The 111145-nt window shown below is 61.5% G+C and carries 104 protein-coding genes and 1 riboswitch; of the genes, 50 read left to right on the top strand and 54 right to left on the bottom strand.

The features are described 5' to 3' along the window. From J1G35_RS16730 to madM, 11 genes are all read left to right on the top strand, one after another. Positions 1 to 180: hypothetical protein (locus J1G35_RS16730; RefSeq protein ID WP_223015485.1), on the top strand; the 180-nt coding region annotated here is incomplete at its 5' end. A 283-nt stretch (positions 181 to 463) separates the two neighbouring features. Then, positions 464 to 709, top strand: coding sequence for a DUF6124 family protein (locus J1G35_RS16725; RefSeq protein WP_223015484.1), 246 nt, complete (start codon positions 464 to 466; stop codon positions 707 to 709). A gap of 444 nt (positions 710 to 1153) precedes the next feature. Further along, positions 1154 to 2824: a malonate decarboxylase subunit alpha gene (gene mdcA, locus J1G35_RS16720; protein ID WP_053128025.1), complete on the top strand. Its 1671-nt coding sequence runs from the start codon at positions 1154 to 1156 to the stop codon at positions 2822 to 2824. Next, positions 2825 to 3658: a triphosphoribosyl-dephospho-CoA synthase gene (locus tag J1G35_RS16715; protein WP_223015483.1), complete on the top strand. Its 834-nt coding sequence runs from the start codon at positions 2825 to 2827 to the stop codon at positions 3656 to 3658. Then, the gene (locus J1G35_RS16710; RefSeq protein WP_032884109.1) at positions 3658 to 3957 is read left to right on the top strand and encodes a malonate decarboxylase subunit delta; all 300 of its coding nucleotides are present in this window, start codon (positions 3658 to 3660) and stop codon (positions 3955 to 3957) included. Before J1G35_RS16715 ends, J1G35_RS16710 begins: the two co-directional genes overlap by 1 nt. Then, positions 3950 to 4792, top strand: coding sequence for a biotin-independent malonate decarboxylase subunit beta (locus tag J1G35_RS16705; protein ID WP_223015482.1), 843 nt, complete (start codon positions 3950 to 3952; stop codon positions 4790 to 4792). The genes J1G35_RS16710 and J1G35_RS16705 overlap by 8 nt, the downstream gene beginning before the upstream one ends. After that, a complete protein-coding gene (gene mdcE / locus J1G35_RS16700; protein WP_223015481.1) occupies positions 4789 to 5559 on the top strand; it encodes a biotin-independent malonate decarboxylase subunit gamma in 771 nt (256 codons plus the stop codon). The genes J1G35_RS16705 and mdcE overlap by 4 nt, the downstream gene beginning before the upstream one ends. After that, positions 5553 to 6149, top strand: coding sequence for a malonate decarboxylase holo-ACP synthase (locus J1G35_RS16695; RefSeq protein WP_223015480.1), 597 nt, complete (start codon positions 5553 to 5555; stop codon positions 6147 to 6149). The genes mdcE and J1G35_RS16695 overlap by 7 nt, the downstream gene beginning before the upstream one ends. Continuing rightward, positions 6146 to 7045: a malonate decarboxylase subunit epsilon gene (gene mdcH / locus J1G35_RS16690; protein ID WP_223015479.1), complete on the top strand. Its 900-nt coding sequence runs from the start codon at positions 6146 to 6148 to the stop codon at positions 7043 to 7045. The genes J1G35_RS16695 and mdcH overlap by 4 nt, the downstream gene beginning before the upstream one ends. Positions 7046 to 7112: 67 nt before the next feature. Beyond that, the gene (gene madL / locus J1G35_RS16685) at positions 7113 to 7517 is read left to right on the top strand and encodes a malonate transporter subunit MadL (protein ID WP_027606068.1); all 405 of its coding nucleotides are present in this window, start codon (positions 7113 to 7115) and stop codon (positions 7515 to 7517) included. Position 7518: 1 nt separating this feature from the next. After that, positions 7519 to 8283: a malonate transporter subunit MadM gene (gene madM / locus J1G35_RS16680; RefSeq protein ID WP_058426582.1), complete on the top strand. Its 765-nt coding sequence runs from the start codon at positions 7519 to 7521 to the stop codon at positions 8281 to 8283. 136 nt (positions 8284 to 8419) lie between these two features. Here the strand turns inward: madM and J1G35_RS16675 are convergent, their stop codons facing one another. Continuing rightward, complete coding sequence (locus J1G35_RS16675; RefSeq protein ID WP_053128036.1) at positions 8420 to 9334, bottom strand: LysR substrate-binding domain-containing protein; 915 nt, start codon at positions 9332 to 9334, stop codon at positions 8420 to 8422. Between the two features lie 144 nt (positions 9335 to 9478). On the opposite strand from J1G35_RS16675, the gene J1G35_RS16670 reads away from it, so the two are divergent. After that, a complete protein-coding gene (locus tag J1G35_RS16670) occupies positions 9479 to 10096 on the top strand; it encodes a hemolysin III family protein (RefSeq protein WP_032884097.1) in 618 nt (205 codons plus the stop codon). 20 nt (positions 10097 to 10116) lie between these two features. Here J1G35_RS16670 and J1G35_RS16665 read toward each other — a convergent pair whose 3' ends face one another. Then, complete coding sequence (locus tag J1G35_RS16665) at positions 10117 to 11019, bottom strand: LysR substrate-binding domain-containing protein (protein ID WP_223015478.1); 903 nt, start codon at positions 11017 to 11019, stop codon at positions 10117 to 10119. Between the two features lie 107 nt (positions 11020 to 11126). On the opposite strand from J1G35_RS16665, the gene J1G35_RS16660 reads away from it, so the two are divergent. From J1G35_RS16660 to J1G35_RS16650, 3 genes are read left to right on the top strand one after another with little or no spacing between them, the layout of a single operon-like run. After that, on the top strand, positions 11127 to 12374 hold the full coding sequence (locus J1G35_RS16660) for a D-amino acid dehydrogenase (protein WP_053128040.1): 1248 nt from the start codon (positions 11127 to 11129) through the stop codon (positions 12372 to 12374). Between the two features lie 10 nt (positions 12375 to 12384). Beyond that, positions 12385 to 12735, top strand: coding sequence for a RidA family protein (locus J1G35_RS16655; protein ID WP_223015477.1), 351 nt, complete (start codon positions 12385 to 12387; stop codon positions 12733 to 12735). Positions 12736 to 12760: 25 nt separating this feature from the next. Continuing rightward, entirely contained in the window at positions 12761 to 13663 is a 903-nt protein-coding gene (locus J1G35_RS16650) for a transporter substrate-binding domain-containing protein (RefSeq protein ID WP_223015476.1), read from the top strand. Positions 13664 to 13678: 15 nt separating this feature from the next. Here J1G35_RS16650 and J1G35_RS16645 read toward each other — a convergent pair whose 3' ends face one another. Further along, a complete protein-coding gene (locus J1G35_RS16645; protein ID WP_223015475.1) occupies positions 13679 to 14398 on the bottom strand; it encodes a 16S rRNA (uracil(1498)-N(3))-methyltransferase in 720 nt (239 codons plus the stop codon). Positions 14399 to 14435: 37 nt separating this feature from the next. Further along, positions 14436 to 15842, bottom strand: a complete 1407-nt coding sequence (locus J1G35_RS16640; protein WP_223015474.1) for an adenosylmethionine--8-amino-7-oxononanoate transaminase — start codon at positions 15840 to 15842, stop codon at positions 14436 to 14438. A gap of 272 nt (positions 15843 to 16114) precedes the next feature. Between J1G35_RS16640 and J1G35_RS16635 the strand changes: the two genes are divergently transcribed. Then, on the top strand, positions 16115 to 16666 hold the full coding sequence (locus J1G35_RS16635; RefSeq protein WP_053128048.1) for a cytochrome b: 552 nt from the start codon (positions 16115 to 16117) through the stop codon (positions 16664 to 16666). A 32-nt stretch (positions 16667 to 16698) separates the two neighbouring features. Continuing rightward, positions 16699 to 17277 carry a YceI family protein gene (locus tag J1G35_RS16630; protein WP_053128049.1) on the top strand — a complete coding sequence of 193 codons (579 nt, stop codon included), beginning with the start codon at positions 16699 to 16701 and terminating at the stop codon, positions 17275 to 17277. A 160-nt stretch (positions 17278 to 17437) separates the two neighbouring features. On the opposite strand, the gene J1G35_RS16625 is transcribed toward J1G35_RS16630, so the two are convergent. The 5 genes from J1G35_RS16625 to ahcY all read right to left on the bottom strand — a co-directional run bounded on the left by J1G35_RS16625 (position 17438) and on the right by ahcY (position 24003). Continuing rightward, positions 17438 to 19333: a DEAD/DEAH box helicase gene (locus J1G35_RS16625; RefSeq protein WP_053128050.1), complete on the bottom strand. Its 1896-nt coding sequence runs from the start codon at positions 19331 to 19333 to the stop codon at positions 17438 to 17440. A gap of 221 nt (positions 19334 to 19554) precedes the next feature. Beyond that, positions 19555 to 20346, bottom strand: coding sequence for a transporter substrate-binding domain-containing protein (locus tag J1G35_RS16620; RefSeq protein WP_223015473.1), 792 nt, complete (start codon positions 20344 to 20346; stop codon positions 19555 to 19557). A 63-nt stretch (positions 20347 to 20409) separates the two neighbouring features. Further along, complete coding sequence (locus J1G35_RS16615; protein WP_053128053.1) at positions 20410 to 21492, bottom strand: hypothetical protein; 1083 nt, start codon at positions 21490 to 21492, stop codon at positions 20410 to 20412. Positions 21493 to 21575: 83 nt separating this feature from the next. Next, positions 21576 to 22421 carry a methylenetetrahydrofolate reductase [NAD(P)H] gene (gene metF / locus J1G35_RS16610; protein ID WP_223015472.1) on the bottom strand — a complete coding sequence of 282 codons (846 nt, stop codon included), beginning with the start codon at positions 22419 to 22421 and terminating at the stop codon, positions 21576 to 21578. Positions 22422 to 22593: 172 nt separating this feature from the next. Next, positions 22594 to 24003: an adenosylhomocysteinase gene (gene ahcY / locus J1G35_RS16605; RefSeq protein ID WP_053128057.1), complete on the bottom strand. Its 1410-nt coding sequence runs from the start codon at positions 24001 to 24003 to the stop codon at positions 22594 to 22596. A 21-nt stretch (positions 24004 to 24024) separates the two neighbouring features. Beyond that, a riboswitch (S-adenosyl-L-homocysteine riboswitch) is annotated at positions 24025 to 24131 on the bottom strand. 199 nt (positions 24132 to 24330) lie between these two features. Between ahcY and J1G35_RS16600 the strand changes: the two genes are divergently transcribed. Further along, positions 24331 to 24735 carry a hotdog domain-containing protein gene (locus tag J1G35_RS16600; protein WP_027606051.1) on the top strand — a complete coding sequence of 135 codons (405 nt, stop codon included), beginning with the start codon at positions 24331 to 24333 and terminating at the stop codon, positions 24733 to 24735. Positions 24736 to 24811: 76 nt separating this feature from the next. Further along, complete coding sequence (locus J1G35_RS16595; RefSeq protein WP_053128059.1) at positions 24812 to 25699, top strand: formate/nitrite transporter family protein; 888 nt, start codon at positions 24812 to 24814, stop codon at positions 25697 to 25699. Here J1G35_RS16595 and J1G35_RS16590 read toward each other — a convergent pair. Continuing rightward, positions 25693 to 26952: a sodium:proton antiporter gene (locus J1G35_RS16590; protein ID WP_223015471.1), complete on the bottom strand. Its 1260-nt coding sequence runs from the start codon at positions 26950 to 26952 to the stop codon at positions 25693 to 25695. The genes J1G35_RS16595 and J1G35_RS16590 overlap by 7 nt on opposite strands. A 194-nt stretch (positions 26953 to 27146) precedes the next feature. Here J1G35_RS16590 and J1G35_RS16585 point away from each other — a divergent pair, with 194 nt between their 5' ends. Continuing rightward, positions 27147 to 27533: an MAPEG family protein gene (locus J1G35_RS16585; RefSeq protein ID WP_053128063.1), complete on the top strand. Its 387-nt coding sequence runs from the start codon at positions 27147 to 27149 to the stop codon at positions 27531 to 27533. Positions 27534 to 27660: 127 nt separating this feature from the next. On the opposite strand, the gene J1G35_RS16580 is transcribed toward J1G35_RS16585, so the two are convergent. Then, positions 27661 to 28845: a murein transglycosylase A gene (locus J1G35_RS16580; RefSeq protein ID WP_223015470.1), complete on the bottom strand. Its 1185-nt coding sequence runs from the start codon at positions 28843 to 28845 to the stop codon at positions 27661 to 27663. Between the two features lie 128 nt (positions 28846 to 28973). Here J1G35_RS16580 and J1G35_RS16575 point away from each other — a divergent pair, with 128 nt between their 5' ends. Continuing rightward, positions 28974 to 29423, top strand: coding sequence for a cytochrome c (locus J1G35_RS16575; RefSeq protein ID WP_053128067.1), 450 nt, complete (start codon positions 28974 to 28976; stop codon positions 29421 to 29423). A 6-nt stretch (positions 29424 to 29429) separates the two neighbouring features. Here the strand turns inward: J1G35_RS16575 and J1G35_RS16570 are convergent, their stop codons facing one another. The 5 genes from J1G35_RS16570 to J1G35_RS16550 all read right to left on the bottom strand — a co-directional run bounded on the left by J1G35_RS16570 (position 29430) and on the right by J1G35_RS16550 (position 34420). Continuing rightward, positions 29430 to 29825 (bottom strand): DUF1090 domain-containing protein, encoded by a 396-nt coding sequence (locus J1G35_RS16570; protein ID WP_053128069.1) that lies wholly within the window; start codon positions 29823 to 29825, stop codon positions 29430 to 29432. Between the two features lie 66 nt (positions 29826 to 29891). After that, positions 29892 to 31556, bottom strand: a complete 1665-nt coding sequence (ligB, locus tag J1G35_RS16565) for an NAD-dependent DNA ligase LigB (RefSeq protein ID WP_223015469.1) — start codon at positions 31554 to 31556, stop codon at positions 29892 to 29894. Between the two features lie 95 nt (positions 31557 to 31651). Then, positions 31652 to 32002, bottom strand: a complete 351-nt coding sequence (locus J1G35_RS16560) for a hypothetical protein (protein WP_053128073.1) — start codon at positions 32000 to 32002, stop codon at positions 31652 to 31654. 212 nt (positions 32003 to 32214) lie between these two features. Further along, positions 32215 to 33405, bottom strand: a complete 1191-nt coding sequence (metK, locus tag J1G35_RS16555; RefSeq protein WP_053128075.1) for a methionine adenosyltransferase — start codon at positions 33403 to 33405, stop codon at positions 32215 to 32217. A 19-nt stretch (positions 33406 to 33424) separates the two neighbouring features. Beyond that, entirely contained in the window at positions 33425 to 34420 is a 996-nt protein-coding gene (locus tag J1G35_RS16550) for a metalloregulator ArsR/SmtB family transcription factor (protein ID WP_053128077.1), read from the bottom strand. A gap of 259 nt (positions 34421 to 34679) precedes the next feature. On the opposite strand from J1G35_RS16550, the gene tkt reads away from it, so the two are divergent. The 6 genes from tkt to fba all read left to right on the top strand — a co-directional run bounded on the left by tkt (position 34680) and on the right by fba (position 41041). Then, positions 34680 to 36677 carry a transketolase gene (gene tkt / locus J1G35_RS16545; protein WP_223015468.1) on the top strand — a complete coding sequence of 666 codons (1998 nt, stop codon included), beginning with the start codon at positions 34680 to 34682 and terminating at the stop codon, positions 36675 to 36677. Between the two features lie 138 nt (positions 36678 to 36815). After that, positions 36816 to 37871 carry an erythrose-4-phosphate dehydrogenase gene (gene epd / locus J1G35_RS16540; protein ID WP_053128081.1) on the top strand — a complete coding sequence of 352 codons (1056 nt, stop codon included), beginning with the start codon at positions 36816 to 36818 and terminating at the stop codon, positions 37869 to 37871. Between the two features lie 17 nt (positions 37872 to 37888). Next, positions 37889 to 39052, top strand: a complete 1164-nt coding sequence (locus J1G35_RS16535) for a phosphoglycerate kinase (protein ID WP_223015467.1) — start codon at positions 37889 to 37891, stop codon at positions 39050 to 39052. A 29-nt stretch (positions 39053 to 39081) separates the two neighbouring features. Next, the gene (locus J1G35_RS16530) at positions 39082 to 39309 is read left to right on the top strand and encodes a hypothetical protein (protein WP_053128084.1); all 228 of its coding nucleotides are present in this window, start codon (positions 39082 to 39084) and stop codon (positions 39307 to 39309) included. Between the two features lie 60 nt (positions 39310 to 39369). Then, the gene (locus J1G35_RS16525; RefSeq protein WP_027606036.1) at positions 39370 to 39702 is read left to right on the top strand and encodes an MliC family protein; all 333 of its coding nucleotides are present in this window, start codon (positions 39370 to 39372) and stop codon (positions 39700 to 39702) included. Positions 39703 to 39976: 274 nt separating this feature from the next. Beyond that, the gene (fba, locus tag J1G35_RS16520; protein ID WP_003177554.1) at positions 39977 to 41041 is read left to right on the top strand and encodes a class II fructose-bisphosphate aldolase; all 1065 of its coding nucleotides are present in this window, start codon (positions 39977 to 39979) and stop codon (positions 41039 to 41041) included. A gap of 60 nt (positions 41042 to 41101) precedes the next feature. Here fba and J1G35_RS16515 read toward each other — a convergent pair whose 3' ends face one another. Continuing rightward, on the bottom strand, positions 41102 to 41395 hold the full coding sequence (locus J1G35_RS16515; RefSeq protein WP_223015466.1) for a fructose-bisphosphate aldolase: 294 nt from the start codon (positions 41393 to 41395) through the stop codon (positions 41102 to 41104). Positions 41396 to 42162: 767 nt separating this feature from the next. Here J1G35_RS16515 and J1G35_RS16510 point away from each other — a divergent pair. Beyond that, positions 42163 to 42726, top strand: coding sequence for a hypothetical protein (locus J1G35_RS16510; RefSeq protein ID WP_223015465.1), 564 nt, complete (start codon positions 42163 to 42165; stop codon positions 42724 to 42726). A gap of 330 nt (positions 42727 to 43056) precedes the next feature. Here the strand turns inward: J1G35_RS16510 and J1G35_RS16505 are convergent, their stop codons facing one another. After that, positions 43057 to 43722 (bottom strand): polysaccharide lyase family 7 protein, encoded by a 666-nt coding sequence (locus J1G35_RS16505; protein WP_053128091.1) that lies wholly within the window; start codon positions 43720 to 43722, stop codon positions 43057 to 43059. A 309-nt stretch (positions 43723 to 44031) separates the two neighbouring features. On the opposite strand from J1G35_RS16505, the gene J1G35_RS16500 reads away from it, so the two are divergent. From J1G35_RS16500 to J1G35_RS16490, 3 genes are read left to right on the top strand one after another with little or no spacing between them, the layout of a single operon-like run. Then, on the top strand, positions 44032 to 46137 hold the full coding sequence (locus tag J1G35_RS16500; protein ID WP_053128092.1) for an EAL domain-containing protein: 2106 nt from the start codon (positions 44032 to 44034) through the stop codon (positions 46135 to 46137). Between the two features lie 43 nt (positions 46138 to 46180). Continuing rightward, the gene (locus J1G35_RS16495; protein ID WP_027606033.1) at positions 46181 to 46681 is read left to right on the top strand and encodes a M48 family metallopeptidase; all 501 of its coding nucleotides are present in this window, start codon (positions 46181 to 46183) and stop codon (positions 46679 to 46681) included. 19 nt (positions 46682 to 46700) lie between these two features. Continuing rightward, on the top strand, positions 46701 to 46997 hold the full coding sequence (locus tag J1G35_RS16490) for a winged helix-turn-helix domain-containing protein (protein ID WP_053128093.1): 297 nt from the start codon (positions 46701 to 46703) through the stop codon (positions 46995 to 46997). 106 nt (positions 46998 to 47103) lie between these two features. Here the strand turns inward: J1G35_RS16490 and J1G35_RS16485 are convergent, their stop codons facing one another. Continuing rightward, positions 47104 to 47556, bottom strand: a complete 453-nt coding sequence (locus tag J1G35_RS16485) for a GNAT family N-acetyltransferase (RefSeq protein ID WP_053128094.1) — start codon at positions 47554 to 47556, stop codon at positions 47104 to 47106. Between the two features lie 201 nt (positions 47557 to 47757). On the opposite strand from J1G35_RS16485, the gene J1G35_RS16480 reads away from it, so the two are divergent. Next, positions 47758 to 48495 (top strand): transporter substrate-binding domain-containing protein, encoded by a 738-nt coding sequence (locus J1G35_RS16480; protein ID WP_223015464.1) that lies wholly within the window; start codon positions 47758 to 47760, stop codon positions 48493 to 48495. A gap of 29 nt (positions 48496 to 48524) precedes the next feature. Here J1G35_RS16480 and yccS read toward each other — a convergent pair whose 3' ends face one another. The 10 genes from yccS to betI all read right to left on the bottom strand — a co-directional run bounded on the left by yccS (position 48525) and on the right by betI (position 63239). Further along, positions 48525 to 50708: a YccS family putative transporter gene (gene yccS / locus J1G35_RS16475; RefSeq protein WP_053128096.1), complete on the bottom strand. Its 2184-nt coding sequence runs from the start codon at positions 50706 to 50708 to the stop codon at positions 48525 to 48527. 219 nt (positions 50709 to 50927) lie between these two features. Continuing rightward, the gene (locus tag J1G35_RS16470) at positions 50928 to 52112 is read right to left on the bottom strand and encodes an NAD(P)/FAD-dependent oxidoreductase (protein WP_223015487.1); all 1185 of its coding nucleotides are present in this window, start codon (positions 52110 to 52112) and stop codon (positions 50928 to 50930) included. A gap of 92 nt (positions 52113 to 52204) precedes the next feature. Further along, the gene (gene dbpA, locus J1G35_RS16465) at positions 52205 to 53542 is read right to left on the bottom strand and encodes an ATP-dependent RNA helicase DbpA (protein WP_235865629.1); all 1338 of its coding nucleotides are present in this window, start codon (positions 53540 to 53542) and stop codon (positions 52205 to 52207) included. 130 nt (positions 53543 to 53672) lie between these two features. Then, the gene (gene mdtD, locus J1G35_RS16460) at positions 53673 to 55100 is read right to left on the bottom strand and encodes a multidrug transporter subunit MdtD (protein ID WP_053128100.1); all 1428 of its coding nucleotides are present in this window, start codon (positions 55098 to 55100) and stop codon (positions 53673 to 53675) included. A 36-nt stretch (positions 55101 to 55136) separates the two neighbouring features. After that, positions 55137 to 56027, bottom strand: coding sequence for an alpha/beta hydrolase (locus J1G35_RS16455; RefSeq protein WP_223015463.1), 891 nt, complete (start codon positions 56025 to 56027; stop codon positions 55137 to 55139). A gap of 225 nt (positions 56028 to 56252) precedes the next feature. Continuing rightward, complete coding sequence (locus J1G35_RS16450; RefSeq protein WP_223015462.1) at positions 56253 to 57569, bottom strand: TldD/PmbA family protein; 1317 nt, start codon at positions 57567 to 57569, stop codon at positions 56253 to 56255. Beyond that, on the bottom strand, positions 57569 to 59011 hold the full coding sequence (locus J1G35_RS16445) for a TldD/PmbA family protein (protein WP_223015461.1): 1443 nt from the start codon (positions 59009 to 59011) through the stop codon (positions 57569 to 57571). Before J1G35_RS16445 ends, J1G35_RS16450 begins: the two co-directional genes overlap by 1 nt. A 205-nt stretch (positions 59012 to 59216) precedes the next feature. Then, entirely contained in the window at positions 59217 to 60920 is a 1704-nt protein-coding gene (gene betA / locus J1G35_RS16440; RefSeq protein ID WP_223015460.1) for a choline dehydrogenase, read from the bottom strand. A gap of 142 nt (positions 60921 to 61062) precedes the next feature. Continuing rightward, entirely contained in the window at positions 61063 to 62535 is a 1473-nt protein-coding gene (gene betB, locus J1G35_RS16435; protein ID WP_223015459.1) for a betaine-aldehyde dehydrogenase, read from the bottom strand. A 110-nt stretch (positions 62536 to 62645) separates the two neighbouring features. Then, complete coding sequence (gene betI / locus J1G35_RS16430) at positions 62646 to 63239, bottom strand: transcriptional regulator BetI (protein WP_223015458.1); 594 nt, start codon at positions 63237 to 63239, stop codon at positions 62646 to 62648. A gap of 390 nt (positions 63240 to 63629) precedes the next feature. On the opposite strand from betI, the gene J1G35_RS16425 reads away from it, so the two are divergent. Next, on the top strand, positions 63630 to 65564 hold the full coding sequence (locus J1G35_RS16425) for a BCCT family transporter (RefSeq protein ID WP_347709459.1): 1935 nt from the start codon (positions 63630 to 63632) through the stop codon (positions 65562 to 65564). 152 nt (positions 65565 to 65716) lie between these two features. On the opposite strand, the gene choV is transcribed toward J1G35_RS16425, so the two are convergent. The 3 genes from choV to J1G35_RS16410 all read right to left on the bottom strand — a co-directional run bounded on the left by choV (position 65717) and on the right by J1G35_RS16410 (position 68751). Continuing rightward, positions 65717 to 66895, bottom strand: a complete 1179-nt coding sequence (gene choV / locus J1G35_RS16420; protein WP_053128117.1) for a choline ABC transporter ATP-binding protein — start codon at positions 66893 to 66895, stop codon at positions 65717 to 65719. Beyond that, positions 66892 to 67737 (bottom strand): choline ABC transporter permease subunit, encoded by an 846-nt coding sequence (choW, locus tag J1G35_RS16415; RefSeq protein WP_015886271.1) that lies wholly within the window; start codon positions 67735 to 67737, stop codon positions 66892 to 66894. The genes choV and choW overlap by 4 nt, the downstream gene beginning before the upstream one ends. A 66-nt stretch (positions 67738 to 67803) precedes the next feature. Next, entirely contained in the window at positions 67804 to 68751 is a 948-nt protein-coding gene (locus J1G35_RS16410; RefSeq protein WP_053128119.1) for a choline ABC transporter substrate-binding protein, read from the bottom strand. Between the two features lie 415 nt (positions 68752 to 69166). On the opposite strand from J1G35_RS16410, the gene J1G35_RS16405 reads away from it, so the two are divergent. Continuing rightward, complete coding sequence (locus tag J1G35_RS16405; RefSeq protein ID WP_223015456.1) at positions 69167 to 70543, top strand: L-serine ammonia-lyase; 1377 nt, start codon at positions 69167 to 69169, stop codon at positions 70541 to 70543. A gap of 456 nt (positions 70544 to 70999) precedes the next feature. Then, a complete protein-coding gene (locus J1G35_RS16400) occupies positions 71000 to 72103 on the top strand; it encodes a GlxA family transcriptional regulator (protein WP_053128123.1) in 1104 nt (367 codons plus the stop codon). Between the two features lie 161 nt (positions 72104 to 72264). On the opposite strand, the gene J1G35_RS16395 is transcribed toward J1G35_RS16400, so the two are convergent. The 5 genes from J1G35_RS16395 to J1G35_RS16375 all read right to left on the bottom strand — a co-directional run bounded on the left by J1G35_RS16395 (position 72265) and on the right by J1G35_RS16375 (position 76212). Next, positions 72265 to 72528, bottom strand: a complete 264-nt coding sequence (locus J1G35_RS16395; RefSeq protein ID WP_053128125.1) for a hypothetical protein — start codon at positions 72526 to 72528, stop codon at positions 72265 to 72267. 250 nt (positions 72529 to 72778) lie between these two features. Continuing rightward, positions 72779 to 73255, bottom strand: a complete 477-nt coding sequence (locus J1G35_RS16390; RefSeq protein WP_223015455.1) for a thioesterase family protein — start codon at positions 73253 to 73255, stop codon at positions 72779 to 72781. 13 nt (positions 73256 to 73268) lie between these two features. Beyond that, positions 73269 to 74234: an L-carnitine dehydrogenase gene (locus J1G35_RS16385; protein ID WP_053128129.1), complete on the bottom strand. Its 966-nt coding sequence runs from the start codon at positions 74232 to 74234 to the stop codon at positions 73269 to 73271. A gap of 71 nt (positions 74235 to 74305) precedes the next feature. Then, complete coding sequence (locus tag J1G35_RS16380) at positions 74306 to 75193, bottom strand: 3-keto-5-aminohexanoate cleavage protein (RefSeq protein ID WP_131699063.1); 888 nt, start codon at positions 75191 to 75193, stop codon at positions 74306 to 74308. A gap of 74 nt (positions 75194 to 75267) precedes the next feature. Beyond that, positions 75268 to 76212: a choline ABC transporter substrate-binding protein gene (locus J1G35_RS16375; RefSeq protein WP_053128132.1), complete on the bottom strand. Its 945-nt coding sequence runs from the start codon at positions 76210 to 76212 to the stop codon at positions 75268 to 75270. Between the two features lie 194 nt (positions 76213 to 76406). Here J1G35_RS16375 and J1G35_RS16370 point away from each other — a divergent pair, with 194 nt between their 5' ends. Further along, positions 76407 to 77351 (top strand): GlxA family transcriptional regulator, encoded by a 945-nt coding sequence (locus tag J1G35_RS16370; protein WP_223015454.1) that lies wholly within the window; start codon positions 76407 to 76409, stop codon positions 77349 to 77351. Positions 77352 to 77419: 68 nt separating this feature from the next. After that, positions 77420 to 78598, top strand: coding sequence for an AAA family ATPase (locus J1G35_RS16365; RefSeq protein ID WP_223015453.1), 1179 nt, complete (start codon positions 77420 to 77422; stop codon positions 78596 to 78598). A gap of 124 nt (positions 78599 to 78722) precedes the next feature. Here J1G35_RS16365 and J1G35_RS16360 read toward each other — a convergent pair whose 3' ends face one another. Together J1G35_RS16360 and J1G35_RS16355 are read right to left on the bottom strand one after the other, a co-directional pair. Continuing rightward, positions 78723 to 79139 carry a DUF3010 family protein gene (locus J1G35_RS16360; RefSeq protein ID WP_223015452.1) on the bottom strand — a complete coding sequence of 139 codons (417 nt, stop codon included), beginning with the start codon at positions 79137 to 79139 and terminating at the stop codon, positions 78723 to 78725. Between the two features lie 41 nt (positions 79140 to 79180). After that, the gene (locus tag J1G35_RS16355; protein ID WP_053130933.1) at positions 79181 to 79582 is read right to left on the bottom strand and encodes a lysozyme inhibitor LprI family protein; all 402 of its coding nucleotides are present in this window, start codon (positions 79580 to 79582) and stop codon (positions 79181 to 79183) included. Between the two features lie 219 nt (positions 79583 to 79801). On the opposite strand from J1G35_RS16355, the gene J1G35_RS16350 reads away from it, so the two are divergent. The 6 genes from J1G35_RS16350 to J1G35_RS16325 all read left to right on the top strand — a co-directional run bounded on the left by J1G35_RS16350 (position 79802) and on the right by J1G35_RS16325 (position 87474). Continuing rightward, entirely contained in the window at positions 79802 to 80779 is a 978-nt protein-coding gene (locus tag J1G35_RS16350; protein ID WP_010207105.1) for a dipeptidase, read from the top strand. Between the two features lie 52 nt (positions 80780 to 80831). After that, positions 80832 to 81362 (top strand): DUF5943 domain-containing protein, encoded by a 531-nt coding sequence (locus J1G35_RS16345; protein WP_010565965.1) that lies wholly within the window; start codon positions 80832 to 80834, stop codon positions 81360 to 81362. Between the two features lie 15 nt (positions 81363 to 81377). Continuing rightward, complete coding sequence (gene dgcA, locus J1G35_RS16340) at positions 81378 to 83438, top strand: dimethylglycine demethylation protein DgcA (RefSeq protein WP_053130936.1); 2061 nt, start codon at positions 81378 to 81380, stop codon at positions 83436 to 83438. Positions 83439 to 83529: 91 nt separating this feature from the next. Next, complete coding sequence (dgcB, locus tag J1G35_RS16335; protein ID WP_053130941.1) at positions 83530 to 85473, top strand: dimethylglycine demethylation protein DgcB; 1944 nt, start codon at positions 83530 to 83532, stop codon at positions 85471 to 85473. Then, entirely contained in the window at positions 85473 to 86693 is a 1221-nt protein-coding gene (locus J1G35_RS16330; protein ID WP_053130944.1) for an electron transfer flavoprotein subunit alpha/FixB family protein, read from the top strand. Before dgcB ends, J1G35_RS16330 begins: the two co-directional genes overlap by 1 nt. 10 nt (positions 86694 to 86703) lie before the next feature. Next, positions 86704 to 87474 (top strand): electron transfer flavoprotein subunit beta, encoded by a 771-nt coding sequence (locus tag J1G35_RS16325; protein ID WP_053130946.1) that lies wholly within the window; start codon positions 86704 to 86706, stop codon positions 87472 to 87474. Positions 87475 to 87511: 37 nt separating this feature from the next. Here J1G35_RS16325 and J1G35_RS16320 read toward each other — a convergent pair whose 3' ends face one another. The 14 genes from J1G35_RS16320 to gbcA all read right to left on the bottom strand — a co-directional run bounded on the left by J1G35_RS16320 (position 87512) and on the right by gbcA (position 100806). After that, a complete protein-coding gene (locus tag J1G35_RS16320; RefSeq protein WP_223015451.1) occupies positions 87512 to 89425 on the bottom strand; it encodes a secretin N-terminal domain-containing protein in 1914 nt (637 codons plus the stop codon). Between the two features lie 18 nt (positions 89426 to 89443). Next, on the bottom strand, positions 89444 to 89935 hold the full coding sequence (locus tag J1G35_RS16315; protein WP_223015450.1) for a hypothetical protein: 492 nt from the start codon (positions 89933 to 89935) through the stop codon (positions 89444 to 89446). Further along, positions 89932 to 90468: a hypothetical protein gene (locus J1G35_RS16310; protein WP_223015449.1), complete on the bottom strand. Its 537-nt coding sequence runs from the start codon at positions 90466 to 90468 to the stop codon at positions 89932 to 89934. The genes J1G35_RS16315 and J1G35_RS16310 overlap by 4 nt, the downstream gene beginning before the upstream one ends. 6 nt (positions 90469 to 90474) lie before the next feature. Further along, complete coding sequence (locus J1G35_RS16305) at positions 90475 to 91029, bottom strand: hypothetical protein (protein WP_223015448.1); 555 nt, start codon at positions 91027 to 91029, stop codon at positions 90475 to 90477. After that, positions 91026 to 91751, bottom strand: a complete 726-nt coding sequence (locus J1G35_RS16300; RefSeq protein WP_347709458.1) for a hypothetical protein — start codon at positions 91749 to 91751, stop codon at positions 91026 to 91028. The genes J1G35_RS16305 and J1G35_RS16300 overlap by 4 nt, the downstream gene beginning before the upstream one ends. After that, positions 91732 to 93369, bottom strand: coding sequence for a GspE/PulE family protein (locus tag J1G35_RS16295; protein WP_053130955.1), 1638 nt, complete (start codon positions 93367 to 93369; stop codon positions 91732 to 91734). The genes J1G35_RS16300 and J1G35_RS16295 overlap by 20 nt, the downstream gene beginning before the upstream one ends. Before the next feature lie 4 nt (positions 93370 to 93373). Beyond that, the gene (locus J1G35_RS16290) at positions 93374 to 94558 is read right to left on the bottom strand and encodes a type II secretion system F family protein (protein ID WP_223015447.1); all 1185 of its coding nucleotides are present in this window, start codon (positions 94556 to 94558) and stop codon (positions 93374 to 93376) included. Next, entirely contained in the window at positions 94555 to 95019 is a 465-nt protein-coding gene (locus J1G35_RS16285) for a transglycosylase SLT domain-containing protein (protein ID WP_223015446.1), read from the bottom strand. The genes J1G35_RS16290 and J1G35_RS16285 overlap by 4 nt, the downstream gene beginning before the upstream one ends. 1 nt (position 95020) lies before the next feature. Next, positions 95021 to 95452 (bottom strand): type II secretion system major pseudopilin GspG, encoded by a 432-nt coding sequence (gene gspG, locus J1G35_RS16280; protein WP_053130961.1) that lies wholly within the window; start codon positions 95450 to 95452, stop codon positions 95021 to 95023. Between the two features lie 212 nt (positions 95453 to 95664). Next, positions 95665 to 97167 carry a lytic polysaccharide monooxygenase gene (locus J1G35_RS16275; protein WP_223015445.1) on the bottom strand — a complete coding sequence of 501 codons (1503 nt, stop codon included), beginning with the start codon at positions 97165 to 97167 and terminating at the stop codon, positions 95665 to 95667. A 62-nt stretch (positions 97168 to 97229) separates the two neighbouring features. Continuing rightward, positions 97230 to 97745: a type II secretion system protein gene (locus tag J1G35_RS16270; RefSeq protein WP_223015444.1), complete on the bottom strand. Its 516-nt coding sequence runs from the start codon at positions 97743 to 97745 to the stop codon at positions 97230 to 97232. Continuing rightward, the gene (locus tag J1G35_RS16265; RefSeq protein WP_053130968.1) at positions 97732 to 98112 is read right to left on the bottom strand and encodes a prepilin-type N-terminal cleavage/methylation domain-containing protein; all 381 of its coding nucleotides are present in this window, start codon (positions 98110 to 98112) and stop codon (positions 97732 to 97734) included. The genes J1G35_RS16270 and J1G35_RS16265 overlap by 14 nt, the downstream gene beginning before the upstream one ends. After that, the gene (locus J1G35_RS16260) at positions 98087 to 98581 is read right to left on the bottom strand and encodes a type II secretion system protein (RefSeq protein WP_027605985.1); all 495 of its coding nucleotides are present in this window, start codon (positions 98579 to 98581) and stop codon (positions 98087 to 98089) included. The genes J1G35_RS16265 and J1G35_RS16260 overlap by 26 nt, the downstream gene beginning before the upstream one ends. A gap of 929 nt (positions 98582 to 99510) precedes the next feature. Continuing rightward, the gene (gene gbcA, locus J1G35_RS16255; RefSeq protein WP_053130970.1) at positions 99511 to 100806 is read right to left on the bottom strand and encodes a glycine-betaine demethylase subunit GbcA; all 1296 of its coding nucleotides are present in this window, start codon (positions 100804 to 100806) and stop codon (positions 99511 to 99513) included. A gap of 283 nt (positions 100807 to 101089) precedes the next feature. On the opposite strand from gbcA, the gene gbcB reads away from it, so the two are divergent. Further along, the gene (gene gbcB, locus J1G35_RS16250; protein ID WP_053130972.1) at positions 101090 to 102190 is read left to right on the top strand and encodes a glycine-betaine demethylase subunit GbcB; all 1101 of its coding nucleotides are present in this window, start codon (positions 101090 to 101092) and stop codon (positions 102188 to 102190) included. 86 nt (positions 102191 to 102276) lie between these two features. Here the strand turns inward: gbcB and J1G35_RS16245 are convergent, their stop codons facing one another. Further along, positions 102277 to 103317 (bottom strand): low specificity L-threonine aldolase, encoded by a 1041-nt coding sequence (locus tag J1G35_RS16245; protein WP_053130974.1) that lies wholly within the window; start codon positions 103315 to 103317, stop codon positions 102277 to 102279. Positions 103318 to 103407: 90 nt separating this feature from the next. On the opposite strand from J1G35_RS16245, the gene J1G35_RS16240 reads away from it, so the two are divergent. From J1G35_RS16240 to soxG, 6 genes are all read left to right on the top strand, one after another. Next, entirely contained in the window at positions 103408 to 104136 is a 729-nt protein-coding gene (locus J1G35_RS16240; protein ID WP_223015443.1) for a TraX family protein, read from the top strand. 175 nt (positions 104137 to 104311) lie between these two features. Next, the gene (gene glyA / locus J1G35_RS16235; protein WP_223015442.1) at positions 104312 to 105565 is read left to right on the top strand and encodes a serine hydroxymethyltransferase; all 1254 of its coding nucleotides are present in this window, start codon (positions 104312 to 104314) and stop codon (positions 105563 to 105565) included. Between the two features lie 22 nt (positions 105566 to 105587). Beyond that, positions 105588 to 106838 carry a sarcosine oxidase subunit beta gene (locus J1G35_RS16230; protein ID WP_010207084.1) on the top strand — a complete coding sequence of 417 codons (1251 nt, stop codon included), beginning with the start codon at positions 105588 to 105590 and terminating at the stop codon, positions 106836 to 106838. A 15-nt stretch (positions 106839 to 106853) separates the two neighbouring features. Continuing rightward, complete coding sequence (locus J1G35_RS16225; RefSeq protein ID WP_003194855.1) at positions 106854 to 107156, top strand: sarcosine oxidase subunit delta; 303 nt, start codon at positions 106854 to 106856, stop codon at positions 107154 to 107156. After that, entirely contained in the window at positions 107153 to 110170 is a 3018-nt protein-coding gene (locus J1G35_RS16220) for a sarcosine oxidase subunit alpha (RefSeq protein WP_053130979.1), read from the top strand. The genes J1G35_RS16225 and J1G35_RS16220 overlap by 4 nt, the downstream gene beginning before the upstream one ends. Before the next feature lie 129 nt (positions 110171 to 110299). Further along, the gene (gene soxG, locus J1G35_RS16215; RefSeq protein WP_223015441.1) at positions 110300 to 110932 is read left to right on the top strand and encodes a sarcosine oxidase subunit gamma family protein; all 633 of its coding nucleotides are present in this window, start codon (positions 110300 to 110302) and stop codon (positions 110930 to 110932) included. Positions 110933 to 111145 lie beyond the last annotated feature (213 nt).

Below are 111145 nucleotides of genomic sequence, written 5' to 3'. Positions count from 1 at the left end.
TGGGCTGCGCAGCAGCCCCAGCAAGATAAATGCGTTGCTTCAGGTAAACCGAGTTGGCAGTTTTTGGGGCTGCTGCGCCCCCCAACGCGGGGCAAGCCCGCTCGCCACAGGAAGCGCTTTTCGCTTGAGAGGTGTGACAAGCCTTCGGATTTTTCCTGCAAGATTTTGGGCCGTGCATGAACTTGTCGCATGCAGCCCGCGCGCCTAGTCTTCGTCCCGTCATCGCAAAAAACGGTGACACGGACGTGCAAGTCCGGTTACATGTCGGCGCACCAACGCCCATAGCCATTCAACGGGCGTTTTTTATGCCTGCTGTATTTGTTATGGCGGCTGTGCGTGGGAGATCCTTCGGGGTCTGCCGGGGTCCGATATGCCCGGTCTTGCACACCTGCGCACAGCTGCCACCTTAATTCGCGTGCAAGCGGAAGAGGGCAGTCTCCATCACATATCGGAGTTGTAAATCATGGTCAAACCTACCCCCAATCCGCCCGCAAGCCTCTTCACCGTAAACCCCCACCAAAACACCGAAACCCTGCTGGTCAACGCCAGCGAAACCCTGTCCTCCCTCAACGCACTCACCTGCAACCTGGCCTTCGACCTGGACACTTCCCAGCGCGCCATCATGCTCGGGATCCAGCAAATGGCCGAGTTGGGGCAGTTGTTGGTGGATCAGGCACTGGAACAGATTTCCCCCTCCCCAGCGGCTTAAAACTTGATCAGTCCCTTTTTGGGACCGAAATCTCACAGATACCGCAGAGCAAAATGTGGGAGGGGGCTTGCTCCCGATGGCTGAGTGTCAGTTGATACATCACTTAGCTGACCCACCGCCATCGGGGCAAACCCTAATGCCAGTCAGTTAAGCGTAATCGCCTCCTGTAGGAGCGAGCTCGCGAAAAACGTCAACGATAACGCGTGCTTCCTGAATGAACGCGGCGCCTGTGAGTTTTTCGCGAGCAAGCTCGCTCCTACAAAAAGCCTTAACTGACTGGCATTGGGGCTTGCCCCCTCCCACACTTAGATCATCTTTTGGCTCGGGTCAGTGTTTGCTGATGATCCATTACTCCAGCCGTAACGATCCGCCGCTAAGCTTGATTGATGGCCCCCCGAATCACTCCTAAGGTACAGCCCACGACAGCAAACCCGTGGAGCGACCATGACAACAATAACTACCCCCGACTCGCGCTGGACGCGGCGGCGCGACGAGAAGCAGCGGCGGCTGGGGCTGGTCAAAAAATACGCAGACGGGGCCGTGTTGCCCAGCGACAGGATCGTCGAGGCGCTTGAGGCCCTGATCCTCCCCGGCGACCGCGTCGTACTGGAAGGCAACAACCAGAAGCAGGCCGATTTCCTCTCGCGCTCCCTGGCCAAGGCCGACCCGGCCAAGCTTCACGATTTGCACATGATCATGCCCAGCGTCGGGCGGTCCGAGCACCTGGACCTGTTTGAAAAAGGCATCGCGCGCAAACTCGACTTTTCCTTCGCCGGCACCCAATCCCTGCGCATCAGCCAACTGCTCGAAGACGGCCTGCTGGAAATCGGTGCGATCCACACCTACATCGAACTCTATGCACGGCTGGTGGTGGACCTGATCCCCAACGTCGTACTGTCCGCCGGTTTCATGGCCGACCGTGCCGGCAATATCTACACCGGCGCCAGCACCGAAGACACCCCGGCACTGATCGAGCCCGCCGCGTTCAGCGATGGCATCGTGATCGTGCAGGTCAACCAGTTGGTGGATGACGTCACCGACTTGCCCCGCGTTGACATTCCCGCCAGTTGGGTGGATTTCGTGGTGGTGGCCGACAAGCCGTTCTACATCGAGCCGCTGTTCACCCGTGACCCGCGCCATATCAAGCCGGTGCATGTGTTGATGGCGATGATGGCGATCCGTGGCATCTACGAAAAACACAATGTGCAGTCGCTCAACCACGGCATCGGTTTCAACACCGCCGCCATCGAGTTGATCTTGCCCACCTACGGTGAATCCCTGGGCCTGAAGGGCAAGATCTGCCGCAACTGGACCCTCAACCCGCACCCCACGCTGATCCCCGCCATCGAAAGCGGTTGGGTGGAAAGCGTGCATTGCTTCGGCACCGAACTGGGCATGGAGAACTACATCGCCGCGCGCCCGGATGTGTTCTTCACCGGCCGCGACGGTTCGATGCGCTCCAACCGGATGTTCTGCCAGCTGGCCGGCCAATACGCGGTGGACCTGTTTATCGGCGCCACCCTGCAAGTCGACGGCGACGGCCATTCCAGCACCGTGACCCGTGGTCGCCTTGCCGGCTTTGGCGGGGCGCCGAACATGGGCCACGACCCGCGCGGTCGCCGCCATGGCACGCCGGCTTGGTTGGATATGCGTCACGACGATGCGCCGGTCGCGCTGCTGGAACGCGGCAAAAAGCTCGTGGTGCAGATGGTCGAGACCTTCCAGGAAGGCGGCAAGCCCACCTTCGTCGACACCCTCGACGCCGTGGAAGTGGCGCGCAAAAGCGGCATGCCCCTGGCGCCGATCATGATCTACGGCGACGACGTCACCCACCTGCTCACCGAAGAAGGCATCGCCTACCTGTACAAGGCGCGGTCCCTGGAAGAGCGCCAGGCGATGATCGCCGCTGTCGCCGGGGTGACCGCCATCGGCATGCGCCATAACCCCAAGGACACCGCGCGCATGCGCCGCGAAGGCCTGATCGCCTTGCCCGAAGACTTGGGCATCCGTCGCACCGACGCCACCCGCGAGTTGTTGGCCGCCAAGAGCGTGGCCGACCTGGTGGAGTGGTCCGGTGGCCTGTACAACCCGCCCGCCAAATTCAGGAGCTGGTAAATGCGCGCCCTTAAACTGCACGAACTCAGCCTCGCGGATCGCCTGGCGGATATGGCCGTCGATGCGCTGATCGATGAAGCCGACCTGTCGCCCAAGCCTGCCCTGGTGGACCGTCGCGGCAACGGCGCTCACAGTGATTTGCACCTGGGGCTGATGCACGCGTCGGCGCTGTCGCTGTGGCCGATGTTCAAGGAAATGGCGGAGGCCGCGCTTGAATTCGGTGAAGTCGGCTTGCCCCTGCGCGAAGCCCTCGGCCGTATCGGGCGCGAAGGTGAACAAGCGATGCTCGCCACCACCCACGGCGTCAACACTCATCGCGGTGCGATCTGGGCCCTCGGCCTGCTGACCGCAGCGGCCGCGCTGGAACCCCGCGCCATAGCGCTGAATGCCGCCAGACTCGCCCTGCTCAACGACCGCTACGCGCCGCAAACCCAGAGCCACGGTGCCCAGGTCGCCCAGCGCTATGGCGCGCGCGGTGCCCGTGAAGAAGCGCAACTGGGCTTCCCGTCGGTGCTGCAACGCGGCCTGCCGCAACTGCACAAAAGCCGCCAGCAAAACGTCGGTGAACAGAACGCACGCCTGGACGCCTTGCTCGCGATCATGACCGACCTGGCCGACACCTGCGTGCTCTATCGCGCCGGCCTGGAAGGCCTGCATGCCATGCAGCGCGGTGCCCAGGCCGTGCTCGACGCCGGCGGCAGCGCAAGCCTCGCCGGGCGCCGCCAACTGCATGAGCTGGACCACCAACTGCTGGCCCTGAATGCCTCCCCAGGTGGCGCCGCCGACCTGTTGGCCGCCTGCCTGTTTATCGACCGCCTCGACGGAGCGTTGTGATGGAAACCTTATCCTTTGAATTCCCCGCCGGGCAGCCGCCAAAAGGTCGTGCGCTGGTGGGTTGCGTCGGTTCGGGCGACCTGGAAGTGCTGCTGGAGCCGGGCACGGCCGGCACGTTGACCATCCAGGTACAAACCTCGGTGAATGGCGCCGAACAACGCTGGCAGCACCTGTTCGAACGCATCTTCCAAGAGCAGACGCCACCGGCCCTGAACATTGATATTCACGATTTCGGCGCCACCCCCGGCGTGGTGCGCCTGCGCCTGGAGCAGGGTTTCGAGGAGATCGGCCATGACTGACTTGCTCGCTAAACACAGCTTCGTGGAACTGGGTGCGCGGCAGCGGGCCAAGGCCTTGTTGGATGCGGGCACCTTTCGCGAACTGATCGACCCGTTCCAGCGGGTGATGTCGCCCTGGCTCAGCCGCCAAGGTGTGGTGCCCCAGGCCGATGACGGCGTGGTGATCGCCAAGGGCAGCATCGGCGACTTGCCTGTGGTGATTGCAGCGATTGAAGGCAACTTCCAGGGCGGCAGCCTCGGTGAAGTGGGCGGCGCGAAAATCGCCGGCGCCCTGGAACTGGCCGCCGAAGACAACCGCAAGGGCATCCCGACCCGCGCCGTGCTGCTGCTGGAAACCGGCGGCGTGCGCTTGCAGGAAGCCAACCTCGGCCTGGCCGCGATTGCCGACATACACGCGGCGATTGTCGACCTGCGCCAGTACCAGCCGGTGATCGGCGTGGTGGCGGGCAGCGTTGGCTGTTTCGGCGGCATGTCCATCGCCGCCGGGCTGTGCAGCTACCTCGTCGTCACCCGCGAAGCGCGCCTGGGCCTGAATGGTCCGCAGGTGATCGAACAGGAAGCCGGGTTGGAAGAGTACGACTCCCGCGACCGTCCTTTTATCTGGAGCCTCACGGGCGGCGAACAGCGTTTCAACAGCGGCCTGGCCGACCGTTACGTGGCCGACGATGTGGCGCAGATCCAGCAGACTGTCAGCGCGTTGTTGCAGCAAGGCGTGCCCGCACGACAACGCAGTCGCCAGGCTGATTATTACCTCACACGCTTGGCCGAGTTGGACGCCGTACCGCAAATCGACCCGGCGACGGTGCGCGAGCTGTATCAAGGAGAACGCTCATGAGAGGCTTGCAGTGGTTCAACGCATTGAGCGCCGGCGCTCCACCCGTAGAAGGTTTGCCCGCGTCGCTGAGGGTTGCCGACGGTGTATTGGGTGAGCAACAGGTGCGCTTTGTCGCCGTGGTCACCGACGCGCAAAACCGCTTCCCTCGGGCGCGCAATGGCGAAGTCGGCCTGCTCGAAGGCTGGGGCCTGGCCAAGGCCGTCGATGAGGCCATCGCCCGCGGCGACAAGCGCCCCATCATCGCCATCGTCGATGTGCCCAGCCAAGCCTACGGCCGCCGCGAAGAAGCCCTCGGCATTCACCAGGCCCTGGCCGCTGCCGCCGACAGCTATGCCCGCGCGCGCCTCGCCGGCCACCCAGTGATTGCGCTGCTGGTGGGCAAGGCCATGTCCGGTGCGTTCCTGGCCCACGGTTACCAGGCCAACCGCCTGATCGCCCTGTGCGATCCCGGTGTGATGGTGCACGCCATGGGCAAGGCGTCGGCCGCGCGGGTGACCCTGCGCAGCGTCGAAGAGCTGGAAGCCCTGGCCGCCAGCGTGCCGCCCATGGCCTATGACATCGACAGTTATGCCAGCCTCGGTCTGCTCTGGGAGACCTTGTCGGTCAGCCAGATTGAACAGCCCACGGCGGACGATGTGGCGCGGGTCAGCGATTGTCTGGTGCATGCGCTCAAGGATATCGGCAGCACCGACTTGAGCGGGCGCCTCGGCGCGACTAATCGCGCAGCCTCAAGCCACGTTCGCCAACTGCTGCGAGAACAATGGTGAACGCCCACGACTTGCTCTGGGGCATGACCCCGGCGCATGTGCCCGCCGATGCCCCGGCCTGGGTGCTGGAGGCGCTCGGCGCCGGCCACCCGGTGGTGGTGCGCCGCGCCATTGCCGAACCGGGTTATGTGGCGGTCGGCGTACGCGGGCGTATGCGTGAGCAGCGGTTTGCCGCGCAGATGCCGCTGGCGGCAGTGCAGCGGCGCGTTGCACCGGAAGCCCTGTGCGACGTGGTTTCGTCACGGGATTTACCCGCGCTGCACGCGCTTGCTCAATTGCGTTCGGTGCTGGTGCACGAGACATGGGGCGTCAGCGGTAGCGCAGGCTTTGAATTGGCCACCGGCATCGAAGCACTGCATGCCCAGAGTGATCTGGATTTGATCCTGCGTACGCCCAAGCGCCTTGAACGCGCCGATGCCGAGGACCTGCTGGCGAGCCTGGACACGACGGTGTGCCCTGTGGACCTGCAACTGCAAACCCCGTTTGGCGCCGTCGCCTTGCGCGAATGGGCCAGCGGCTCACGCCGTGTGCTGCTGAAAACCACCAGCGGCGCGCATCTTGTGCTCGACCCTTGGCAGGCCGTGGCATGAGCAGCCTGCTGGTGTTTCCAGGGCAGGGCGCCCAGCGACCAGGCATGCTGAAGTCGTTGCCCGAACCTGTGCTGGCAGAAGCCAGCGATGCCCTGGGCGAAGACGTGCGCCTGCTCGATTCCGCGCAAGCCCTGGCCAGTACCCGTGCCGTGCAGCTGTGCCTGTTGATCGCCGGCGTGGCCCACGCCCGTCTGTTGGATCGCACCCCGGATTACGTCGCGGGCCTGTCCATCGGCGCCTACCCGGCTGCGGTCATCGCCGGTGCCCTGGCGTTTGCCGAGGCGGTAAAACTGGTGAGCCTGCGCGGCCAACTGATGCAAAACGCTTATCCCCACGGCTACGGCATGACCGCGATCATCGGCGTGGAGTTATCCACCGTCGAAACACTCCTCGCCGACATCCACAGCCCCGAAACCCCGGTGTACCTGGCCAATATCAACGCCGACAACCAAAGCGTGATCGCCGGCAGCGACGAGGCCATGAAGCGTGTTGCCACGCGCATCAAGGGCAACGGCATCGCCAAACGCCTGGCCGTCAGTGTGCCGTCCCATTGCGCGCTGCTGGCGCAACCGGCCGAGGCCCTGGCCCAGGCATTTGTCCCGCTCAAGGCGCCACGCATCACCTACCTGAGCAGCACCCGCGCGCGGCCGATCCACAACCCTGAACACCTTCGCGACGACCTGGCCTTCAACATGTGCCGCGTCGTTGACTGGCGCGGCACCGTACAAAGCGCCTACGAGCGCGGTGTGCGCCTGCAAATCGAACTGCCCCCGGGCGCCGTGCTCACCGGCCTGTCACGCCGCGTGTTCGAACAAGGCACGGTGATCGCCTGCGAAGGTGCACGCCTGGATACCTTGCAGGCCCTGCTGGAAGAGGAGGAGCGCCGCCACCGATAAAGCACCACCCAAGGCTGTCGAAGCACAAAAACAACAATTTCGATCGAGCACTTCGAGGACAACAACAATGATTATTTACGGTGTGGCATTGCTGGCGATCTGCACGCTTGCAGGCGTGATCATGGGCGACATGCTCGGCGTGTTGCTTGGCGTCAAATCCAACGTGGGCGGGGTGGGCATCGCCATGATCCTGCTGATCTGCGCCCGCCTGTGGATGCAAAAACGCGGCGGCATGACCAAGGAATGCGAGATGGGCGTGGGCTTTTGGGGCGCGATGTATATCCCCGTGGTGGTGGCGATGGCCGCGCAACAAAACGTCGTGACCGCCTTGCACGGCGGCCCGGTCGCGGTGCTGGCGGCGATTGGTTCGGTAGTGGTCTGCGGTTGCACCATTGCGTTGATCAGCCGTACCCACAAGGGCGAGCCTCTGCCCGCCGAAGAGCCGTTGATCGTGCCTGCGGGAGGTCGCTGATATGTGGGATCTCATCGAAAAAGGTTTGGAACATAACGGCCTGATCACTGCGTTTGCGTTTGTTGGCGTGGTGATGTGGATTTCCGTGGTGCTGTCCAAGCGCCTGACGTTCGGGCGCATCCACGGCTCGGCGATTGCCATCGTCATCGGCCTGGTCCTGGCCTGGGTCGGCGGCACCATTACCGGCGGGCAAAAAGGCCTGGCCGACCTGGCACTGTTCTCTGGTATTGGCCTGATGGGCGGTGCGATGCTGCGCGACTTCGCCATCGTTGCCACGGCGTTTGAGGTGCAGGCCACCGAAGCGCGCAAGGCCGGGATGATCGGTGTGATTGCGCTGCTGCTGGGCACGATCCTGCCGTTTATCGTCGGCGCCAGCATGGCCTGGGTGTTTGGCTATCGCGACGCGATCAGCATGACCACCATCGGCGCGGGTGCCGTGACCTACATCGTCGGCCCGGTGACCGGTGCGGCGATTGGCGCGACCTCGGATGTGATGGCGCTGTCCATCGCGACCGGGTTGATCAAGGCGATCCTGGTGATGGTCGGCACACCGGTGGCGGCGCGTTGGATGGGCTTGGATAACCCGCGTTCAGCGATGGTGTTCGGTGGCTTGGCCGGCACCGTGAGCGGCGTGACGGCAGGGCTGGCGGCGACGGATCGGCGCTTGGTGCCGTATGGCGCGTTGACGGCGACGTTCCATACCGGGCTTGGGTGTTTGCTGGGGCCTTCGCTGCTGTACTTTATTGTGCGTGGGTTGGTGGGCTGACCTTGGCGGTTGCGGTGACTGGTCTGGCGCTATCGGGAGCAAGCCCCCTCCCACATTTTGACCGCATTCTCATGTTGGAACTCGGTCAAGTGTGGGAGGGGCGGTGCGACGATTCGACTTGCCTCCGATAGCGGTCTCAGGCCTGCCGATTGGCGTACATCCGACACTCCGCCAGCAACGCCAGTAAATTCGGATCACGCTCCTTGGCCTTCAGAAACACCACCCCGATATGCTGCTGCAACCGATACCTGGGTTGCAGCGGTATCAGCTTCACGCGGTTCTCGTACACCGCCGCAATCCGCCCCGGCAGCAACGCATAACCCACCCCCGAACTGACCATGCTCAGCAGTGTGAAGATGTCATTCACCTGCATTGCCACCTTGGGTTCGAACCCCGCCTGCTTGAACACACGGTTGCCATCCTGATGGGTGGCGAAGCCTTGGGTGAGGGTGATGAAGGTGGCATCGCGCACGTCGGCCAGGTCGATTTGCTGGTCGCGGTCGAAGGGGGAGTCGGCCGGGGTGGCGAGGAAGATGTCGTCGGAGAACAGCGCAATCTGTTCGCAGTCGGGGTCGTTGGCGTGTTCGTCGAGGGAGATCAGGATGGCGTCGACTTCCATGTTCTTGAGCTTGTACAGCAGGTCGAAATTGGAGCCGAGGATCAGGTCGATATTGAGTTCACTGCGCCTGATTTTCAGGCCCATGATCAGTTGCGGCACGGTCTTGACCGTCAGCGAATACAACGAGCCGAGCTTGAAGCGTTCGGCGGAGAACCCGGCGGCTTCGCGGGTCAGGCGTACGCTGTCGACCACATCGGCGATCAGTTTCTGCGCGCGTTCTTCGAGGACATAGGCGCTTTCCAGCGGGGTGAGGTTGCGGCCCTCGTGTTTGAACAGCGGGCAGCGCAGGGCATTTTCCAGCGAGTGGATGGCGCGGTGCACGCTGACATTGCTGGTTTGCAGTTCGGCGGCGGCACGGGCCAGGTTGCCGGTACGCATGAATGCCAGGAAGATTTCCAGCTTTTTGAGGGTGAATTCTTCGTCGATCAGCATGGCCGTGGGCTCTTGTTCGAATGCGTCCGATTGTGCCCGCAAAACCGTGCGGCGTCCTCGGAACGTCACAAGACACTTGCACTCTTATGCGCAAGGCTGGACGCTTGCCAGCCAGTTCCAGCGGCTACAGGAGGTCAGTGACAGATGTATCACGGGGAACGATTCAACGCCTGGAGCCATTTGCTCGGTGCAGTCGCGGCGTGTATTGGCGCCGTGTGGATGTTGGTGGTGGCGAGCCTGGATGGCAGCCCCTGGAAGATCGTCAGCGTGGCGATTTATGGCTTTACGCTGATGGTGCTGTACAGCGCGTCGACCGTGTACCACAGCGTCCAAGGACGGCGAAAAGAGATCATGCAGAAGGTCGATCACTTTTCGATCTACCTGTTGATCGCCGGCAGCTACACGCCGTTTTGCCTGGTGACGCTGAGAGGCCCGTGGGGGTGGACGTTGTTCGGCATCGTGTGGGGGCTGGCGGTGATCGGCATCCTGCAAGAGATCAAGCCGCGCTCCGAGGCGCGCATCCTGTCCATCGTGATCTACGCGGTGATGGGCTGGATCGTGCTGGTGGCGGTCAAGCCGCTGATTGCCGCGCTGGGGACGGCTGGATTTACCTGGCTGGCGGCGGGCGGGGTGCTGTACACCGTCGGCATCATCTTCTTTGCCCTGGAGGATCGCCTGCGGCATTCCCATGGGATCTGGCATTTATTTGTGATCGGCGGGAGCCTGCTGCACTTTGTGGCGATCATGCATTACGTGCTTTGAATGTGGGAGGGACGTTGTCCTTAGAGGCGCGCCAATAACTCGCCTGCGCGCTTGCCCAGGATCTCCAGCAGATTGGCCAGCATATGCGGCGGCGGTTCATCGGCGCGGGTCAGGGCGTACAGTGTGATCGGCAGCGGCGGTGTGAGGGTACGGATGCAGGTGGTGGCCGTTGAGGCGCCCAACGCCGTGAACGGATCGATCACCGTCAGGCCGGCGCCGGATTCCACCATGGCTCGCGCCAGGGAATAGGTCTGGACCGAGATCGTCACGCGGGGCGGTGGGTCGACATGTTCCAGGTAGCTGTCGAGTTTCGCCGCCAGCGGGTCGGCGCTGGACAGGCCAATCAACGGCGCACCCGCCAGGTCTGCCAGTGGCAGGGCCTGATGCAGTTCCGCGTCTGGCCAGTAGTTTTTCGACGCCAATGCGACCAGCACACCGTTGGCCAGCACCTGTGTGGTCAACCCTGGATGGCCGGAGAAGTTGAGGGTCAGTGCCAGGTCGATCTCGCGCATCAACAGCTTGTGCACCAGCTCGCGGCTATGGTCGCTGGACAGCTCGCAGGCGATGTCCGGGTAGTCGCGCGTCCATTCCAGAATCGCCGGTGGCAGCAGCGACAGCGCCAATGCCGGGATCGCACCAATCCGCACGCTTTGCCCTGGGGCGCGGCGCAAGCTCTTGGCCAGGCGCCGCACGCCTTGCAGGCTCTCGGTGACTTTCTCGACCTCGCTTTCCAGCGCCAGGGCTTCCGGGGTGGGCTGCAATTTGCCGCGCACCCGCAGGAACAGCGGAAAGCCCAGTTGCAGTTCGGCATGCTGCAACACCTTGGTCACCGCCGGTTGCGACACATGCAGCAACTGCGCAGCGGCGCTGACGGAGCCGGTCTGGCGAATGGCCTGGAAGATTTCGATATGACGCAAGCGCATGGCAAGTCCATAACCTTTGTTTATAGGTGGCCCATCTTTATTCATTGTCGGTGGCCTGTCACCTGCGCCTACGCTTGAGCCTACTTATTCAAGGGCTGGAGGTTGGAATGGCCGGGCAGGTTTGCATCATTGGCGGTGGGGTTATCGGCCTGGCGAGCGCGTATGCGCTGGTGCGTGCCGGCCATGAAGTGACGGTGATCGATGCGCGCGACACCCTGGGCAGCGAAACCAGTTTCGCCAATGGCGGGCAGTTGTCTTACCGCTACGTCGCTCCGCTGGCTGATGCGGGCGTGCCGCTGCAGGCGATTGGCTGGTTGCTGCGCGGTGATTCGCCACTGAAGCTGCGCCCGCGTTTGGATCCCCAGCAATGGCGCTGGATGGCTGCCTTTATCAGCGCCTGCCGAGGCTCGGTGAACACGCGCAACGCCGCTCACTTGCTGCGCCTGGCAAGCCTGAGCCAAACCACCTTGCAGCAATGGCGGGTCTACGATTGCCTGGACGCGTTCAACTGGCGGCGTAATGGCAAGCTGGTGACCTTTCGCACTGCCGACACCTTTGAGCGTGCGCGCAGTAAGGTCACCGACATCCTGCAACAACAGGTGCTGTCGGCGCTGGATTGTGCGCGCCTGGAGCCGGCGTTGGCAGAGGCGGCGGAAGGGTTTGTCGGGGGTATCTACACGCCGAATGAGGAAGTGGCGGACTGTCATGCCTTTTGCCAACGGCTGGCCGCGCGGCTCAGGGCGTCGGGGCGCTGCAGCTTTTTGCTGGGGCGCAAGGTCAGCGGTATCCGTCACGCCGACGGTGCCGTGCAGGCCATCGAGCTGGGTGACGAGGTGATGCCGGTGGAGCAGTTGGTACTCGCGGCCGGCCATCGCAGCGCCGAGTTGGCATTGCCCGGTGTGTCACTGCCACTGTATCCACTCAAGGGTTATAGCCTCAGCGTGCCGATTGGCGCGCAACACCAGGCGCCGAATGTGAGCATCACCGACTACGACCGCAAGATTGTCTACGCGCGTATTGGCGAACAACTGCGGGTGGCGGCGATGGTGGATATCGTCGGCTTTGACGCCAGTCTTGAGCCCAAGCGCCTGGCGCTGATGAAACGTCAGGCAGTCGAGACATTTCCTATGGCCGGTGACTATGCCCATGCCGTGGAGTGGGCGGGTATGCGTCCCGCCACCCCGACTGGGGTGCCGCTGATTGGTGCCAGCGTCTATCGCAACCTGTGGTTGAACCTGGGCCATGGCGCCCTCGGTTTTACCCTCGCGTGTGGCAGCGGCCAATTGCTGGCCGAACTGATCGGCCACCAGACCCCTTCCATTGATATGCAGGGCCTCGCGCCCCGCGCCGCATAAGGATGCCTCCATGACCCTCAATCGAATCAGCAGCAACGACCGACTGTCCGGCGCCGTGACCTTCAAGGATCTGGTATTTCTCTCCGGCCAGGTACCCGGCGACGGCCAGGATGTGGCGACGCAAACCCGCGAAGTGCTGGCCAAGATCGATGCGCTGCTGGCCCAGGCCGGCAGTGACAAGGATCATCTGCTGAATGCGACCATTTACTTGAAAGACATCGGCAGCGGTTTCGCACCGATGAATGAAGTGTGGGCCGCCTGGCTATCGCCCGGTATGGCGCCGACACGCACCACCCTGCAGGCGGAACTGGCGCGGCCGAGTGTGCTGGTGGAAATCAGCGTGATTGCGGCACGTAAATAACGTTAAAGACCAACGGAGAATAACAATGAAAACAGTCCTGTTGACCGGCTGCACCCTGGGCCTTTTGCTGGGGGCACACGCCCATGCCAATCAGGCACCGCTGGAGGGTACGCTGGGCAAGATCGCCAACGCCAAGTCCATCACCCTGGGCTACCGTGATGCGTCGGTGCCGTTTTCCTACGTGGGGGATCACAGCGGCAAGCCGATGGGCTATTCGGTGGACCTGTCCGGCAAGATCGTCGAGCGTATCCAGCAGAAGATCGGCGTGGCCAACCTGAATGTGAAGTACAACCTGGTGACCTCTCAAACCCGTATCCCGCTGGTGCAGAACGGCACCGTCGACCTGGAATGTGGTTCCACCGGGGTGACCGCCGAGCGGCAGAAGCAGGTGGCATTTTCCTACGGGTTTATTTACGTGAAAGGCCAGTTGCTGACCGCTAAAGACAGTGGCATCAAGGGTTTCGCCGACCTGTCGGGCAAGAACGTGGTGACCACCGCCGGCACCACCAACGAGCGTTTTCTCAAGCGTTACAACGCTGAGCACAAAAGCAATATGTTCGTGATCAGCGCCAAGGATCACGGCGAGGCGTTCAAGATGCTGGAGACGGGGCGCGCGGCGGCGTTCTACATGGACGATGCGCTGCTCTACGGCGAACGCGCCAAGGCCAAGGACCCACACCATTGGGTAGTGGTCGGCGAGGAACAGTCGCGGGAGATCTACAGCTGCATGGTGCGCAAGGATGATCCGCAGTTTCTTGCGGTGGTCAACGAGACCCTGGGCGACCTGTACCGCTCGGGGGAGATCAACGGGATTTACCAGCGCTGGTTTGAACAGCCGATCCCGCCCAAGGGCTTGAACCTGGAATTCCCGATGACCAGTGAGTTGAAGGCGATCATTGCCAAGCCGGTGAGCGATCCGGTGGATTGATCACCCCTCCCACATTTAGAAGTCGCCCCAGAGTTGTTGGGCAACCGCCAACGCGACGACCGGTGCAGTTTCGGTGCGCAACACGCGCGGGCCGAGGCGGGCGGCGTGGAAGCCAGCGCCTTGGGCGGTGTCGACTTCGTTGTCGGTCAGCCCGCCCTCCGGGCCGATCAGAAACGCCAGGCTCGCAGGCTTGGCATGGCTGACCATCGGCTCGGCCACCGGGTGCAGCACCAGCTTCAGGTCGGCCTCGACCTGCTTCAACCAGTCCGCCAGCAGCAGCGGCGGGTGAATCACCGGCACCGTCGAACGCCCGCACTGCTCGCAGGCGCTGATCGCCACCTGGCGCCAGTGCAGCAGGCGTTTGTCGGCGCGTTCGTCTTTGAGGCGCACTTCGCAGCGGTCGCTGAAGATCGGCGTGATGGCGTTGACGCCCAGTTCGGTGGCTTTCTGAATCGCCCAATCCATGCGCTCGCCCCGGGACAGGCCCTGGCCGAGGTGGATGTGCAGCGGCGATTCGGTCTGGCCGGCGAAGCTTTCCGTCAGTTGCACGGTGACGCGTTTTTTACCGACTTCCAGCAGGCTGCCCAGGAACTCCTGGCCGGAACCATCGAACAATTGCACGGCATCGCCTTCGCCCATGCGCAGTACGCGGCTGATGTAGTGCGCCTGGGCTTCGGGCAATTCGTGGTCGCCGAGGCTCAGCGGGGTGTCGGTGAAAAAGCGGGACAGTCTCATTTCTGCTCTCTGGAAAAAGGTGTAGGTGTGCCGGCAATCAACCCGGATCGCGGAAGCCGGGGTGGAAGTCCTTCGGCACCGCCACGCTGACTTTGCTGTTGGTGGCGATGTCGATGCCTTCGCTGGCCACTTCGGCGAGGAAATCGATCTGCTCCGGCGTGATCACATACGGCGGCAGGAAATACACCACGCTGCCCAACGGCCGCAACAGCGCGCCGCGTTCCAGGGCGTGTTCGAACACCTTCAGGCCACGGCGTTCCTGCCACGGGTAAGCGGTCTTGGTGGCCTTGTCCTGGACCATCTCGATGGCCAGCACCATGCCGGTCTGGCGTACTTCCGAGACATGCGGATGGTCGACCAGATGCGCGGTTGCCGTGGCCATGCGCTGGGCCAGGGCCTTGTTGTTTTCGATGACGTTGTCTTCTTCGAAAATATCCAGGGTCGCCAGGGCCGCCGCGCACGCCAGCGGGTTGCCGGTGTAGCTGTGGGAGTGCAGGAAGGCGCGCAGGGTCGGGTAGTCGTCGTAGAACGCGTCGTAGACGTCATCGGTGGTGACCACCGCTGCCAACGGCAGGTAGCCGCCAGTCAGGGCCTTGGACAAACACAGGAAGTCCGGGCGGATGCCTGCCTGTTCACAGGCAAACATGGTCCCGGTGCGTCCGAAGCCCACGGCGATTTCATCGTGGATCAGGTGCACGCCATAGCGGTCGCAGGCTTCGCGCAGCAGCTTGAGGTACACCGGGTGGTACATGCGCATGCCGCCGGCGCCCTGGATCAGCGGCTCGACGATCACGGCGGCGACGCTGTCGTGGTGCTCGGCCAGGGTCTGTTCCATGGCCATGAACAGGTTGCGCGAGTGGTCTTCCCAGCTCATGCCCTCGGGCCGCAGGTAGCAATCCGGGCTCGGCACCTTGATGGTGTCCAGCAGCAGCGCCTTGTAGGTCTCGGTAAACAGCGGCACGTCGCCCACCGACATCGCGGCGATGGTTTCGCCGTGGTAGCTGTTGGTCAGGGTCACGAAGCGCTTTTTATTCGGCAGGCCACGGTTGAGCCAATAGTGAAAGCTCATCTTCAGCGCGACTTCGATGCACGACGAACCGTTATCGGCATAGAAGCAGCGGGTCAGGCCTTCGGGGGTCATCTTTACCAGGCGCTCGGACAGCTCGATCACCGGCTGGTGGCTGAAACCGGCGAGGATCACGTGTTCCAACTGGTCGACCTGGTCCTTGATGCGCTGGTTGATACGCGGGTTGGCGTGACCGAATACGTTAACCCACCAGGAACTAACGGCGTCGAGGTAGCGCTTGCCTTCGAAGTCTTCCAACCAAACGCCTTCACCGCGCTTGATCGGGATCAGCGGCAGTTGCTGGTGGTCTTTCATCTGGGTGCAGGGATGCCACAGCACCGCGAGGTCGCGTTGCATCCACTGGTTGTTCAAGCCCATCGGTGATCTCCTCGAAGCGGTCCTGCGGCTGCCGCAGGCGAAACAATCGCGCAAGCCTATGCAATGGCGGCCCGTGTCACAACCCATTGTGGGTAATTGGCAGTAAACGCAGGACGGACTGTCACGTTTCTTAGGAATAGTCCTTAATCCGTCGTTAACTTACTGTGCATAGGCTCCAGATCGTATTTCTCGATATTTCAAAGCAAAATTTTCCGCTTTAATTCGATAGGTAAATCGCTAGTCTTGGGCGCAGCTCTTACGGGATTAAGTACATGCAGCTACGTAACTCTCCAGCCCGGTATGGCTGGGTCAGTATGATTTTGCACTGGGGCGTGGCCCTGGTGGTATTCGGCCTGTTTGCCCTGGGCTTGTGGATGGTGGGTCTGGACTACTACAGCGCCTGGCGCAAAGAAGCACCGGACCTGCACAAGAGCATTGGCATCACGCTGTTCGCCATCATGCTGGTACGTATTGTCTGGCGCTTGATCAGCCCGCCGCCTCCGCCGCTGGCCAGTTACAGCCGCTTGACTCGCATCGGTGCCGCGTTCGGCCACGCGTTCCTTTATCTCGGGCTGTTTGCCGTGATGATCGCCGGTTACCTGATTTCCACCGCAGACGGTGTCGGTATCCCGGTGTTTGGCCTGTTTGAAATTCCTGCCGTGGTTTCCGGTCTACCGGACCAGGCAGACACCGCTGGCGTGGTGCATCTGTACCTCGCCTGGGTGTTGGTGGTCTTCGCCGGCTTGCACGGCGTGGCTGCGTTGAAACACCACTTTATCGATCGTGATGCGACCCTCACGCGAATGCTGGGGCGCAAAGCCTGATGTTCAACCTCGACTCACAAGGAATAGAAAGCATGTTGAAAAAGACCCTCGCCGCTCTGGCAATCGGTACAGCGCTGCTGTCTGCAGGTCAGGTGATGGCTGCTGACTACAAGATTGACAAGGAAGGCCAGCACGCCTTCATCGACTGGAAAATCAGCCACCTGGGCTACAGCTACATCCACGGTACCTTCAAGGACTGGGATGGTACGTTCAGCTGGGATGCCGCCAAGCCTGAGGCCAGCAAAATCGCAGTCGACGTGAAAACCGCCAGCCTGTGGTCCAACCACGCTGAACGTGACAAGCACATCGCCAGCAAGGATTTCCTGGACGTTGCCAAGTTCGCGGACGCCAAGTTCGTGTCCACCGCGGTTAAATCCACCGGCGAAAAAACTGCTGACGTGACCGGCGACCTGACCTTCCACGGCGTGACCAAGCCTGTGACCTTCAAGGCCACGTTCAACGGTGAAGGCAAAGACCCATGGGGTGGCGAACGTGCTGGCTTCAACGCCAAGACCACGCTGGACCTGAACGACTTCGGCATCAAAGGCCCAGGCCCGAGTTCCCAGACTGTCGACCTGGACATCTCGCTGGAAGGCGTGAAAGCGAAGTAACGCTTCGCAGGTAGGAGCGAGCTTGCTCGCGAAAAACGTAGAGACACCGCGTTTATTCAGGCTGCCAGCGTTATCGTTGACGACCTTCGCGAGCAAGAACTAGGCGTCCCCCTCGCTCCTACAGGCAAAAAAAACCCGTATCTCGCGATACGGGTTTTTTTTATGCTTCGCGGTTGCGGGTCAGCAGCGCTGGTTTTTCACCACGAGGACGGCCTGGCAGTTGATCCAACTGCTCCGGTGTCGGGAAGCGATCAGCCTTCGACTCCTTGTGGATGATCTTTGGCGCCGGGCCACCGCGCGGGTTCTGCACGGCAGGCTCTGACAAACGCGGCTGGTCGTCACGGGCCGGGCGGCGGTTGTTGCTGCGCGAGTCTTCGCGACGCGCCTGGCCGTCACGCGGTGCGCCGTTACGCGGGCCGCTGCGCTTGGCCGGCGGGGTGCCGGTAGTGCCGCCGCTGCTGTTGCGCGGGCCGTTCTGACGACCGCCCTGAGGCTGGCCGCCACGTGGAGCACCAGTGCCGGCAGCTGCGCCCGGCGCCGGAGCACCTGGACGACGGCCACGGCCTTGGGCCGGTTTGGCCTGGGGCACGTAGTCAACGCGGTTACCGAAGTTATCCACGTCGTCGTCGAGGAACTCGTCCGGGGCACGGTCAGCAGCGCGGGGCGGCTGGCTCGGCTGGCGCTGTTCGCGGGCCGGGGTGCCTTCGCGGGGCTTCTGCTCGCGGGCCGGGCGTTCGCCACGGCCGTTGGTTGGCGCTTTTTCCTTGCCGCCTTTGTCTTTGCCTTTGTCGCGACGACCACCGCCGCCACCGCCGCCGTTCGGGCCATCGCCCTTCGGACCGCGTGGGTTGCGCGGGTTGCGCACGTCCGGACGCTCGCGCACTTCAGGCTTCTCGGCCTCGACGGCGCTGGCATCGAAGCCCATCAGGTCGCCATCGGCGATTTTCTGCTTGGTCATGCGTTCGATGCTTTTCAGCAGTTTTTCTTCGTCCGGTGCAACCAGGGAAATGGCTTCACCCGAGCGACCGGCACGGCCAGTACGGCCGATACGGTGCACATAGTCTTCGTCGACGTTTGGCAGCTCGAAGTTGACCACGTGTGGCAACTGGTCGATGTCCAGGCCGCGTGCGGCGATATCGGTGGCAACCAGGATGCGCACTTCACCGGCCTTGAAGTCGGCCAGGGCTTTGGTGCGGGCGTTCTGGCTCTTGTTGCCGTGGATGGCGACGGCGGTGAGGCCGTGCTTGTCCAGGTACTCGGCCAGGCGGTTGGCGCCGTGCTTGGTGCGGGTGAACACCAGCACCTGTTCCCAGGCACCGGCGGTGATCAGGTGCGCCAGCAATGAACGCTTGTGGCTGGCGGCCAGGCGGAATACGCGTTGCTCGATACGCTCGACCGTGGTGTTCGGCGGCGTGACTTCGATGCGCTCCGGGTTATGCAGCAGCTTGCCGGCCAGGGCAGTGATGTCCTGGGAGAACGTTGCCGAGAACAGCAGGTTCTGACGTTTGGCCGGCAGGCGGGCGAGGACCTTTTTCACGTCATGGACAAAGCCCATGTCGAGCATGCGGTCGGCTTCGTCCAGCACGAGGATTTCCACGTGGGACAAATCGACGCTGCCTTGGCCGCACAGGTCGAGCAATCGACCAGGGCAGGCGACCAGCACGTCAACACCACGGGACATGGCCTGAACCTGTGGGTTCATGCCGACGCCGCCGAAGATGCAGGCGCTGACGAACTTCAGGTCGCGGGCGTACAGCTTGAAGCTGTCATGCACCTGGGCGGCGAGTTCGCGGGTAGGGGTCAGGACCAGTACGCGCGGTTGGCGCGGGCCGTGACGCTGGGATTTGTCCGGGTGACCGTTGGGGAACAACCGCTCCAGAATCGGGAGGGCGAAGCCGCCGGTTTTACCAGTACCTGTCTGAGCCGCGACCATCAGGTCGCGACCTTGCAACACGGCGGGGATAGCCCGCTGTTGCACCGGAGTAGGCTCGGTATAGCCCGCTGCCTCGATGGCGCGGACTAAAGCCTCGGAGAGACCGAGGGAAGCAAAGGACATGAGTAATCCTGTTTTAGTTAGGGCTTGGCCCAAAGGGATAATCTTGCCGGGCGTGAATGGCGCTTAGGGGAGCGCAATCCCGTCCGGTCCTGCTGCGTCTGGCGGGCACTCCACCGGCTCGCGCGGGCTGAAAGCTGCGCAGTAGCGGGGTTGGGTGCCTTTTTCAGGACCTCAGCGGCCGGGCGTAAGCCTGGCGGAAAGGCCGGAGTATAACAGAGCAATCACGGCGCGCCGCTTTCCTGCTGCTCAACGGTGTGTCCGGATGCTGTTTTGGCTTGGATTCCACCATATTTGGCGCTTAGAGCGGCGTAGGCCGGTTCCTGTTTGAAGCGCTTGAGTTCGGCGGCAAAGCGTTGCACCAGCAGGTCCATCCCCGCGCCACGGCGTACGGCGAGGTACTGCTGTTGACGGCTGACCACTACGGGGGCCTGGCTGACCTTGCCCTCCAGGCCCAGCGCCTTGATCACATGCAGGCCGACCCGGCGGTCGGTGATCACCAGGTCGATGCGCCCCAGCAGCAATTTGCCGAAGTTAGCCTCATGGCTGGGAGCCGGTTCGCGGTTAAACGCATCGGAGTCACTGAAGGGCGCGCCGTACAGGTAGCCTGGTGACGTGCCGACAGTCAGGCCACCAAGGCCGTCAAGGCTTTGGACCGGGTGAGGGCGCTCGTTGGCGTAGAACATCACGAACTCCACTTCCGACAACGGTTCGCTGGGGTAGAGCAGCAGGGCGTCGCGGTCGTGACTGTGGAAAATATCCAGTGCGCCATCGGCATTGCCCTGGTCAAGCATGGCCAGGCAGCGCTTCCAGGGCAGGAACTGCCACTGCACATCGACCCCCAGGCGCTGGAACACGATCACCGTGGTTTCGTAATCCAGCCCTTGCATGGCGCCGTGTTCCTCATACACATACGGCGCCCAGGGCTCGGTGACAATGCGCAATTTCTCGCCATAAGCGGCCAGGCTCAAGCAAGTGAAAAGCGCAGCGGTCAACAGCTTCAGAATGACGGGCATACCCTGAGGTTACGATGCCCGTGCGCTAAAGAGAAGCTCTGGCACGCGCGCCTTAGGGCGGCGCTACTTTGTCGGAGAGGTCATCAGGTGTTCATAGATGGCGGCACGACGCTCGCCAAGAATCAGGCGTACCACGGGGTTTGCAAACCAATGTTCGAGCTGGTGCGCGTCGACTGGGCTGTTTTGTCGCTCTTGCTGGTTTTGCAGGGCTTTGTCCCACCAAACCGGGCCACAGGCCTGGTCGAATTCATTTTCGTGCTCGTAGCAGCCGTAGAGGATTTCACGGATGAACTGCTGCTTGCGTTTGGGCAAGGCCAGGGTGATCAGCTTGTACATCAAGCGCTGCAGGCGCGGCGGGCGCGGTAGGTGGGCCGAGACCTTGCGGGTGTCGGCCAAGGCCAGGGCGCAGATGGGGTCTGTGGCGTGCTTGTTGATCCATGCCTTGACCTTGGCGCGGAACAACTGTTTACGGCTCCAGTAGTGGTGGATCAGGTCCGGGCACTGGCGCACGTTGAGCGTGCGGTACGCGGCCACCGACAGGCAGAACTCTTCCAGGGTATAGGCGCCTTGGGCCATCGGGAACAGCTCGTCCATCAACTCGATCGAGCGATCAAGGATGTGCGCGTCCTGACGGGTCAGGCCCATGACGCCCGAGTTGAGCAGCCACATGTCGTCGTCCGCGATGCCTTTGTCGGCAAGGTGCTTGGCCAGGGCTTCATACAACACGCTTTCGCGGTTATCGCCGTACTTGGCGTGGAACGCATTGCACAGCACTGTGCCGGGCGCGACGCGTTCGAACAGCGCCATGGGTGAGTCGTGGAAAAAGGTGTCGGTGTCGATCAGCAGCGCTCGCTCTGCCGTTTCCAGGACCTGGCGTAACAGCACATGTTTGGTGCGGAAATGGTAGCCGTGGGGCTCGCTCCAGCGTTGGCGCGTGGCGTTGTCCAGTGTATGGACCTGCACCGGCAAGTCACGGTAGGGGGCCGGGTTGTCGCTGAACACCTGGATATCCAACGGCATGTTCTGAGGGCCACCGAGGTGGGCCAGGGCGCTGGCGATGCTGAATACGGCTTCCTGATGGTAGGTCTCGGCGCCGAAGACCAGGTAAACCAGCTGCGGGCGGGGAGTCGGGGACGCTGTATTCATTTACTGCAGGCTTCCTTTCCGGGGATATGTAGACGAAAAAAGCCCCCGTGATAACGAGGGCTGGGTACAGCGATTAAACCGACCTAGCGTGGCAGTTTAAGGTTGTTCCAGATCGCGAGGCTCGGTTCTGCCTGGTTAAGGGTATAGAAGTGCAAGCCTGGCGCGCCACCTTGCAACAATTCTTCACACATGTTGCTGATGACCTGTTCGCCGAACGCCTGGATGCTCTTGACGTCGTCGCCATAGGCTTCCAGTTGCTTGCGCACCCAGCGTGGGATCTCGGCACCGCAGGCGTCGGAGAAACGCGCCAGCTTGCTGTAGTTGGTGATCGGCATGATGCCCGGCACGATCGGGATGTTCACACCCATGGCGCGTACACGCTCGACGAAGTAGAAATAGCTGTCGGCGTTGAAGAAGTACTGGGTGATCGCGCTGTTGGCGCCGGCATTGGCCTTGCGCACGAAATTCTGCAGATCGTCTTCGAAATTGCGTGCCTGGGGGTGCATCTCCGGGTAAGCCGCCACTTCGATATGGAAGTGGTCGCCGCTTTCTTCACGGATAAAGCTCACCAGGTCATTGGCGTAGCGCAGCTCACCACTGGCCATGCCCATGCCGGACGGCAAGTCGCCACGCAGGGCAACGATGCGCTTGATGCCGGCGGCTTTGTATTGGGTCAGCAGGCTGCGCAGGTCGGCCTTGCTGTCGCCCACGCACGACAAATGCGGAGCGGCGGGAATTTTGACTTCGCTTTCAAGCTGCAACACGGTGTTGATCGTACGATCACGGGTCGAGCCGCCTGCGCCGTAGGTGCAGGAGAAGAAGTCGGGGTTGTAGCTGGCCAACTGCTTGGCAGTCGCCATCAGTTTTTCATGCCCAGCATCGGTCTTGGTGGGGAAGAACTCGAAGCTGTAGCGACGGTCTTGGGACATGGTCATACCCTTTGAAACTCAGAAGCCGACTGTGCAACCCATCTGCACTGTAAGAGCGGGCTTGCTCGCGAAGAACGTCAACGATAACGCGTAGAAACAGGATGTACGCGGTGTCCTTGAGTTTTTCGCGAGCAAGCTCGCTCCTACAGGTGGAGCAGGTTGGGCTGATTACTTAGTAGCGGTAAGCGTGCGGCTTGAACGGACCTTCGACGGTCACGCCGATGTAGTCGGCCTGGGTCTTGGTCAGCTGAGTTACCACGCCACCGAAGCCGCGGACCATTTCCAGGGCCACTTCTTCGTCGAGTTTCTTCGGCAGTACTTCCACGGTCAGGCGCTCGGCTTTCTGGGCCGGCGACAGGTCGGCGTATTTCTGGCCGAACAGGAAGATCTGGGCCAGTACCTGGTTGGCGAACGAGCCGTCCATGATGCGGCTTGGGTGGCCGGTGGCGTTGCCCAGGTTAACCAGGCGGCCTTCGGCCAGCAGGATCAGGTAGTCGTCGTTCTGTGGATCGAAAGCGCCAGCGCCGGTACGGTGAACCTTGTGTACCTGTGGCTTCACTTCTTCCCATGCCCAGTTCTTGCGCATGAAAGCGGTGTCGATCTCGTTGTCGAAGTGACCGATGTTGCACACCACGGCGCGCTTTTTCAGGGCCTTGAGCATGTTGGCATCGCAGACGTTGACGTTACCGGTGGTGGTCACGATCAGGTCGATCTTGCCCAGCAGGGCCTTGTCGATGCTTGCTTCGGTGCCGTCATTGACGCCATCGATGAACGGCGAAACCACTTCGAAACCGTCCATGCAGGCTTGCATGGCGCAGATCGGGTCGACTTCGGAGACTTTAACGATCATGCCTTCCTGGCGCAGGGACTGGGACGAACCCTTGCCCACGTCGCCGTAGCCGATCACCAGGGCTTGCTTGCCCGACAGCAGGTGGTCGGTGCCGCGCTTGATGGCATCGTTCAGGCTATGACGGCAGCCGTACTTGTTGTCGTTCTTGCTCTTGGTCACCGAGTCGTTGACGTTGATGGCCGGGATTTTCAGCTCGCCCTTGGCCAGCATGTCCAGCAGGCGGTGCACGCCGGTGGTGGTTTCTTCGGTCACGCCGTGGACGCGGTCGAGGATCTGCGGGTACTTCTTGTGCAGCAGCTCGGTCAGGTCGCCGCCGTCATCGAGGATCATGTTGGCATCCCAAGGCGCGCCATCTTTGAGGATGGTTTGCTCCAGGCACCACTCGTACTCTTCTTCGGTCTCGCCTTTCCAGGCGAATACCGGGATACCGGCAGCGGCGATGGCGGCAGCGGCCTGGTCTTGAGTCGAGAAGATGTTGCAGGACGACCAACGCACTTCGGCACCCAGGGCAACCAGGGTTTCGATCAGCACGGCAGTCTGGATGGTCATGTGGATGCAGCCGAGGATCTTCGCGCCCTTGAGCGGTTGCTCTGCGGCATACTTGCGACGCAGGCCCATCAGGGCTGGCATTTCGGATTCGGCGATAAAGGTTTCGCGACGGCCCCAGGCGGCGAGGGACATATCGGCGACTTTGTAGTCGTTGAAATCTGCAGGCGTAATTACAGCGCTCATGAAGAGCCTCCATTCGTAGTGTGCGAATGGGCGCCGTTGTGCGTTTAGTATCAGGCCAGGGCAACCAGGCCGGACAACGCCCCATCCGAGCCTGACAGGTTGAACCTGCTGCAGCGCCCCTCGGACAGGTGGCGGGAGAAACGGTATCAACTGAAGATGACCGTTTTGAAGCGGGGGCGATTATAGCCGTGTACGCGGCACTTCCCAAGCCTTTCTGTCGGCGGCATGCAGATCGCGCATGGGGGTGATAGGCAATGGCGCATAGAGCTTGGGGGCAGGCTCTGCCATGATGTTGCCCATCATTCGGCAAGACGCTTTGGAGTGACCATGAACTTCCACACCCGCAAATGGGTAAAACCCGAAGACCTCAACCCCAACGGCACCCTGTTCGGCGGCAGCCTGCTGCGCTGGATCGACGAAGAAGCAGCCATCTACGCCATCGTCCAACTGGGCAACCAGCGCGTGGTGACCAAGTACATCTCCGAAATCAACTTTGTCAGCGCCTCGCGCCAGGGCGATATCATCGAGCTGGGCATCACCGCCACCGAGTTCGGCCGCACCTCCATCACCCTCACCTGTGAAGTGCGTAACAAGATCACCCGCAAAAGCATCCTGACTGTAGAGAAAATGGTCTTCGTCAACCTTGGCGAGGACGGCCTGCCTGCGCCCCACGGCCGTACAGAGATCAAGTACGTCAAGGATCAGTTCCAGGACGACGGCATCAGCGAGTAAACCTGCTCGGGGCCAGTGAACGCTCTTGATCAACCATAGGTCGTACCTGAACATCGCCCCCCGTTCAGGTATCACCATGGCTACGCAAGAAGATGGCAAGACCCCCAACCTGTCCCAGGAAGAGCAGCAGGACGTCGACAAGAACCAGCCGCCCCGCGCGGCAGTGCTGCATGAAATTATCCGCACACAGGGCGACCAGGAGCTGGAGCGCAGCGTCGCCGCGTTGTGGTGGTCGGCATTGGCAGCCGGGTTGACCATGGGCCTGTCGCTGATGGCCATGGGGTTGCTCAATTCGCGCCTGCCGGACGGCGAAGCCTTCAAGGTGATCGCCAGCTTCGGCTATTGCGCAGGCTTTCTCGCGGTGATCCTCGCGCGCCAGCAACTGTTTACCGAGAACACCCTGACCGCCGTGCTGCCGGTAATGAGCAAGCCGACCCTGGCCAATGCCGGGCGCCTGTTACGCCTGTGGTCGGTGGTGCTGGTGGGTAACCTCTGCGGCACCCTGCTGGTGGCGTACGTGATGCTGCACCTGCCGATCTTCGACACCAAGACCGACATGGCCTTCCTGGAAATCGGGCGCAAGATCATGGAAAACGACGCCGGCCAGATGTTCGCCAAAGGCATCGTCTCCGGCTGGATGATCGCCACCATGGTGTGGATGATCCCATCGATGGAAAGCGCCAAGATGTGGATCATCATTTTGATCACCTACCTGATGGCCCTGGGGGACTTCACCCATATCGTGGTGGGTTCGGCGGAAGTGTCGTACCTGGTGTTTGCCGGCGAGTTGCCGTGGAAGGATTTCTGGCTGGTGTTTGCCGGCCCCACACTGGCCGGCAACATCATCGGTGGCAGCTTCATCTTTGCGTTGATCAGCCATGCGCAGATTCGCAGCGAGGGTAGCTTGCCGGGCAAGAACGCTGCGGACCCGAGGCATCCGCAGCGGATCAACAAGGATCAGTGAACGTCAGGTGTGGCCTGGGGTTCGCCCTGGGTCACGCGCTTGACCAGCTTGCCGATGCTCAGGCCCTGCAACAGGATCGACGACAACACCACAATGTAGGTGATGCTCAGCAGCAGATCGCGCTCGGGGCCCAGTGGCAGGGCCAGCGCCAGTGCCACCGAAACCCCGCCGCGCAAGCCGCCCCAGGTGAGGATGCGGATGGTGCCGCGTGGCACCGTGCGCCAGCGGCGCAGCAACAGGATCGCCGGGGCCACGGTCAGCAGGCGCGACAGTAGGATCGCCACCGCCAGCAAACTGGCCGCGAAGACGTGCAGCCAGTTGAACGGCAACAGCAGCAGCTCCATGCCGATCAGCGCGAACAGTAACGCGTTGAGCATGTCATCGAGCAGCTCCCAGAAGCCGTCCAGGTAGCGCCGGGTCATGTCGTTCATCGCCAACTTGCGCCCCAGGTTGCCGATGATCAGCCCGGCCACCACCATCGCGATCGGCGCGGAGACGTGCAGCTCCGTGGCCATTGCCGAGCCGCCGATCACCAGGGCGAGGGTCAGCATCACTTCGATCTGGTGCTGTTCGATGCTCTTGATCATCAGGTACACCAGATAGCCGATCAGCCCGCCGAAGACCACGCCGCCAATTGCCTCATGGGCGAACAGCAAGGCCGTGGCGCCCACGGTAGGCGTCTCGCCCAACTGCGCGATGCCCAGCAATACGGTAAACACCACCACCGCCGTGCCGTCGTTGAACAGGCTCTCGCCCACAATCGTAGTCTTCAGCGGTTTCGACGCGTTGGCGGTTCGCAGTACGCCCAGTACTGCAATGGGGTCGGTGGGCGAGATCAGTGCGCCGAACAACAGGCAGTAAAGGAAGCTCACGTGCCAGCCAAACAGGGCGAAGATGTAATACGCCAGGCTGCCGATCACCACGGTGGCGATCAACACACCGAAGGTTGCCAGCAGGCCGATGGGCCAGCGGTAGCTGCGCAGGTCGTTCAAGTTGACGTGCAAGGCGCCGGCGAACAGCAGGAACGACAGCATCCAGTTCATCAGCAGGTCGCCGAAGTCGATCTGGCCGATCAGTTGCTGGATACGTTCCTCCAGGCCTGGGTAGCCGAGCAGGCTCAGGCCTTGCAGGATCAGGGAAAACAGCAGGGCCGTGACCATCACGCCGATGGTGGGCGGCAGGCCGATAAAACGGAAGTTCACATAGGTGAGCAGGGTGGTGAGGCAAATGAAGGCGGCGACAAGTTCAAGCATCCGGGGTCCTTGGAAGGTGGGGGGGTGGAGTGTGAATGGGGGATGGACCGCAGCAGCGGCGTGAGGTTGCAAGGCCTTGGGCGAAAGTGCGGTAGAACCTTTCGGTGCTGCGCGGCTCATAGCGGGTAGGTGCGATATGGGTTTTTTAGTGCTAGAACTCTAATCGCTGCATAAAACTACAAAAGGAGTGAGTGATGACGGCTGCTTTCTGGTGTGTGTTGATCGCGATTTTTCTGCCTTACCTGTGCACGGGGGTGGCCAAGTTCAGTGGCGGCAAGTTCGGGCCACGGCAGAACCACGACCCACGGGCTTTCCTGGAAACCCTCGATGGGGTCGCCCGGCGCGCCCATAACGCACAACTCAACAGCTTTGAAGTCACCCCAGCCTTCGCGGCGGCGGTGATTGTCGCCCATTTGGCCGGCACGGCCGAACTGGTGACCATCAATGTGCTGGCCGTGCTGTTTATCACCAGCCGCCTGCTGTACATCATCTGCTACCTGGCCGACTGGGCGATCTTGCGCTCGCTGGTGTGGGCGGTCGGCATGGCGTTGATTGCGAGCTTCTTCTTCGTCTCGATCTGAACCGGTTTCCGTAGGGCGAGCTTGCTCGCGAAGAACCAACAGACAACGCGGGCTGCCAGAAAGCGCTGCGTTATCGTTGACGTTTTTCGCGAGCAAGCTCGCTCCTACGGTGTGTTTTCGGCGAGTGTCAGGTTCCGGTGGGTGCATCCGGCACCTGCGGCAACGCCGCGCCCTTGGGCCATAGCATCCAGATTTGCCCTTGCTGCTTCATATTTCCCGCCAACTCTCCTGCTGCATCACCCGTGCCCCAGAACAGGTCCGCGCGTACTTCACCGGTGATTGCACCGCCGGTGTCCTGCGCAGCGACCGGGCGTGCCAATGGCGAGCCGTCGGGTTTGGTGGTCGACAGCCACAACAGGCTGCCCAGCGGAATCACCTTGCGATCCACCGCCACGCTGTAGCCGGCGGTCAAGGGCACGTTCAGCGAGCCGCGTGGACCCTCATTGCTGTCGGGGCGAGCGCTGAAGAATACGTAGCTGGGGTTGCTCGCCAGCAGTTCCGGGATGCGCTCGGGATGCGCCTTGGCCCAAGCGCTGATGGCGCCCATGGTCACGTCTTCTTTCTTCAGCTCGCCTTGCTCCACCAGCCAACGGCCGATAGGGCGATAGGGGTAGCCGTTCTGGTCGCCGTAACCCACGCGCAGCTGGCGCCCGTCCTTGAGTTGAATGCGGCCCGAGCCCTGGATCTGCAGAAATTGCAGGTCCATCGGGTTGGTCAGCCAGGCAATCGGCTTGGCGGTGGAGCCTTGGCCGTTGATCGCGCTGGCATCGTCATAGGGCTTGAGCACACGGCCTTCAAGGCGACCGCGCAGGCGCTTGCCCTTGAGTTCCGGGTAAATGCTTTCCAGATTGACAATGATCAGGTCGTCCGGCACGCCATACACGGGAACATGGGCGGTGGCGGTCTTGGTCAGGCTGCCGGGGTAGACCGGTTCGTAGTAACCAGTGATCAAGCCGTTGGGGGTGTTGTCGGCCGAACGCAGGCCGAACACATCCAGGCGCTCCTTGAGAAAACCACGCACCGCCACGGCATCGGCGGGCACGCTGCCCGCTGCGGCACAGGTCGCGCCCCATACAGGGTCTGCCTTGAGGCGTTGGCAGGCGCTGCGCCAGGATTCAAAACCGGCCAGCAAGTCGCTGTCGGAGACGCTCGGCAAAGCCTCCCAAGGGGCACTCACGTAGGTGGCCACAGCGTGAGGTTTTACGCTTTCATCTTTGCTGGCGTCTTTGCCAGCATCGCAGCCGGCCAGCAGTGCGATCATCGGCAGGGCCCACGCCAGGCGGGGGCTCCAGTGTTTCAAAGTGAGATTCATGCGCGCGATTCCTGAAGCGATTGCCTGCGCCGTAGCGCCGTTTGGCAACCCTTATTATTAATAGGGCTATTGGTCTTTGCGGGCGGGGCGAGGATACTGGCCGCCGTTTCCCGTGACCCTGAGCCACCATGACTTTTAAAAAAATGACGCTTGTACTGTTGGCCTGCCTGGCACTGTCCGCCTGCGGCGGCGTCGATCCGAATTCCCCCCTGGGCCAGCGCAAGGCGATCTTCAAGCAGATGCTCAAGACCGGCGAAGACCTGGGCGGCATGCTGCGCGGGCGCATTGCATTTGACGGTGCGAAATTCGCCGAAGGCGCGGTCAAGCTCGATGCGCTGTCCCATGAACCATGGAAACACTTTCCGAGTGTGCGCGAAGAGGATCACACCAGCGCCAAGGACGATGTGTGGCAAAAACAGGCGCAGTTCCAGCAACTGGCCCGTGACCTGGAAGCGGCCACCGGTGAATTGGTGATTGCCAGTCAGGTGCAGCCCTACAAGGCCAGCAACCTTACCCCTGCCGTACAGAAAGTCGAAGATGCCTGCAGTGCCTGCCATAAGCAGTTTCGCGATCACTGACCGGTTTTACTGGTCGAGTTCTTCCACGGCGTCCTGCAGTTCCTTGCGTGACTCGGCGAGCTTGTCCTTACGCTTGTTGATCTTGTCCGCGTCGCCCTTTTTCATCGCCTTGTCGAGGTCGGCCTGACGACGGCTGACGTCGTGCTTGGCATCGAGCACCTTGTTTTCGCGCTCCTTTCTCAAGGAGGCATCAGTGCAGTTGGCGGTGACTTCGCTCAGGGCTTTTTCCAGGCCGGCTTGCTGGTCGCTGTTGCCGTGGGCCTTGGCTTGTTCGATCTGGGTGCTGATGGCTTGGCGCTTGGCAGCGCAGCCGGTGAGGGCGGGGGCTTCTTCGGCGGCCAGCACTGGCGTGGCCATGAAGCTTGCGACGGTCAGCAAGGCAAGAGGGGCTAGAAATTTCATGTGGAACTCCAGGGTCGCAAATAGCAGGGTGAATTCTGCTGTGATTTGAAGGTGGTCGGGACGGGTTCAAAACCCGTCTATTCCGGCCACGCGTAATGTGTCAGCCAAGGTCTGTACATGTGGGTCGCGAAAAAAAGCGCTCAGTTGCGCTGCGCGACCCGGGCCTATGCCATCGATGGCCAGCCAGGCCTGTGTGTCTCTGGCGACCAGCGTCTGCCAGTTGCCCGCCAGGTCTGCGCGTGCCGCAGGCGGTACACCCAAGGCCTCGAGCCATTGTGCAAAGGGTCGCTGCCGAGCGCTGTGAAGGCTGTCGAGCAGCCGCGTACGGCTGCGCTCACCGAAGCCATCAATGTTAGCAAGCTCTGCCGCATCCAGGGTCAACCAATCGAGAAAGCCTGCGATTAGACCGGCTTCGATCAATACGTTCCACGTCTCGCGGCCTATGTGCGGCAATGCCAGGCCCTGGTTGCCGCTCAGCCAGGTAAGGCGTGCGAGTAACTGTTCTTCGCAGCCGGGGTCCAGTTGCCAGCAACTCAAGGCGTGAAAGTCACGAGGGTCCGGCACCGACAGGTCGATCCTCGTGGTGTTGCGCAGGATCACTTGGTCCAGCCGAGGGATCACTTGGCCCGCCAGGCTGATGGACACCTGGTCGCCCGGTCGAATATCCAGGGCTTGCCAGCGCCTCAAGGAGCCGACGCTTACCCGGCTGATCCGGCGGTCGTCCAGGCTTACCGGCTCCAATTCCAGAATGGGGGTGATGCGTCCGGTGCGGCCGATCTTGAACTGCACCTTGCGTACCACAGCCAGGGCGTTGGCCGTGCGGTACTTCCAAGCGACAGCCCAGTAAGGCGCACTGACCTGCCAGCGCTCGGCCGGTGCACGTAATGCCTGGTGCAACACCACCCCGTCGCTGGCGAACGGCAGGGGATGGTTGTACCAGTAGGTACGCCAGTGCACGGCTTCGGCGATGTTCTGCACGGGCTGGCTAAAGCGCTGGCTGTCGGTGAACCCCCAGCGAGCCAGGGTGGTCAGGCGTTCGGTAAAAGTCGCGGGGCCGTCCGGCCAGGCCCAGACAAACAAGCCGATGCCAGCGGCGTCAGAGTCGCTCAACTGTCGGCGATTCATCAGCCCCGCCACCTTGCTGCGGGCGTTGAGCCCGCCACGTGCCGATTGCACATGCTCGTCGAGGCGCCAATAGAGTTCGCCCTGCAGCACCAGATCAATGGGCTCCGGCAGTTGCTGGACAATGGCGGGGATCTTGCGCGCGGAGGTTGACCAGTCCTGGCCGAGGGCGCCATCGCCACGGCTGATCACCTGTTTCAACTGGCCCTGCCGATACACCAGGGTCACCGCCACCCCGTCGACCTTTGGTTGAATCCACACATCCTGTCGTGTGTCCAGCCAGGCGCCGACGGCCTGTTCACCCAGCAGTTTTTCCAGGCCTGTATGGGCGACCGGGTGCGCCAAGGTACCTCTGGCGCTGGCCAATGGGTGATCAGGTTCGAGGGCGGGTTGGGAGAAACATCGGCGCCAATGGTTCAGGCGCTGGCGGGCCTGATCGTAGAGTTCGTCGCTGACGGGGGATTGGCCGAGTCGGTGGTAGCTGTCATCCCACAAGCGGACCTGTTCGGCCAGGGGAGCGATCTGGGTTCGGGCCTCATCGGGGCAGTCCTCCGCCCAGGTCCAACCGGATAGCGCGGCAAGTAGACAAACAATCAGTAAGCGCATCATGAGCATCCTTGCTCGGAGTGGGCGCCCAGCCTAAAGGATCCACTCAGGCACAAAAAAGCCCCGACGCTGCGGGGCTTTTTACCGGGTGTTTCGGCTTACTTGAACAGGCCGCCCAGTGCTTTTACGGCATCAGGCTTATCGGCCTTGGCTTCCTGGGTTTGCTGCTTGGCGTCGGCTTTGGCCTGGGCTTGTGCGAGCTTGTCACAGCCTTTGTTGATCTGCTCTTGCGCGGCTTTGAAGGCCTTCACTTTCAAGGTGTCTTTGCTGGCTTCGGCAGCATCGATCTTGGTTTGCAGGTCGGCGGATTGCTTTTGGCAATCGCCGGCATTACCGCCACCCAACTGGGAGGTCAGAGCGCCACTCAATGCGCTCAGGTCAGCGGCGTGGGCCGGCAGGGCGAACAGGCTAAGCAGAAGGGCGGCAGGGGCGAGTGTGGAGATGCGCATGAAAAACCTCAATGTTCGATTGCCTGCGCACTTATGAATCCCGGGCTGGCGCAGGGCAATATCCAAATAAGGTGAAGGCCCGAGAGGGCGCGGATTCTAGAGGGCCATTATTGTGCCTGCAAGCTTTGGATCCAAAAAGTGTGAAGGCGGTCCCGCAGGCAATAAAAAGCCCCGCCGGGCAAACCCGGCGAGGCTTTATGTACCGTGAGCGATTACAGGCCGGCGGCAGTGCGCAGGTCGTTGGCGCGGTCGGTTTTTTCCCAGGTAAACGTGGTGAAGGTGTCGTCGCCGACAGTCTTCTGCGCAGGGGTGCGACCGAAGTGGCCGTAGGCTGCGGTTTCCTGGTACATCGGGTGCAGCAGGTCGAGCATGGTGGTGATCGCGTAAGGGCGCAGGTCGAAGATCTCACGCACCAGCTTGACGATCTTGTCATCGCTGATCTTGCCGGTGCCGAAGGTATTCAGCGAGATCGACGTCGGCTGGGCCACGCCGATGGCGTAGGAAACCTGAATCTCGCAACGCTCGGCCAGGCCGGCAGCGACGATGTTCTTGGCCACGTAGCGACCGGCGTAGGCGGCGGAGCGGTCAACCTTGGATGGATCCTTGCCGGAGAACGCGCCACCGCCGTGACGGGCCATGCCGCCGTAGCTGTCGACGATGATCTTGCGACCGGTCAGGCCGCAGTCACCAACCGGGCCACCAATGATGAACTGGCCGGTCGGGTTGATGTGGAACTGGGTGTCCTTGCTCAGCAGTTCGGCCGGCAGCACGTGCTTGACGATCAACTCCATCACGCCTTCGCGCAGGTCGGCGTAGGAAACGTCCGGGTTGTGCTGGGTCGACAGGACAACGGCGTCGATGCCAACCACCTTGCCGCCTTCGTAGCGGCAGGTCACCTGGGACTTGGCATCCGGGCGCAGCCAAGGCAGCAGGCCGGATTTACGCGCTTCGGCCTGACGCTGCACCAGCTGGTGCGAGAAGGTGATCGGTGCCGGCATCAGCACCTCGGTTTCGTTGCTGGCGTAGCCGAACATCAGGCCCTGGTCGCCGGCGCCCTGGTCTTCCGGCTTGGCGCGGTCGACACCCTGATTGATGTCAGGCGACTGCTTGCCGATGATGTTCATCACGCCGCAAGTCGCGCCGTCGAAGCCGACGTCGGAGCTGTTGTAGCCAATGTCGGTGATCACGTCACGAACGATCTGCTCGAGGTCGACCCAGGCGGTGGTGGTCACTTCGCCCGCGATGATCGCTACACCGGTTTTCACCAGAGTCTCGCACGCCACACGGGCGAACTTGTCTTCAGCAATGATGGCGTCCAGCACCGCATCAGAAATCTGGTCGGCGATTTTGTCCGGATGCCCTTCAGACACGGACTCGGAGGTGAAAAGGGAGTATTCGCTCATCTCGATGTTTTCCTGATATTTACCGATGGTGAGTGTCGCCAGTCGGTCGCTGAAAGTGGCGGACCTGGATCTGGAAACCATTACGTAAACCTACATAGAGGCTTTCCCCGGGAACGAGTCCCGCAGCGGTGGCCCAACGGGCCAGATCGTCCTGTTCAAAACCCAACCAGAGATCACCGCAGGCCTCCCTGGCCCAATTCTGGTTGTGGCTGCATAAATCCGTAACCAACAGGCTACCGCCGGGGTGCAGCAGCCCGGCCATTTGCTTGAGGGCGTCGGCGGGGGCTGCGAAATGGTGCAAGACCATGTTCAGCACCACGCAGTCGGCCTTGATCGTTGTACGGGTGAGTGCGTCAGCCAACTGCAGGCTGACATTGCCCAACGCCTCGCGCTCGCAGAGCTGGCGCGCCAGTTCGAGCATCGCCGGGCTATTGTCCAGCGCCGTGACTTGCTGAAAGCGGCGTGCCAGTTCCGGCAGGAAACCGCCATCCCCAGGCCCGACCTCCAGTGCCGTGGCCTCTTTACTGAAGCTCAGCTTGTCCAGCAACGCCAGCACGCTGTCGCGGTATTGGGCCAAGCCTGCGATCAGGTCCTGCTGGGCGCGAAATTTCTCGGCAACCCGTGCGAAAAAATCCTGGCTCGCAGCGGCACGTTGCCCGTGCACCTGGCCGATGCGTGACTGCACGTCGTGGGGCAGGCTCAGGCTATCCACTTCTTCAAGCAGGGCAGCGTGCAACTTGCCGCCGAGCAGGTCGGTGTGGGGCAGGGCGCGGCGGTAGAAAATCGCATTGCCTTCGCGGCGGGTGGCGACCAGGTCGGCCTGGGACAGCACCTTCAGATGGTGGCTCATGCCGGACTGGCCGATGGCGAAGATCTGTGCCAGTTCCAGCACGCCGAATGAATCGTTGGTCAGTGCGCGCAATACGTTCAGGCGCAACGGGTCGCCAGCGGCCTTGCACAAGGCTGCCAGGTCTTCACCGTCGTCAGGACGCAGGGAGGGCACGGGTAAGTTCATAAGGCCAGCAGTCTAGTGACGGGTTAGTATCCTCGCAAGGCCAATATCAAAAAGTTTTGATATTGGTCGATAAGTGGCAGTTATAAGCAACTGCTGTCTCCCTTAGACGAGCACGTAGCCGAGTTCTGCAAGCGATTGCCGCGTAAACCGCAGGAAAAACACCTTCAAGTGACTATCTGTCATTGCCCGCAGCCGGTGGCTGAGGGAAAATGCCGGTCCTTTTTTCCGTTTCTTTTAAGCAAACCCCAGGAGATCAGCGATGCCCAGCCGTCGTGAGCGTGCCAACGCCATTCGTGCCCTCAGCATGGATGCCGTGCAAAAAGCCAACAGCGGCCATCCCGGTGCCCCGATGGGCATGGCGGATATCGCCGAGGTACTTTGGCGTGACTACCTGAAACACAACCCGAGCAACCCGACGTTCGCCGACCGTGACCGCTTCGTGCTGTCCAACGGCCACGGCTCGATGCTGATCTACTCGCTGCTGCACCTGACCGGCTACGACGTCACCATCGATGACCTCAAGAGCTTCCGCCAGCTGCACAGCCGCACCCCGGGCCACCCGGAATTCGGCTACACCCCAGGCGTCGAGACCACCACCGGTCCCCTGGGCCAAGGCCTGGCCAACGCCGTTGGTTTTGCGCTGGCTGAAAAAGTCCTGGGCGCGCAATTCAACCGCCCCGGCCACGACATCGTCGACCACCACACCTACGTGTTCCTGGGTGATGGCTGCATGATGGAAGGCATTTCCCACGAAGTCGCTTCCCTGGCCGGCACCCTGGGCCTGGGCAAGCTGATCGCCTTCTACGATGACAACGGTATCTCCATCGACGGCGAAGTCGAAGGCTGGTTCACCGACGACACCCCTAAGCGTTTCGAAGCCTACAACTGGCAGGTAATCCGCAATGTCGACGGCCACGATCCGGAAGAGATCAAGACCGCCATCGACACCGCCCGCAAGAGCGCGCAGCCGACCCTGATCTGCTGCAAGACCACCATTGGTTTCGGCTCGCCGAACAAGCAAGGTAAAGAAGACTGCCACGGCGCCCCACTGGGTGACGCGGAAATCGCCCTGACCCGCGAAGCGCTGAAGTGGAACCACGGCCCGTTCGAAATCCCGGCCGACATCTACGCCGAATGGGATGCCAAGGAAAAAGGCCTGGCCACCGAAGCCGAGTGGGACCAGCGTTTCGCTGCCTACTCCGCCGAATTCCCGGAATTGGCCAACGAGCTGGTGCGTCGCCTGGCCGGTGACCTGCCTGCCGACTTCTCGGAAAAAGCCTCGGCCTACATCGCCGAAGTCGCGGCCAAGGGCGAGACCATCGCCAGCCGTAAAGCCAGCCAGAACACCCTGAACGCCTTTGGTCCGCTGCTGCCTGAGTTCCTCGGCGGTTCGGCTGACCTGGCCGGTTCCAACCTGACCCTGTGGAAGGGCTGCAAAGGTGTTTCGGCCGAAGACGCCAGCGGCAACTACATGTACTACGGCGTGCGCGAGTTCGGCATGAGCGCCATCATGAACGGCGTGTCCCTGCACGGCGGCCTGGTGCCTTACGGCGCGACCTTCCTGATGTTCATGGAATACGCGCGCAACGCCGTGCGTATGGCCGCGCTGATGAAGAAGCGGGTGATCCATGTCTACACCCACGACTCCATCGGCCTCGGCGAAGACGGCCCGACGCACCAGCCGGTCGAGCAACTGACCAGCTTGCGCACCACGCCGAACCTGGATTGCTGGCGCCCAGCCGACGCGGTGGAATCCGCCGTGGCCTGGAAGCACGCGATCGAGCGCAAGGACGGCCCTTCGGCGCTGATCTTCTCGCGTCAGAACCTGCAACACCAGGTGCGTACCGACGCGCAGATCGCCGACATCAGCCGTGGCGGTTACGTGCTCAAAGACTGCATCGGCGAGCCGGAACTGATCCTGATCTCCACCGGTTCCGAAGTGGGCCTGACGGTTCAGGCGTACGACAAGCTGACTGCCCAAGGCCGTAACGTGCGCGTTGTGTCCATGCCGTGCACCAGCGTGTTCGAAGCCCAGGACGCAGGCTACAAGCAATCGGTATTGCCGTTGCAGGTCAGCGCGCGTATCGCCATCGAAGCGGCTCACGCCGACTACTGGTACAAGTACGTGGGCCTGGAAGGCCGCGTGATCGGCATGACCACCTACGGTGAGTCGGCGCCGGCGCCAGCGTTGTTCGAAGAGTTCGGTTTCACCCTGGAAAACATCCTGGGTCAGGCTGAAGAGCTGCTGGAAGACTAAGTCAGTCTGCGTTGTCTGTACTGGCGCTATCGCGGGCAAGCCCGCTCCCACATTTGGATCTCGGTCTACTGTGGGAGCGGGCTTGCCCGCGATGGCGATACTGCATTCAACACCGAACTAACCTTGATCGAGAACCCCATGCCCCAACCGCGTCCCTACAAAGTTGCACTCAACGGCTACGGCCGCATTGGTCGTTGCGTCTTGCGTGCACTGTTTGAGCGAGGATCGGCGGCCGGGTTTGAAATTGTCGCGATCAACGATCTGGCCGACATGGCCAGCATCGAATACCTGACACGCTTTGACTCCACCCACGGCCGCTTCCCCGGCGAAGTGCGGGTCGAAGGCGATTGTCTGCATATCAAGGGCGACTGCGTGAAAGTATTGCGCAGTGCCACCCCCGAGGGCATCGACTGGGCGGCGCTGGGCGTCGACCTGGTGTTGGAATGCTCCGGTGCCTACAACACCCGCGCCGATGGCCAGCGTTTTCTCGACGCCGGCGCACCGCGTGTGCTGTTTTCCCAGCCGATGGCCAGCGAGGCGGATGTCGACGCCACCATCGTCTATGGCATCAACCAGGATTGCCTGACCGGCAATGAGCTGCTGGTGTCCAACGCCTCCTGCACCACCAACTGCAGCGTGCCGCTGTTGCGCCTGCTGGATCAGGCGATCGGCCTGGACTACGTGTCGATCACCACCATCCACTCGGCAATGAACGACCAGCCTGTGATCGATGCCTACCACCATGAAGACCTGCGCCGTACGCGCTCGGCGTTTCAGTCGGTGATTCCGGTGTCTACAGGCCTTGCTCGCGGTATCGAGCGACTGCTACCGGAACTTGCCGGGCGAATCCAGGCCAAAGCCGTACGGGTGCCGACGGTGAACGTGTCCTGCCTGGACATCACCATGCAAACCGTCAGCGACACTGACGCGACGGAGGTCAACCGGATCCTGCGCGACGCCGCCACCAGCGGCCCGCTCAAAGGCTTGCTGGCCTACACCGAGTTGCCCCACGCCAGTTGTGATTTCAACCATGACCCGCATTCGGCGATTGTCGATGCCAGCCAGACCCGCGTTTCCGGCCCGAGGCTGGTGAACATCCTGGCCTGGTTCGACAACGAGTGGGGGTTTGCCAACCGAATGCTCGACGTTGCGGAACATTATCTGCATATCGCCTCTAAACAACCTCAACAGTAACTCAGGAACTGCGACCCATGACCGTGTTGAAGATGACCGACCTCGATCTGCAAGGTAAGCGCGTACTGATCCGCGAAGACCTCAACGTCCCAGTCAAGGACGGTGTTGTCACCAGCGACGCGCGAATCCTGGCTTCGCTGCCGACCATCAAGCTGGCCCTGGAAAAAGGCGCAGCCGTGATGGTCTGCTCCCACCTGGGTCGCCCGACCGAAGGTGAGTTCTCCGCCGAAAACAGCCTAAAGCCGGTAGCTGACTACCTGAGCAAGGCCCTGGGCCGTGACGTGCCGCTGGTAGCTGACTACCTGGGCGGCGTTGACGTTAAGCCTGGCGACATCGTGCTGTTCGAAAACGTGCGCTTCAACAAAGGCGAGAAAAAGAACAGCGACGAACTGGCCCAGCAATACGCCGCCCTGTGCGACGTGTTCGTGATGGATGCCTTCGGCACCGCCCACCGCGCCGAGGGCTCGACCCACGGCGTGGCCAAGTTCGCCAAGGTGGCGGCTGCCGGCCCATTGCTGGCGGCTGAACTGGATGCACTGGGCAAAGCCCTGGGCGCTCCGGCCCAACCGATGGCTGCCATCGTTGCCGGCTCCAAGGTGTCCACCAAGCTGGACGTGCTTAACAGCCTGAGCCAGATCTGCAACCAGTTGATCGTCGGCGGCGGCATTGCCAACACCTTCCTGGCTGCAGCCGGCCACCCGGTGGGCAAGTCCCTGTACGAGCCGGACCTGCTCGACACCGCCCGCGCCATTGCCGCCAAGGTCAGCGTGCCGCTGCCGGTGGACGTGGTGGTTGCCAAGGAATTCGCTGAAACCGCCGAGGCCACCGTCAAGCTCATCGCCGACGTGGCTGCTGACGACATGATCCTGGACATCGGCCCGCAAACTGCAGCCAACTTTGCAGAACTGCTGAAAGCCTCCCAGACCATCCTGTGGAATGGCCCGGTCGGCGTGTTCGAGTTCGATCAGTTCGGCAACGGCACCAAAGTGTTGGCCAAGGCGATTGCCGAGAGCTCGGCATTCTCCATCGCTGGCGGCGGCGACACCTTGGCGGCTATCGATAAATATGGCGTCGCCGACCAGATCTCCTACATTTCCACCGGTGGCGGCGCATTCCTCGAATTCGTCGAAGGCAAAGTCCTGCCGGCCGTCGAAGTGTTGGAAACCCGAGCCAAAGGCTAAGGCTCGTGATCCGGAAAAGGAGCATTCCCATGATCAAGTCATTGGCACTGGTAATCGCAGCGGGCCTGTTGGTCGGCTGCGGCAGCACGCCAAGCGCAGCGCCGCAGGCAGGGAAACCTGCCCCGGAGCAGAAAAAAAGTTGCTACCAGGCTGACTGGCAAGCCGAAACCATGCCGGTGATCAATAAGCGCATCGGCAACGAACGGCTGGAGAAATACGACTCTGCGCCCAACGGTCAGGAACAGGGTTGTCCTTGACGGGTCTGATCAACTAACCGACGGCATCGGCGGCCTTTGGCCCCGCTGCGAGGATTGGCAATGAAAGGCGTTTTCGCCCTGGCAGCCCTGGCCCTACTGGCCGGTTGCAGCAGCATGAACATGTTCAACAAGGCAGAGCCGGAAGGTAAGTGGACCACCTGGACCTGCGACAGCAAGGCCGAGGTCAACTGGCGCTTCGCCAACCAGGCCCGCAGTGAGGTGGATGTACGCCTCGGCGGTTCCGACCAGGTTTATCGCCTCAAACAGGATGTGGCGGCTTCGGGCGTGCTGTACAGCAACGACCAGTTGGCGTTTCACACAAAAGGTGAGGAAGGACTGGTTTACTGGGTTGCCACCGACGATTTGATCGGGCGCGGCTGCAAGGCTCAATAAGATTTCAAATTTGATGCGATCCAAATGTGGGAGGGGGCTTGCCCCCGATAGCGGTTTGTCGGCACACCCATGTGCTGGCTGATCCACTGTCATCGGGGGCAAGCCCCCTCCCACATTAAATCCGGTTCCAAAGTGGCATAGGTGGTGAACCGGACGATGCAATAACGATTCAGCACGCCAGGCATGCAAAGCCTGACCTGCAATAACTTGAATAGCAGCCGCCGCTACGGCAGGCTTGCACGATTAACGACCCTCGACCGGGAGAGACAACACAATGGCACTTATCAGCATGCGTCAGATGCTGGACCACGCAGCCGAGTTCGGCTACGGCGTCCCAGCCTTTAACGTCAACAACCTTGAGCAGATGCGCGCCATCATGGAAGCCGCTGACAAGACCGACTCCCCAGTGATCGTCCAGGCTTCGGCCGGTGCCCGCAAATACGCCGGTGCTCCTTTCCTGCGTCACCTGATCCTCGCTGCGATCGAAGAATTCCCACACATCCCGGTGTGCATGCACCAGGACCACGGCACCAGCCCTGACGTGTGCCAGCGCTCCATCCAACTGGGTTTCAGCTCGGTGATGATGGACGGCTCCCTCGGTGAAGACGGCAAGACCCCTACCGACTACGAGTACAACGTACGCGTAACCCAACAAACCGTGGCCATGGCCCACGCCTGCGGCGTCTCGGTTGAAGGCGAACTGGGTTGCCTGGGTTCCCTGGAAACCGGCATGGCCGGTGAAGAAGACGGCATCGGCGCCGAAGGCGTGCTGGATCACAGCCAGATGCTGACCGACCCGGAAGAAGCTGCCGACTTCGTCAAGAAGACCCAAGTGGACGCCCTGGCGATCGCCATCGGCACCAGCCACGGCGCCTACAAGTTCACCAAGCCACCGACCGGCGACGTACTGGCCATCGACCGCATCAAGGAAATCCACAAGCGCATCCCTAACACCCACCTGGTGATGCATGGTTCTTCCTCGGTACCGCAAGAGTGGCTGGCGATCATCAACCAGTACGGCGGCGACATCAAAGAAACCTACGGCGTACCGGTTGAAGAAATCGTCGAAGGCATCAAGTACGGCGTGCGCAAGGTCAACATCGACACCGACCTGCGCCTGGCGTCCACCGGCGCGATGCGTCGCCTGATGGCCACCAACCCTAGCGAATTCGACCCACGTAAATTCTTCGGCGCCACCGTGACCGCGATGCGTGATGTGTGTATCGCTCGCTACGAAGCCTTCGGCACCGCCGGTAACGCTTCGAAGATCAAACCGATCTCGTTGGAAGCGATGTACCAGCGTTACTTGAAAGGTGAGTTGAACGCTAAGGTGAACTAAGCCTCAGGCGCTAAAAAAGAAGCCCGCAGTGATGCGGGCTTTTTTGTTTATGGAATTTGATCAGGCGACGGTGGAGCTGTCGAAACCCCGGTGTTCAATCACCCGGAATACATCGCTCACGTCCTGGACGAGAATACGTGCGGTATTGGCCACGTTATTCAGATCACGCTCGGCGAAGTCCGGCAGGCTGGAGCAGGCGATCAGGTTGAGGTGTTCAAGGGCGGCGTTGAGGCGTTCACGCAGGCAGGCGTGAAGGTCGAGCAGTGGGGCGTTGCTGTCGATCAGGAGCACGGGGTAATCGGTGGCGGTTTCCGTGCAAGGGGTGAAGCGGCGGGGTGGTAGTTGATCGTTCATGGCAAATATTCCTCGTATCTAAAAAGGACTACCGCCGTTCGCTGCGAAACGAAAGGGTGGCAGCTGTGTGCGGGTTCGCAGACCGAGGATACGAGGAACCCGGCAGACCCGAAGGTCTCCCACACACAGCCACCATAAAGTGAACGCCGGACGCAGAAGCGCTCGTCGTTGCATTCATGATGCTTGGTTGCACACGTATCGTTAGGGCTGCGAAACCCCATCGCCGATCAATACCAGCGACGGGGCGAACTATAAGCGGCGAGTAGGCTTGCTGCAACGGCCGCGTAGGACGAGCACCGAATCCTCAGCCTGCACAGAACAAGGGAGAGGGCAGCCCTAATACCGATCAGTTAAGCGTACTTGCCTTCTGTAGGAGCGAGCTTGCTCGCGAAAAACGTCAACGGTAACGCGTGCATCCTGGATAAATGCGGTGCCTGTGAGTTCTTCGCGAGCAAGCTCGCTCCTACAGAGGGCGGTGGTGGGTTTAAGTGCTTGGATTTAGCAGGGAATCAGCCTTGCACTCATCAGACAATGCCTACTCGAAATGAGGCCAATCCATTCACTCGTGACCATAAGCGCTATCGAACTTTTGTTATCAAGTGCTTTATTGGGTATAAATTTAATTTCGAAACCCTCTAAAAAACTGTCAGTTATAACAGGTGTTTTTGGGGAGGGTGTTTTCTATTATAGGTGCGGCAATTGATTTGCGGTTTTTGAAGTGTCCCATGTTTTCAAATTATAATTTTTTATTTTCATGGAGGTGTTTTATGAGCTCTTCTGATGTCGAACAATCATTTACCGGCCGATTGAAGTATATGTATGCCAGTGACTCAAAGAGGGCGGCGGTTACTTTCAAAACGTTGGTGGCGACCAGTAATCCCGATGGTTCGAATGCACTTGCTCAACCGAAAATTAGTGAGTATTTGTGTGCTAATACGTTTGAGAGTGAAGGTGCGCTTCTCTATTTTCGCTGTGTTGAAGGGGCCTATGTCATTTATAGTCGCGATCAAAATCAGCAGTATGGAAAATGCATAGGTTTATATAAAAAATACCTTTGTGTCGGGGACACTACAAGTAATTTTGATATTGCGACTTATGATGAATCCTATAAAAATCAAGTTAAATTTGATTTGACGAAGGTTGATGCTGGTGTGAGCACTGTAAAAATCAGCTTGAACTCTTTAAGTGAAGGAATAGTGGGGGTGTATGAGCAGGTTGATGTTGCAGGCTGTTGGTGGGGGTATTTATATGCCCAAGGTCGCAGAGGGGGCGTGGGGTTTGAATTGACCATCGTTGAGCGGAATGTCGACTGGGTATCGAAATCGCAGTGATCGATTGTCTGTTGAGTGAGTAGGGCGTTCGTTCTGGCAGCAAACCCTTTCGCCAGTCAATACCAGCGACGGGGCGAACTATAAGAAGCGGCGAGTAGGCTTGCCCTATTGCCGATCAGTTAAGCGTACTTGCCTTCTTCTGTAGGAGCGAGCTTGCTCGCGAAAAACGTCAACGGTAACGCGTGCATCCTGGATAAATGCGGTGCCTGTGAGTTCTTCGCGAGCAAGCTCGCTCCTACAGAGGGCGGTGGTGGTTTAAGTGCTTGGATTTACCAGGGAATCAGCCTTGCACTCATCCGACAATGCCTACTCGAAATGAGGCTAATCCATTCACTCGTGATCAATATCCAACTTCGCAAACGTCACCTTTGCGCCTTCCTTGCTATTCCCGCTGTTGTCCTGCACATAAGCGCCCGCCTTGAAGTACAGCGGCTTGGCCGCCCACGCCGCACCGATGCGCTCGTTCCACTCACTGTCGGCGGCGTACACGCTGAGCAGGCCGGCCTTGTTGAGGTTGATCACGTAGGTGAAGCTCTTCTCCAGAGGCACATTGGACGCGACGATGATCACGCGGCTTTCATCTTCATCCGGGCGCATGCGCACTTTGGCGACGATGTTGCCGGTCTGGGTCTTTTCCTTGAACTGGTATTCGAGCTTGATCAGCGGTTTCTGGCTGTCATAGGCGTGGATCTGGCCGATGACGATCTTGCCGCTGGAGGGCACCTGGTTGACTGCGAGGGTGGCGCGCAGGAAGTTGTCGGCTTCAGGGTAGGTCCAGTTGCGCAGGCGGCCGTCGGCGTAGGTTTCGCGCAGTTCGCTGCGCGGGTACACGGCGTTTTCGGTACGGGTGCCGGTGACGGGTGTCCAGAATTGCACGTTGCTGCCTTCGGCCTGGAAGTATTGGTCATTGAAGCCGCTGAGCAGCTTTGGCGTGTCGATGGTCGCGGGGGGCGAGCCGACCGGAATGCTCAGGTTCCAAGTAGAGAGGTCGATCATGGCATTGGCCTTTTACAGGGGGGTGAAGGCTTTGGCCCGGGGGCCTGACAGGTTCTTTATAGGCGGTGGTCGGCCAGTTGTTAAACGTTTGCTGGCAATTTATTGGCGCCAAGGGAATGCCAAAAAGCCATGTTTCCCATGAACCGTGGGCTGTAGAGGTTGACCGTTAGTCGGCTGACTGAACTTTGGCGCAATGATGGCATCCACGTCACTTCTGATTTTCAGGATCCAGGGCTAGAGTGAGGCCTCAATGTTTGTCCGGGTTTTCTCTCAGAAGTGACCGGAGTAGACCCAAGGAAGAGACCCAGCATGGAATGCGCTCCACCTCATGGCGATGGCAGTTCGGTTCTTCTGGTGGTCGATGACTACCCAGAAAATCTGATCAGCATGCGTGCGCTTCTGCAACGTGATGATTGGCAGGTGGTGACCGCCGCGTCCGGGGTGGAAGCCCTGGAGTTGCTGCTGCAGCATGACGTCGACCTGGTGCTGCTGGATGTGATGATGCCCGGCATGGACGGCTTCGAAGTCGCCCGCTTGATGCGCGGCAGCCACCGAACGCGCATGACCCCGATCATCTTTCTGAGTGCCAACGCCCAGTCGCCCGCCGCGGTGCTGGAAGGCTACGCCAGCGGCGCCATCGACTACCTGTTCAAACCCTTCGACCCGCACATTCTCAAGCCCAAGGTCCAGGCGTTGCTGGAGCACCAGCGCAACCGCCGGGCCTTGCAGCGTCTGAGCCATGATCTGGAATCCGCCCGGGCTTTCAACGCGTCGGTGTTGGATAACGCCGCCGAGGGCATCCTGGTGGTGAGTGAAGAGGGAGTGATCGAATACGCCAATCCGGCGATTTCACGTCTGCTCAATGCCACGATCCAGGAACTGCAAGGCCAGGAGTTCCTGAATTTCCTGCAAAAGCCCCATGTACCCACCTGGCTGGAATCGCAGATGTACGCCGGCTACTGCCGCGGTGAAACCTGGCGTTTGCACGACGCGCTCCTGCGCACCGGCCGTGGTCAGCAAGTGCCGGTGGCATTGTCCTGCGCGCCGCTGCCTGCTGAGCAGAAGGCCATGGTGGTGACGGTGCTGGATATGTCCGAAGTGCGCCACCTGCATCAACAATTGGAGTTCCAGGCCGTGACCGATCCGCTGACCGGGCTGTTGAACCGGCGCGGTTTTTACCAGGCGGTGGAGAACACCTTATTGCGCGGCGAGCGGACAGAGCTGTCCCTGGTGTTGCTGTACCTGGACCTCGACGGCTTCAAGCGGGTCAACGATTCCCTTGGTCATGATGCCGGCGACCGTGTACTGCGCTGGGTCTCTGAGCAATTGCAGGGCTGTCTGCGCTCCTACGACATTATCGGCCGCATGGGCGGCGATGAATTCACGGCGTTGCTGGAACTTGAGTTCCCGGAGCAGGCGGCAAAAGTTTCGGAAAAACTGATCGAACGGGTCTCGGCGTGCCAGCAGGTCGACGGTTTGGACGTAATGCTCGGCGTCAGTATCGGCATTGCCACCTTTCCCGACTGTGGCTCGGATTTGAACGGTTTGTTGCGTGCGGCCGACATCGCCATGTACGAAGCCAAGCGCGCGGGCCGTCAGCAGTATCGCTATTACGACCAGGAAATGAACGGGCGCGCCCGCTCGCGGCTGATGCTCGAAGACAGCGTGCGCACGGCGATTCAAAACAAGGATTTCACCCTGGTCTATCAGCCTCAGGTCTCGCTGGTGGATGGGCGTTTGCGCGGCGTTGAGGTGTTGTTGCGCTGGCAACACCCCAGTGTCGGCGATGTGCCGCCGGGGCTGTTTTTGCCGTTGCTGGAAGAGGCGCGGCTGATCAGCCAACTGAGCGCGTGGATTTACCAGCAGGTCGCCGCCCAGCGCCAGGCATGGCAAGCCACGTTCGACGATGAATTGGTGCTGAGCGTGAGCCTCAGCAGCAGCCAGTTCAATATGCCTAACCTGGCCAATCAGTTGCAGCAGATGCTGGAGCGACATGGGCTGCAGGGGCGCCAGTTGGAGGTGGAAATCGGCGAGGACTGCCTGATGAGTAACCTGGAGGAGGCCGCCAAGCAGCTCAAGTTGCTGCGCCGCATCGGGGTGCGTATCGCCCTGGATGACTTTGGTTCGGGGCAGTGTTCCCTGGCGCATCTGCGCGACCTGGCGTTCGATACGCTCAAGCTTGACCCGCAATTGGTCGCGCGACTGCCTGGCTCGGCAAGGGATGCGGCGTTGGCGCGCAGCATTATCGAGCTGTGCGGGCATTTTGAGGTGGTCGTGGTGGCCGAAGGTGTAGAGACCCAGGAACAGGCCCAGTGGCTCAAGGCCCAGGGTTGTGCGTTTATCCAGGGACCATGGGCGGCGCAGCCGTTGATGGCTGAAGAAGTGGTCGACTGGTCACGCGCCCGCGTGCGCTGAATTCGCTACACTGGCGCCCATCCGAATCCTGTTGCAGACCCCAATGACCGCGCTGAAATACCTCCAGGCCTACCCCGCAGCCCTCCAGGAGCAAGTCCGCCAACTGATCGCCAAGGACCAGTTGGGCGCCTACCTGGAGCAGCGTTACCCCGATCGCCACGGGGTGCAGAGCGACAAAGCCCTGTACGCCTATGCCCAGGCCTTGAAGCAGGAACACCTGCGCAACGCGCCGGCCATCGACAAAGTGCTGTTCGATAACCGCCTGGACCTGACCCACCGCGCCCTTGGCCTGCACACCACGATCTCGCGGGTGCAGGGCGGCAACCTCAAATCCAAGAAAGAGATCCGCATTGCCTCACTGTTCAAAGAGGCCGCGCCGCAATTCCTGCGCATGATCGTGGTTCACGAGCTGGCGCACTTCAAGGAATCGGACCACAACAAGGCGTTCTACAAACTCTGCGACTACATGATGCCCGGCTACCACCAGGTGGAATTCGACCTGCGGGTGTACCTCACGTATCGCGACCTGCAGGGCAAACCCTGACCGCACAAGGCGACTGACCATGGATGTGAGCAAGACCAAAAGCAGCTTCTACCGCCGCCTGTACGTGGCGTACCTGATCGACAGTGGGCTGGCCAGCAGCGTCCCGGCGCTGACCGACGTCACCGGCATGCCCCGGCGCACCGCGCAGGACACGATTGCGGCGCTGGCCGACCTGGATATCGTGTGTGAGTTCGAGCAGGAAGATGGGGCCCGCAACCATGCCGGGCACTATCGGATTCGCGATTGGGGCGCGATTGATCGGGGGTGGATCGAGGTGAATCTCAGCCAGATCAAGCGGGTTCTGGATTACCCCTGAGTTCAGCGGTGGCTGGGCCGACGCTATCGGGAGCAAGCCCCCTCCCACATGTTGACTGTGTTCACAAATCAAAACTGTGGGAGGGGGCTTGCTCCCGATAGCGTCCTCAAGCGCGCCGCATCCCTATATGTGGAATGTCATCCTCCAGGTATTCCTCACCCGCCACCACAAACCCATACCGCCCGTAATACCCCTGCAAATGTGCCTGGGCTGACAGGAAGATCGGCGTCTCAGGCCAGATCTCGTCAATCTGCCTGAGGGTTTCTTCCATCATCTGGTGCCCAAGCCCGGTACCCCGTGCAACCGGCGCTACGATCACGCGGCCGATCACCACATCGCCGCCCTGGGACTCCGGGTCCAGCAGGCGCAGGTAGGCCACCAGCTCATCGTCTTTCCAGGCCATCAGGTGGTGGGTATCGCCCTCCAGGTCCTGCCCGTCGATGTCCTGGTAGATGCACTTCTGTTCGACAACGAAGACCTCGCCGCGCAAGCGCAAAATGGCGTACAGCTGCTCCTTGCCCAGGTCAGTGTGATGCTTGCAGACCCAATCGACTGTCATGGTGTGATCTCACGTAAATGTCTGTTCTGGATAGTAAGCGCGGCGAGCAGCGGTGTCTAAATCAACTATTTTTGTGAGTGAAATCAATTTGCCATCATTGAGTGCGTTCGCCGCCCGTTACTTTGTGTAATCTGAGCTAATGTTAGAACCTCAGGCGCTGCCTGAGCTAAGGCCACCGCCTGCCCGCCAAGGACTTTGAGCATGCCGCGATTGTCTCGTGCCGTTGCTTTGATTGGAGTGTTGTTGCTGGCAACGCCTGTGTTTGCACAGCGTCTGCGCCTGGTCGCGGATGCCTGGCCGCCCTTTACCGATGCCACCTTGATCAATGGTGGCTTGGCCACCGACATCGTCAGTACCGCCCTGGCCCGTGCGGGCTATGCCAGTGACTTCGAGCAAGTGCCCTGGGCTCGCGCGTTGATGGGCGTGGGCGACGGGCGCTATGACGTATTGATCAACGCCTGGTACGACGAGGCTCGTACGCATTTGGGGCAGTTCTCCGGTGAATACCTACTTAATCGCGTGCGTTTCATCAAGCGCCGTGACGATCCCATTGAATTTCAGAACCTGGAACAGTTGCACGACTATCCCATTGCGGTGGTGCGCGGTTATGCCTATTCGGCGCCGTTCGATGGGGATGCGCAGTTGCAGAAAATCCCGGTGCATAACTTCGCCATGGCCGTGCGCATGCTGGCGGCGCAGCGGGTGCGGTTGACGGTGGAGGATGAGTATGTGGCGCGCTATTACCTTTCGCGCGAGTCGGCGCGGGTGCGCAATGCGGTGGAATTCTTACCCACGCCGCTGAGCGAAAACAGCCTGCATATTCTGGTCAGCCTGAAGCACCCTGAGCATGCGCAGATCGTTGCCGGTTTTGACCGCGAGATTGCCAGGATGAAGGCGGATGGCAGTTATGCGCGGTTGATGAAGGCCCATGGCATGTAGTGCCTGTGCGGGCCTCATCGGGAGCAAGCCTAAGCCGCGCTGGTATCTTTGATCAAATGCGCCGCCAAGGTGCGCAACGGCCCCAACTGCCGACAGATCAACGCCAACTGTGTCTGCACCAATCGCTGCCCTTCATCAATCTCATCCGGCATCTGCTCCAGATCTGCCGCCAAGGCCTCCTCGGCATCGCTCTGAATCGCAATCGGCTGCTTGTTCGCCAGCCCCGTGGCGATTTCATCAATGCTCGCCGCCAGGCTGTTACCGGCACCATCGATCAAATGCTCGCGCACCTCGGCCGGCAGCTGGGTTTCGCGGTGTGCACCGAGCCCCGAGAGGTAGCTGAGCAAGGTGTGCGACAGCACCAGGAAGCGGAAGCCCACATCCGCTTCCTTACGGAAATGCCCAGGTTCCATCAGCATATTCGCCAAGGTGGTGGACAGCGCCGCATCGGCGTTGTGGGCATTGCGTCGGGCCAGACGGTAGGCCAGGTCGTCGCTCTTGCCGGCGGCGTATTGCTGCATGATCTGGCGCAGGTAGATGCTGTTGCAGGTCAGGGTGTTGGCCAGCACTTTGTTCAGGCGCCGACCTTGCCAGTCCGGCAGGAACAGGAAGACCGCCAGGCCTGCAATCAAACTGCCGAGCAGGGTATCGAACAGGCGTGGCAGGAACAGCCCGTAGCCATCGCCCACCTGGTTGAAGCAGAACAGCACCATCAAGGTGATCGCCGCCGTGGCCAGGGTGTAGCGGGTGGTGCGGTTGATAAAGAACACCAGCCCGGCGGCGATGGCGAACATCGATTGCACCAGGGGGCTGGGGAACAGGTCGAACAGCGCCCACGCCACGGTGAGGCCGATGGCGGTGCCGATGATCCGCTGGCCGAGCTTGCGCCGGGTAGCGCCGTAGTTCGGTTGGCAGACAAATAATGTGGTGAGGATGATCCAGTAACCCTGGGAGGCGTGGATCGCATGCAGCATGCCGTAGCCGACGGTCAGCGCCAGGGACAGGCGCAGCGCATGGCGAAACAGCAGCGACGTCGGCGTCAGTTGCGTGCGCAGGCGCGTCCACATTTCCTTCAGGTTGCGCGGGGCGCGGTCCAGCAGGTTGCTGTCGGTGGCGTCGGCCAGGGCATCGGGATTGCTGGCGTCGCCGAGCAGGCGGTCGAGGGTGGACAGGTTGGCTGCCAGCGCCCGCAACGAACGCAGCAGGCCGCGCCAGGCCGGGTTGCTTTGGACGCGCAGGTGTTCCAGGGAGGCATTCAAGTCGCTGAGGGCTTCGGCGAAGCTGTCGTCATAGATGAATGGCTGGCGCAGCTGGATCGACTCGGCCAGGGCCTGGCAGGCCTTGCCTTGCTGGCGTAGCAGGCGTTGGCAGCGGAACAGCACATCGCTGTGGAAGAACGCATCGGCCAGGGCGTTGTAAGGGTAGTGGGACGAGCTGGCGCGTTCGTGGATGTCCTGGGCCAGGAAGTACAGCTTGAGGTAGCGACTGACCTTCGACCCCGGCCGGCCATTGCCGACGCGGTGCAGGATGATTTCCTTCGCCGCATTCAGCGCCGCCACCACCCGGCCATTTTGCTGGGCCAGTTCCAGGCGACGAGCTTCCACGTCCAGTTGGCGAATCGGTTCGAATAACGATGATTTGAGCTTGAGGTAACGCCCCAGTTCGCGGAACAACCGCGCCAGGCTCTGCTGCACCGGCTGATTGGAGAACAGCGCCTGCCACAGCACCGACAACGCGCCATACCAGGCGGCACCGGCCACCAGCAGCAACGGCTCATGCCAGAAGTCGCTGACGGCGCCCCCGCGCTGGTCTACGCCGATCATGGTGTAGACCGACAGGATCAAGGTGGCCGAGGCAATCGCGCCATAACGTTCGCCCAAGGCGCCGAGCATGGTCAGGCAGAACGTTGCCAGGGCCAGGGAGATGGCGAAAATCCAGGGGTAGGGGAACAGCAGCTCCACCGACAGCGCGGCGATGCTGAAACACACCAGCGTCACCGCCAGGGCGTTGAGGCGGCCTTGCCAGCTGTCGTCGGTCTCGGCCAGGGCGCTGGCGATAATCCCCAGGAACAGCGGGATCAGCAGCGTCATTTCATCCTGATACCAGCACAGCGCCATGCTGCCGGTGAGGGCGATGAACACCCGAATGCTGTAGCTGAATTTATCCAGCGCCCACAGGCGCCGCATGGACTGCTTGAACGAGGTCGATGACATGAAGTCTGGAGTCTTCCGGGACGATGCCGCTAAATTGAGCCATCAGTGACGCCACGGCAAGGGTGGTGATCACATCTGGCAGCAAATTATTCCCAGGCATACCGTAAATCAAATGTGGGAGGGGGCTTGCTCCCGATTGCAGTGTGTCAGTCAGAACATCTATCACTGATACACCGCTATCGGGAGCAAGCCCCCTCCCACATTTTTTACTGCGTCGTGTCAAACAAACTGCGCGGCCGCATAACCCGACGCCCAGGCCCACTGGAAGTTAAACCCGCCCAGGTGCCCGGTCACATCCAGCACTTCGCCAATAAAGTACAAGCCTGGGCTTTTCAGCGATTCCATGGTCTTGGACGAGACTTCCCGCGTATCCACCCCGCCCAAGGTCACCTCAGCCGTGCGGTAGCCTTCGGTGCCGGCAGGCACCAGCTGCCAGCTCGACAGTTTTTGCGCGATGTCGGCCACTTCGGCGTGGGTGTATTGCTTCATCGGCTTGGACGCGAACCAGGTGTCCGCCAGCAGGTTGGCCATCTTCTTGGTGAAGATTTCACCCAGCAGGGTTTTCAGCTCGCTGTTGGGGCGCTCGACCTGTTGCTGTTGCAGCCAGGTGTGGGCGTCGTGGTCGGGCAGCAGGTTGATCTCCACCGTGTCGCCGGACTCCCAGTAGGAGGAAATCTGCAGAATCGCCGGGCCGCTGAGGCCGCGATGGGTAAACAGGATGTTCTCGCGAAAGCTCTGGCCGTTGCAGCTGACCAGGCAATCCACCGAGGTACCGGACAACTCGCCGCACAACTCCTTGAGCTGGTCGGTGATGGTGAACGGCACCAGCCCGGCGCGGGTCGGTAACAGCTCGTGGCCGAACTGCCTGGCCACTTGATAGCCAAAACCGGTGGCGCCCAGGGTCGGGATCGACAGGCCGCCAGTGGCGATCACCAGGGATTCGCAGCGCAGTTCACCCAAGGTGGTCTGCAACTGGTAGCCGCCGTCGACCTTGGCGATTTCTTCAATCGAGGTGTCCAGGTGCAGGCTCACGCCGGTCTGGATGCACTCGTCCAGCAGCATGCCGAGGATGTCACTGGATTTGTTATCGCAGAACAGTTGGCCGAGTTTCTTCTCGTGGTACGGCACACCGTGCTTGGCCACCAGCCCGATAAAGTCCCACTGGGTATAGCGGGCCAGGGCCGACTTGCAGAAGTGCGCGTTGTGCGAGAGGAAGTTGGCGGGCTCGGTGTACATATTGGTGAAATTGCAGCGGCCACCGCCGGACATCAGGATCTTTTTGCCGGCCTTGTTCGCGTGGTCGATCAACATCACCTTGCGCCCACGCCCTGCGGCGGTCAGTGCACACATCAGGCCTGCGGCGCCGGCGCCAATGATCACAACTTCGGTCGAGCGCACAGCAATGTCCCCATACAAATTCTGAATTGGAATGCAGTTAATGTGGGAGGGGGCAAGCCCCCTCCCACATTGGATCTCCATATAGGTTGGAGGTCGTGTTACAGGATCCGCACACGCAACGAACGGCCTTTGATCTTGCCGTCGTTCAAACGCTGCAACGCCTGCTTGGCGATGCCGCGTTCCACGGCCACGAAGGCCTGGAAGTCGAAGATCGCGATCTTGCCGACCTGGGCACCCGGGATGCCGGCTTCGCCGGTCAATGCACCCAGGATGTCGCCCGGACGCACTTTGTCTTTACGGCCAGCAGCGATGCACAGGGTGCTCATCACCGGCAGCAGCGGACCACCGCTTTGCGGCTTGAGGTTATCCAGTTGGTCCCAGTTCAGCGGCGACTTCTGCAGTTGCTCGATGGCTTGGGCGCGGTGTGCTTCGGACGGCGCCACCAGGCTGATGGCGATGCCGGTCTCGCCGGCGCGACCGGTACGGCCCACGCGGTGGATGTGGATTTCCGAGTCGCGGGCCAGTTCGACGTTGATCACCATGTCCAGCGCGTCAATGTCCAGGCCGCGGGCGGCGACGTCGGTGGCCACCAGCACCGAGGTGCTGCGGTTGGCGAACATCGCCAATACCTGGTCACGGTCGCGCTGTTCCAGGTCGCCATGCAGGCCGACAGCGGAGATGCCCTTGGCCGTCAGGTGATCCACGGTTTCCTGCACTTGCTGCTTGGTGAAGCAGAACGCCACGCAGGAGGCCGGGCGGAAATGCGCCAGCACCTTGGTCACGGCGTCCATGCGCTCTTCCGGGGAGATCTCGTAGAAACGTTGTTCGATCTGATCGTCGGAGTGGAACGCTTCGGCCTTCACTTGCTGCGGCGCGCGCATGAACTTCGAGGCCAGCTGCTTGATGCTCACCGGGTAGGTGGCCGAGAACAGCAGAGTCTGGCGGCGCGGCGGGGTCTTGCTGATGATGTCTTCGATGGCGTCGTAGAAGCCCATGTCGAGCATGCGGTCGGCTTCGTCGAGGATCAGGGTGTTCAAGCCGTCCAGCACCAGCGAGCCTTTACGCAAGTGTTGCTGGATACGGCCCGGGGTGCCGACGATCACGTGGGCGCCGTGCTCCAGGGAGGCGATCTGCGGGCCGAGGGACACGCCGCCGCACAGGGTCAGGACCTTGATGTTGTCTTCGGCGCGGGCCAGGCGGCGGATTTCCTTGGCGACCTGGTCGGCCAGCTCACGGGTCGGACACATCACCAGGGCCTGGCAGCCGAAGTAGCGCGGGTTGATCGGGTTCAGCAGGCCGATGCCGAACGCAGCGGTCTTGCCGCTGCCGGTCTTGGCCTGGGCAATCAGGTCCAGCCCCTTGAGGATCACCGGCAAGCTTTGCGCCTGGATCTGCGTCATCTCGACATAACCCAGTGAGTCGAGGTTAGCCAGCATGGCGGCGGACAGGGGCAAAGTATTAAAAGCGGTGGCGATGGTAGTCACGGGACTGGCTCTGCAAAACAAAATGTCGCGCAGTGTACCAGCCCTGTGGGAATTTCCCCGCAAGTTCTAGACGAGACGCCCGTTAATGCTCGATATGCTGCTCCGGGCTGGCCGCCCGTTTGCCGTCTTGGGGCGACAGTTGCAGGAAGATCGCCGCCGCCAGCATCGCCATGATGCCCACGGTGAGGAAGGTCAGCTGGAACGCGCCGAGCACCGTGCTCACGCCGTCGTTGCCCGATTCGGCGGTAAACCCGCCGAGCAGCGCACCGGCGCAGGCCACCCCCAGGCTCAGGGACAGTTGCGCCACCACCGACAGCAAACTGTTGCCGCTGCTGGCCTGGGCGTCGTCGAGATCGATCAGGGTGACGGTGTTCATCGCGGTAAATTGCAGCGAGTTGATTGCCCCCAGCACCGCCAGCATGGCCAGCAGCAGCGGGTAGGGCGTCTGCTCGCTGACCAGGCCCATGCTCGCCAGCATGATACCCAGCGCCAGGGTGTTGCCGGTCAGCACGATGCGGTAGCCCACACGCTCGATCAGCGGCCGGGCGATGGACTTGGCAAACATTGCCGCCGCCGCCAGGGGCAGCATGCTCATGCCGGCCTGGGACGGCGAATACCCCAGGGCCACTTGCAGCAGCAACGGCACCAGGAACGGCAATGCGCCGCTGCCCAGGCGCGCGAACAGGTTGCCGAGGATGCCCACGGCAAAGGTGCGGGTCTTGAACAGTGCCGGCGAAAACAGCGGATTATCGATATGCCCGGCGCGCAGCCAATACGCCGCGAGGCACGCCAACCCGCCGAACAGCAGCAACATCACCCGCAGGTGCGGCAGGTGCAGTTCACCCAGGCCTTCCATGGCAATGGTGATCAGCACCATCGCCGCGCCGAACAGCAGGAAACCGATGCCATCGAAGCGCGTACGTTCGCTGCCGCGCAGGTCGGGGATGAATTTCCACACGGCATAGCAACCGATCATGCCCACCGGCAGGTTGATCAGGAAGATCCAGTGCCACGTCAGGTACTGCACCATCCAGCCGCCCATGGTCGGGCCGAGCAAGGGGCCGAGCAGGCCGGGGATAGTAATGAAACCCATGATCCGCACCAGCTCGGAGCGAGGGTAAGCGCGTAGCACCACGAGTCGGCCGACCGGCAGCATCAGTGCACCGCCAAGGCCCTGGATGACCCGCGCGCCCACCAGCATGGTCAGGGTACTGGACAGCGCACACAGCAAGGAGCCGATGCTGAACAGCATGATCGCGCCGAAGAAGATTTTCTTGGTGCCGAAGCGGTCGGCGATCCAGCCCGAGGCCGGGATCAGCAAGGCGACGGTGAGCATATAAGCGATCACCACCCCTTGCATGCGCAGTGGGTTCTCTGCCAGATCCCGCGCCATCGCCGGCAGTGCGGTGTTGAGAATCGTCCCATCCAGCGATTGCATGAAGAAGGCAATCGCTACCACCCAGGGGAGCCAGCGGGCGGTCTTGGCATCGAGAGGGGCACGATCTGGCATGGGGTACCTTTTTGTTAGCCGGCTATGTGTCGGCGATTATGCGCCATTCGTCGCTCCTTTTCCCACTGGCGGTTCGTCTAAATCCGACAAGTTCGCGTGCTCTCCCACCAGGAAATCCAACAACGCACGGTGCACCGCCAAAGCCGCCTCGCGGGACTCCAGGTCCAGTAAATGCCCGGTGTGTTCGGCCACGGCAAAGCTGCTGCGGTCGACGTAGTGCTTGAACAGTTGGGCATCCGCGGCGGGGGTGTATCCATCCAGTGCGCCGTTGAGAAAGTGCACCGGGGTTTCGATCTTTTGCAGTGCCGGCAGGTAGTTGCCATCGCCCAATGCCAGCACCTGATGGATATGAAAGCGCGCCTGGCGGTACTCGGTGGTGGCCATGTTCGACAGGTGCCGATGGTTATTACGCTTGAGGCGCGGCGACAGGTATTGGCCGACGGTCTCGTTGAGCAGGTGCCCGACGGCGGATTTGTCATCGGCCTCGATCAGCACCCGCACGCGCTCCACATAGTCGAGCATCGCCTGGTTGAGGTTGGGCGCCAGGGCCATCACCACTGAGCTTTCGATGGATGGCGGGTTGTGCGCCAGGGTCAGCAGCGTGGAGATGCCGCCCCATGAGGCCGAGACCAGGTGATTGACCTGGAAGCGCTCGACCAGGGCGCGCAGGATTTGCACCTCGTCATCCTTGGTCACCAGGTCGAGGTCGGTGTTGTGTTCGCGGGAATAGCCCGAGAAGGGCAGATCGAACAACAGCACATTGAAATGCTCGGCCAGGCATTTACTGGTGCGGGCGAATGAGCGGGTGGTGGACAGTGCGCCGTTGACCATCAAGACGGTCTTCTTTTGCGAATCGTTTCCTAGTTGCTCAACATGAACGTTGTAGTGCTTGAACAGCTTTTCTATGACAAAACTTCCATGGTTCATGTCAACGCTCCAGCTTGTCCTTCCCGGACAAGGTCGTGCTCTCGTGGGTGAGGTGGCGTGGTGCCACTAACCGTTATAACGAGGTTTTTTGCAGGCGACAACAAGCTGCCCGTGCAGACTGGGAGGAAGAGAATTTACCGTAGGACGGGCCGAAACCGAGCTGTCTGAAATCAGCGCAAGACAATGCGGGAGGGGGCAAGCCGCCCTCCCACACGGGTTTTGTATTTACAGGGTCAGGGTCAGGCGTTTGACCAGGGCACCCGGCAACAGGTTGGACGCGGTATTGCGCTGACTGTAGGTGCTGGCCGACAGCAGCAGTTCGCGCTCAGCCGTCAGCGCTTCCAATTGCGACCCGAGCAACTGGTAGACGCTGTCATCAAAACGCATGGTGCTGACCGGCGCCTTGATCTCGCCGTCTTCCACCCAGAACGTGGCGAAGCGCGTCATTCCGGTCAGGCGTGCGGCGGGCAGGTCGGAGTAGTTCAGGTACCACAGGTTACTGATGTAGAGCCCGGTGCCCAGTTGCTTGAGGATATCGGCCTGGGCCAGGGTGCCCGCCGCAATCTGCAAGGCGCTCGGTGACTCATCGCCGCTGGCGCCGTTGGCGCTGAGGCCATATTCGGCGGCGCTGCGCGAGTTCACCAGTTGGCCTTCGGCCTGGCCGGCGTTGATCAGCGTGACGTCACTGCGCGGGTAGCCTTCGCTGGAGAACGCCTGGCTCAGGGAGTCGGTGATGTGTTCTTTCACCGTTACCAGCGCGCTCAGGGACTGTTCACCGGCATACAGCCGTTGCAACGAGCTGCCTTTGCTGGCGATGGCCTGGGCGGAAAAACCACCCCAGGTGATGATGCTGAGGATTTCTTCCAGCGCCGCCGGGGCGAGGTAGGCGCGGTATTGTCCGGGCGCCAATGGGTGCAGCGGGCGGCCGAGGAACTCCAGCTGTTCACGGGCGAGCTGGAAGCGCCGGGCGAACTCGGCGCTGTCCCAGGCGTCGCCGGCGTAGCTGGCTTTTACCGCCTCGCCATTGGCGTGGAACAGGCTGAAATCGAAGTTGAAGCTATTGGCCTGATGCCAGCCAAACGCGCCGTCCGAACTGGCAAAGCCCCGGCTGATCGGACCGGCGGCATAGAAGCCGACCAGGTCGACGCCATCGGCCGCCTGGCTGATTTCTTCCAGTACCTGGGCCAGGTCGGGCAGGGGGCGGGCCTGTTCGTTGTGGCTTTGCCAGGCGTTGTGGTTGAGCAACAGGTACGGGTCATGCGGCAGCAGCGGCAGGGTTTCGCGCAGTTGCTGCAGACCGTCGGCGAGACGCTGACGATCCAACTCGGGCTCGCCGGCCAGGGTGATGCCGAGGTCGGCATGGCGGCCATCGTTGATCAGCTTGAGGGTGAGGCTGGCCTGCTGCACCTGCCCGGCCTGACGCACCTTGGCGTGGTTGAAGCGCACGAACTCCGACGATTCTGCCGCGTAGCCCAGGTGAAATTGTTCCTTGTCGGTGATGGCCTGCTTGAGCCACTGCACCAATGCCTTGAAGTTGTTCATCAGGCATCTCCCCCAAATACGTCAACGTTGCTGAACACACAGGCCGGCGACGCATGGCCGACGCGGATCACCTGGTTGGGCTCGCCCTTGCCGCAGTTCGGCGTGCCCAATACCTTGAAGGTACTGGCGTCGCCCACGGCGCTGAGGTTGCGCCAGAACTGCGCGGAAATCGCCCGGTAGTTAGGGTTTTTGACCACGCCCTTGAGTTCGCCGTTTTCAATCAACTGGCCCCACTCGCAGCCGAACTGGAACTTGTTGCGCGCATCGTCGATGGACCACGAACGGTTGGTCGACATCAGGATGCCGCTTTCGATGCCGCCAATCAGTTGCGCCAGGCTCTTGTCACCGGCTTCGATATTCAGGTTGGCCATGCGGTCGATCGGCGGACGGTTCCAGCTGCTGGCGCGGCTGTTGGCCACGCCGCCCATGCCGGCGCGGAACTGCGACAACGCCCCACCCAGCGGCTTGAGCAGCAGCCCTTCGCGGATCAGGAATTGTTTGCTGGCCGCGGTGCCGTCGTCGTCATGGCCGTAGCTGGCCAGTTGCTCGGGAATGTCCGGGTCGAACGTCACGTTCAACAGCTTGGAACCGTATTGCAGCTGGCCGAAGTCGCTGGCCTTCACAAAACTGGTGCCGGCGTAATTGCGCTCGTCGCCGAGGATGCGGTCGAGTTCCAGCGGGTGGCCGATGGACTCGTGGATCTGCAGGATCATCTGGTCGGGCATCAGCAGCAGGTCGCGCGGGCCCTGGGGCGTGTTTGGCGCCAACAGCAGTTGCAGGGCTTCGTCGGCAATGCGCGGCGCGGCGCCGACCAGGCCGAAGCGGCTGATCACGTCAAACCCGCCTTGCTGGCCGAAGTTGCTGCCGCCGAGGGTGCGCGACTGGCTGTCGTTGCCGTCGTAGGCGGTGACATTGATGCCAGGGAACACAAACCGCTGGGCCTGGCGCAGTTCGGCGCCGGCGCTGTTGAGGTAGATCTGCTCGACGTGGGTCAGGCCGAGGCTGACTTCCCAGTTCACCAGGCGCTCGTCCTGGGGCACCGCAGAGGACTCATCGCCGAGCAGTTGGTAGCAGTCGCTCAGGGACGGGAAGGCTTGCTCAATATTGGGCGACAGGTAGTCGGCGACGTCGCTGGACACCTGTTGGTCGCGCAAGTCGAGCAGGGCATGGGGTTTTATCAAGCGGGCTTGCTGTTCGGCGCGCTCAAGGGCGGCTTGCAGGCCGGCGAGGGAAATATCGTGGGTGGCGGCGTAGGCTTCTGCACCGTTGACACGCACGGTGAGCATGACGCCTTCGTCGTGGTTCAGGTGGGGCGGTTCGGCGACGTTCTTGCGCACCGACAGGTACTGGCCGGATTCGCGCACGTAGCGCAGGGAGAAGAACTCGGCGGTGGTGCGCAGGGCACTGAAATGCTTTTTGAGTGTGGCGTGGTGGTCGAACATGGGGCCTTCCTTGTGGGCGGCTCAGCGCGGGCAGGCAAACAGAGTAGGCCTGGGCTGGGGGCTGATCAAGGAGAGGTGATTCTTTGTGGCAAGTGCCCCTGTGGCGAGCGGGCTTGCCCCGCGTTGGAGTGCGTAGCGCTCCCAAGATTTTTGGGGCCGCTGCGCAGCCCAACGCGGGGCAAGCCCGCTCGCCACAGGGAATGGGTTACTGCGCAGTCGGCCCCACTTCACGCAACGGCTTGCCACGCACCGGCGCATCGCCCGCCACGTAGTAGTCGGCGATGCTGCGCGGCAGCGGCTGGCGGCCACGGATCTTGTCGGCGATTTTCTCGGCGATCATGATCGTCGGCGCGTTCAGGTTGCCGGTGGTGATGATCGGCATGATCGACGCATCGACTACGCGCAGACCCTGCATGCCATGCACGCGGCCTTCGCCATCGACCACGGCCATCTCGTCGTCGCCCATTTTGCACGAGCAGGACGGGTGGAACGCGGTTTCGGCGTGCTCGCGGATGAACTTGTCCAACTGCTCATCGGTTTGCACCTCGATGCCCGGGCTGATTTCGCGGCCACGGTACGGGTCCAGTGCCGGCTGTTGCATGATTTCACGGGTCAGGCGGATGCCGTCGCGGAATTCCTGCCAGTCCTGCTCGGTGGCCATGTAGTTGAAGAGGATGCTCGGGTAGTCCCGTGGATTCTTCGACTTCAGTTGCACGCGGCCACGGCTTGGCGAGCGCATGGAGCCCATGTGCGCCTGGAAACCATGCTCTTTCACACCGTTGCTGCCGTTGTAGTTAATCGCTACCGGCAGGAAGTGGTACTGGATGTTCGGCCATTCGAATTCTTCACGGGTACGGATAAAACCGCCCGCTTCGAACTGGTTGCTGGCGCCGATGCCGGTGCCGTTGAACAGCCACTCGGCACCGATGGCCGGCTGGTTGTACCAGAGCAGCGACGGGTACAGCGACACTGGCTGAGTGCACGCATATTGCAGGTACAGCTCAAGGTGGTCCTGCAGGTTTTCGCCGACGCCAGGCAGGTCGTGGACCACTGGGATGTCGAGGCTTTCCAGCAGTTTGGCCGGGCCCACGCCGGAGCGTTGCAGCAGTTGCGGCGAAGCGATTGCACCGCTGCACACCAGCACTTCTTTACGCGCACGGGCTTCAACGCGCTCTTCGGCGGCACCGATCAGGTAACGCACGCCCACGGCACGCTTGCCTTCGAACAACACTTTGTCGGTGAGGGCGTGGGTGACGATGGTCAGGGTCGAACGCTTCTTGGCCGTGTCCAGGTAACCGCGCGCGGTGCTGGCGCGACGGCCGTTCGGCGTGACGGTACGGTCCATCGGGCCGAAGCCTTCCTGCTGGTAGCCGTTCAAGTCTTCGGTGCGCGGGTAACCGGCCTGCACGCCCGCTTCAACCATGGCGTGGAACAGCGGGTTGTTGCCGGCTTTAGGCGTGGTCACGCTGACCGGGCCATCGCCGCCGTGCCAGTCGTTCGGGCCGATGTCGCGGGTTTCGGCCTTGCGGAAATACGGCAGGCAATCCAGGTAGCTCCAGTCTTCCAGACCTGGCAGCTTCGACCAGTTGTCGTAGTCCATGGCGTTGCCACGGATGTAGCACATGCCGTTGATCAGCGAAGAGCCACCCAGGCCCTTGCCGCGCCCGCATTCCATCCGGCGACCGTCCATGTGTGGCTCTGGATCGGTTTCGTAGGCCCAGTTGTAGCGGCGGCCTTGCAGCGGGAAGGCCAGGGCGGCGGGCATTTGGGTACGGAAGTCGAGACGGTAGTCGGGACCACCGGCTTCCAGCAGCAGGACGGTGACGCCTTCGTCTTCGGTCAGACGGGTCGCCAGGGTGTTACCGGCGGAGCCGGCACCCACAATGATGTAGTCGTATTCTTGGGACATAAATGCACCCTCTTTGATGTGTGGTCAGGTCGGGCCTCATCGGGGGCAAGCCCCCTCCCACATTTGATCGGGTTTACACAGTCAAAGGTGGGAGGGGGCTCGCCCCCGATGGCGGCCTCAAAGGCAACGCAAGGCTCGGGTCTTAGAACACCGAGGCGTAGTCGCCCAGCTCAACCTGTACCGATTTGATGCGGGTGAAGTTGTTCAGCGAGCTGATGCCGTTCTCACGGCCCACACCGGATTGTTTGTAGCCACCGACCGGCATCTTCGCGTCGGATTCGCCCCAGGCGTTGATCCAGCAGATGCCCGCTTCCAGTTGATGAATCACGCGGTGCGCGCGGTTCAGGTCCTTGGTCACTAGGCCCGCAGCCAGGCCGAAGTCGGTGTCGTTGGCGCGGCGGATCACTTCTTCTTCGGTTTCGTAGGTGAGGATGCTCATTACCGGGCCGAAGATTTCTTCACGGACGATGGTCATCTCGTCGGTGCAATCGGTGAACACGGTCGGGGCCACGTAGGCGCCTTTGGCCAGGTCGCCGTCGGTCAGACGGTCGCCGCCGCACAGCACGCGAGCGCCTTCTTCCTTACCTTTGGCGATGTAGCCCAGCACGCTTTCCATGTGGGCGAAGCTGACCAGCGGGCCGAAGTTGGTGTTGTCGTCCTGCGGGTCGCCAACGCGGATGCGCGCAACACGCTCAACGATCTTGGCTTCGAACGCCGCTTGCAGGTGCTTGGGCACGAACACGCGGGTGCCGTTGGTGCAGACCTGACCGGAGCTGTAGAAGTTGGCCATCATCGCGATGTCTGCCGCACGATCCAGGTCGGCGTCTTCGAACACGATCAGCGGCGACTTGCCGCCCAGTTCCATGGTCACTTCCTTGAGCGAAGAACTCGACGCGCTGGCCATGACTTTCTTGCCGGTGTCGGTGCCGCCGGTGAACGAGACTTTCTCGATGCGCGGGTGCTCGGTCAGCCAGGTGCCGACTTCACGGCCGCTGCCGGTCAAGACGTTGAACACACCGGCTGGAACGCCGGCTTCGGTGTAGATCTCGGCCAGTTTCAGGGTGGTCAGCGAGGTGACTTCGCTTGGCTTGAAGATCATCGCGTTACCGGCGGCCAGGGCCGGTGCGGATTTCCACAGGGCGATCTGGATCGGGTAGTTCCAGGCGCCGATACCGGCGACCACGCCCAGCGGCTCGCGGCGAGTGTAGACGAACGAGGTGTCGCGCAGTGGGATCTGCTCGCCTTCGATGGCCGGCACCAGGCCTGCGTAGTATTCCAGCACGTCGGCACCGGTGACGATGTCGACGTACTTGGTTTCGGAGAAGGCTTTACCGGTGTCCAGGGTTTCCAGGGCGGCCAGTTCATCGTTGCGCTCGCGCAGGATGTCGACGGCACGACGCAGGATGCGCGAACGCTCCATGGCGGTCATGGCGGCCCAGATTTTCTGGCCTTTTTCAGCGCTGACCACGGCACGTTCAACGTCTTCTTTCGTTGCGCGTTGCACTTGGGCGAGAACTTCACCGTTAGCCGGGTTGATGGCTTCGAAGGTGGCATCGCTGCCAGCGTCGCTGTAGCCGCCGTCAATGTAGAGTTTTTGCAGGTCGAAACGGGCCATAAAGTCCTCGCAAGTGCATAAGTGGTTGGCGTTACCCGCCGCAAAGTGGGCCATAAGGGTGTGGCAACACTGAGCGGCAGACGTTCAGGGGTTGAGCGTTTGTAAGGGCTCTAACTCACCTGCTTGGCCAATTGGAAATCCATGTATTCGTAAGCGATCCGTTGCGCCTGCGCCGTGTCGAAAGCGTCTCCCGACAGGGCGCCGCGCAACCACAAACCGTCGATCAACGCCGCCAGGCCCCGGGCCGCGCTGCGGGCTTCAGGCAGCGGCAGCTCCCGGCGGAACTGGCAGCACAGGTTGGAATACAGACGTTGATCGTTGATCCGCTGCAACCTGTGCAAAGACGGGTGGTGCATGCTGGCGGCCCAAAAGGCCAGCCAGGTTTTCATTGCCGGGCCATTGACCTGGCTGGCATCGAAGTTGCCCCCGATGATTACCTGAATGTGTGCCCGTGGGCTGTCATCTTCCAGCGCCAGCCTGCGTTCATGAACGTTCTCGATCAGCACGTTCATCAGGTAGCGCATCGTCGCGGCGATCAGGCCGTTCTTGTCCTGAAAGTAGTGACTGATGATGCCGTTCGAGACCCCGGCCAAACGGGCGATCAGCGCAATGCTGGCGTCTCCCATTCCGACCTGATCGATGGCCGTCAACGTGGCTTCGATCAACTGTTGGCGGCGTATGGGTTGCATACCGACCTTGGGCATGTAGCACCTCTCCTTAGGCCTGCCGACGGGTGATGCACGTTCGTCGACTTGAAGGCCAGTCTATTTTGTTTTGATTGAACGTTCAATCAACAAAGAATAAGCTCTGCGACAAATGGTCGCTGCCTACAGGTATTTCCTACATGAGGGCGGCGACATCTGACACCTGCAAAAACCTTTGAAACAGGCGGTATCAAGGCCTGCCCACTGCCTGGTGGGGCTCAAGAATTTTCGGGGTGTCTTTATAACACCCGTCCGTCGACTGCCGAAAAATCGATAGGCCGGGATAACCGTTGCCTTGTGTTTCTCTCTCGCACTGCCTGGAGCATCTGCGCCATGAGTTCTGCCTCTCTTATAAAGACCCCGCCGGAAAAGGTGCGGGTCAACGGTTGGGTGTTCTACACCTCCACCGCGCTGATTCTGTTGTTGACCGCCATTCTGATCATCGCCCCGCAGGAGGCCGGGCGCATGCTCGGCGTAGCTCAGGCCTGGCTTTCCAAAAGCTTCGGCTGGTACTACATGGTGGTCATCGCCGCTTACCTGGTGTTTGTGGTCGGCCTGGCGTTTTCGTCCTACGGCAAATTGAAACTGGGCAGCAAGGACGACACCCCGGACTTCAGCTACGGCGCCTGGGCCGGCATGTTGTTCTCGTCGGGCATCGGTATCTCGTTGCTGTACTTCGGTGCCTCCGAGCCGCTGGATCACTACTTCAACCCGCCCGAAGGCGCCGCCGCCAGCAATGGCGCAGCCCGCCAGGCGTTGCAGTTGACCTTCCTGCACTGGGGCCTGCATGGCTGGGCGATCTATGCGCTGGTCGGCCTGGCCGTGGCGTACTTCGCTTATCGGCATAACCAGCCGCTGGCCTTGCGTTCGGCGTTGTACCCGCTGGTGGGTGAGCGTTGGGTGAAAGGCGCGGCCGGTCACGCGGTGGATGGTTTCGGCATGTTCGTGACCCTGTTGGGCCTGGTGACCAACCTGGGCATCGGTTCGATGCAGGTGTCGTCCGGCCTGGAAAACCTGTTCGGCATGCAGCACAGCAACACCAACTTGCTGATCGTGATCATCGTGATGAGCACCGTGGCGACCATCGCCGCCGTGTCGGGCGTGGAGAACGGTATCCGCCGCCTGTCCAACCTCAACATCGTGCTGTTCAGCGGTTTGCTGATCTTCGTGCTGCTGTTCGGCCCGACCCTGCACCTGCTCAACGGCCTGGTGCAGAACACCGGTGACTACCTCAACGGCATCGTGCTGAAGACCTTCGACCTCTACGTGTACGAAGGCGACGGTGACAAAACCGAACGCTGGATGGGCCTGTGGACCCTGTTCTACTGGGCCTGGTGGATTTCCTGGGCACCGTTCGTGGGCATGTTCATCGCGCGTATTTCCCGGGGCCGCACAGTGCGTGAACTGGTGGCCGGCGTGCTGCTGATTCCCCTGGGCTTCACCCTGGCGTGGCTGTCAATCTTCGGTAACTCGGCGCTGGACCTGGTGTTGAACCACGGTGCGGTGGAGTTGGGCAAGACGGCGCTGGAACAACCGTCCATGGCCATCTATCAATTGCTGGAGCATTACCCGGCGTCGAAAATCGTCATCGGCGTGTCGATCTTCGTGGGCTTTGTGCTGTTCCTGACCCCGGCGGATTCCGGCGCGGTGATGATGGCCAACCTTTCCTGCAAGGGCGGCAATGTGGATGAAGATGCGCCGCACTGGCTGCGCATCTTCTGGTCGGCGGTGATCACCCTGGTGACCATCGGCCTGCTGTTTGCCGGCAACTTCGAAGCCATGCAAACCATGGTGGTGCTGGCGGGGCTGCCGTTCTCGGTGGTGCTGATTGTCTTTATGTTCGGTTTGCACAAGGCGATGCGCCAGGACGTGGCGATCGAACAGGAGCAGGCGCAACTGGCTGAACGCGGGCGTCGTGGCTTCAGCGAGCGTTTGACGGCACTCGACCTGCAACCGAGCCAGGGCACTGTGCAGCGCTTTATGGACAAGCACGTCACGCCGGCGCTGGAAGAGGCGGCGGTCGCGTTGCGTGAGCAAGGGTTGGAAGTGCAGACGCTGTTGGGCAAGTCCAAGCGCTGCATCGGTGTGCGCATCGAGATGGAAGAGGGCAACCCGTTCGTTTATGAAGTGAGCCTGGATGCTTACTCGTCGGCGCCGAGTGACCTGCCCGAAGAAGAACGCACCCGCTATTACCGTGCCGAGGTGTACCTGCACAACGGGCCTCAGGAATACGACCTGATGGGCTTCGCCCAGGAACAGATCACCCGGGACGTGCTCGATCAGTTTGAAAGCCATCGGCAGCTCCTTGGCCGTGTCTATAGCTGATGCGTTGAAAGCCCGGTGGTGTCACTGACGCCACTGGGGCAAAAAATGTGGGAGGGGGCTTGCCCCCGATTGCAGTGTGTCAGTCAGTCCATCTGTTACTGATCCACCGCTATCGGGGGCAAGCCCCCTCCCATATTTGTTATGCAGTGTGGTTAGCCCAGGTTTTTGCCCAGCAGGGCGTGGTAGAGCTCACTGTCGCCGAGGATGCCCACCACCTGGTTGTTGTCATGCAACACCAGCTTGTTCCCCGTCTGATAACGAATCTGCAGCGCATCACGCATGCCGATATTCGAATCCACCAGTGTCGGTACCCGACCCAAACCTTCCACCGGTTGCCCCGGTGCCCAGTTCTGCAGGTTCATCACCACGCCATTCTGCCGCGCGCCCTGGATGGTGTTGCCTTCGGCCAGGTCCAGCCACGAGTCGCCGCCCGGATCCAGGCACACCGAACCGTTGACGCGTTTGCAGTTGTCCAGCGTGCGCATCAGGCTGCGGCCGCACAGTACGTTCAGCGGGTTGGTATGGGCGACGAAGGTGCGCACATAGTCGTCCGCCGGGTTCAGCACGATCTCTTCCGGCACGCTGTACTGGATGATCTTGCCGTCTTTCATGATCGCGATGCGGCTGCCCAGCTTGAGCGCCTCGTCGAGGTCGTGGCTGACGAACACGATGGTCTTGCTCAGCTTGCTTTGCAGTTCCAGCAACTCGTCCTGCAGGCCCTGGCGGATCAGCGGGTCGAGGGCGGAGAAGGGTTCGTCCATCAACAGGATGTCGGCATCCATCGCCAACGCGCGGGCCAGGCCGACGCGCTGCTGCATGCCGCCGGAGAGTTCATCCGGCTTCTTGTTGCGCCACTGGGTCAGGCCCACCAGCTCGAGTTTTTCATCCACCAGCTTGCGCCGTTCTTTCTCCGGGCGGCCCTGCATTTCGAGGCCAAAGCTGATGTTCTCGCGCACCGTCAGCCAGGGCATCAGGGCGAACTTCTGGAACACCATGGCGATGCGTTTGGTGCGCATCATTTTCAGCTCGGCAGGGGTGCAGGAGGCGATGTCGATCTGGCGACCTTCATGCTCCACGAACAGCTGGCCACGGCTCACGGTGTTGAGGCCGTTGATGCAGCGCAGCAGGCTTGACTTGCCGGAGCCCGACAGGCCCATCAGCACGCAGATCTCGCCTTTTTCCACATCCAGGCTGGCTTTTTCAACGCCGACAATCTGCCCGGTTTTTTTCAGGATCTCGTTACGGCTCATGCCCTGGTCCAGCAGCTTGAGCGCTTCGCGTGGGTCTTTGGAGAAGATCACGTCGACATTGTCGAATCGGATAATGCTCATGCATCACCCCCTACTTTGGCGTCGGGTTGTTTGCAGATGCGGTCGAGCATGATGGCCAGCAGCACAATCGCCAGGCCGGCTTCAAAGCCCAGGGCGATGTCGGCGGTGTTCAGCGCGTTGACCACTGGTTTGCCGAGGCCGTCGGCACCCACCAGGGCGGCGATCACCACCATCGACAACGACAGCATGATGCATTGGGTAATACCGGCAGCGATGCTCGGCATGGCGTGGGGCAGTTCAATGCGCGAGAGCAACTGACGGCGCGAGCAGCCAAAGGCCTTGCCGGCGTCCATCAACTCTTGCGGTACGTCACGGATACCCAGGTAGGTCAGACGGATCGGCGCGGCAATCGCGAACACCACCGTGGAGATCAAGCCAGGCACCACACCCAGCCCGAAGAGGGTCAGGGTAGGGATGAGGTAGACGAAGGTCGGTACGGTCTGCATCAGATCGAGCACCGGCCGCATCAGGGTGTAGAACATCGGTTTGTGCGCGGCAACAATGCCCAGCGGCACACCGATGACCACGCAGACCAGCGTGGCGAACAGCACCTGCGCGAGGGTCTCCATGGTTTCCTGCCAGTACCCCAGGTTGAGGATCAGCAGGAAGGAGGCGATGACAAAAACAGTCAGTCCCCATTTACGTTGAATAAAGTGAGCCAGCAGCGCAATCAGACCGATCAATGCCAGTGGATTGAACCAGGTCAGCGCGAACGTCACGCCGTGGATCATCGTTTCCAGTGTCGATGCGATTGCGTCAAAGTAGTTGGCACCGTGTTGGGTCAACCATTCGACGAAGGCAGCGATGTACTGGCCTAGTGGGATTTTCTGTTCAGTCAGCATGGTAGTGAATGTCCACATGCGAAGGGGAAAACATCCCGAGGCAGCGCACCGCCCCGGGGTCAGCAGTTACTTGTTCAGATACGCTTTGACGGCTTCCAGACCGGGTTTGCCATCGACGGTGGTGACACCGGCGAGCCAGGTGTCGAGTACTTGCGGGTTCTTCTTCAGCCAGGCTTTCGCCGCAGCGTCGGGCTTCATCTTGTCGTCCAGGACGTTACCCATCAGGGTGCTTTCCATGTTCAGGGTGAACGACAGGTTTTTCAGCAACTGACCGACGTTGCTGCATTCCTGGGTGTAGCCCTTGCGGACGTTGGTATAGATGGTGGCCTGGCCGTAGTTGGGACCGAACGAATCGTCACCCCCGGTCAGGTACTTCATCTTGAAGCGGGTGTTCATCGGGTGCGGTTCCCAGCCGAGGAACACGATGGCCTGGTCGCGCTTGGAGGCGCGTTCCACCTGCGAGAGCATCCCGGCTTCGCTGGATTCGACCACTTTGAAACCGGCGGTTTTCAGGCCGAAGGCGTCTTTGTCGATCAGCGTCTGGATGGTGCGGTTGCCGTCGTTACCCGGCTCGATGCCGTAGATCTTGCCGCCCAGTTCATCCTTGAATTTGGCGATATCGGCGAAGTCTTTCAGGCCTTTGTTGTACAGCGCCTCGGGGACGGCCAGGGTGTACTTGGCGTTCTCCAAGTTGGCGCGCACGGTTTCCACGGTGCCGGCATCACGGTACTGCTTGATGTCGTTTTCCATGGTCGGCATCCAGTTGCCGAGGAAGATGTCCATGTTCTTGCCGTCGGCCAGGGACTTGTAAGTCACAGGTACCGAAATCATCGTGGTGCGCGGCTTGTAGCCCAGGCCCTTGAGGACTTCGCTGGTGGTCGCGGTAGTGACGGTGATGTCGGTCCAGCCGACATCGGAGAAGTTGACGGTCTTGCACTGTTCCGGTTCTGCGGCGTGCGCCATGACTGGCAGACTCAGCATGGCGGCCAACAACAACGAGGGTGAACCTTTCATCTGGGTAGACTCCTGTGTTTTTTCTGGCGGCAGTTGCCGCGCTTTATAAGTGTTGCGGTTGGAGCGTGCGACAACAGCTCTGCCACGGTGCCTTGCAAACGAGTCGTGACTGATCATGTACCAGTGAAAATCTGACGCCTACAGGGGGCGTCGTATCCAGTACAGGGAGGGTCGTATCCAGTGTCGGTGACGTCGCTTACAGGTTTTCCCCAAGGCAAAACGGCTGTTTTTGCCCATCTGCACCGCTAAAAACGGCCAAAACGCCTGTTCGCACGGGGGCGGCGTTAGTGAGCATGGTTACGTCGGTGTGAGACGTCGTGACGGCGGATAAAAGCTTGATGATGCCGCCATCTGGGCGATCTGAGCGTAGCACCTCGTTCAAGCCTGGCCGTGCTTATCGAGGAGTTCTACCGCAATGGCTATCAGTGTTTTCGACCTGTTCAAGATCGGCATCGGGCCTTCTAGTTCTCACACCGTCGGCCCCATGCGCGCCGCGGCGTTGTTCGTTCAAGGGTTACGTGAACGTGAACTGTTGGAACAGGTCAGGCGTGTCGAAGTTCAGCTATACGGCTCATTGTCGGCTACCGGCATCGGCCACGGCAGCGACACCGCCACCATCATGGGCCTGATGGGCGAGTGGCCGGACGCGATCGATCCGTCGCAGATCGGCCTGCGTATCCACACCCTGCGTGAGACCGACACACTGCTGCTCGACGGGCGTTTGCCCGTGCCGTTCCTGTGGGCCCGCGACATGCGCCTGCTCGACGAAAACCTGCCCTTTCACCCCAACGCCATGACCCTGGTGGTGTTTGGCGATGACGGCGAGCTGCACCGCGACACCTACTACTCGGTGGGCGGTGGGTTTGTGGTGGATGAAGCCCAAGCGCAGAGCGGTGTGGCGGACATGGACCGCACCGAACTGCCCTATGATTTTTCCAGCGCCGTGGAGTTGTTGCAGCTGTGCAAGACCCACAACCTGCGCGTTGCCGAGTTGATGCTGGCCAACGAAAAAGTCTGGCGCTCCGAAGACGAAATCCGCAGCGGGCTGATGAAACTCTGGCGTGCCATGCAGGCGTGCGTCGAGGAGGGCCTCAAGCACGAAGGCATCCTGCCTGGCGGCCTCAACGTGCGCCGCCGCGCCGCCAAGTTGCACCGCAGCTTGCAGGAGTTGAACAAGCCGAATGTGATCGGCTCGACCTTGAGCGCGATGGAATGGGTCAACCTGTTCGCCCTGGCGGTGAATGAAGAAAACGCCGCCGGTGGACGCATGGTCACGGCACCTACCAACGGTGCGGCGGGGATCATTCCGGCGGTGCTGCACTACTTCATGAAGTTCAGCGACGAAGTCACCGAAGCCAACGTGGTCGACTACCTGCTCAGTGCGGCGGCGGTGGGGATCCTGTGCAAGAAGAACGCCTCGATCTCCGGAGCCGAAGTCGGTTGCCAGGGTGAGGTGGGTTCAGCCTGCGCCATGGCCGCTGCCGGGCTGGCGGAGATCCTTGGTGCAACCCCGGAACAGCTGTGCAACGCCGCCGAAATCGGCCTGGAGCATAACCTCGGCCTGACGTGCGACCCGGTGGGTGGCCTGGTGCAAGTGCCGTGCATCGAGCGCAATGCGATTGCAGCGGTCAAGGCGATCAACGCGGCGCAGATGGCCCTGCGCGGTGACGGCCAGCACTTTATCTCCCTGGACCGGGTGATCCGAACCATGCGCGATACCGGGGCGGATATGCATGACAAGTACAAAGAGACATCGCGGGGTGGGTTGGCGGTCAGTGCGGTGGAGTGCTGAGACCGAGTCGCCTGTATCGGGGGCTTGCCCCCGATACTGTAATCCAGACGATACTGCTCAAAAAGTGAACACTCCAACCAAAAGCGCCACCTTTTAGCGCGTCGCAAATAGATAAGTAGCTTCCGAACGATTTCCCCTCCGACCACCCGTTACCTGTGCGTGTGGTGACAGACTTTTCCTACGCGCTGAAAGCGCCTTCCCACAAGTGCTACCGAACTGCTCACACACCTTGAGCAGGCGTCTCCTACGTCCATTTTCATCCATATCCCGCACGTCCCGCACGGGCTTATTTAGACGCGTCATAAGGTCGTTTTCAGGATTTATTGAATGGCCATTCAAACTTAGGCATGGCATTTGCTCTATACAATTCAAAGCCTCTCGCCTTGCCGGATGAAGAGCGCAATAACAAGAGCCTCGCCTGAGGCCATCACCCGCTTTGTGTGAGGAGATATCGCCATGACGTCGTTCAACTCCGGGGCTCAACCCCAGAACCGTGCGCCTCAATCCATCGGCTTTTTGCTGCTGGACAATTTCACGCTGATTTCCCTGGCTTCGGCCGTGGAACCGCTGCGCATGGCCAACCAGCTGTCCGGCCGCGAGCTGTATCGCTGGACAACCCTGAGTGTCGACGGCAACCAGGTGTGGGCCAGCGACGGTCTGCAAATCACCCCCGATGCCTCCATGCACAAAGCCCCGGCCCTGGACACTGTGATTGTGTGCGGCGGCGTGGGTATCCAGCGCACCGTGACCCGTGAACATGTGTCGTGGCTGCAAAGCCAGGCGCGCCAGTCCCGTCGCCTGGGTGCAGTGTGCACCGGCAGTTGGGCCCTGGCCTGCGCCGGGTTGCTCGACGGTTTTGATTGCAGCGTGCATTGGGAATGCCTGGCGTCGATGCAGGAAGCCTTCCCGCGTGTGTCGATGAGCACCCGTTTGTTCACCCTCGACCGCAACCGCTTCACCAGTTCGGGTGGCACCGCGCCGCTGGACATGATGCTGCACCTGATCAGCCGCGACCATGGTCGTGAACTGTCGGCAGCGATTTCCGAGATGTTTGTGTACGAGCGCATCCGCAACGAACAGGATCACCAGCGTGTGCCGCTCAAGCACATGCTTGGCACCAACCAGCCTAAGTTGCAGGAAATCGTCGCGCTGATGGAAGCCAACCTCGAAGAGCCGATCGACCTGGACGAACTGGCGGTGTACGTCGCCGTGTCGCGCCGCCAACTGGAGCGGCTGTTCCAGAAATACCTGCACTGCTCGCCGTCGCGCTACTACCTCAAGCTGCGACTTATTCGCGCGCGGCAGTTGCTCAAGCAAACGCCGATGTCGATCATCGAAGTGGCGTCGGTGTGCGGCTTTGTGTCCACGCCGCACTTCTCCAAGTGCTACCGCGAATACTTCGGCATTCCGCCACGGGATGAGCGCGTAGGCTCCAACACCACCCAGCAGGTGGCAATGATGCCGATACCGCAGGCGCTGGTGTTGTCACCATTGTCGGGGCCGCTGTCGGCATTAAGCCAGGCGCGCAATGAGTCGACTTTCGCGAGTGTACGGCTCTAAACCAACCTCTAAACCAACCTTGTGGCGAGCGGGCTTGCCCCGCGTTGGGCTGCGAAGCGGCCCCAACACCTGCAGTTGAGGTCTGCCTGATACACCGCATCGCTCAGATTGGGGCTGCTGCGCAGCCCAACGCGGGCAAGCCCGCTCGCCACAGGGGATTGTCAGGCGCCAGAGTTCTGCTTGAACTGCATCAGCGCCGGTAACAACTGCTTATCGATCGCCTGACGCACTGCCGGCAAAATCGTCGCACTGCCGGTGTACATCTGCTCAACCATACCCTTGAGCGCCTTGGCCCGTGCCGGGTTCAAACCGCGTACCGCGCACTCACATGCCTGCTCGGCGCTGGCGCCGCTGGACACCTCGAAACCCAGCGAGCGCAGTTGGCTCAGCAGGTCATCCTGGTCAATCAAATCCGCGTGCATCATGACGTTTATCCTGGTGAAGGGAGCGGTAGCGACTTGGATTCTGGTAGCCCCCCAGCCGGTCGGCAAGGGCAGAATGCACGAATGGCTCAGATGGCTATGAACGTGTCGTTTTCGGGTCATTTACCCATTGAAGTAATAGGCACACTGGCTACCAGCAAACAGCTTGAAGGTTTGGTCACCCTCGGGATGTACGGCTCACACACAGCACTCTGCCCCGCTCCAGTCACGGCTGGACCGGGGCTTTTTTTCGCTATCTTCTGGTTGGCAATCCAATCACCCGGCCCAGAAGAGCAGGGCGTGGCAGGTCAGCGTGTTCAGCGCAGATGGTTGCGAGTTTTTCCAGCGTTACGTCGGTAAACGGCGCCGAATGTGGACCGGCCAGGTCGACGTGCAGCAGCATCTGTTCGTTGCCGGCGAGTTCTTTCTCATCGCCCACTAAATGCAGGCTGTGATAGAGGTGCAGGCGCTTGGCGTCGTGGGCGATCAGTTGTGTATGCACCTCCACGTCGGCGCCGAGTTTCACTTCGTGCAAGTAGTTCAGGTGCAGTTCGAGGGTGAACAGCGAATGGCCACTGGCTTCGCGGTTTTCACTGTCCAGGCCCAAGGTGTCCATCAGCGCGTCGGTGGCGTAGCTGAAAATCAGCAGGTAGAACGCATCGCGCAGGTGGCCGTTGTAGTCCACCCAGTCGGCAAGGACTGGGGTGGTGTAGGTGGTCAGTGCAGGCATGGTGAGGGTTCCGTTATTCGGCGAAAGTCATGCCGTGCTTGGCTTTGGTGGTTTTCACCGCTTCGAGCACCGCCAGCAGGCAATCATCACGATAGCGCTCCAGCGCCGAAATGCTGTGTTTGCCCAGTTGCTCGCTGGTGCCATCGACCACATCGTCGATCAACTTGTCGGTCAATTCCGGTGCCGGCAGGTAGGTCCACGGCAACTGCAACGCCGGACCGAACTGCGCCATGAAGTGCCGCATGCCCGCATCACCGCCCGCCAGGGTGTAGGTGAGGAAGGTGCCCATGAACGACCAGCGCAGGCCGGCGCCAAAACGGATTGCGTCGTCGATCTCGCCGGTGGTGGCCACGCCGTCATTCACCAGGTGCAGCGCCTCGCGCCACAGCGCTTCGAGCAAGCGGTCGGCGATAAAACCGGGGACTTCCTTGCGCACATGCAGCGGGCGCATGCCGAGAGATTCATACACCTTGATCGCCGCCTGGATCGCTTCCGGCGCGGTGTGCTTGCCGCCGACCACTTCCACCAGCGGCAACAGATAAACCGGATTGAACGGATGGCCGACCACACAGCGTTCCGGGTGGGTCGAACCCTCATAGAACTCACTCGGCAACAGCCCGGAGGTACTCGAACCGATCAGTGCATTGGGCTTGGCCGCGGCGCTGATCTTGCTGTGCAATTCCAGTTTCAGCTCCAGGCGTTCCGGGGCACTTTCCTGGATGAAGTCGGCGTCTTTCACGCATTCTTCGATGGTGGGGACAAAGCGTAGGCGGTCCTGGGATGCGCCGGGCGCGAGGCCCTGTTTTTCCAGAGCGTCCCAGGCATTGGCGACACGTTTGCGCAGCGCCGCTTCGGCACCCGGCGCCGGGTCCCAGGCGACCACGTCGAGGCCGTGGGCCAGGGCACGGGACACCCAGCCGCTGCCGATGACACCGCTGCCGAGGGCGGCGAAGGTTTTGATCTCAGTGATAAAGCGCATGGCAAATTCCTAAAGCGTTCGGTGATTCCCTGTGGGAGGGAGCAAGCCCCCTCCCACATTTTTTGATTCGGTCAGCCGCGTTTGGTCAGGCCCATCTTGATGCGGCCTTCCGCCGGGCTCATGACCCGCGCGCCCAGGCGGCTGAGGATTTCACTGGCGCGTTCCACCAGTTGGCCGTTGGTGGCGAGTACGCCCTTGTCCAGCCACAGGTTGTCTTCCAGGCCGACCCGCACGTTGCCGCCCAGCAGCACCGCTTGCGCGGCCATGGGCATTTGCATGCGCCCGATCCCGAACCCGGCCCACACCGCGTCGGCCGGCAGGTTGTCGACCATGGCTTTCATGGTGGTGGTGTCGGCCGGCGCGCCCCACGGGATGCCCAGGCACAGTTGGAACAGCGGGTTGTCGAGCAGGCCTTCCTTGATCATCTGCTTGGCGAACCACAGGTGGCCGGTGTCGAAAATTTCCAGTTCGGCTTTGACGCCCAACTCTTGGATGCGCTTGGCGCCCGCCCGCAGCTGCGCCGGGGTGGAGACGTAAATCGTGTCGCCATCGCCAAAATTCAGGGTGCCGCAGTCCAGGGTGCAGATTTCTGGCAGCAGTTCTTCGACATGGGCGAGGCGGGTCAGCGGGCCGACCAGGTCGGTATTGGGGCCGAACTCCATCGGGTTCTCGCCGCCGCCGATTTCCAGGTCGCCGCCCATGCCGGCGGTGAGGTTGACGATGATGTCGATGTCAGCCTCACGGATGCGCTCCATCACTTCGCGGTACAGGGCGACGTCGCGGCTGAACTTGCCGGTCTCGGGGTCGCGCACATGGCAGTGCACCACGGTGGCGCCGGCCTTGGCGGCTTCCACGGCGGCGGCGGCGATTTGTTTGGGAGTGACCGGCACGTGCGGGCTTCTGGCGGTCGTGTCGCCAGCACCGGTGAGTGCGCAGGTGATGATGACGTCGTGGTTCATGGGGCGGTTCCTTACAGGCGTGGTGGTGCCGTTCGCAGCTGATGCGAGCTGCGAAGCGGTGATTTAGATAGGGTTTATTTGCTGGTCAATTGCAGGTTGGCCGCCGCCGGTTTGCCGTCGAAGGTGGTCACGCCTTCCAGCCAGCGCGCCTGGTCCTGCGGGTGATCCTTGAGCCACTGCTTGGCGGATTCGAGGGCGTCCTTGTGATCCAGCAGCGGCTGCATCATCCGGCTCTCGTCGGCGGCGGTGAAGGTCAGGTTGGTCAGCAACTTGTGCACGTTGGGGCACTGTTGGGCGTAGGTCGGCGCGGTGACCGTCCACACGGTGGCCATGCCTTCGTTCGGGCCCAGGGCGTCATCGCTGCCGGTGAGGTAAGTCATCGCGACGTTGACGTTCATCGGGTGCGGTGCCCAGCCGAAGAACACCACGGCTTCCTTGCGGCGTACCGCACGGTCCACGGCGGCAAGCATGCCGGCCTCGCTGGATTCCACCAGTTGGAATTTGCCCAGGCCGAACTGGTTCTTGGCGATCATCGCCTTGATCTGGGTGTTGGCACCCGAGCCCGGCTCGATCCCGTAGATCTTGCCGCCCAGCTCCTTGTCGAACTTGGCGATGTCGGCGAAGGTTTTCAGGCCCTTGTCCGCCAGGTACGTCGGCACCGCCAGGGTCGCGCGGGCGTCTTCCAGGCTGGGTTTGTCGAGGACTTTGACTTGCTTGGCGTCGACAAACGGCGTGATGGTCTGGGTCATCAGCGGGTTCCAGTAGCCAAGGAACAGGTCCAGGCGCTGGTCGCGGATACCGGCGAAGATGATTTGCTGGGAGGCGCTGGTTTGTTTGGTCTTGTAGCCGAGGCCGTCGAGCAACACTTGGGTCATGGCGCTGGTGGCGATGACGTCGGTCCAGTTCACCACGCCCATGCGCACGTTCTGGCAAGAGGCCGCGTCGGCCGCCAGTACGTTCGTGCTCAAGATGGCGCTGGCGCTGAGTGCAAGCACGCAGTGGCGAATCAGTCGGTTCATGGTGGATCCCTCGGCAGGTCGTTATTGTGGGGTCCGGCGTCTTTGTGCGCCGTGGGATCACGTTACGGAGCTTTGGCCCCGCCGAAACGCACGGCGGCGACCAGCTCTTGCACTGCAGCGACCTGTGCTCTTGAATGGCCCGTGGAACTGGCGTATCACAGTGACCACGCTGCCCGTCCTACGAGAGCGCCACCATGTCCCAGGATTTCTACTTTCTGCTGATGCCGGGGTTCTCGGCCATTGGCTTTATTTCTGCGCTGGAACCGCTGCGCGTGGCCAACCGCTTTCGCGGCGAGCTGTACCGCTGGCATGTGCTGAGCGCCGATGGCGGCGCGGTGCTGGCGAGCAATGGCATGTCGGTCAACGCCGACGCCGCGCTGGAGCCGCTGAAAAAGGGCGCGACGCTGCTGGTGGTGGCCGGCTTCGAACCGCTGCAGTTCGCCACGCCGGCGCTGGAGCACTGGCTGCGCCGCCTGGACAATGATGGCGTGACCCTCGGCGCCATCGACACCGGCGCCTGTGTCCTCGCCGAAGCCGGCCTGCTCGACGGTCACCGCCTGACCCTGCACTGGGAAGCCATTGACGCCTTCAAGGAGTCGTACCCGCACCTGTCCGTGACCCAGGAACTGTTCGAGATCGACCGCCGCCGCATCACCTGCGCCGGTGGCACGGCCTCCATCGACCTGATGCTCGACCTCATCGCCCAGGCCCACGGCGCGGACCTGGCGATCCAGGTCTCCGAACAATTCGTTCTTGGCCGCATCCGCCCGCGCAAAGACCACCAGCGCATGCAGATCGCCACGCGCTACGGCATCAACAACAAGAAACTGGTGCAAGTGATCGGCGAGATGGAGCAGCACACCGAACCGCCCCTGAGCACCTTGGCGCTGGCCGAAGCGATCAAAGTCACCCGGCGCCAGCTGGAGCGGCTGTTTCGCTTGCACCTGAACGACACACCGAGCAATTTCTACTTGGGATTAAGGCTGGAGAAAGCCCGGCAACTGCTGCGTCAGAGCGATATGAGCGTACTGGAGGTGAGCATTGCATGCGGGTTTGAATCGCCGTCGTATTTCACCCGCAGTTACCGGGCGCGGTTTGCCAAGTGTCCGAGGGAGGATCGGCGACGGGAGGTGGTTTGACGGGCAATTATAGTGAATTATACTCGATACTATAATTTATAGTCCTTTCCATAATTGAGTATAAATCCATGTCCAAGCACAGCGGCTTTGTATTCCGCCGCCCCACCCTGGCAAGCAGTATTGCCGATGGCCTGGTAGGGGCCGGTCTTCAGGATTTCACCTCTGGCCTGTTTTTGGCGGCGCCCCGTCGCACCGGCAAAAGCACCTTTCTGCGCGAAGACCTGATTCCGGAATGTCAGCTCCGGGGCTGGCTGGCGGTGTATGTGGATCTCTGGGCCGACAAAGACAAAGATCCTGCAGAGTTGATTGCCAGTGCGATTGCTGCTGCTCTGGTGCCCTATGAAAAGGGCATTCGCAAACTGGCCAAGAACATTGGCATCGAGAAACTGAGCTTTCTGCGTACGCTCTCCTGGGACTTTACCAAGCCACAATTGCCTGTCGGTGCGACGCTGACCCAAGCCCTGGAATTGCTCCACAGTGCTGCAGAAAAACCCGTTGTGCTGGTGATTGACGAAGCGCAGCACGCGTTAACCACCGAGTCAGGTATCAATGCGATGTTCGCGTTGAAGGCTGCCCGGGATCAGCTCAACCAAGGCCGTGACGAGGAGGGCAGCGGCTTGCGCCTGGTGTTTACCGGCTCCAACCGCGACAAGCTGGCCCATTTGGTACTGGGCAAAAGCCAACCGTTCTTCGGTTCCAGCATCACGCCGTTCCCGTTGCTGGGCAGGGAATTCACCCAGGCCTACACCGCGCATCTCAACGCGCACCTGGCCGAGACCAACCAGTTCAACGCGGCTGATATTGATGAGGCGTTTGAGTTGGTCGGCCGTCGCCCCGAGATGCTGCGCACCATTATTGGTGAAGTCGCACTGGAGTTAGGCGAGGCAAGCAACCTGGGCCAACTGCTGCACAGTCGTGCCGAACTGCTGCGCGCAGGCGTGTGGACCGAGTTCGAAAGCGCCTGGAACGCCCTGACCATCCCGCAGCGCGCCGTGCTGGAGGTAATGGTGGAGCGTTCTCAAAACAACCAACCCTTCGCGCCATTCACCGACAGCACTCTCACGGCTGTCAGCAAGGCATTGGAAGAGATGGGCAGCGACGTGGTGCCGGGCACCCAGACCATCCAGGCCTGTATCGATGCCTTGCGCGACAAGGAGTTGGTGTGGAAGTCGAGTCGGGGCGGTTATGCCCTGGAGGACAAAACGTTCGGCGACTGGCTGCGGCACAAGCGCCATACACCCCACTGAACACACCACAGACCCAGTGTGGGAGGGGGCTTGCTCCCGATAGCGATATGTCAGCCAATGCATGAGCAAGCTGATCCACCACCATCGGGAGCAAGCCCCCTCCCACAGTGGATTTCGGCGTGGCTTATTTCTTCAGCAGGGCGGAGCATGCGGTCTTGAAGGCCTCATGCTGATACTTGTTCAGCGTCGCCGGCAGATCGAAGTTGTGCTTCTTGTTCTGCGCATTGAGGGTCTGCGGCGACAGCAGTGTCACCTCGACCCCCTCCAGCAACTGAAACACCCCTTCGATCTTGAACGTGGTCGGGCCACCGGCGAATTCACCTTTCTTGCTGCGCTTCTTGATGGCGATGCGCTGGATGGCGTTTTCCTGCACGAACGCCTTCACCTGCGCGGCGAAGGCTTTGACGTTGGCGGCTTCATCGTCGTCTTCAAGGGCGATTTTCTTGGTCGCCAGGGCGACGTGGGTCAGCGCCTGGTTGTCCAGGGAGGCGAGGGCGATGATGGCTTCGCTGCCTTTGATTTCGATGCCGCAGATAGTCATGAAGGGCCTTGGTTCAAAGAGAAAGTGGCGGGGATTGTCGCTTATTCCTGGCCAATCGACTCCAAAAACTCCGACCGCTCATCACTCATCCGCGCCAAACAGTCATTCTGATCAATTGCATAGGCCTTGGTCCCGTTCACGGCCGGGAAGGTGTCCACCGCGCAATCGGCGTCACGCAGTTTTTCCCACTTCTGCTGGGCATCCTTCAGACGAGCGGTAATGTCGGCCAGCTTGGTCTTGTCGCTGCCATAGGTCGAACCCATGCGTTCCAGCAGGCCCTGGTAGTTGTCTTTCAACAATTGTTCGGCGGTGGTTTTGTTGTAAGTGGCGCATTCCAGGGTTTGTTTGTCGTTTTCGATGCCATCGCATGGCGTGCTGTCAGTGTCTTCTGCCGCGTGGACGCCGGTTGCGATGAGTGCCAAAGCCAGGAAAATCGATTTCATTGCGCCGTCTCATATCAGGTGATGCAGGAATTCTGGCTCAAGCGTAAGACAAAGAACAGTCACCAGTCAGAGCAGTCTTGTAGGCCTTTGTCGCGGATTGACGCTTTCGGCAATTCCCCTGTCGTTTTTGCACCCGGTTCTGTCGGCCCCTGGGCATATGCTGGCCCCAAAGCGCCGGCAGACGATTCGGCGCATGAATCGCCAATAAGGGGACGCCTGATGAGCCCAGCCGAATTGCACGCCGACAGCATCGTTATCGACGGGCTGATCATTGCCAAGTGGAACCGCGACCTGTTCGAGGACATGCGTAAAGGTGGCCTCACTGCCGCCAACTGCACCGTGTCGGTATGGGAAGGGTTCCAGGCCACGATCAATAACATCGTTGCCAGCCAGACCCTGATCCGCGAGAACAGCGACCTGGTGATCCCGGTGAAAACCACCGCCGATATCCGTAAGGCCAAGGAGCAGGGCAAGACCGGCATCATCTTCGGCTTCCAGAACGCCCATGCGTTTGAAGACCAGCTCGGCTATGTGGAGATCTTCAAGCAGCTCGGCGTGGGTGTGGTGCAGATGTGCTACAACACCCAGAACCTGGTCGGCACCGGTTGCTACGAGCGCGACGGCGGCCTGTCGGGCTTTGGTCGCGAGATCGTCGCCGAGATGAACCGCGTCGGCATCATGTGCGACCTGTCCCACGTCGGCTCCAAGACCAGCGAAGAAGTCATCCTCGAATCGAAGAAGCCGGTGTGCTACTCCCACTGCCTGCCGTCCGGTCTTAAAGAGCACCCGCGCAACAAGTCCGATGAAGAACTGAAGTTCATTGCTGACCACGGCGGCTTTGTCGGCGTGACCATGTTCGCGCCGTTCCTGGCCAAGGGCATCGATTCGACCATCGACGACTACGCCGAAGCCATCGAATACACCATGAACATCGTCGGCGAAGACGCCATCGGCATCGGCACCGACTTCACTCAGGGCCATGGCCAGGATTTCTTTGAAATGCTGACCCATGACAAGGGCTACGCCCGCCGCCTGACCAGCTTCGGCAAGATCATCAACCCGCTGGGCATCCGCACCGTGGGCGAGTTCCCCAACCTCACCGAGACCCTGCTCAAGCGCGGCCACCCTGAGCGTGTGGTACGCAAGATCATGGGCGAGAACTGGGTCAACGTCTTGAAGGACGTTTGGGGCGAATAAGCCAAATATCCACGGGCAACACCACAACGAATTTTTCTGGAGTTAAGTTTCCATGGCCAAGATCGCCCCGCAATTGCCTATCGAAGTCGACAGCGAAACCGGTGTCTGGACTTCCGACGCCCTGCCGATGCTGTACGTGCCGCGCCATTTCTTCGTCAACAACCACATGGGCATCGAAGAAGTGCTGGGCGCCGAGGCCTACGCCGAAATTCTCTACAAGGCCGGCTACAAGTCCGCCTGGCACTGGTGTGAAAAAGAAGCCGAATGCCACGGCCTGGAAGGCGTCGCAGTGTTCGAACACTACATGAAGCGCCTGTCGCAACGCGGCTGGGGTTTGTTCAAGATCCAGGACATCGACCTCGACAAAGGCACCGCCAGCGTCAAGCTCGAACACTCGGCATTTGTCTACGTGTACGGCAAGGTCGGGCGCAAAGTCGACTACATGTTCACCGGTTGGTTTGCCGGCGCCATGGACCAGATTCTGCAAGCGCGTGGCAGCAACATCCGTACCGTGGCCGAACAAGTCTACGGAGGCTCCGAAGAGGGCCACGATGACGGCTTGTTCACCGTCAAGCCGTTGTAAGCCGAGGACCGTGCCATGGCTTTCGAAGCAATGTTCCAGCCGATCCAGATCGGCAAACTGACCATCCGCAACCGCGTGCTCAGTACCGCCCACGCCGAGGTGTATGCCACCGACGGCGGCATGACCACCGACCGCTATGTGAAGTACTACGAAGAGAAAGCCAAGGGCGGCATTGGCCTGGCGATCTGTGGCGGTTCCTCGGTGGTCGCCATCGACAGCCCCCAGGAATGGTGGAGTTCGGTGAACCTGTCCACCGACCGCATCATCCCGCACTTCCAGAACCTGGCCGACGCCATGCACAAGCATGGCGCCAAGATCATGATCCAGATTACCCACATGGGCCGTCGCTCGCGTTGGGATGGCTTTAACTGGCCGACCCTGATGTCGCCGTCCGGCGTGCGTGAGCCGGTGCACCGCGCCACTTGCAAGACCATCGAGCCGGAAGAAATCTGGCGTGTGATCGGCAACTACGCCAGCGCCGCCAAGCGCGCCAAGGCCGGTGGCCTGGACGGTGTTGAACTGTCCGCCGTGCACCAGCACATGATCGACCAGTTCTGGAGCCCACGGGTCAACAAGCGTACCGACGAATGGGGCGGCACCTTTGAGGGCCGCATGAAGTTCGGCCTGGAAGTGTTGAAAGCCGTGCGCGCCGAGGTCGGTGACGACTTCTGCGTGGGCATGCGCCTGTGCGGTGACGAGTTCCACCCGGACGGCCTGTCCCACGAGGACATGAAGCAGATCGCCAAGTATTACGACGACACCGGCATGCTCGATTTCATCGGCGTTGTCGGTTCGGGCTGCGACACTCATAACACCCTGGCCAACGTTATCCCCAACATGAGTTATCCACCGGAGCCGTTCCTGCACCTGGCGGCCGGTATCAAGGAAGTGGTCAAGGTCCCGGTGCTGCACGCACAGAACATCAAGGACCCGAACCAGGCCACGCGCATCCTCGAAGGCGGCTATGTGGACATGGTCGGCATGACCCGTGCGCACATCGCTGACCCGCACCTGATTGCCAAGATCAAGATGGGCCAGATCGACCAGATCAAACAGTGCGTCGGCGCCAACTACTGCATCGACCGCCAGTACCAGGGCCTGGATGTGCTGTGCATCCAGAACGCCGCGACCTCCCGTGAATACATGGGCGTGCCGCACATCATCGAAAAATCCACCGGGCCGAAACGCAAGGTGGTGGTGGTCGGTGCCGGCCCTGCTGGGATGGAAGCCGCCCGCGTTGCCGCCGAGCGCGGCCACGACGTGACCCTGCTCGAGAAGAAAGAATTTATCGGCGGGCAAATCACCACCGCTTCCAAGGCGCCGCAACGCGACCAGATCGCTGGCATCACGCGCTGGTTCCAGCTGGAGCTGGCGCGCTTGAAAGTCGACCTGCGCCTGGGCGTGGCCGCCGATGCCGAGACCATCCTGGACCTGCGTCCGGACGTGGTGGTGCTGGCCGTCGGCGGGCATCCGTTTATCGAGCAGAACGAACACTGGGGCGCTGCCGAAGGCCTGGTGGTGAGCAGCTGGGACGTGCTCGACGGCAAAGTTGCGCCGGGCAAGAACGTGCTGGTCTACGACACCATTTGCGAATTCACCGGCATGTCGGTGGCGGACTTCCTGGCCGACAAAGGCTGCCAGGTGGAAATCGTCACCGATGACATCAAGCCGGGCGTGGCCATCGGCGGTACGTCGTTCCCGACCTACTACCGCAGCATGTACCCCAAGGAAGTGATCATGACCGGCGACATGATGCTGGAAAAGGTCTACCGCGAGGGCGACAAGCTGGTGGCGGTGCTGGAGAACGAATACACCGGTGCCAAAGAGGAGCGGGTGGTCGATCAGGTTGTCGTCGAGAACGGCGTGCGTCCGGACGAAGCCATCTACTACGGGCTCAAGGAAGGCTCGCGCAACAAGGGCCAGATCGACGTTGAAGCCCTGTTCGCGATCAAGCCGCAGCCGTGCCTGAGCGAGACGGGCGATGGGTACTTGCTGTTCCGCATCGGTGACTGTGTGGCGCAGCGTAATACCCACGCTGCCATCTATGACGCCCTGCGCCTGTGCAAGGATTTCTGACACCACAGGGCCCGGATGTGGGAGGGGGCAAGCCCCTCCCACATTCGGGCCAGTTTCGCATTAGATTTGTGTGGTCTGTGGGAGCTTCACCATGTTGAACACCTTGCTGCCTATTCTCTTATTCGCCGCCCTGGGCCTTGCCGTCCTTGGCGTCCTGCGCCGGGTGAACATGTGGCGTCGCGGGCGTGCCTCCAAGGTCGACCTGCTGGGCGGTCTGCTGGCCATGCCCAAGCGCTACATGGTCGACCTGCACCACGTGGTCGCCCGCGATAAATACATCGCCAACACCCACGTCGCCACGGCGCTGGGCTTTGTGCTGTCGGCGCTGCTGGCGATCCTGGTGCACGGCTTCGGCCTGCATAACCGTATCCTCGGCTACGCCTTGCTGCTGGCGTCGGTGTTGATGTTTGTCGGCGCCACCTTCGTTTACCTGCGGCGGCGCAACCCGCCGTCGCGCCTGTCCAAGGGCCCGTGGATGCGCCTGCCGAAAAGCCTGATGGCGTTCTCGGTGAGCTTCTTCCTGGTGACGCTGCCGGTAGCCGGGATCCTGCCCGCCGACTTCGGCGGCTGGCTGTTGGCCGCGCTGCTGAGCGTGGGTGTGCTGTGGGGCGTGTCCGAAATGTTCTTCGGCATGACCTGGGGCGGCCCGATGAAACACGCCTTCGCCGGTGCGCTGCACCTGGCCTGGCACCGTCGCGCCGAACGCTTTGGCGGCGGCCGCTCCACCGGTTTGAAACCGCTGGACCTGAGCGACAAAACCGCACCCCTGGGTGTGGAAAAACCCAAGGATTTCACCTGGAACCAACTGCTCGGTTTCGACGCCTGCGTGCAGTGCGGCAAATGCGAAGCCGCGTGCCCGGCGTTTGCTGCTGGCCAGCCGCTGAACCCGAAAAAGCTGATCCAGGACATGGTGGTCGGCCTGGCCGGCGGCACCGATGCCAAGTTCGCCGGCAGCCCTTATCCAGGCAAGCCGATTGGCGAGCACAGCGGCAACCCGCACCAGCCGATCGTCAACGGCCTGGTGGACGCCGAGACCCTGTGGTCGTGCACCACCTGCCGCGCCTGTGTGGAAGAGTGCCCGATGATGATCGAGCACGTCGACGCCATCGTCGACATGCGCCGCTACCTCACCCTGGAAAAAGGCGCCACGCCGAACAAGGGCGCCGAAGTCCTGGAAAACCTGATCGCCACCGACAACCCCGGCGGTTTTGCACCGGGCGGTCGCTTGAACTGGGCGGCCGACTTGAACCTGCCGCTGCTCAGCGACAAAGGCAGCGCCGACGTGCTCTTCTGGGTCGGCGACGGCGCCTTCGACATGCGCAACCAACGCACCTTGCGTGCGTTCGTCAAAGTGCTTAAAGCCGCCAAGGTCGACTTCGCCGTGCTCGGCCTGGAAGAACGCGACAGCGGCGACGTAGCGCGACGCCTGGGCGATGAAGCGACCTTCCAACTGCTGGCCTCGCGCAATATCCAGACGCTGGCCAAGTACAGCTTCAAACGCATCGTCACCTGCGATCCGCACAGTTTCCATGTGCTGAAAAACGAGTACGGTGCCTTCAACGGCAACTACCACGTGCAGCACCACAGCACCTTCATGGCCGAACTGATCGGCGAGGGCGCGCTGAACCTGGGCCAGCACAAAGGCAACAGCGTGACCTACCACGACCCTTGTTACCTGGGCCGCTATAACGGCGAATACGAGGCGCCGCGCGAAGTGCTGCGGGCGCTGGGTATCGAGGTCAAGGAAATGCAACGCTCGGGCTTCCGTTCGCGCTGCTGCGGCGGTGGCGGCGGCGCGCCCATCACTGATATTCCGGGCAAGCAACGTATCCCCGACATGCGCATGGAAGACATCCGCGAGACCGGTGCCGAGCTGGTGGCGGTGGGTTGCCCGCAGTGCACGGCGATGCTCGAAGGTGTGGTTGAACCGCGTCCGTTGATCAAGGACATCGCCGAGCTGGTGGCCGACGCCTTGCTGGAAGACGTCGCACCGGCCAAAGCTCCCAACAAGCGTGAACCTGCGGAGGTGCACTGATGAGCGACATTATCCGCCGCGACCCACGGGCCGAATGGATTGCCCGCAACCGCCTGCACCCGCTGCATGCGGCGATGCAACCGGTGCAACACAGTTGGATGGGGCCGAACGGTGTTATCCGCAAGAACGTGCATGGCGTCGGTTTTATCGGCCCCAACGGCATCAAGCGCATCGACCGCAGCGGTGCCCAGCAGGGCGGTGCGGCCAAGCGTACGGCGGCGGTGGAGGTGCAGTTGCCGCTGCATCAGGTGCCTATGCCGGCGTTCTACATCAACGTGGTGCCAGACATGGTCGGCGGCCGCTTGAGCAGCCACGACCGCGACCTGCTCGGCCTGGCGCGGCAACTCGCCGGCAGCGACGGCGCGGTGCTGGCGGTGGTGTTTGGCGAACACAAGGAAAGCGCGTTTGCCACAGCTGGCGTCGATCGCCTGCTGGTGCTGGACGGCCATGAGTTCGACGGTTATTCACCGGAACAACGGGTGCAAGGTTTGCGCGCTGTGGATAACCAATTCAACCCGCGCCATTGGTTGCTGCCCGACAGCCGCAGCGGTGGCGGCGAGCTGGGTCGGCGTTTTGCCGCCAGCCTCAAGGAGCGCCCGGCCACTCGCGTGTGGCAGATCAAGGGCGAGGCGTGCATCGGCCGTGCCGGTGCCGGCCAGGAGGACCTGGCCCGGCCACTGGCGCGCCTGATTCTCGCGGCGGCCGAATGCGCCGATCCGGTCAGCGACACACGCCATGAAGTGCTGCCCGTGGAGTTATCCACAACCCTGGCGCGCAGCCTGCCGCGTATCGAAGACCTCGGCGCGGTGGCGGTGGACCCAGCGGCGATCCCCATGGCCGAGGCCGAGTTTATTTTCTCCGGCGGCAACGGCGTGAAGGACTGGGCGCTGTTCCACCAGACCGCCGCCGCATTGGGGGCCACCGAAGGCGCCTCGCGGGTGGCGGTGGACGACGGCTTCATGGCGCGTGATCGCCAGGTCGGCGCCAGCGGTACCTGGGTGACGGCGCGGGTGTATGTGGCTGTGGGGATTTCCGGGGCGATCCAGCACCTGCAAGGCATTGGCGCCTGCGACAAGGTGGTGGCGATCAACCTCGACCCGGGCTGCGACATGATCAAGCGTGCCGACCTGTCGGTGATCGGCGAAAGCGCCGCGATTCTGCAAGCCTTGATCGATGCGGTCGAGGCCTACCGCAACGGCGCCAAGCGCGATGCGGCTTGAGGACATGACCATGACCACGAATGTAATCAGCCTGGTGTCCATCGGCGCCCATCCCACCTCCGGGCGGCCGCGCCGCGCCGAACAGGACGCACGCGCCGTCGAACTCGGCCTGCAAATGGCTGGGGATAAGTTACAGGTGCTGCATGCCGGCAACATCGCCGAACCGACCCTGCGCAGTTACCTGGGCATGGGGCTGTCGCACCTGCATGTGCTGGAACAACCGGCGGGTAGCGACGCCTTGCCGGTACTCAGTGACTACCTGCGCGAGGCGGGTGCCCAGGTGGTGCTCACCGGCAGCCAGGCGGAAACCGGCGAAGGCTCGGGGATGTTGCCGTTCCTGTTGGCCGAGCAGTTGGGCTGGCCGCTGATCGTTGGGTTGGCACAGGTGGAGTCCATCGACGGCGGGGTGGCCCATGTGCTGCAAGCCTTGCCCCGTGGTCAGCGCCGACGCTTGAAGGTGCGCCTGCCGTTTCTGGCCACAGTGGACAACGCCGCGCCCAAGCCGCGGCAAAGTGCCTACGGTCCGGCTCAGCGCGGTGAACTGGCGGCCCATGAGGTCGAGATCGAAGAAGACGAGTTGTTCACCGCTGCGCTGCTGCAACCGGCCAAGCCCCGGCCCAAGCGCCTCAAGGTGATCAAGGCCAAGAGCGGCGCCGACCGTATGAAAGCGGCCACGGCCAAGGCCAGTGGTGGCGGTGGGCAAGTGCTCAAAGGTGTGAGCGCCGAGGAAGGCGCCCAGGCCATTCTCAAGTTGCTGATCGAAGAAGGCGTGGTGCGCTAACCCCATAAACACTGCAAAACCAATGTGGGAGGGGGCTTCATTGGGGCGCAGGTTTGGGCACCAGATCCGGCAGTGGTGGCGGCAAGGGTTGCCAGGTGGCATCCGGTTGCTGCATCGGCGGGGGCAGCGCCGGTGTGGGGTCGCCCCCAATGGGCTTGAGGATCATTTTTTCGGTGGTGTCGCGCAGGATCATGCCCTGGGTCGAACTGCGCGCCTCGGTGCCGCTGTGGAAGGTGCTGATCTGGGAAATCGGCAGGTCCAGGTTGCGTTCGATCCTCGGGGTCAGCAGCAGGATGATCTCGGTTTTCTGCTGGGTATTCTGGTTGGTGCCGAACAGCTTCTTGCCGATCCACGGGATCTGGCTCAACCATGGCAACCCCGAGCCCTCGTCGACGTCCGACGTGCGGATCAGCCCCGAGACGATCTGGGTTTCATTGTTGCGCGCAGTCAGCAGGGTCTTGGTGGACCGTGAGCCGAGCTCGAACGTCGCCGGTACGTTTTCCGAGCCGGGAATGCGCTTGGTGATATGGCTCATTTCCACGTTCAACTCCAGGTTCACCTCATCGCTCAGGCTGATGTTCGGCTTGACGGTGATCTGCAGCCCAACGTCCTGGTAGGACACCGACGAGGTGGTGATCTGGTTGGCAGTGGTGGTGGTGACCACCGGGATCTTGTCGCCGATGTTCACCTGGGCTTCTTCGCGATTGCGCACCCGTACCCTGGGGTTGGCCAGGGTGACGGTGTTACCGCTGCGTTGCAGCATATTGATGCGTGCCGAGGTGCTGCCCGAATCGAGCAGGATGTTGTCGCCATTGATCCCCCGTAACGCGCTGAGCGGAGTGCCCGCCAGCCCGGCAGGTACGTTGGCGAAGTTGCCCACGGAGAGGCCGATGCTCTCCGGGTACTGAATGCCCAGGTTCAGTTCGTCGGTCAGGCTGACCTCCAGCACCTGGATATCGATGGTCACTTCCGACTGTGCGATATCAATGGCTTCCACCAGTTTTTCCACCGCGCTCAAGGTGTCCAGGCCATCGCGCACAATCACCGCGTTCAGGCGTTCATCGACCAATACCTCCTTGGGTTTGAGCACCTGTTTGATCTCGGCGGCGATGACCTTGGGGTCGCCATGGCTGAGGTAGAAGGTGCGTACGGCCAGCTCGCGGTATTCCCGTTCTTTGTCCGGGCGTCGGGGGTAAACCAGGATGGTGTTGGCGTTGAGGACTTTCTTGTCCAGCCCCTGGGTGGTCAGCAGCAGGTTCAGCGCGTCTTCGGCGGTGGTTCGGCTGGCGGTCATGCTCGCGGAGGCGCTGGGATTGACGTCTTTGTCGATGACGAAATTGACCCCCGACAGGCGAGCAATGGTCTCGAAAATCGTGGTCAGGCTTTGCGCGCTGAATTCCAGGCTCAAGGGTTTGCGCATCGCCTCGGAGAGGTCGGCGCTGAGGTAGTCGGCGCTCACCAGCTCGCGGGTCAGAGCATTGCGAAAGTCCAGGGCCTCTCGGTAGTTGGGCTTTTGCGCGATGATCCGGCGCACCAGGTTGAGCGCCTCCACCGGGTTGGCGCGCTTCATTTCGTAGGCCTGGGCCAGTTGCGGGCGCAGCTGTTTCATGGCCTGGATGCTCTGGATTTCCTGGCGTGCGCCGAGGTTGCTGGGGTCGTATTTGAGGATGGTTTCCAGGGCGCGGATGGCGCCGGCGTCGTCGCCACGCATCAGTGCAGTGCTGGCTTCGCGGCTGTATTGGGCGACCAGCAGTTCCAGCTTGCTGAAATTGGCGGTGCGTAATTGCACATCGTCAGGGGCTTGTTTGGCTTCGGCTTGCAGCACTTCGACCGAACGGATGATGTCGCCCTTCTGGCGCAACTCGTCGCTCTCCTTGATGGCCCGCTGGGTCTGGCAGGCGCTGAGCAGGGCCATGGCCAGGCTCAAGGGAATCCACGTACGTTTGGCCATGATCGTGTCCTGCCCCGGTCAGTGAGTGTCCAGCCGTAAGGTGCTGGTATGCCTGAGCGGCATGTAGGTCAGCACCACGGCAGTGTCGGTGACCTTGTCCAGCCGGTAATGGGCGTCGAGCATCTTGCCGGGCACGATGCGCCCGGGTACCGAGCAGCGGTGGCACAGGGTGTACTGGCTGCCATTGCCGCTCAGCACGACAATCTTTGCCTGGTTTTCGTAGCGCCATTGCGCACTCACCGTGAAGGGCAGTGGCGGCGGCCTGGGCGGCGCCGGGTCGAGCGTGGCGGGCGGCGGCGTTGGCGGTGCCCAGGTCTGGGCGGGGAACAGGTCGATAGGCACCAGCGTCGCGGCGGTGACGGTGGCAGACACTGGCGGCGCCTCGACCGGCCGGGTCACCACAGGCGCTGGCGGTTGTGTGGGGCTGTCGGGTGTGTCCTGCCAGAACAGCCAGCCACAGCTGACCAGGGTCAGCAGTAACAGGATGCGCAGATACAGCGGCAGTTTCATTCCACCACCCCCAGCAGGCTCAGTTTGAGGTCGATATTCAGCATGCCGCTGGCGATGTCCTTGCGCTCCAGCGTCAGGCTTTCGATACGCACGGCCGGCTCGCGCGCCACCTCGGCCAGGGCTTCGCGCAGCAGGCTGTAGGGCCCGGTGAGCGGAATCTGCGCGTCCAGGCGTTGCAGGCCGGTGTCGCCCGGCGCGGAGTAGGCCAACTGGGTCTGGGCGATGATGAAACCGTGGCGTGTGAGCAGGCCCAGCAGTTTTTCCAGGCGCGGCGCGAAGTCGGCGGCGGTGGGCAGTTTGTCCACCACCGCAGGCGTGGTGACTTGAACCTGCTGGGGCTGTTCGGCGATCCCGGCTTCAAGTTCCTGACGTCGCTGGGTGTCGGCGAGATTCGCCGGTCGAATCACCGCCACTTCGATCAACAGCGCCGCCGCGATCACGCCCAGGGCCAGCAACCCCCAGAAACCCAGGCGTTGCTGGCACTGCAGCCATTGCCAGCGCAGGCGTGGCAGGTAGCGAGTGAGGGCGTCCATGGGCGGCTACCCTGCGCCCACGCTGAGTTTGATCTGCACCGGGTGCTGCGGGTCGGTGCTCTTGAGCGCACTTTGTTGCAGGTTTACCCGCACGCCGGGCTGGGCCTGGAGTCGTTCCACAAAACGGAAGGCCTCGCCGAGCGCCTTGGCTTCCAGATCCAGGTGCACTTGCTGGGTCTGGGTATTGACCTCGACACGGGTCAGCGCGACCTCCCCGGACCAGGCCCGGGCCACGGTATCCATCAACGCGAACGGGGTGACCGACTGTCGGGCGAAGGCGGCCAGTTGCTGTTTTTGCCGGGGCGACAGGCGAATCGCAGCCTGGATCAATTGCTCCTGACGGCGGGTCAGTTGGATGAATTGCTGCTCCAGTTCGTCGGTCTGCACTTGTCGTTGCTCCATGCGTTGCCAGTGCTGCCAGGTACTGAACAGCAAGGCTGCGGCGACCAGCCATAACCCGCTCACCGAGGGGCGGTGCGTCGCGTTGGGACGCTGGAAATCCACGCCCGGCGCCTGGGGCGCGCGTAGCCGTTGCCAGTGGCCGATCAGCCTGGATGTCATGCCGGCGCCTCCTCCAGCCACGGGTGCACAGGCCCCAGGCGCTGTTCGGCGGGACCGTTGGTGACCACCCGTGTCTGGGGCGCGTGCCGCTCCGCCAGGAGGTCGGCGGTGAACAGGTTGTCACTCAAGGCGCTGCCGGGTTGGGTGTGGATCACACACACTTGGTTGACCATGCCGTGCTGTCGATACAGGCAACTGAGGCTGTCGCTTTCGGCGACCGCCAGCACACAGTCGTCAGGCAACTGCCGCCAGTACTGCTGGGCCACCGCCGTCAGCAGGGGCATGCAGGTGAACAGGGGCAAGCGGTGCAGCTTGAACAGCTCGCGCAGGTCTTGCAGCAGATCCCGTGGCGTCGCGACCGCCAGGCGTTGCTGGCCGAAGGCGCTGTTGGCGAGTTGCACCAGCCAACGCTCAGGGTCGAGGCCCGCCTGTTGGCCGAACGTGGCTTCGGCAAAGTCCTGCCAGTCAGCCTGGCTGTACAGGCCGGTTTGCCAGGGCAGCATCAGGTAGTGCACATGGGGAAACCCCAGCAGCACCGTGGCCCGGTCGAGGAAGCGCACTTGGCTGCGGGGCGTCTGTTCCAGCAGTTCGGCGCACACTGCCAGGGGCTCGCCTTGCTGCTGCGCACGCCAGATGCTTGCCCCGCGCCACCGCGCGCGCGCGGCCCACTCGGCGCCGGTGCTGTGCAGCCGCACCACGTGTTCAATAAAGGGAAATGACACGGTGGATCTCCTTGAGGGTGGTGTGGCCCTGGGCGGCGTGGGCCAGGGCGATATCGCGGATGAACACATGACCGGCCTCGCGTGCCAGTTCGCGCAAGGTGGACGCCGAGTTACGGTTGAGCAGGCCTTCCTTGATCGGGTCAGTCATGTTCAGCACTTCCGCAAGCGCCAGGCGGCCGCGATACCCCGTATGGCGACAGGCCTCGCAGCCCTTGCCCACGCGGTATTGAGCCTGGTCGAGCAGGGCGTCGGGCACGTGGGCAAGGCGGACGATTTCCGCATCGGGCTCGGCGGCTTCGCCACAGTCCGGGCAGATGCGCCGCACCAGGCGCTGGGCGACCACGCCGTTGAGCGCTTCGACGAAACTGGCCGGGTCGACGTTCATATAGGTGAAGCGCTCCAGCACGTTGAACGCGCTGTTGGCGTGCACCGACGACATCACCAGGTGCCCGGTCAGCGCGGCCTGTACGGCGATGCCAGCGGTTTCACCGTCGCGTATTTCCCCCACCAGGATGGTGTCTGGGTCATGGCGCAGGATTGAGCGCAGGCCACGGGCGAACGTCAGGCCCTTCTTGTCGTTGACCGGAATTTGCAGGACACCGGGCAGCTCGTACTCCACCGGGTCTTCGATGGTGATGATTTTTTTCTCGCCGGTATTGGTCTCCGACAAAGCGGCATACAGCGTGGTGGATTTGCCGCTGCCGGTGGGACCGGTCACCAGCAACATGCCGTAGGGTTCGCTGGCCAGCACGCGGATGCGCTCGATGGTGTCGGCGGCCAGCCCGAGGTTGGCCAGGCTCAGGGATTCGCCGCGCTGGGATTTGTCGAGAACCCGCAGCACCGCATCTTCGCCGTGGATGCTGGGCATGATCGACGTGCGAAAATCCACCTCGCGGCCCTGGATCTTCATCTTGAACCGACCATCCTGGGGCACGCGCCGCTCGCCGATATCCAGCTCCGACAAGACTTTGATGCGCGACAGCGCCTGCTCCGCCATGTCCATGCCGCTGGCTTGGCCCATCTGCTGCAACACGCCGTCGATACGGTACTTGATCACCAGGCCCTGGGGCGTGGTTTCCACATGGATATCGCTGGCGCGACTCTGCAGCGCATCGAACAGCATGGAGTTGACCAGGCGCACCACCGGGTTGTCGTCCCTGGCGATACTGCTCAAGGAAATCTCCTGGGCGGTCGGGCTGACCTGGGCATTGTCGCCGGCCTCGCCGAAAGGTTGCATGACCCGCTGGCTGGCTTCGGCCTGGCTCAGTTGGGCCTTGACCGCCCCCGGCAGGCTCATCCCCAGTGGCAGTTGGCGCAAGATGGCAGAGGACTGCAGCCAGTGGCGGCTGGCCAGGGTGAACGGGTCGCCCAGCACCAGGCACGGTTGGCCCTGGTATTCCACCGGCAACACGTTGTGGATCAGCGCCTGGGGCAGGGCCAGCAGATCGAAGCGCCAGTGGTCACTCAGGTCTTGCGGTGCAATGGCGAGCAGGCCCAGGGGCTGGGCGATCGTAGCCAACTGTTCGGGCGCCTTGTGCAGCACCTCCAGCAGGTAATTGGACAAGCTCAGCCCGCGTTGCTCTGCAAGGGCCTGCCATTGCCGTGTCTGTTCGCTCATTGCGCTACCCCTGTATGGAGCCTGCCAACTCGAAAATCGGCATGTACAGCATGAACACGATCAGGCCGATCAGCCCGCCCACCACCAGCATCAACAACGGCTCAAATACCTTGCTGAACAACTCGATAGCACGCTCCAGCGCTTCATCGTGAAATTGCGCGATGCGCTCGCACATCGTCGCCAGTTCACCACTTTGCTCGCCCACCCGGAGCAGGCGTTCGGCGACGGCGGTGGTCAGTCGGTGGCGGGCCAGGGCGGTGGACAACGGCTGGCCGGCCTGGATATCAGTCAGGACCTGGCGCAGGTCGGCTTGGCGTTCCATGGGCAGCAGCGCACCGGATAATTCCACGGCGGTGACCACCGGCATTCCGCCCATCAGCAACATGCCGGCCGTGCGATAAAACCGCGCGAGGATAAACAGCGTGCGCTGGGCGCCGAGGGCGGGGATTTTCCAGAACAGCTGGGCCGCCTGGCGTTTGAACGCTGCGCTGCGAAACAGCAACGCCAACCCGATAAGCGCCGCCACCAGGCCAAACAGCAATGCCATGCCGTGTGCCTCGACCAGTGCGCCCCACCACACCATAAAGCGCGCGGTGGCGGGCAGATCGGTGACCGCGTCGAACACCGAAGCAAAGCGGGGGATCACGAAGAACAGCAAGAACAACAGGATCAACGCACCCACGCTGAGCACCACCAAGGGGTACATCAGGGCGCCGCTGACACGCTTTTTCACGGTTGCCAAATGCGCCTCGAAATGATGGTAGCGGCGCAAGGCCACGGCCAGTTGGCCGCTGTGTTCCGAGGACGCCACCGTGGCGATCAACAAGGGGGGAAACGTCTGTGGCTTGAGTTGCATCGCCTTGGACAGCGAGTTGCCCTCGTACATCGAGGCGAGCAGATCGCTCATGACCTGTCGGTTGATGCCTGCGGGTGCCTTGTCGCGCAGGGTTTCCACGGCTTCGACCAGTACCAGGCCGGCGTCCAGCAGCACCACCAGTTCCTGGATAAACAGGCCCAGGGCAAATGTGGCACGACGGCTGGGTAAGGTCAGCGAGCGCCGCACCTTCAGGGAGATGACCTGGGCACCGTCGGCCTGCAACTGTTGACGGGCCTGGCTGAGGTCCGAGGCCTGCATGCGCAGGGTCTGCAAGTGGCCGTTGCGGATAATCCGCGCGTTGATGTCGATCATGGGGTCTGCCTGGCCAGTTGTTGGCGCTGTTGCAGCAACTCACTGTAGTAGCGCCAGACCGCCAGGGCGTAGCGTGAGCGCCGCGCCTCCCGCTCCGGTTTGGCCCCGGCGTTATAGGCGCCCACGGCCTGCCAGCCATAACCCTGCTGGCGAATAAACCCGGCGAGGACCCACGCGCCCACCATGACGCTGGTGCAGGGTTGCGTGAGCAGGTGCTGTTCGGTGATGCCAAACTGGGCCAACGCGGGCAAGTGGCGGCTATTGATTTGCATCAGGCCGATATCCTCGCTGCCATCGCTGTTGAGATTGCGCGCAGTAGGGTTGAGGCCGGATTCGACCTTGGCGATGGCGTAAAGCAGGAGCGGGTCGACGTGGTAGCGGCTGGCTGCCAGTTGCCAGCAGTTGGCCTGTGCCGTCCCCGCGAGGCACAGCAGCGTCAGGACCAGCCGCAGCGTGTGCATGTCAAAGGCCGTACACAATGTCGGCGTAGGTGTTCACACCGCCGGCCTTGCCGTCACGGCCCAGGCAGATGATTTCTGCATCGTTGGGCGGTGTGCCGGGGTTCTTGTAGAGATACGGGTTGCCCCAAGGGTCGGGCGGCAATGTCTTCACATAAGGGCCCTGCCAATGGTTCGCGGTGGCGGGTCGGGTGGTGAGGGCGTTGAGGCCGAGGGTTTCGTCGGGGTAGTTGCCGTTGTCCAGGCGGTACTGGTTCAAGGCATCGGCGAGGGCTTTCATCTGGCCCTGGGCGGTTTGCACCTTGGCCAGTTCCAGGCGGTCGAACATCTTCGGGCCGACGTAGCTGGCGAGCAGGGCGATGATCAGCAAAACCACCAGCAGTTCCAGCAAGGTGAAGGCGCGCTGAGGGCTGTGGATACATGAGTGAATGCGCATGGAGATACCCTGTTGGGAGTGCCAAGGTAGGGCGGTTATGTGCAACTCTCCCGGCCCGCAATCAAGCGGGCACCGCCGGTAGAACTTCGTTGGATCATTTCCAGTTCAGGTACATCTTCAACTGTAGCGTTGCTCGATATAAGGCGCCGTGAGGCGCCCTATAACGTTTGGCTCTTATGCTTATCCAGTAACTGAATATGGTTTTGAATGGGTCATTGGGCTTCCTCCCAGGCCTGATCCCAGGCCGTGCCCGTCCCTGGTGCGTACGCCCATTCGGCGCCTGCGCACCACGCGGTGTAGGGGTGAGGTTTGCACTTATAGTTTTTGCCGTTATTGCTCACGATGTCGCCGGCTTTGTAGGGCGTGCCCTCTTTGTAAGCTGGGTATTCCTCACCGCCTCCGGGTGGCGTGACCGTAAAGGCCACCTCAGCCTGGTCGGTCTTGCCATTTTGCTGATCGCGAACCTTCAGCTGTGCCGTGAATGTCGTCTCTTGCGCGACGGTGTAGGCAGTGCCGCTGACGGTCGCTCCATTCTGTGCACCCACCATCCCTGGAACTGTCCACAGATAGAGCAAGGGCCCGTTGCTGCCTGACGATCCCGCGCCGCTGAACGTAAAGGCTTGCCCCGACTTCAATGTGCTCGGCCCCGTTATGCGTGCCACCGGTTGCGCCGGATTGACCGGGCCTGGGCCTTCGCCGGTAATGATCGACATGGCTTGGCTGTAACCCTTGGCGGTGGTGTAGACCGAGTTGGCGCTGGAGTCGGTGGGGTTGAATACGATCGTGTTGCCCTTTTTCTCCCCCACTCTGGCAATGGTGGGATTGATCCTGTCCGCCAACTGCTTGCCCCAGATGTTGGGGGCCAGGTTGTTCGCGCTGATCGGCAGGGTAATGTCCACCACTTCCTTGGCCGCCGGTGAGTTATCGAGGATGCGGAAGTGCACCGAGTCACCGGCTTTGAGGGTGTTCATGATCGAATCGATGAATTGGCCAAGATTGACCCACTGCTCCGGAACCCCACCGCCGATGATGTTGATGTCACTGCAGTTATAGAACCCTTCGCCCGCTGGATCGATACGCTGCCACTGCACGAACAGCGTGGCTTTGCCCGTTTGCGTCGAAGGAATCGGCACAGGGAACTTGAAGTACCCAAAAGCGCCGGAAATGGTGGGAGGATCGTTGCCCCAGTTGGTTTGTGCGACGCTGAACTGCTCGGAGTGGATGAGTGTCAGGTCATTCCAGGTCAACGGCGACTGGGTCGGGTCAAAACCCGGTTTTGTGAGAAAGACCTTCACAAAGCTGGGAACGTGTGGGGCCGTACCGATGATGCGTACGTCCATCATGCCGTTGGAAGGTGTTACGTCAGTACGGTACCAGTCATCCGAGACATTGTTCAGGCCATCCTTCTTACTGTCGGCCGCCGAACACAGTTGGCCGTCGGGCACTTCTCTTTTGACGATCTCCGGATCGTTGTAACCAGGTGCCTTGATCAAATGGGCGACTTCATTCCATTGCTGGCCTGGATACTGTCCACTTTTTGCAGACAGGGCCGCGCACCCCTTATCGCTGGGGCTTCCCGACCAGAAATCCGGCAGGGTCTTGCAATAGACCTGTCGTGCCATGGGTTTGTCCACGGCACCGTGGGCCATGACCAGCGTCGGTGCCAACAAGACCGCCGCTAACAACCATTTCGTTAAGCGCTGTAAGTTACTCATGCTTGGTCCACCTCAATTCAGATAAACAAGTTCCGAACTGCTGGAACGATCAGTGTGCTCATTCAATTGGCGTCATCGTTTGGCTGATCTCCCAGGGGAGCGACGCGGGTTGCAGGGTTGTTCTGCCCAGGGCCAAACAGAAACACCCACCCTTGATAACTGCCTTGTCCTGTAAAGCGTTGGTTGATGACTGAGAAGTTGCCTTGCTTGAACGGTGTGCCCTGGGCGGTGCTGAACACGCCCATGAGGGTTTCGCCTGGGCCCGCCACCACGCCCCAGTCGGCGCTGCCGGTCAGCGGGTCGGCATAGGCACGGCGCAGGTAACGCTTGATGGTCGGTTGGCGCCGGTCGAGTACCAGGTCTTCGAGGGACGTGGGGTAGGTGTTGCCGGCGGCGTAGTACAGGCCGATCGCGCGGCGGATTTCATTGCCCCGCGCAAGCAATTCCAGCTCGCGTTCACGCTGCAGCACGCTGGACCACAGGGTGCCGACTTCCATCAGCATCACGGCCACTACGGCCACGGTCACCAACATGCCCATGAACACCGAGCCCTGCTGGGCTTGTCTACCAGTCGGCATAGGCGCTCCCGTTGGTGTCGGTGCCGGGGGCGCCGCTGCGCACATCGCCCAGGCCTTGTTCGTCCGATGGTTGCAGATGCCAGGTGTCACGCCTGCCGGTCAGCGGGTCCGTAGGGACCTCGCGCAGGTAGCGGCGGTCGACCAAGGCTTGCAGGGAATCGGGGTTGGCGCCGTGGTCCTCGCGGTATTGGTCCAGGGCCTGGCGAATCGAGGACAGGTTGTGGCGCAGCACGGTTTCCTGCGCCTTGGTGTGCTGGCGGAAGTACTGCGGGGTGACCAGGGTCATGAGGGTGGCGATGATCGCCATGACCACCAGCAACTCAATCAGGGTAAAACCCCGATTACCATTGGCTGTATGACGTTCCATTCAAACTCTCCCGGGTGCTTCGGGATGAAACGTCGAATACATCTTCTCCCTCTTGTGGATTATCCGCAGTGCTTTTGTAGCTGCGCAGTTGCCAGGTTTCTGCGGGCGCACGTTCAGGGCACTCGCACACGGGATCGCGGGGAATTCGTCGCAGGAAATAGAGTTTGTTGCCCTGAAGGTTGGTCTTGTCCGTCACCCCCTCGACCAATACGTGCAGGGAGGGTGGATAACCGCTGTCAGTGATGCTCTTTTCAATGCGGCCATCGTCACTGGCGTCTTTGTAGGCATCGATCGCACGCCGGATTTCCCGCAATGAACGTTGCAGGTCCAGTTCTCGATCACGTTTACCCATCAATGCTGTCAGCGGATAAGCCACTGTCGCAAGCGTGGCCAGCAGGGCCAGCGTCAGTAGTAATTCAATCAGCGTAAAACCTTTGGCGCAGTGATGGCTGGGCTTACCCTGCCACATCACCGTTCTACCTCCCTATCAGGCTGCCAAGGACTTCCGCGTTAACCCAGGCCATGGAATTGACTGCAAGGGTGAGTGTAGATGCTGGGTGTTTTTTGTACAGGTTGTGGGTTTACCCACAAACGCTGTGAGCGTAGCTGTGGATAAGGTGTTCGTGGGTCTCCACAACCCCCGTAAATCAACGCCTGCAAGCCGTTGTACGAAAAACAACCAAGCTAAGTCACGGTTTTTAGGTGCTTTTTTGTGTGGATAAGGTTGAGGCGGTGCTCGGACTTGCCCCCAAAGTCTGTTGGCGCTTCTGTGGATAAGATGTTTGCTATCCGCTACAGGCCTTATAAATAGAGGCTCTTCGTCGTCTGGTTGTTTATTGATCAAATTGCCGATAAACCCCAGGAATGGAGCTGAAACCCTTGGTATATGAAGGTTTGACGCGGTTTTCCACAGCGCTGCCGAAGTTGCCCCCAAAGTCTGTTGGCGGTTCTGTGGATAAGGTGTTTGCGCACCGCTACAGGCGACGTTCTACGTGGCCTGTAGGGTTTTGATCAATAAATGATCAATGTGCCACTGGAACCGTCAACTTGAATAAGTCACGGATTTTCTTCAATTAATTTTGCTTGGACAGTGGAGTTGCCCACAATTGCTGTGGGTGGCTTTGTGGATAAGTTGTTGGGTAAAGGCTGGAGGGCAGGCTGGCAGTGGTCTGCGAGAGAGTTGATCAAATATTAAGCAGTGTGAGGTTCAAATGTGGGAGGGGGCCCTAATGCCGGTCGCGTACATCGCTTCTTGTAGGAGCGAGCTTGCTCGCGAAAAACGTCAACGATAACGCGTGCTTCCTGAATGAACGCGGCGCTTGTGAGTTTTTCGCGAGCAAGCTCGCTCCTACAAAAAGCCTTAAGCCCCCTCCCACAGTTTTGAGCTGTGGGTATCGGTTATTCGTGTGCAGCCACGCCTTTGAGGTAAGGCGCCGGCGCTGCGCCGAGGTTGTTCAGCATGCGTTCGCTGTACCAGTCCACGAAGTTCACCACGCCGAACTCATAGGTCTTGGAGTACGGGCCAGGCTGGTAGGCGGTGGAGTTGATGCCACGCTGGTTCTCTTCGGCCAGGCGACGGTCCTGGTCGTTGGTGGCGTCCCAGACCTGGCGCATGCGCTCCACGTCGTAGTCCACGCCTTCCACGGCGTCCTTGTGCACGATCCACTTGGTGGTGACCATGGTTTCCTGGGCGCTGATCGGCCACACGGTGAACACGATGATGTGGTCGCCCATGCAGTGGTTCCACGAATGCGGCAGATGCAGGATGCGCATCGAGCCCAGGTCGGGGTTCTTGATCCGGCCCATCAGCTTGGCGCAGCCCTGCTTGCCGTCCAGGGTCATCGACACGGTGCCCTTGAGCAGCGGCATGCGCACGATACGGTTACGCAGGCCGAAGCTGGCGTGGGCGTAAGGGATCTTCTCGGCGTCCCAAGCGGCTGCGGAGGCTGCCACGTGGTCTTTAAAGGCCTGGTCGGCGCGTGGGTCGGTGACGTCGTCCCATTCCAGCAGGGTTTTTAACAGCTCGGGGTGCGATGCGTTGCAGTGGTAGCACTCGCGGTTGTTTTCCAGCACCAGCTTCCAGTTGGCTTTTTCGAACAAGGTGGTCTGGATCGCCACCTTGGTGTTTTCCATGTCGTAGGGTTCCATGTAGTGGTTCAACGTCGACAGGAAGTCATCGATGGCCGGCGGGTTCTCGGCCAGGCTGATGAAGATGTAGCCGCCGGCGGTCTTCACGTTCACCGGTTTGAGGCCGTACTGCTTCATGTCGAAGTCGGCACCCATCTCGGTGCCCGCGAACAGCAGGCGCCCGTCCAGCTCGTAGGTCCACTGGTGGTAGTGACACACGAGCTTGGCGACCTTGCCCTTGTCGCTGGTGCACAAGCGCGAGCCACGGTGGCGGCACACGTTATGGAACGCATGCACCACGCCTTCGGCACCACGGATCACGATGATCGGGTTCTTGCCCACTTGCAGGGTCAGGTAGTTGCCCTTGGTGGGGATCTCGCAGGTCATGCCGGCGATCAACCACTCTTTCTGGAAGATCTCCTGCATGTCGATATCAAACAGCCGCTCATCAGAGTAGAACGGCTGCGGCAGCGAAAAGGTGCGCTCGCGCTCTTGCAGCATCTGCGCGGTGGCCTTGCGTGCGGGTTCCAGCGGATCGCCCAAGCTTAAGGTTGCGGTGACGTCCATCGTGTGTGTCCTCATGGCCATTCTGTGTGGCCGGCGAATAGTGGCTACGGTTGTTGCAGTGCAAGGCGTAAAGAAAGCGTAGTTGTTGGGAGTGAGTGTGGGGCTGCTGATGCACGGAACCTTATCCATGAGCGACATGGCCCACTCTGTTCCCGACGCGCAACCCCCGTGGTATGGGGGCTGGTCGCGATAAGTATGTGAATGTCGCAGATAGGTAAATGGGTGGTTCTCGCGTTACGCAGAATCGCCACCATAAGGCCGAGCCTCGGCGGTGGAGAACAGCATGTCCAGTAACTTCCTGAATCCGGTAACCACCCAGACCTGGGCCAATGGTCGGCACATTGTCCGTTGCGTCAAAGTCATCCAGGAAACCTGGGACGTGCGCACCTTCTGCTTTATGGCCGACCAGCCGATCCTGTTCTTTTTCAAGCCGGGGCAGTTCGTCACCCTGGAGCTGGAGATCGAGGGTCAGCCGATCATGCGCTCGTACACCATTTCCAGTTCGCCGTCGGTGCCCTACAGCTTCTCGGTGACCATCAAGCGTGTGCCGGGCGGCAAGGTCTCGAACTGGCTGCACGACACGCTGCACGAAGGGCAGGAATTGGCGGTGCACGGGCCGGTCGGGCTGTTCAATGCCATCGACTTCCCGAGCCCGAAAGTCTTGTACCTCAGTGGCGGCGTCGGTATCACGCCAGTGATGTCCATGGCCCGCTGGTTCTACGACACTAACGCCAACGTCGACATGACGTTTATCCACAGCGCCCGTTCGCCCAAGGACATCATCTACCACCGCGAGCTGGAGCATATGGCGTCGCGGATCGACAACTTCAGCCTGCACCTGATCTGCGAGAAGCATGGTCTGGGCGAGCCTTGGGCCGGCTATCGCGGCTACTTGAATCACAAGATGCTCGAACTGATGGTGCCGGACTTCCTTGAACGCGAAGTGTTCTGCTGCGGCCCTACGCCGTATATGAACGCGGTGAAACGCCTGCTGGAAGTCGCTGGTTTCGAGATGTCGCGCTACCACGAGGAATCCTTCGGCGCCACGCCACCGGAAGCCCGTGCCGACGCGGTGGAGCAGGCCGAACAAGCGGCGGATGCGCCGGAGATCGACCTGGCAGATCTGCATCAGGTGGAGTTCATCGCATCGGGCAAGAGCATCCGTGTGGCCCCTGGCGAAACCGTCCACGCGGCGGCCGCCAAGCTTGGGCTGTTGATCCCGAAAGCCTGTGGCATGGGGATTTGCGGAACCTGCAAGGTGATGAAGCTGGGCGGGGAGGTCGAGATGGACCACAACGGCGGGATTACCGAGGAAGACGAAGCCGAAGGCTACATCCTGTCGTGCTGCAGTGTGCCGAAGGGGGATGTGCGCATCGAGTTCTGATTGCTCGAGCAGGCACAGCACAATCCAAATGTGGGAGGGGGCAAGTCCCCTCCCACATTTGTTTTATGTACATCAGTAAGTCATTGTCAGGCGCCCATGACTTCGCGGATGTCTGCGGCCAATTCTCTTACTCGCTCTTCGTCGGTATCCCACGCGCACATGAACCGCGCACCACCTTTGCCGATGAAGGTGTAGAAGCGCCAGCCCTTGGCGGTCAATGCGGCAATCGCCGGTTCCGACAGTTGCAGGAACACGCCGTTGGCCTGCACCGGGAACATCAACTCCACACCCGGAATATCCGCCACCAGGCTGCTGAGCAATTGTGCACAGTGGTTGGCGTGGCGCGCATGTTTGAGCCAGGCGTCGTTTTCCAGCAGGCCCACCCACGGGGCGGAGAGGAAGCGCATTTTCGAGGCCAGTTGGCCGGCCTGTTTGCAGCGGTAGTCGAAGTCCTCGGCCAGCTTGTGGTTGAAGAACAGGATCGCTTCACCCACGGCCATGCCGTTCTTGGTGCCGCCAAAGCACAACACGTCCACCCCGGCTTTCCAGGTCAGGTCGGCCGGCGAGCAGTCGAGGAACGCACAGGCGTTGGAGAAACGTGCGCCGTCCATGTGCAGGTTCAGCCCCAGCTCCTTGCAGGTGGCGCTGATCGCACGGATTTCTTCCGGGGTGTACACGCTGCCGACTTCGGTGGCTTGGGTCAGGGTCACTACGCGGGGTTTGGGGTAGTGAATGTCCTGGCGCTTGAGGGCGATCTCGCGGATCGATTCCGGGGTCAGCTTGCCGTTCTCGGTGCGCGCGGTGAGCAGCTTGGAGCCGTTGGAGAAAAACTCCGGCGCGCCGCATTCGTCGGTCTCGACGTGGGCGGTTTCCGAGCAAATCACGCTATGGTAGCTCTGGCACAAGGAGGACAGCGCCAGGGAGTTGGCGGCCGTACCGTTGAAGGCGAAGAACACTTCGCAGTCGGTTTCGAACAGGTTGCGGAAACCGTCGGCGGCGCGGTGGGTCCATTCATCATCACCGTAGGCGCGTTGATGACCCTGGTTGGCTTGTTCCATGGCGGCCCAGGCTTCCGGGCAAATACCCGAATAGTTGTCACTGGCGAATTGTTGGCTCTTGTCGGTCATGGCCCATTCCTGTGGTCGATGTTGGTGCGCACTGTAACCAAGAACGTCGGGCGTACGCACGCACTGTAAATGCAAAGTCACTGGGGAATTATGCACGGTTCTGAAACCCTACCTGTCGGACGCGTCCGTGATGGCGCTTTGGATTTGCTCAAGTGGCTGGCGCTGCTGAGCATGGTGCTCGACCACCTGCGTTATGTCGGCCTGAGCCTCGATGGTCTCTATGTACCGGGGCGCCTGGCGTTCCCGTGGTTTTGCCTGGCGATTGCGGCGAACCTGCACCGGGCCAGAGACCTGGCGGTGAGCGGCCAGTGGCGCTACTTGGGCTGGCTGTTGCTGTTCAGCGCGATCAGCGAGGTGCCGTATCGGTTGTTTATCGAGGATGCCGATACGTTGAACGTGCTGCCCACCTTGGCATTGGGTCTGCTGGTTGCCCGAGGATGGCAGCAGAAGGCGCTTATTGATCGAGGATTGGCGTTGATCGCCGTCACGATAGCCGCCTTGTTCTCATCCCACTTAATGTTCGGTTTCTTTGGTGTATTGCTGCCACTGGCGATGCTGCTGGTGTTTCGTCGGCCTTGGTATTTCAGTGTGTTGCCAGGATGGGTCTGCGTGGCCGCCAACCAATGGCAGGTCCTGCTCAATAGCGGCACGCCGGTGGCGTTGTTGGGGTTGGCTGCATGCCTGATTGCGCCATTGGCGGGCTTGGTCTTATTGCGACATGCCCACAGCACCTCGCCGCCAGCAATGCGCCGCTGGGCCTACACCCTTTATCCGCTGCACTTCCTCCTGCTGCTACTCCTGCGCCACATCATCGCCTGACACACCGCTATCGGGAGCAAGCCCCCTCCCACATTTGTTCGGTGTTGTTCCGGCAATGTCGTAAACGCACCTTTGCGTGGCGTCCGTAGGCATTTGGCCTGTCTGCGCCAGCCCTACCATCGCATCAAAGGGCCCTGCACGGGCCTCAACAATACGAAAGGCTGGGAGAGACGCGATGTTCAGCAAACAAGACCAGATCCAAGGGTATGACGACGCACTGCTGGCGGCCATGAATGCCGAGGAGCAGCGTCAGGAAGATCATATCGAGCTGATCGCGTCGGAGAACTACACCAGCAAGCGTGTGATGGAAGCTCAGGGCAGCGGCCTCACCAACAAATACGCCGAAGGCTACCCGGGCAAGCGCTATTACGGCGGCTGCGAGCACGTGGACAAGGTCGAGGCCCTGGCCATTGAGCGTGCCAAGCAGCTGTTCGGTGCCGATTACGCCAACGTGCAACCACACTCCGGTTCTTCCGCCAACAGCGCGGTGTACCTGGCCCTGTTGAACGCCGGCGACACCATCCTCGGCATGAGCCTGGCCCATGGCGGTCACCTGACCCACGGCGCCAAGGTGTCGTCCTCGGGCAAGCTGTACAACGCGGTGCAATACGGCATCAACACCGACACCGGCCTGATCGACTACGACGAAGTCGAGCGCCTGGCCGTGGAGCACAAGCCGAAGATGGTCGTGGCGGGTTTCTCCGCGTACTCCAAGACCCTGGATTTCCCACGCTTTCGCGCGATTGCCGACAAGGTCGGTGCGCTGCTGTTCGTCGACATGGCCCACGTCGCCGGCCTGGTCGCCGCAGGCCTGTACCCGAACCCGCTGCCGTACGCCGATGTGGTCACCACCACCACCCACAAGACCCTGCGCGGCCCACGTGGCGGTTTGATCCTGGCCAAGGCCAACGAAGAAATTGAAAAGAAACTCAACGCCGCCGTATTCCCTGGCGCCCAGGGCGGCCCGCTGATGCATGTGATCGCCGGCAAGGCCGTGTGCTTCAAGGAAGCCCAGGAGCCAGGCTTCAAGGTCTACCAGCAGCAGGTGATCGACAACGCCCAGGCCATGGCCAGCGTGTTTATCAAACGCGGCTACGATGTAGTGTCCGGCGGCACCGATAACCACCTGTTCCTGGTCAGCCTGATCCGTCAGGGCCTCACCGGCAAAGAGGCGGATGCCGCCCTCGGTCGCGCCCACATTACCGTCAACAAGAACGCCGTGCCGAATGATCCGCAGTCCCCGTTTGTGACTTCGGGCCTGCGCATCGGCACCCCGGCGGTGACCACGCGCGGTTTCAAAGTGCCGCAATGCGTCGAGCTGGCCGGTTGGATCTGCGACATCCTCGACAACCTCGGCGACGCCGACGTCGAGGCCAACGTGGCCAAGCACGTGTCTGCCCTGTGCGCTGATTTCCCGGTTTATCGCTGAGCGCGGTTTTGGAGTAATGACTATGCAACGCTACTCGGGCTTCGGCCTCTTCAAGCACTCCCTCAGCCACCACGAAAACTGGCAGAAGATGTGGCGCACGCCGACCCCTAAGAAGGTCTACGACGTGGTCATCGTCGGCGGCGGCGGGCATGGTCTGGCAACCGCCTACTACCTGGCCAAAGAGCACGGCATCACCAACGTGGCCGTGGTCGAGAAAGGCTGGTTGGGCGGCGGTAACACCGCGCGCAACACCACCATCGTGCGTTCCAACTACCTCTGGGACGAGTCGGCGCACCTGTACGAACACGCGATGAAACTGTGGGAAGGCCTGTCCCAGGACCTCAACTACAACGTGATGTTCTCCCAGCGTGGCGTCTACAACCTGTGCCACACCCTGCAGGACATCCGTGATTCCGAGCGTCGCGTCAGCGCCAACCGCCTCAACGGCGTGGATGGTGAACTGCTCAACGCCAAGCAAGTGGCCGACGAGATTCCGTACCTGGACTGCTCGAAAAACACCCGCTACCCGGTACTCGGTGCCACCGTGCAACGGCGCGGCGGCGTGGCCCGTCACGATGCCGTGGCCTGGGGCTTTGCCCGTGCCGCCGACGCACTCGGCGTGGACTTGATCCAGCAGACCGAAGTGATCGGTTTCCGCAAGGAAAACGGCGTGTGCATCGGTGTGGAAACCAACAAGGGTTTTATCGGTGCCAAGCGCGTCGGTGTGGTGACCGCGGGTAACTCCGGGCACATGGCTTCGCTCGCCGGTTTCCGCCTGCCGATCGAATCCCACCCGCTGCAAGCGTTGGTGTCGGAGCCGATCAAGCCGATTATCGACAGCGTGATCATGTCCAACGCCGTGCACGGTTACATCAGCCAGTCCGACAAGGGCGACCTGGTGATCGGCGCCGGTATCGACGGCTACAACGGCTATGGCCAGCGCGGCTCGTACCCGGTGATCGAACACACCATCCAGGCCATCGTCGAGATGTTCCCGGTGCTGTCGCGGGTGCGCATGAACCGTCAGTGGGGCGGCATCGTCGACACCACGCCGGACGCCTGCCCGATCATCTCCAAGACCCCGGTGCCGAACATGTTCTTCAACTGCGGTTGGGGTACCGGTGGCTTCAAGGCCACCCCAGGCTCAGGCAACGTGTTTGCTGCCAGCCTCGCCAAGGGTGAAATGCACCCGTTGGCGGCACCTTTCTCCATCGACCGTTTCCACAACGGTGCGTTGATCGACGAACACGGCGCTGCGGCCGTCGCCCACTAACAGGAGAAATTCCCTATGTTGCATATCTTCTGTCCTCACTGTGGCGAACTGCGCTCCGAAGAGGAATTCCACGCGTCCGGCCAAGCGCACATCCCGCGCCCGCTGGACCCGAATGCCTGCACCGACGAGCAGTGGGGCGACTACATGTTCTTCCGCGATAACCCGCGCGGCCTGCACCACGAACTGTGGATTCACGCCGCCGGTTGCCGCCAGTATTTCAACGCGACCCGCGACACCGTGACCTACGAAATTCTTGAAACCTACAAGATCGGTGAGAAGCCTCAGTTCACCGCCAAGGCCTCTGGAGAGAAGGTATGAGCCAGATCAATCGCCTGTCCAACGGTGGCCGCATCGACCGTAACAAAGTCCTGACCTTCAGCTTCAACGGCCAGAGCTACAAAGGCTTCGAGGGCGACACCCTGGCCGCAGCCCTGCTGGCCAACGGCGTCGACATCATCGGCCGCAGCTTCAAGTACTCGCGCCCACGGGGCATCTTTGCCGCCGGCGCCGAAGAGCCGAACGCGGTGCTGCAGATCGGCGCTACCGAAGCCACCCAGATTCCCAACGTGCGCGCCACGCAACAGGCGCTGTACCAAGGTTTGGTCGCCACCAGCACCAACGGCTGGCCGAGCGTCAACAACGACATGATGGGCATCCTCGGCAAGGTCGGCGGCAAGCTGATGCCGCCGGGTTTCTACTACAAAACCTTCATGTACCCGCAATCGTTCTGGATGACCTACGAGAAGTACATCCGTAAGGCCGCAGGCCTGGGTCGCTCGCCGACCGAGAACGACCCGGACACCTACGACAACTTCAACCGTCACTGCGACGTGCTGGTGGTCGGCGCAGGCCCTGCCGGCCTCGCTGCGGCACTGGCGGCGGCGCGCAGCGGTGCCCGCGTTATCCTTGCCGATGAGCAGGAAGAGTTTGGCGGGTCCTTGCTTGATTCCCGCGAAAGCCTCGACGGCAAGCCGGCCACTGAATGGGTCGCGAGTGTCATCGCCGAACTGAAATCCCTGCCGGACGTGGTGCTGCTGCCCCGCGCTACCGTCAACGGCTACCACGACCATAACTTCCTGACCATTCACGAGCGTCTCACCGATCACCTGGGCGACCGTGCGCCGATTGGCGTGGTGCGTCAGCGTATCCACCGTGTGCGTGCCAAGCGTGTGGTCCTGGCGACCGGTGCTTGCGAGCGTCCGCTGGTGTACGGCAACAACGATGTGCCGGGCAATATGCTTGCCGGTGCGGTGTCCACCTACGTGCGCCGCTACGGTGTGGCGCCGGGCAAGAAACTGGTGCTGTCGACCAACAACGACCACGCTTACCGCGTGGCGCTGGACTGGCTCGATGCCGGCCTGCAAGTCGTGGCGGTGGCCGATGTGCGCCACAACCCACGCGGTGCATTGGTTGAAGAAGCCCGCGCCAAAGGTATTCGTATCCTCACCGGCAGCGCCGTGATCGAGGCTCGTGGCACCAAGCGCGTGACCGCTGCGCGTATCGCCGCGATCGACGTCAAGGCGCATAAAGTCACCAGCCCTGGCGAGTGGCTGGACTGCGACCTGGTGGCCAGTTCCGGCGGCTACAGCCCGGTGGTCCACTTGGCCTCGCACCTGGGCGGCAAGCCGACCTGGCGTGAAGATATCCTCGGTTTTGTACCGGGCGAAGCCCCGCAGAAACGTGTGTGTGTCGGTGGTATCAACGGTGTCTACAGCCTCGGTGATTCCCTGGCGGATGGTTTTGAAGGCGGCGTACGCGCGGCCAGCGACGCCGGTTTTGCCCCGGTGGAAGGTACGCTGCCAAAAGCCTTGAGCCGTCTGGAAGAGCCGACCCTGGCGCTGTTCCAAGTGCCTCACGAGAAAGCGACCGCACGGGCGCCGAAGCAATTTGTCGACCTGCAAAACGACGTCACCGCCGCCGCCATCGAACTCGCCACCCGCGAAGGTTTCGAGTCGGTGGAACACGTCAAACGCTACACCGCACTGGGGTTCGGCACCGACCAGGGCAAGCTCGGTAACGTCAACGGCCTGGCGATTGCCGCGCGCTCGCTGAACGTGACCATCCCGCAGATGGGCACCACCATGTTCCGCCCCAACTACACGCCGGTAACCTTCGGTGCGGTAGCGGGCCGGCACTGTGGGCACATCTTCGAGCCGGTGCGCTACACCGCGCTGCAAGCCTGGCACGTGAAAAACGGCGCCGAGTTCGAGGACGTCGGTCAGTGGAAACGCCCGTGGTACTTCCCGCGCAACGGCGAAGACCTGCATGCTGCGGTGAAACGCGAATGCCTGGCCGTGCGCGATAGCGTCGGCCTGCTGGATGCGTCCACCCTTGGCAAGATCGACATCCAGGGCCCGGATGCCCGTGAGTTCCTCAACCGAATCTACACCAACGCCTGGACCAAGCTCGATGTGGGCAAGGCGCGCTACGGCCTGATGTGCAAGGAAGACGGCATGGTCTTCGACGACGGCGTCACCGCCTGCCTCGCCGACAACCACTTCCTGATGACCACCACCACCGGCGGCGCCGCCCGGGTGCTGCAGTGGCTGGAAATCTACCAACAGACCGAATGGCCGGACCTCAAGGTGTACTTCACCTCGGTCACCGACCATTGGGCGACCATGACCCTGTCCGGTCCCAACAGCCGCAAGCTGCTGGCCGAAGTCACCGACATCGACCTGGACAAGGACGGCTTCCCGTTCATGACCTGGAAAGAAGGCCTGGTGGGCGGTGTACCGGCGCGGGTGTTCCGTATCTCGTTTACCGGTGAGCTGTCGTACGAAGTCAACGTGCAGGCCGACTACGCCATGGGCGTGCTGGAACAGATCGTCGCGGCCGGTAAGAAGTACAACCTGACCCCGTACGGCACCGAGACCATGCACGTACTGCGGGCCGAGAAGGGCTTCATCATCGTCGGCCAGGACACCGACGGCTCGATGACCCCGGACGACCTGAACATGGGCTGGTGCGTAGGCCGCACCAAACCATTCTCGTGGATCGGCTGGCGCGGCATGAACCGGGAAGACTGCGTGCGTGAAGAGCGCAAGCAACTGGTGGGCTTGAAGCCGATCGACCCGACTGTGTGGCTGCCGGAAGGCGCGCAACTGGTGTTCGATCCGAAGCAGACCATTCCGATGAAGATGGTCGGTCACGTCACCTCAAGCTACGCGCATAACTCCCTGGGCTATTCGTTTGCCATGGGCGTGGTGAAGGGCGGCTTGAAGCGCATCGGCGAACGAGTGTTCTCGCCCCAGGCGGATGGCAGCGTGATCGAAGCGGAGATTGTGTCTTCGGTGTTCTTTGATCCTAAGGGTGATCGGCAGAACATCTGATAGACCGCGGCGCGGCCATCGGGAGCAAGCCCCCTCCCACATTTTGATGTGTGAATACTTTCAAATGTGGGAGGGGGCTTGCTCCCGATGAGGCCAGAACAGTCACCCCAGAATTCAAACAGGTGCTTTATGACAGCAGCCAATGTTTACCAACAACGCCCCACCTCCGGCGCCAAGGCCGAGTCGTCGCTGCACCATGCCGACCTCGCCAGCCTGGTCGGCAAGGGCCGCAAGAACGCCGGCGTGACCGTGCGCGAAAAGAAATTGCTTGGTCATCTCACGATCCGTGGCGACGGCCATGACGCGGCCTTCGCCGCCGGCGTGCACAAGGCCCTGGGCATCGAACTGCCCGGCGCCCTGCAGGTCATCGTCAAAGGCGAAACCAGCCTGCAATGGCTCGGCCCGGATGAGTGGTTGCTGATCGTGCCAGGCGGTGAGGAATTCGCCGCCGAACAAAACCTGCGCGCCGCCCTGGGTGACCTGCATATCCAGGTCGTCAACGTCAGCGGCGGTCAGCAGATCCTCGAACTCAGCGGCCCGAATGTGCGCGATGTGCTGATGAAGTCCACCAGCTATGACGTACACCCCAACAACTTCCCGGTGGGCAAGGCGGTGGGCACGGTGTTCGCCAAGTCGCAGCTGGTGATCCGCCACACCGCTGAAGACACCTGGGAGCTGCTGATTCGCCGCAGCTTCTCGGATTACTGGTGGTTGTGGTTGCAGGACGCCTCGGCCGAATTCGGCCTGAGCGTTCAAGCCTGATCGAGTGGGCGCTTTTGTGGCGAGGGGGCTTGCCCCCCGTTGGAGCGCGCAGCGGTCCCAATAAGGTCAGCTCATTTTTTCTGCAATAACCGAGTGGCGGGTTTTGAAGCTGCTTCGCAGCTCAACGGGGGACAAGCCCCCTCGCCACAAGGGCCTGAGGATTCCAGTATGAGCCGCGCACCCGATACATGGATTTTGACCGCCGACTGCCCC

Origin of the sequence: Pseudomonas sp. SH10-3B (assembly GCF_019891415.1) — a bacterium.
Taxonomy (GTDB): domain Bacteria; phylum Pseudomonadota; class Gammaproteobacteria; order Pseudomonadales; family Pseudomonadaceae; genus Aquipseudomonas.
This window is presented reverse-complemented; position numbering and strand designations above follow the sequence as displayed.

Excerpts from the sequence above, each read along its gene's own strand:
- J1G35_RS16725 (WP_223015484.1), top strand. The coding sequence starts at position 464 with ATGGTCAAACCTACCCCCAATCCGCCCGCAAGCCTCTTCACCGTAAAC.
- mdcA (WP_053128025.1), top strand. The coding sequence starts at position 1,154 with ATGACAACAATAACTACCCCCGACTCGCGCTGGACGCGGCGGCGCGAC.
- J1G35_RS16715 (WP_223015483.1), top strand. The coding sequence starts at position 2,825 with ATGCGCGCCCTTAAACTGCACGAACTCAGCCTCGCGGATCGCCTGGCG.
- J1G35_RS16710 (WP_032884109.1), top strand. The coding sequence starts at position 3,658 with ATGGAAACCTTATCCTTTGAATTCCCCGCCGGGCAGCCGCCAAAAGGT.
- J1G35_RS16705 (WP_223015482.1), top strand. The coding sequence starts at position 3,950 with ATGACTGACTTGCTCGCTAAACACAGCTTCGTGGAACTGGGTGCGCGG.
- mdcE (WP_223015481.1), top strand. The coding sequence starts at position 4,789 with ATGAGAGGCTTGCAGTGGTTCAACGCATTGAGCGCCGGCGCTCCACCC.
- J1G35_RS16695 (WP_223015480.1), top strand. The coding sequence starts at position 5,553 with ATGGTGAACGCCCACGACTTGCTCTGGGGCATGACCCCGGCGCATGTG.
- mdcH (WP_223015479.1), top strand. The coding sequence starts at position 6,146 with ATGAGCAGCCTGCTGGTGTTTCCAGGGCAGGGCGCCCAGCGACCAGGC.
- madL (WP_027606068.1), top strand. The coding sequence starts at position 7,113 with ATGATTATTTACGGTGTGGCATTGCTGGCGATCTGCACGCTTGCAGGC.
- madM (WP_058426582.1), top strand. The coding sequence starts at position 7,519 with ATGTGGGATCTCATCGAAAAAGGTTTGGAACATAACGGCCTGATCACT.
- J1G35_RS16675 (WP_053128036.1), bottom strand. The coding sequence starts at position 9,334 with ATGCTGATCGACGAAGAATTCACCCTCAAAAAGCTGGAAATCTTCCTG.
- J1G35_RS16670 (WP_032884097.1), top strand. The coding sequence starts at position 9,479 with ATGTATCACGGGGAACGATTCAACGCCTGGAGCCATTTGCTCGGTGCA.
- J1G35_RS16665 (WP_223015478.1), bottom strand. The coding sequence starts at position 11,019 with ATGCGCTTGCGTCATATCGAAATCTTCCAGGCCATTCGCCAGACCGGC.
- J1G35_RS16660 (WP_053128040.1), top strand. The coding sequence starts at position 11,127 with ATGGCCGGGCAGGTTTGCATCATTGGCGGTGGGGTTATCGGCCTGGCG.
- J1G35_RS16655 (WP_223015477.1), top strand. The coding sequence starts at position 12,385 with ATGACCCTCAATCGAATCAGCAGCAACGACCGACTGTCCGGCGCCGTG.
- J1G35_RS16650 (WP_223015476.1), top strand. The coding sequence starts at position 12,761 with ATGAAAACAGTCCTGTTGACCGGCTGCACCCTGGGCCTTTTGCTGGGG.
- J1G35_RS16645 (WP_223015475.1), bottom strand. The coding sequence starts at position 14,398 with ATGAGACTGTCCCGCTTTTTCACCGACACCCCGCTGAGCCTCGGCGAC.
- J1G35_RS16640 (WP_223015474.1), bottom strand. The coding sequence starts at position 15,842 with ATGGGCTTGAACAACCAGTGGATGCAACGCGACCTCGCGGTGCTGTGG.
- J1G35_RS16635 (WP_053128048.1), top strand. The coding sequence starts at position 16,115 with ATGCAGCTACGTAACTCTCCAGCCCGGTATGGCTGGGTCAGTATGATT.
- J1G35_RS16630 (WP_053128049.1), top strand. The coding sequence starts at position 16,699 with ATGTTGAAAAAGACCCTCGCCGCTCTGGCAATCGGTACAGCGCTGCTG.
- J1G35_RS16625 (WP_053128050.1), bottom strand. The coding sequence starts at position 19,333 with ATGTCCTTTGCTTCCCTCGGTCTCTCCGAGGCTTTAGTCCGCGCCATC.
- J1G35_RS16620 (WP_223015473.1), bottom strand. The coding sequence starts at position 20,346 with ATGCCCGTCATTCTGAAGCTGTTGACCGCTGCGCTTTTCACTTGCTTG.
- J1G35_RS16615 (WP_053128053.1), bottom strand. The coding sequence starts at position 21,492 with ATGAATACAGCGTCCCCGACTCCCCGCCCGCAGCTGGTTTACCTGGTC.
- metF (WP_223015472.1), bottom strand. The coding sequence starts at position 22,421 with ATGTCCCAAGACCGTCGCTACAGCTTCGAGTTCTTCCCCACCAAGACC.
- ahcY (WP_053128057.1), bottom strand. The coding sequence starts at position 24,003 with ATGAGCGCTGTAATTACGCCTGCAGATTTCAACGACTACAAAGTCGCC.
- J1G35_RS16600 (WP_027606051.1), top strand. The coding sequence starts at position 24,331 with ATGAACTTCCACACCCGCAAATGGGTAAAACCCGAAGACCTCAACCCC.
- J1G35_RS16595 (WP_053128059.1), top strand. The coding sequence starts at position 24,812 with ATGGCTACGCAAGAAGATGGCAAGACCCCCAACCTGTCCCAGGAAGAG.
- J1G35_RS16590 (WP_223015471.1), bottom strand. The coding sequence starts at position 26,952 with ATGCTTGAACTTGTCGCCGCCTTCATTTGCCTCACCACCCTGCTCACC.
- J1G35_RS16585 (WP_053128063.1), top strand. The coding sequence starts at position 27,147 with ATGACGGCTGCTTTCTGGTGTGTGTTGATCGCGATTTTTCTGCCTTAC.
- J1G35_RS16580 (WP_223015470.1), bottom strand. The coding sequence starts at position 28,845 with ATGAATCTCACTTTGAAACACTGGAGCCCCCGCCTGGCGTGGGCCCTG.
- J1G35_RS16575 (WP_053128067.1), top strand. The coding sequence starts at position 28,974 with ATGACTTTTAAAAAAATGACGCTTGTACTGTTGGCCTGCCTGGCACTG.
- J1G35_RS16570 (WP_053128069.1), bottom strand. The coding sequence starts at position 29,825 with ATGAAATTTCTAGCCCCTCTTGCCTTGCTGACCGTCGCAAGCTTCATG.
- ligB (WP_223015469.1), bottom strand. The coding sequence starts at position 31,556 with ATGATGCGCTTACTGATTGTTTGTCTACTTGCCGCGCTATCCGGTTGG.
- J1G35_RS16560 (WP_053128073.1), bottom strand. The coding sequence starts at position 32,002 with ATGCGCATCTCCACACTCGCCCCTGCCGCCCTTCTGCTTAGCCTGTTC.
- metK (WP_053128075.1), bottom strand. The coding sequence starts at position 33,405 with ATGAGCGAATACTCCCTTTTCACCTCCGAGTCCGTGTCTGAAGGGCAT.
- J1G35_RS16550 (WP_053128077.1), bottom strand. The coding sequence starts at position 34,420 with ATGAACTTACCCGTGCCCTCCCTGCGTCCTGACGACGGTGAAGACCTG.
- tkt (WP_223015468.1), top strand. The coding sequence starts at position 34,680 with ATGCCCAGCCGTCGTGAGCGTGCCAACGCCATTCGTGCCCTCAGCATG.
- epd (WP_053128081.1), top strand. The coding sequence starts at position 36,816 with ATGCCCCAACCGCGTCCCTACAAAGTTGCACTCAACGGCTACGGCCGC.
- J1G35_RS16535 (WP_223015467.1), top strand. The coding sequence starts at position 37,889 with ATGACCGTGTTGAAGATGACCGACCTCGATCTGCAAGGTAAGCGCGTA.
- J1G35_RS16530 (WP_053128084.1), top strand. The coding sequence starts at position 39,082 with ATGATCAAGTCATTGGCACTGGTAATCGCAGCGGGCCTGTTGGTCGGC.
- J1G35_RS16525 (WP_027606036.1), top strand. The coding sequence starts at position 39,370 with ATGAAAGGCGTTTTCGCCCTGGCAGCCCTGGCCCTACTGGCCGGTTGC.
- fba (WP_003177554.1), top strand. The coding sequence starts at position 39,977 with ATGGCACTTATCAGCATGCGTCAGATGCTGGACCACGCAGCCGAGTTC.
- J1G35_RS16515 (WP_223015466.1), bottom strand. The coding sequence starts at position 41,395 with ATGAACGATCAACTACCACCCCGCCGCTTCACCCCTTGCACGGAAACC.
- J1G35_RS16510 (WP_223015465.1), top strand. The coding sequence starts at position 42,163 with ATGAGCTCTTCTGATGTCGAACAATCATTTACCGGCCGATTGAAGTAT.
- J1G35_RS16505 (WP_053128091.1), bottom strand. The coding sequence starts at position 43,722 with ATGATCGACCTCTCTACTTGGAACCTGAGCATTCCGGTCGGCTCGCCC.
- J1G35_RS16500 (WP_053128092.1), top strand. The coding sequence starts at position 44,032 with ATGGAATGCGCTCCACCTCATGGCGATGGCAGTTCGGTTCTTCTGGTG.
- J1G35_RS16495 (WP_027606033.1), top strand. The coding sequence starts at position 46,181 with ATGACCGCGCTGAAATACCTCCAGGCCTACCCCGCAGCCCTCCAGGAG.
- J1G35_RS16490 (WP_053128093.1), top strand. The coding sequence starts at position 46,701 with ATGGATGTGAGCAAGACCAAAAGCAGCTTCTACCGCCGCCTGTACGTG.
- J1G35_RS16485 (WP_053128094.1), bottom strand. The coding sequence starts at position 47,556 with ATGACAGTCGATTGGGTCTGCAAGCATCACACTGACCTGGGCAAGGAG.
- J1G35_RS16480 (WP_223015464.1), top strand. The coding sequence starts at position 47,758 with ATGCCGCGATTGTCTCGTGCCGTTGCTTTGATTGGAGTGTTGTTGCTG.
- yccS (WP_053128096.1), bottom strand. The coding sequence starts at position 50,708 with ATGTCATCGACCTCGTTCAAGCAGTCCATGCGGCGCCTGTGGGCGCTG.
- dbpA (WP_235865629.1), bottom strand. The coding sequence starts at position 53,542 with ATGCTGGCTAACCTCGACTCACTGGGTTATGTCGAGATGACGCAGATC.
- mdtD (WP_053128100.1), bottom strand. The coding sequence starts at position 55,100 with ATGCCAGATCGTGCCCCTCTCGATGCCAAGACCGCCCGCTGGCTCCCC.
- J1G35_RS16455 (WP_223015463.1), bottom strand. The coding sequence starts at position 56,027 with ATGAACCATGGAAGTTTTGTCATAGAAAAGCTGTTCAAGCACTACAAC.
- J1G35_RS16450 (WP_223015462.1), bottom strand. The coding sequence starts at position 57,569 with ATGAACAACTTCAAGGCATTGGTGCAGTGGCTCAAGCAGGCCATCACC.
- J1G35_RS16445 (WP_223015461.1), bottom strand. The coding sequence starts at position 59,011 with ATGTTCGACCACCACGCCACACTCAAAAAGCATTTCAGTGCCCTGCGC.
- betA (WP_223015460.1), bottom strand. The coding sequence starts at position 60,920 with ATGTCCCAAGAATACGACTACATCATTGTGGGTGCCGGCTCCGCCGGT.
- betB (WP_223015459.1), bottom strand. The coding sequence starts at position 62,535 with ATGGCCCGTTTCGACCTGCAAAAACTCTACATTGACGGCGGCTACAGC.
- betI (WP_223015458.1), bottom strand. The coding sequence starts at position 63,239 with ATGCCCAAGGTCGGTATGCAACCCATACGCCGCCAACAGTTGATCGAA.
- choV (WP_053128117.1), bottom strand. The coding sequence starts at position 66,895 with ATGAGCATTATCCGATTCGACAATGTCGACGTGATCTTCTCCAAAGAC.
- choW (WP_015886271.1), bottom strand. The coding sequence starts at position 67,737 with ATGCTGACTGAACAGAAAATCCCACTAGGCCAGTACATCGCTGCCTTC.
- J1G35_RS16410 (WP_053128119.1), bottom strand. The coding sequence starts at position 68,751 with ATGAAAGGTTCACCCTCGTTGTTGTTGGCCGCCATGCTGAGTCTGCCA.
- J1G35_RS16405 (WP_223015456.1), top strand. The coding sequence starts at position 69,167 with ATGGCTATCAGTGTTTTCGACCTGTTCAAGATCGGCATCGGGCCTTCT.
- J1G35_RS16400 (WP_053128123.1), top strand. The coding sequence starts at position 71,000 with ATGACGTCGTTCAACTCCGGGGCTCAACCCCAGAACCGTGCGCCTCAA.
- J1G35_RS16395 (WP_053128125.1), bottom strand. The coding sequence starts at position 72,528 with ATGATGCACGCGGATTTGATTGACCAGGATGACCTGCTGAGCCAACTG.
- J1G35_RS16390 (WP_223015455.1), bottom strand. The coding sequence starts at position 73,255 with ATGCCTGCACTGACCACCTACACCACCCCAGTCCTTGCCGACTGGGTG.
- J1G35_RS16385 (WP_053128129.1), bottom strand. The coding sequence starts at position 74,234 with ATGCGCTTTATCACTGAGATCAAAACCTTCGCCGCCCTCGGCAGCGGT.
- J1G35_RS16380 (WP_131699063.1), bottom strand. The coding sequence starts at position 75,193 with ATGAACCACGACGTCATCATCACCTGCGCACTCACCGGTGCTGGCGAC.
- J1G35_RS16375 (WP_053128132.1), bottom strand. The coding sequence starts at position 76,212 with ATGAACCGACTGATTCGCCACTGCGTGCTTGCACTCAGCGCCAGCGCC.
- J1G35_RS16370 (WP_223015454.1), top strand. The coding sequence starts at position 76,407 with ATGTCCCAGGATTTCTACTTTCTGCTGATGCCGGGGTTCTCGGCCATT.
- J1G35_RS16365 (WP_223015453.1), top strand. The coding sequence starts at position 77,420 with ATGTCCAAGCACAGCGGCTTTGTATTCCGCCGCCCCACCCTGGCAAGC.
- J1G35_RS16360 (WP_223015452.1), bottom strand. The coding sequence starts at position 79,139 with ATGACTATCTGCGGCATCGAAATCAAAGGCAGCGAAGCCATCATCGCC.
- J1G35_RS16355 (WP_053130933.1), bottom strand. The coding sequence starts at position 79,582 with ATGAAATCGATTTTCCTGGCTTTGGCACTCATCGCAACCGGCGTCCAC.
- J1G35_RS16350 (WP_010207105.1), top strand. The coding sequence starts at position 79,802 with ATGAGCCCAGCCGAATTGCACGCCGACAGCATCGTTATCGACGGGCTG.
- J1G35_RS16345 (WP_010565965.1), top strand. The coding sequence starts at position 80,832 with ATGGCCAAGATCGCCCCGCAATTGCCTATCGAAGTCGACAGCGAAACC.
- dgcA (WP_053130936.1), top strand. The coding sequence starts at position 81,378 with ATGGCTTTCGAAGCAATGTTCCAGCCGATCCAGATCGGCAAACTGACC.
- dgcB (WP_053130941.1), top strand. The coding sequence starts at position 83,530 with ATGTTGAACACCTTGCTGCCTATTCTCTTATTCGCCGCCCTGGGCCTT.
- J1G35_RS16330 (WP_053130944.1), top strand. The coding sequence starts at position 85,473 with ATGAGCGACATTATCCGCCGCGACCCACGGGCCGAATGGATTGCCCGC.
- J1G35_RS16325 (WP_053130946.1), top strand. The coding sequence starts at position 86,704 with ATGACCACGAATGTAATCAGCCTGGTGTCCATCGGCGCCCATCCCACC.
- J1G35_RS16320 (WP_223015451.1), bottom strand. The coding sequence starts at position 89,425 with ATGGCCAAACGTACGTGGATTCCCTTGAGCCTGGCCATGGCCCTGCTC.
- J1G35_RS16315 (WP_223015450.1), bottom strand. The coding sequence starts at position 89,935 with ATGAAACTGCCGCTGTATCTGCGCATCCTGTTACTGCTGACCCTGGTC.
- J1G35_RS16310 (WP_223015449.1), bottom strand. The coding sequence starts at position 90,468 with ATGGACGCCCTCACTCGCTACCTGCCACGCCTGCGCTGGCAATGGCTG.
- J1G35_RS16305 (WP_223015448.1), bottom strand. The coding sequence starts at position 91,029 with ATGACATCCAGGCTGATCGGCCACTGGCAACGGCTACGCGCGCCCCAG.
- J1G35_RS16295 (WP_053130955.1), bottom strand. The coding sequence starts at position 93,369 with ATGAGCGAACAGACACGGCAATGGCAGGCCCTTGCAGAGCAACGCGGG.
- J1G35_RS16290 (WP_223015447.1), bottom strand. The coding sequence starts at position 94,558 with ATGATCGACATCAACGCGCGGATTATCCGCAACGGCCACTTGCAGACC.
- J1G35_RS16285 (WP_223015446.1), bottom strand. The coding sequence starts at position 95,019 with ATGCACACGCTGCGGCTGGTCCTGACGCTGCTGTGCCTCGCGGGGACG.
- gspG (WP_053130961.1), bottom strand. The coding sequence starts at position 95,452 with ATGCGCATTCACTCATGTATCCACAGCCCTCAGCGCGCCTTCACCTTG.
- J1G35_RS16275 (WP_223015445.1), bottom strand. The coding sequence starts at position 97,167 with ATGAGTAACTTACAGCGCTTAACGAAATGGTTGTTAGCGGCGGTCTTG.
- J1G35_RS16270 (WP_223015444.1), bottom strand. The coding sequence starts at position 97,745 with ATGCCGACTGGTAGACAAGCCCAGCAGGGCTCGGTGTTCATGGGCATG.
- J1G35_RS16265 (WP_053130968.1), bottom strand. The coding sequence starts at position 98,112 with ATGGAACGTCATACAGCCAATGGTAATCGGGGTTTTACCCTGATTGAG.
- J1G35_RS16260 (WP_027605985.1), bottom strand. The coding sequence starts at position 98,581 with ATGTGGCAGGGTAAGCCCAGCCATCACTGCGCCAAAGGTTTTACGCTG.
- gbcA (WP_053130970.1), bottom strand. The coding sequence starts at position 100,806 with ATGGACGTCACCGCAACCTTAAGCTTGGGCGATCCGCTGGAACCCGCA.
- gbcB (WP_053130972.1), top strand. The coding sequence starts at position 101,090 with ATGTCCAGTAACTTCCTGAATCCGGTAACCACCCAGACCTGGGCCAAT.
- J1G35_RS16245 (WP_053130974.1), bottom strand. The coding sequence starts at position 103,317 with ATGACCGACAAGAGCCAACAATTCGCCAGTGACAACTATTCGGGTATT.
- J1G35_RS16240 (WP_223015443.1), top strand. The coding sequence starts at position 103,408 with ATGCACGGTTCTGAAACCCTACCTGTCGGACGCGTCCGTGATGGCGCT.
- glyA (WP_223015442.1), top strand. The coding sequence starts at position 104,312 with ATGTTCAGCAAACAAGACCAGATCCAAGGGTATGACGACGCACTGCTG.
- J1G35_RS16230 (WP_010207084.1), top strand. The coding sequence starts at position 105,588 with ATGCAACGCTACTCGGGCTTCGGCCTCTTCAAGCACTCCCTCAGCCAC.
- J1G35_RS16225 (WP_003194855.1), top strand. The coding sequence starts at position 106,854 with ATGTTGCATATCTTCTGTCCTCACTGTGGCGAACTGCGCTCCGAAGAG.
- J1G35_RS16220 (WP_053130979.1), top strand. The coding sequence starts at position 107,153 with ATGAGCCAGATCAATCGCCTGTCCAACGGTGGCCGCATCGACCGTAAC.
- soxG (WP_223015441.1), top strand. The coding sequence starts at position 110,300 with ATGACAGCAGCCAATGTTTACCAACAACGCCCCACCTCCGGCGCCAAG.